The 82569-nt window shown below is 44.5% G+C and carries 92 protein-coding genes and 1 tRNA gene; 32 read left to right on the top strand and 61 right to left on the bottom strand.

Features of this window, described 5'->3' with window-relative positions; all coding sequences use genetic code 11:
• The 17 genes from Q8J68_RS09300 to Q8J68_RS09220 form a co-directional block, all read left to right on the top strand.
• A partial coding sequence (locus tag Q8J68_RS09300; protein WP_305311243.1) for a polysaccharide biosynthesis C-terminal domain-containing protein occupies window positions 1–880 on the top strand: 880 nt, incomplete at its 5' end.
• A 192-nt stretch (window positions 881–1072) separates the two neighbouring features.
• Window positions 1073–1777 carry a methyltransferase domain-containing protein gene (locus Q8J68_RS09295; RefSeq protein ID WP_305311242.1) on the top strand — a complete coding sequence of 235 codons (705 nt, stop codon included), beginning with the start codon at window positions 1073–1075 and terminating at the stop codon, window positions 1775–1777.
• A complete protein-coding gene (locus tag Q8J68_RS09290) occupies window positions 1774–2637 on the top strand; it encodes an exostosin family protein (RefSeq protein ID WP_305311241.1) in 864 nt (287 codons plus the stop codon). The genes Q8J68_RS09295 and Q8J68_RS09290 overlap by 4 nt, the downstream gene beginning before the upstream one ends.
• Window positions 2637–4127 (top strand): glycosyltransferase, encoded by a 1491-nt coding sequence (locus Q8J68_RS09285; RefSeq protein ID WP_305311240.1) that lies wholly within the window; start codon window positions 2637–2639, stop codon window positions 4125–4127. Before Q8J68_RS09290 ends, Q8J68_RS09285 begins: the two co-directional genes overlap by 1 nt.
• Window positions 4124–4927, top strand: a complete 804-nt coding sequence (locus Q8J68_RS09280; protein WP_305311239.1) for a DUF268 domain-containing protein — start codon at window positions 4124–4126, stop codon at window positions 4925–4927. Before Q8J68_RS09285 ends, Q8J68_RS09280 begins: the two co-directional genes overlap by 4 nt.
• Window positions 4928–4933: 6 nt before the next feature.
• A complete protein-coding gene (locus Q8J68_RS09275; RefSeq protein ID WP_305311238.1) occupies window positions 4934–5965 on the top strand; it encodes a hypothetical protein in 1032 nt (343 codons plus the stop codon).
• Between the two features lie 5 nt (window positions 5966–5970).
• Window positions 5971–6984 carry a glycosyltransferase family 2 protein gene (locus Q8J68_RS09270; protein ID WP_305311237.1) on the top strand — a complete coding sequence of 338 codons (1014 nt, stop codon included), beginning with the start codon at window positions 5971–5973 and terminating at the stop codon, window positions 6982–6984.
• 1 nt (window position 6985) lies between these two features.
• Entirely contained in the window at window positions 6986–8128 is a 1143-nt protein-coding gene (locus Q8J68_RS09265) for a glycosyltransferase family 4 protein (protein WP_305311236.1), read from the top strand.
• Between the two features lie 8 nt (window positions 8129–8136).
• The gene (locus tag Q8J68_RS09260) at window positions 8137–9069 is read left to right on the top strand and encodes a hypothetical protein (RefSeq protein WP_305311235.1); all 933 of its coding nucleotides are present in this window, start codon (window positions 8137–8139) and stop codon (window positions 9067–9069) included.
• Window positions 9070–9121: 52 nt separating this feature from the next.
• Window positions 9122–10237, top strand: a complete 1116-nt coding sequence (locus Q8J68_RS09255; RefSeq protein WP_305311234.1) for a glycosyltransferase family 1 protein — start codon at window positions 9122–9124, stop codon at window positions 10235–10237.
• 14 nt (window positions 10238–10251) lie between these two features.
• A complete protein-coding gene (locus tag Q8J68_RS09250) occupies window positions 10252–11202 on the top strand; it encodes a GDP-mannose 4,6-dehydratase (RefSeq protein ID WP_305311233.1) in 951 nt (316 codons plus the stop codon).
• An 18-nt stretch (window positions 11203–11220) separates the two neighbouring features.
• The gene (locus Q8J68_RS09245) at window positions 11221–12156 is read left to right on the top strand and encodes a GDP-L-fucose synthase (RefSeq protein WP_305311232.1); all 936 of its coding nucleotides are present in this window, start codon (window positions 11221–11223) and stop codon (window positions 12154–12156) included.
• A gap of 58 nt (window positions 12157–12214) precedes the next feature.
• Window positions 12215–13084, top strand: a complete 870-nt coding sequence (locus tag Q8J68_RS09240) for a glycosyltransferase family 2 protein (RefSeq protein ID WP_305311231.1) — start codon at window positions 12215–12217, stop codon at window positions 13082–13084.
• A 79-nt stretch (window positions 13085–13163) separates the two neighbouring features.
• A complete protein-coding gene (locus Q8J68_RS09235) occupies window positions 13164–15671 on the top strand; it encodes an oligosaccharyl transferase, archaeosortase A system-associated (RefSeq protein WP_305311230.1) in 2508 nt (835 codons plus the stop codon).
• Between the two features lie 120 nt (window positions 15672–15791).
• On the top strand, window positions 15792–16277 hold the full coding sequence (locus Q8J68_RS09230; protein ID WP_370867626.1) for a 3-isopropylmalate dehydratase: 486 nt from the start codon (window positions 15792–15794) through the stop codon (window positions 16275–16277).
• Window positions 16278–16311: 34 nt separating this feature from the next.
• The gene (locus Q8J68_RS09225) at window positions 16312–17202 is read left to right on the top strand and encodes a hypothetical protein (protein ID WP_305311245.1); all 891 of its coding nucleotides are present in this window, start codon (window positions 16312–16314) and stop codon (window positions 17200–17202) included.
• Window positions 17199–18200: an isocitrate/isopropylmalate dehydrogenase family protein gene (locus Q8J68_RS09220; RefSeq protein WP_305311229.1), complete on the top strand. Its 1002-nt coding sequence runs from the start codon at window positions 17199–17201 to the stop codon at window positions 18198–18200. The genes Q8J68_RS09225 and Q8J68_RS09220 overlap by 4 nt, the downstream gene beginning before the upstream one ends.
• 72 nt (window positions 18201–18272) lie before the next feature.
• Here the strand turns inward: Q8J68_RS09220 and flaJ are convergent, their stop codons facing one another.
• The 6 genes from flaJ to Q8J68_RS09190 all read right to left on the bottom strand — a co-directional run bounded on the left by flaJ (window position 18273) and on the right by Q8J68_RS09190 (window position 24712).
• Entirely contained in the window at window positions 18273–19928 is a 1656-nt protein-coding gene (gene flaJ, locus Q8J68_RS09215; RefSeq protein ID WP_305311228.1) for an archaellar assembly protein FlaJ, read from the bottom strand.
• Window positions 19929–19937: 9 nt separating this feature from the next.
• Complete coding sequence (locus Q8J68_RS09210; RefSeq protein WP_305311227.1) at window positions 19938–21599, bottom strand: type II/IV secretion system ATPase subunit; 1662 nt, start codon at window positions 21597–21599, stop codon at window positions 19938–19940.
• A 20-nt stretch (window positions 21600–21619) separates the two neighbouring features.
• Window positions 21620–22315, bottom strand: a complete 696-nt coding sequence (locus Q8J68_RS09205) for an ATPase domain-containing protein (protein WP_305311226.1) — start codon at window positions 22313–22315, stop codon at window positions 21620–21622.
• An 11-nt stretch (window positions 22316–22326) separates the two neighbouring features.
• A complete protein-coding gene (locus Q8J68_RS09200) occupies window positions 22327–22833 on the bottom strand; it encodes a flagellin (RefSeq protein WP_305311225.1) in 507 nt (168 codons plus the stop codon).
• An 87-nt stretch (window positions 22834–22920) separates the two neighbouring features.
• Entirely contained in the window at window positions 22921–23352 is a 432-nt protein-coding gene (locus Q8J68_RS09195; RefSeq protein WP_305311224.1) for a hypothetical protein, read from the bottom strand.
• Window positions 23342–24712: a FlaD/FlaE family flagellar protein gene (locus tag Q8J68_RS09190; protein ID WP_305311223.1), complete on the bottom strand. Its 1371-nt coding sequence runs from the start codon at window positions 24710–24712 to the stop codon at window positions 23342–23344. Before Q8J68_RS09190 ends, Q8J68_RS09195 begins: the two co-directional genes overlap by 11 nt.
• 123 nt (window positions 24713–24835) lie before the next feature.
• Between Q8J68_RS09190 and Q8J68_RS09185 the strand changes: the two genes are divergently transcribed.
• Complete coding sequence (locus tag Q8J68_RS09185; protein WP_305311222.1) at window positions 24836–25852, top strand: methyltransferase domain-containing protein; 1017 nt, start codon at window positions 24836–24838, stop codon at window positions 25850–25852.
• Window position 25853: 1 nt separating this feature from the next.
• Here the strand turns inward: Q8J68_RS09185 and Q8J68_RS09180 are convergent, their stop codons facing one another.
• From Q8J68_RS09180 to alaS, 4 genes are all read right to left on the bottom strand, one after another.
• Entirely contained in the window at window positions 25854–26228 is a 375-nt protein-coding gene (locus tag Q8J68_RS09180) for a response regulator transcription factor (RefSeq protein ID WP_305311221.1), read from the bottom strand.
• A gap of 59 nt (window positions 26229–26287) precedes the next feature.
• The gene (locus Q8J68_RS09175) at window positions 26288–27346 is read right to left on the bottom strand and encodes a response regulator transcription factor (RefSeq protein ID WP_305311220.1); all 1059 of its coding nucleotides are present in this window, start codon (window positions 27344–27346) and stop codon (window positions 26288–26290) included.
• 92 nt (window positions 27347–27438) lie between these two features.
• Window positions 27439–28779: a gas vesicle protein GvpD P-loop domain-containing protein gene (gene gvpD, locus Q8J68_RS09170; RefSeq protein ID WP_305311219.1), complete on the bottom strand. Its 1341-nt coding sequence runs from the start codon at window positions 28777–28779 to the stop codon at window positions 27439–27441.
• An 8-nt stretch (window positions 28780–28787) separates the two neighbouring features.
• Window positions 28788–31565 carry an alanine--tRNA ligase gene (gene alaS / locus Q8J68_RS09165; RefSeq protein ID WP_305311218.1) on the bottom strand — a complete coding sequence of 926 codons (2778 nt, stop codon included), beginning with the start codon at window positions 31563–31565 and terminating at the stop codon, window positions 28788–28790.
• A gap of 298 nt (window positions 31566–31863) precedes the next feature.
• Here alaS and Q8J68_RS09160 point away from each other — a divergent pair, with 298 nt between their 5' ends.
• From Q8J68_RS09160 to surE, 3 genes are all read left to right on the top strand, one after another.
• The gene (locus tag Q8J68_RS09160) at window positions 31864–32139 is read left to right on the top strand and encodes a hypothetical protein (RefSeq protein WP_305311217.1); all 276 of its coding nucleotides are present in this window, start codon (window positions 31864–31866) and stop codon (window positions 32137–32139) included.
• Window positions 32140–32180: 41 nt separating this feature from the next.
• Window positions 32181–32597 carry a hypothetical protein gene (locus Q8J68_RS09155; protein ID WP_305311216.1) on the top strand — a complete coding sequence of 139 codons (417 nt, stop codon included), beginning with the start codon at window positions 32181–32183 and terminating at the stop codon, window positions 32595–32597.
• A gap of 80 nt (window positions 32598–32677) precedes the next feature.
• A complete protein-coding gene (surE, locus tag Q8J68_RS09150; RefSeq protein ID WP_305311215.1) occupies window positions 32678–33466 on the top strand; it encodes a 5'/3'-nucleotidase SurE in 789 nt (262 codons plus the stop codon).
• Window positions 33467–33515: 49 nt separating this feature from the next.
• Here the strand turns inward: surE and Q8J68_RS09145 are convergent, their stop codons facing one another.
• Together Q8J68_RS09145 and moaA are read right to left on the bottom strand one after the other, a co-directional pair.
• Entirely contained in the window at window positions 33516–33665 is a 150-nt protein-coding gene (locus tag Q8J68_RS09145; RefSeq protein WP_015054246.1) for a hypothetical protein, read from the bottom strand.
• Between the two features lie 2 nt (window positions 33666–33667).
• Window positions 33668–34603: a GTP 3',8-cyclase MoaA gene (moaA, locus tag Q8J68_RS09140; protein ID WP_305311214.1), complete on the bottom strand. Its 936-nt coding sequence runs from the start codon at window positions 34601–34603 to the stop codon at window positions 33668–33670.
• A gap of 84 nt (window positions 34604–34687) precedes the next feature.
• Here moaA and Q8J68_RS09135 point away from each other — a divergent pair, with 84 nt between their 5' ends.
• On the top strand, window positions 34688–36001 hold the full coding sequence (locus Q8J68_RS09135; RefSeq protein ID WP_305311213.1) for a cobyrinate a,c-diamide synthase: 1314 nt from the start codon (window positions 34688–34690) through the stop codon (window positions 35999–36001).
• Window positions 36002–36021: 20 nt separating this feature from the next.
• On the opposite strand, the gene priL is transcribed toward Q8J68_RS09135, so the two are convergent.
• The 4 genes from priL to Q8J68_RS09115 form a co-directional block, all read right to left on the bottom strand.
• A complete protein-coding gene (gene priL / locus Q8J68_RS09130) occupies window positions 36022–37089 on the bottom strand; it encodes a DNA primase regulatory subunit PriL (RefSeq protein ID WP_305311212.1) in 1068 nt (355 codons plus the stop codon).
• 7 nt (window positions 37090–37096) lie between these two features.
• Window positions 37097–37834, bottom strand: a complete 738-nt coding sequence (locus Q8J68_RS09125) for a DNA polymerase sliding clamp (RefSeq protein ID WP_305311211.1) — start codon at window positions 37832–37834, stop codon at window positions 37097–37099.
• A gap of 153 nt (window positions 37835–37987) precedes the next feature.
• Window positions 37988–38308, bottom strand: a complete 321-nt coding sequence (locus Q8J68_RS09120) for a transcription factor S (protein WP_305311210.1) — start codon at window positions 38306–38308, stop codon at window positions 37988–37990.
• A complete protein-coding gene (locus tag Q8J68_RS09115; protein WP_305311209.1) occupies window positions 38286–38702 on the bottom strand; it encodes an NUDIX hydrolase in 417 nt (138 codons plus the stop codon). The genes Q8J68_RS09120 and Q8J68_RS09115 overlap by 23 nt, the downstream gene beginning before the upstream one ends.
• Window positions 38703–38766: 64 nt before the next feature.
• Here Q8J68_RS09115 and artA point away from each other — a divergent pair, with 64 nt between their 5' ends.
• The 4 genes from artA to Q8J68_RS09095 are packed head-to-tail and all read left to right on the top strand — an operon-like array spanning window position 38767 to window position 41386.
• Complete coding sequence (artA, locus tag Q8J68_RS09110) at window positions 38767–39588, top strand: archaeosortase A (protein WP_305311208.1); 822 nt, start codon at window positions 38767–38769, stop codon at window positions 39586–39588.
• Window positions 39589–40317: a phosphatidylserine decarboxylase gene (locus tag Q8J68_RS09105; protein WP_305311207.1), complete on the top strand. Its 729-nt coding sequence runs from the start codon at window positions 39589–39591 to the stop codon at window positions 40315–40317.
• Window positions 40317–41024 (top strand): archaetidylserine synthase, encoded by a 708-nt coding sequence (locus tag Q8J68_RS09100; protein ID WP_305311206.1) that lies wholly within the window; start codon window positions 40317–40319, stop codon window positions 41022–41024. The genes Q8J68_RS09105 and Q8J68_RS09100 overlap by 1 nt, the downstream gene beginning before the upstream one ends.
• Entirely contained in the window at window positions 41021–41386 is a 366-nt protein-coding gene (locus Q8J68_RS09095; protein WP_305311205.1) for a dihydroneopterin aldolase family protein, read from the top strand. Before Q8J68_RS09100 ends, Q8J68_RS09095 begins: the two co-directional genes overlap by 4 nt.
• On the opposite strand, the gene hisC is transcribed toward Q8J68_RS09095, so the two are convergent.
• The 9 genes from hisC to Q8J68_RS09050 form a co-directional block, all read right to left on the bottom strand.
• Complete coding sequence (hisC, locus tag Q8J68_RS09090) at window positions 41375–42466, bottom strand: histidinol-phosphate transaminase (RefSeq protein WP_305311204.1); 1092 nt, start codon at window positions 42464–42466, stop codon at window positions 41375–41377. The genes Q8J68_RS09095 and hisC overlap by 12 nt on opposite strands.
• Window positions 42453–43628, bottom strand: coding sequence for an acetylornithine transaminase (locus Q8J68_RS09085; RefSeq protein ID WP_305311203.1), 1176 nt, complete (start codon window positions 43626–43628; stop codon window positions 42453–42455). The genes hisC and Q8J68_RS09085 overlap by 14 nt, the downstream gene beginning before the upstream one ends.
• A gap of 127 nt (window positions 43629–43755) precedes the next feature.
• Window positions 43756–44100, bottom strand: a complete 345-nt coding sequence (locus Q8J68_RS09080; protein ID WP_305311202.1) for a hypothetical protein — start codon at window positions 44098–44100, stop codon at window positions 43756–43758.
• A 53-nt stretch (window positions 44101–44153) separates the two neighbouring features.
• Window positions 44154–45074: an acyltransferase gene (locus tag Q8J68_RS09075; protein ID WP_305311201.1), complete on the bottom strand. Its 921-nt coding sequence runs from the start codon at window positions 45072–45074 to the stop codon at window positions 44154–44156.
• Window positions 45075–45151: 77 nt separating this feature from the next.
• Window positions 45152–45586, bottom strand: a complete 435-nt coding sequence (locus Q8J68_RS09070; protein ID WP_305311200.1) for a PUA domain-containing protein — start codon at window positions 45584–45586, stop codon at window positions 45152–45154.
• Between the two features lie 394 nt (window positions 45587–45980).
• The gene (locus Q8J68_RS09065; RefSeq protein WP_305311199.1) at window positions 45981–47447 is read right to left on the bottom strand and encodes an RtcB family protein; all 1467 of its coding nucleotides are present in this window, start codon (window positions 47445–47447) and stop codon (window positions 45981–45983) included.
• Between the two features lie 164 nt (window positions 47448–47611).
• Window positions 47612–48043, bottom strand: a complete 432-nt coding sequence (locus Q8J68_RS09060; RefSeq protein ID WP_305311198.1) for an archease — start codon at window positions 48041–48043, stop codon at window positions 47612–47614.
• A gap of 43 nt (window positions 48044–48086) precedes the next feature.
• Entirely contained in the window at window positions 48087–48740 is a 654-nt protein-coding gene (pgsA, locus tag Q8J68_RS09055; protein ID WP_305311197.1) for an archaetidylinositol phosphate synthase, read from the bottom strand.
• 67 nt (window positions 48741–48807) lie between these two features.
• Window positions 48808–49362, bottom strand: a complete 555-nt coding sequence (locus tag Q8J68_RS09050) for an aldolase (RefSeq protein WP_305311196.1) — start codon at window positions 49360–49362, stop codon at window positions 48808–48810.
• A gap of 101 nt (window positions 49363–49463) precedes the next feature.
• Here Q8J68_RS09050 and Q8J68_RS09045 point away from each other — a divergent pair.
• The 4 genes from Q8J68_RS09045 to Q8J68_RS09030 all read left to right on the top strand — a co-directional run bounded on the left by Q8J68_RS09045 (window position 49464) and on the right by Q8J68_RS09030 (window position 52239).
• Window positions 49464–49537 (top strand) — tRNA-Thr (locus tag Q8J68_RS09045).
• A gap of 186 nt (window positions 49538–49723) precedes the next feature.
• The gene (locus Q8J68_RS09040; RefSeq protein WP_305311195.1) at window positions 49724–50761 is read left to right on the top strand and encodes a tyrosine-type recombinase/integrase; all 1038 of its coding nucleotides are present in this window, start codon (window positions 49724–49726) and stop codon (window positions 50759–50761) included.
• Between the two features lie 387 nt (window positions 50762–51148).
• Window positions 51149–51991 carry a ComEC/Rec2 family competence protein gene (locus tag Q8J68_RS09035; protein WP_305311194.1) on the top strand — a complete coding sequence of 281 codons (843 nt, stop codon included), beginning with the start codon at window positions 51149–51151 and terminating at the stop codon, window positions 51989–51991.
• Between the two features lie 11 nt (window positions 51992–52002).
• Complete coding sequence (locus Q8J68_RS09030; protein ID WP_305311193.1) at window positions 52003–52239, top strand: DUF3006 domain-containing protein; 237 nt, start codon at window positions 52003–52005, stop codon at window positions 52237–52239.
• Between the two features lie 557 nt (window positions 52240–52796).
• Here Q8J68_RS09030 and Q8J68_RS09025 read toward each other — a convergent pair.
• The 24 genes from Q8J68_RS09025 to Q8J68_RS08910 all read right to left on the bottom strand — a co-directional run bounded on the left by Q8J68_RS09025 (window position 52797) and on the right by Q8J68_RS08910 (window position 72181).
• A complete protein-coding gene (locus tag Q8J68_RS09025) occupies window positions 52797–53582 on the bottom strand; it encodes a winged helix-turn-helix domain-containing protein (protein WP_305311192.1) in 786 nt (261 codons plus the stop codon).
• A gap of 216 nt (window positions 53583–53798) precedes the next feature.
• The gene (locus Q8J68_RS09020; RefSeq protein ID WP_305311191.1) at window positions 53799–54584 is read right to left on the bottom strand and encodes a winged helix-turn-helix domain-containing protein; all 786 of its coding nucleotides are present in this window, start codon (window positions 54582–54584) and stop codon (window positions 53799–53801) included.
• Between the two features lie 648 nt (window positions 54585–55232).
• Window positions 55233–55346, bottom strand: coding sequence for a hypothetical protein (locus tag Q8J68_RS09015; RefSeq protein ID WP_305311244.1), 114 nt, complete (start codon window positions 55344–55346; stop codon window positions 55233–55235).
• Between the two features lie 129 nt (window positions 55347–55475).
• On the bottom strand, window positions 55476–56297 hold the full coding sequence (locus Q8J68_RS09010; protein WP_305311190.1) for a winged helix-turn-helix domain-containing protein: 822 nt from the start codon (window positions 56295–56297) through the stop codon (window positions 55476–55478).
• 392 nt (window positions 56298–56689) lie between these two features.
• On the bottom strand, window positions 56690–58267 hold the full coding sequence (locus Q8J68_RS09005; protein WP_305311189.1) for a hypothetical protein: 1578 nt from the start codon (window positions 58265–58267) through the stop codon (window positions 56690–56692).
• Window positions 58268–58283: 16 nt separating this feature from the next.
• Window positions 58284–59213: a hypothetical protein gene (locus tag Q8J68_RS09000; RefSeq protein ID WP_305311188.1), complete on the bottom strand. Its 930-nt coding sequence runs from the start codon at window positions 59211–59213 to the stop codon at window positions 58284–58286.
• A gap of 15 nt (window positions 59214–59228) precedes the next feature.
• Entirely contained in the window at window positions 59229–59762 is a 534-nt protein-coding gene (locus Q8J68_RS08995; protein WP_305311187.1) for a hypothetical protein, read from the bottom strand.
• A gap of 110 nt (window positions 59763–59872) precedes the next feature.
• Window positions 59873–61321 carry a hypothetical protein gene (locus Q8J68_RS08990; RefSeq protein WP_305311186.1) on the bottom strand — a complete coding sequence of 483 codons (1449 nt, stop codon included), beginning with the start codon at window positions 61319–61321 and terminating at the stop codon, window positions 59873–59875.
• On the bottom strand, window positions 61318–61650 hold the full coding sequence (locus Q8J68_RS08985) for a hypothetical protein (RefSeq protein WP_305311185.1): 333 nt from the start codon (window positions 61648–61650) through the stop codon (window positions 61318–61320). Before Q8J68_RS08985 ends, Q8J68_RS08990 begins: the two co-directional genes overlap by 4 nt.
• A gap of 2 nt (window positions 61651–61652) precedes the next feature.
• The gene (locus Q8J68_RS08980) at window positions 61653–63851 is read right to left on the bottom strand and encodes a phage tail tape measure protein (RefSeq protein ID WP_305311184.1); all 2199 of its coding nucleotides are present in this window, start codon (window positions 63849–63851) and stop codon (window positions 61653–61655) included.
• A gap of 1710 nt (window positions 63852–65561) precedes the next feature.
• On the bottom strand, window positions 65562–65822 hold the full coding sequence (locus tag Q8J68_RS08975) for a hypothetical protein (RefSeq protein ID WP_305311183.1): 261 nt from the start codon (window positions 65820–65822) through the stop codon (window positions 65562–65564).
• The gene (locus tag Q8J68_RS08970; RefSeq protein WP_305311182.1) at window positions 65819–66214 is read right to left on the bottom strand and encodes a hypothetical protein; all 396 of its coding nucleotides are present in this window, start codon (window positions 66212–66214) and stop codon (window positions 65819–65821) included. Before Q8J68_RS08970 ends, Q8J68_RS08975 begins: the two co-directional genes overlap by 4 nt.
• Before the next feature lie 2 nt (window positions 66215–66216).
• Window positions 66217–67011: a hypothetical protein gene (locus Q8J68_RS08965; protein ID WP_305311181.1), complete on the bottom strand. Its 795-nt coding sequence runs from the start codon at window positions 67009–67011 to the stop codon at window positions 66217–66219.
• 11 nt (window positions 67012–67022) lie between these two features.
• The gene (locus Q8J68_RS08960) at window positions 67023–67400 is read right to left on the bottom strand and encodes a DUF3168 domain-containing protein (protein ID WP_305311180.1); all 378 of its coding nucleotides are present in this window, start codon (window positions 67398–67400) and stop codon (window positions 67023–67025) included.
• Complete coding sequence (locus Q8J68_RS08955) at window positions 67397–67819, bottom strand: HK97-gp10 family putative phage morphogenesis protein (protein ID WP_305311179.1); 423 nt, start codon at window positions 67817–67819, stop codon at window positions 67397–67399. The genes Q8J68_RS08960 and Q8J68_RS08955 overlap by 4 nt, the downstream gene beginning before the upstream one ends.
• 19 nt (window positions 67820–67838) lie before the next feature.
• Complete coding sequence (locus tag Q8J68_RS08950; protein ID WP_305311178.1) at window positions 67839–68105, bottom strand: hypothetical protein; 267 nt, start codon at window positions 68103–68105, stop codon at window positions 67839–67841.
• Entirely contained in the window at window positions 68089–68244 is a 156-nt protein-coding gene (locus tag Q8J68_RS08945) for a hypothetical protein (RefSeq protein ID WP_305311177.1), read from the bottom strand. The genes Q8J68_RS08950 and Q8J68_RS08945 overlap by 17 nt, the downstream gene beginning before the upstream one ends.
• Window positions 68235–68819, bottom strand: a complete 585-nt coding sequence (locus Q8J68_RS08940; RefSeq protein WP_305311176.1) for a hypothetical protein — start codon at window positions 68817–68819, stop codon at window positions 68235–68237. The genes Q8J68_RS08945 and Q8J68_RS08940 overlap by 10 nt, the downstream gene beginning before the upstream one ends.
• Complete coding sequence (locus tag Q8J68_RS08935) at window positions 68819–69169, bottom strand: putative minor capsid protein (RefSeq protein WP_305311175.1); 351 nt, start codon at window positions 69167–69169, stop codon at window positions 68819–68821. The genes Q8J68_RS08940 and Q8J68_RS08935 overlap by 1 nt, the downstream gene beginning before the upstream one ends.
• A gap of 1 nt (window position 69170) precedes the next feature.
• Window positions 69171–69557 (bottom strand): hypothetical protein, encoded by a 387-nt coding sequence (locus Q8J68_RS08930; RefSeq protein ID WP_305311174.1) that lies wholly within the window; start codon window positions 69555–69557, stop codon window positions 69171–69173.
• A 5-nt stretch (window positions 69558–69562) separates the two neighbouring features.
• Window positions 69563–69826, bottom strand: a complete 264-nt coding sequence (locus tag Q8J68_RS08925) for a hypothetical protein (RefSeq protein WP_305311173.1) — start codon at window positions 69824–69826, stop codon at window positions 69563–69565.
• 19 nt (window positions 69827–69845) lie between these two features.
• Complete coding sequence (locus Q8J68_RS08920; protein ID WP_305311172.1) at window positions 69846–70721, bottom strand: encapsulin; 876 nt, start codon at window positions 70719–70721, stop codon at window positions 69846–69848.
• Window positions 70722–70733: 12 nt separating this feature from the next.
• A complete protein-coding gene (locus Q8J68_RS08915; RefSeq protein WP_305311171.1) occupies window positions 70734–71186 on the bottom strand; it encodes a hypothetical protein in 453 nt (150 codons plus the stop codon).
• Window positions 71186–72181, bottom strand: a complete 996-nt coding sequence (locus Q8J68_RS08910; protein ID WP_305311170.1) for a hypothetical protein — start codon at window positions 72179–72181, stop codon at window positions 71186–71188. The genes Q8J68_RS08915 and Q8J68_RS08910 overlap by 1 nt, the downstream gene beginning before the upstream one ends.
• Before the next feature lie 129 nt (window positions 72182–72310).
• Here Q8J68_RS08910 and Q8J68_RS08905 point away from each other — a divergent pair, with 129 nt between their 5' ends.
• Window positions 72311–72655 carry a hypothetical protein gene (locus tag Q8J68_RS08905; protein ID WP_305311169.1) on the top strand — a complete coding sequence of 115 codons (345 nt, stop codon included), beginning with the start codon at window positions 72311–72313 and terminating at the stop codon, window positions 72653–72655.
• Window positions 72656–72774: 119 nt separating this feature from the next.
• Here the strand turns inward: Q8J68_RS08905 and Q8J68_RS08900 are convergent, their stop codons facing one another.
• From Q8J68_RS08900 to Q8J68_RS08865, 8 genes are all read right to left on the bottom strand, one after another.
• Window positions 72775–73482: a hypothetical protein gene (locus Q8J68_RS08900; RefSeq protein ID WP_305311168.1), complete on the bottom strand. Its 708-nt coding sequence runs from the start codon at window positions 73480–73482 to the stop codon at window positions 72775–72777.
• A 130-nt stretch (window positions 73483–73612) separates the two neighbouring features.
• A complete protein-coding gene (locus Q8J68_RS08895; protein ID WP_305311167.1) occupies window positions 73613–74185 on the bottom strand; it encodes a hypothetical protein in 573 nt (190 codons plus the stop codon).
• Window positions 74186–74190: 5 nt separating this feature from the next.
• Entirely contained in the window at window positions 74191–74427 is a 237-nt protein-coding gene (locus tag Q8J68_RS08890; RefSeq protein ID WP_305311166.1) for a hypothetical protein, read from the bottom strand.
• Window positions 74428–74696: 269 nt separating this feature from the next.
• Window positions 74697–76298: a minor capsid protein gene (locus Q8J68_RS08885; RefSeq protein WP_305311165.1), complete on the bottom strand. Its 1602-nt coding sequence runs from the start codon at window positions 76296–76298 to the stop codon at window positions 74697–74699.
• Window positions 76271–76417, bottom strand: coding sequence for a hypothetical protein (locus Q8J68_RS08880; protein WP_305311164.1), 147 nt, complete (start codon window positions 76415–76417; stop codon window positions 76271–76273). Before Q8J68_RS08880 ends, Q8J68_RS08885 begins: the two co-directional genes overlap by 28 nt.
• A complete protein-coding gene (locus Q8J68_RS08875) occupies window positions 76414–77643 on the bottom strand; it encodes a hypothetical protein (RefSeq protein WP_305311163.1) in 1230 nt (409 codons plus the stop codon). The genes Q8J68_RS08880 and Q8J68_RS08875 overlap by 4 nt, the downstream gene beginning before the upstream one ends.
• Before the next feature lie 8 nt (window positions 77644–77651).
• Window positions 77652–77846, bottom strand: a complete 195-nt coding sequence (locus tag Q8J68_RS08870) for a hypothetical protein (protein WP_305311162.1) — start codon at window positions 77844–77846, stop codon at window positions 77652–77654.
• Window positions 77847–77849: 3 nt separating this feature from the next.
• The gene (locus tag Q8J68_RS08865; protein WP_305311161.1) at window positions 77850–78308 is read right to left on the bottom strand and encodes an EF-hand domain-containing protein; all 459 of its coding nucleotides are present in this window, start codon (window positions 78306–78308) and stop codon (window positions 77850–77852) included.
• Between the two features lie 169 nt (window positions 78309–78477).
• Between Q8J68_RS08865 and Q8J68_RS08860 the strand changes: the two genes are divergently transcribed.
• Window positions 78478–79716 (top strand): hypothetical protein, encoded by a 1239-nt coding sequence (locus Q8J68_RS08860; protein ID WP_305311160.1) that lies wholly within the window; start codon window positions 78478–78480, stop codon window positions 79714–79716.
• A 29-nt stretch (window positions 79717–79745) separates the two neighbouring features.
• Here Q8J68_RS08860 and Q8J68_RS08855 read toward each other — a convergent pair whose 3' ends face one another.
• The 4 genes from Q8J68_RS08855 to Q8J68_RS08840 all read right to left on the bottom strand — a co-directional run.
• Window positions 79746–80072 (bottom strand): hypothetical protein, encoded by a 327-nt coding sequence (locus tag Q8J68_RS08855; RefSeq protein WP_305311159.1) that lies wholly within the window; start codon window positions 80070–80072, stop codon window positions 79746–79748.
• A gap of 215 nt (window positions 80073–80287) precedes the next feature.
• Complete coding sequence (locus Q8J68_RS08850; protein ID WP_305311158.1) at window positions 80288–80467, bottom strand: hypothetical protein; 180 nt, start codon at window positions 80465–80467, stop codon at window positions 80288–80290.
• A 217-nt stretch (window positions 80468–80684) separates the two neighbouring features.
• The gene (locus tag Q8J68_RS08845) at window positions 80685–82202 is read right to left on the bottom strand and encodes a DUF790 family protein (protein WP_305311157.1); all 1518 of its coding nucleotides are present in this window, start codon (window positions 82200–82202) and stop codon (window positions 80685–80687) included.
• 8 nt (window positions 82203–82210) lie between these two features.
• Window positions 82211–82569: helicase-related protein (locus Q8J68_RS08840; RefSeq protein WP_305311156.1), on the bottom strand; the 359-nt coding region annotated here is incomplete at its 5' end.

The raw sequence follows: 82569 nt of genomic DNA, 5'->3' as shown, positions 1-82569 counted from the left end.
AGTACAACTGCGTTTTTTTAATCTGCATTTTATGCGTTTTGGCTGGAGACACCTGAAAAGCTTGTCTTCATTTTCATTCGGGACGTTTTTGATCTCAGGTGGGAGCTTGGTGTTCATGAATTCCGATTCAGTGATGATTGGTTACTTCCTGAACAATGCTGATGTGGGTATATATCAGGTAATATTTCAATTCACAGCGTTTGCATCATTTACGACAACTGCACTTAGTTCTTCATTATTTCCAAGGGTTAGTAGGTGGGATAAGATTGGTGAAACGGGACTTATAGAAGAGTCACTCTCTCGCGCATTTACCTATTCAATTATATTAGCACTACCATTGTTTGTAGGTGGGGCTTTGTTGGGGGATAGATTGCTTTATTTTTTCTATGGTGCAGATTTTGTGAGTTATACAACACTTATGATATTGTTTAGTGTACAAATCATAAATATTTTCCAAAATTTTTTCACCACATATATAACTGCAATGAATCAATTACGGGAATTGTTTAAGGTCACGGTTGTGGCTGTCGTGGCTAATGTTGTACTGAATATAGTGCTAATCCCCGTGATGGGTATTTCAGGTGCGGCGGTTGCAACCCTTGTGACAATGGGTCTGAATGCAATTCTTGCAAGACGTGTTCTGGCAGATATGATCACACTTCGAGTAGAATATAGCAGTTTGCTGAATATTTTGAAAGCTTCTATTGGGATGGGAGTGTTTGTTGGATTCTATCGGTTAGTTGTGCCATTGTCCAATGTTTGGTTAACATTGGTTCCTGTTGTGCTTGGGGGGGTGATTTATGGGGTGCTAATATTGAAATTAGATAATAAGATTTATGAGGAATTGAAAGAAATTATGGTGCAAATGAATGTGGTGTGACTGGAATGGATATCAAAGCTAAATTAATTTGTGTCCATAGAGGATAAATACATAAGTGAAATCTCTAATTTATAATTGGAAGAGAGTTTTTTGCATACCCAATGTATTATATGTATCAACTTATTATTTAGATTTAAATTATATAGTTAGGTAATTGAGTATACAACACGAATAAAAGGAAGTTATGAATTGATGAAAAATTCAATCGATAGAGAATATCTCTCCAATTTATTTAATCGAATTTATAAAATTACTCGTAGTTCTACTACTAACCAAAAAGGTGGAGCATATAATGAATTGGCAGGCTTTTCTAAAAATAATGCTTTAAAGCTGCATATTGGATGTGGTCCAAGAATTCTCAAAGGATGGGTAAATATTGATCTGAAATATGAACCATATCATAATTACATGAAATATTATACTGACAAATATTATCCGAAAGAAATAAGAGGAGACAAATCTGATTTTTTTGCTATCGATGTTACTAAATTTGGAATCCCTCTTCCCGATAATTCTGTTGATGTAATTTTCCACGAAGATTTCATAGAACATTTGAATCAGAGAGACCAAATTACTTTTTTGGCAGAAACTCTTCGTGTTTTGAAAAAAGACTGTGTGCATCGAGTGAATACACCGGATCTTCTATGGTCTATGCATAATCATTCTGATTTCTCCAAAGGTTTCAATGGAGTTTACACCGACGAATGGAATAAACATAATCATTTTAATGTTTTAACCCCTTCTATTTTGCAGGAATTATCTCTTTTAGTTGGGTACAAAGAAGTAATTTTTAATGGTAGGAATCAAAGTAAATCAAAACGAATTCCTTTAGAGTATAGGCCCGACCCTAACAATAGACCAAATGTTGGAAATATATTCGCGGATTTGATAAAATGAAAATATATATCTTACCCATTCATCCCAACTTACAACCTAAATCTCAATCATTTAATTATCCAAAACACAATAAAGATTTTGGGACTGAGCAGGATTTCTACGAATACATAACTAAGCAGAAAGATATAATCGTTAAGATGCCCGATGAAGCAGATTGGCATTATTTGCCTGTATTTTGGACGAGATGGCACCTAAATCATGATTACGGTAAATGGGGTTTAATTGAACTTCAGAATGAAATCGATAAAACAATTATTGATGACAGAAGAACATTCACAATTTGTCAATACGATGATGGTCCTGTTGTAGATGTTGGCAAGACCGTTCAATTTTTGGGATCAAGAAAGACTGAATCTTATAGGGATAGTCCATTACTTTCATCTCCTCACAAAAAGCCTTTTTTGAAACCATCAAAAAAATATTTAGCCTCATTTACTGGCCGATTATCCACTCACCCAATAAGACAAGAAATTTCAGAACAACTAAAAAATCGAGATGACATTTATATAAATGATGGTGATAAAGGTAGTAAGTTCTTTGTGAAAAAAATGCTTCAATCCCACATTGCTTTATGCCCAAGGGGATATGGGGGTAGTTCTTTTCGTTTCTTTGAAGCTATGCAATTAGGGATGGTGCCATTTTTAATTGGAGATATTGATACGCGCCCCTTCAAAGAATTCATAAATTGGGATGAGGTTAGTTTTTTTTCAAACAATGCATCACATCTTGCAGAAATATTAAGTTCACTAGATAAATCCGAATTGCTTTTAATGGGTGAAAAAGCTGAAATGATTTGGAAAGAAAAATTGACATATCAAAAGTGGTGCCATTACGTAATTAAAGAATTGGAAGGGTTTTAATGACAATTATTTCTAACAAAATGAAAAAACATAGCCATGAATCAAATGCTGGATTGGGAGTTGATGATGGTGTTTTTAGCAAGGTCATTGAAAGCAAAAATTTAAAAAATGGCGTGGTGGTTGGAGGCACCTTTAGAGGACATGCAGAATCAATCTTAAAAAAATCTACTATTGATAGATTGTACGGTGTTGACCCTCATATATATGTAGAGGGATATGGAAATCCAATCAATCTTCCTCAAGAAGAATTTGATCAAATCCATAGTCTTGCCATTGAGAGATTGGACAGATATAATGATAAATACTTGCATATTAACAAAATCTCTCAAGATGCAGTAAACGATGTACCAGAAGTCGATTTCGCATTTATTGATGCAGGTTCCTCTTATGGGAGTATTTGGGAAAATCTTTGCATATGGTATTCAAAAATTCGAGTTGGTGGCATCATTGGTGGGTGTGGTTATAATCATCCCAATTCCTCTAGTGTTAAGCAGGCAATTGGTGAATTTTTTAGACGATTTGATTGGGAAATACATGTTGGAGGTAATGGGCTGTGGTGGGTTGAGAAACAATCACTGAATATTAGCTTCATTATGCCAGCTTACAATTGTGAAAAAACGGTTCAGGAGTCGGTTGAATCCATTATGGTGGACAATTTTATAGATGGGGATGAATTGGTTATTGTTAATGATTGTTCAACTGATAATACTGAAAATGTATTGAACAATTTGAAAACAAAATACTCTCTAATCAAAATATTTAAACATACCCAAAATAAAGGTGGGGCAGCAGCAAGAAATACTGCAGTTGAAAATGCTCAGAATCAATTAATATTTTGTTTAGATTCGGATAATGTTTTGGCATCTGGAAGTATTCAAGAACTAAAATTATTTCTGGAAAAATCAGGCGGTGATGTTGCATCGTTTCAAGAGCTTCGTTATTTTATAGATACTAAAGAAAACATTACACACAAATGGATTTTCAATCCAGGGGTCACAACACTAGCAGATTATTTGTCTGGGTCAGTGGTACCGGGAGCCAGTGGAAACTATATGTTTACAAGAGATAGTTGGGTTAGAGCTGGTGGATACCCTGAATTTTCAAGAGCTTTAGATGCTTGGGGATTTGGACTTAGGCAAGTTGCAACAAATTCAAAAATGATGGTTTTACCGAACTCATTTTATTATCATCGTTATGGACATGAGTCATACTGGATACGAGAATCAAAAAAGGGACAAGTTTCATTCATTGCAACTCAAATACTTATCCCATTTAAAGATATTATAGCTGATGAAGATCTCAAATATATGAACCATAACAAAAAGTGGTTTTTTGATTTAGAAAAGCGACCAATTCATCTAAAATCCGGACAAAAGGGTTTTGCAGGAAAGGTCTCAAGTAAAACAACAGGAATTACAAATTGGAAAATGCTACATTCTTTATCCCACGCTTTTCGGAATATGGTTAAGTATTTTGGGGGAGAAAAATGAATCTTTATGGCGGCATATATGATAGATGTATACTGAAAAAGAGAATTAGCCAAATATATCCTATTGTTTTAATGTACAACTGCTTAAAACAAATGATATTGACAAAGAAGTTCAAAAGAGAGTTTAGTATATTTAAACATATGTCATCTCATAATTCTCGTTTTTCAATTGAATGGAATGATCGTTATCCCTGCCTAAATGATGCTACAACAAACACTGGTTTCGACAGACATTATATATTTCATACAGCTTGGGCTGCAAGAATACTGGCACAAACAAAACCGTTTGAACATATAGATATTTCTTCGAGTCTGTATTTTGTGTCTCTAGTCTCAGCATTCATAAAAATAAAATTTTATGACTATAGACCAGCCAATTTAAACTTAACTAACCTAGAATCAGAACATGCAGATTTGACTTCATTACCTTTTAGAGATGCGAGCGTATCATCATTATCTTGTATGCACGTTGTGGAACATATTGGACTTGGAAGGTATGGGGATCCAATGGACCCTGACGGGGACATCAAAGCAATTAGAGAAATAAAAAGAGTTTTATCGCATGAAGCAGATTTGCTTTTTGTAGTGCCAATTGGCAGGCCAAGAATTCAGTTTAATGCTCATCGAATATACGCTTATAAACAGATAGTGGACTTTTTTAGAGACTTCGAACTAAAGCATTTTGCTTTAATTCCTGATAATCCAGAAGATGGTGGCTTAATATTAAATGCTACAGAACAAATGGCTGATGAGCAAAGTTATGGATGTGGCTGTTTTTGGTTTGAGAAAGTAGCAAAATGAGGAGCTATGGACATATTGCAAACTATCGTATCAAATGGATTGTACATGTATTTAAAATGTAGTGTTGTACTAGTAGAGACGATTAATGTGATGTTGATGCCCTTTAACTTAATACTTGTCAAAAAAGAGAGTAATCTCCCTAGAGAATTACTTACTGCCTACACAACTCCACATAAAAGAATTAGTGAACACGCTGCAGAGTGCATAATCTTCTCAATGGATAGGGGCCTTCAACTACATTCACTCCTATCCTCTTATTTTGAAAAGGTTAAGAACCCAGTCCCGGTGCATGTTTTATACCGTACATCATCAACTTCCCACCAAAAAGCATACTATTCCCTGTTCTCTCTTTTTAGTGAACACCCCGTTACTGCAGTTCATCAGAAAGACAGGGACTCATTTAAAAAGCAGCTTATTACAATCCTTGAATCAATTAAAGCAGAAAATGTCTTTTTCTTGGTAGACGACATTGTGTTTACAGAAGACACAGACATGTTTGATTTTACAAAGTTTGATACTCGAACTGCAATTGTATCTCTTCGCTTGGGAGCAAACCTAAAGAGAGCGTATACTACACAGAAAGATCAAAAACTACCCCCTTTCATTCCAGACGCAATCCAAGACTCTGACAAACTTTGCTGGACATGGGAAAGTGGAGAGCTTGATTGGGCATATCCATTGTCCGTAGATGGGAACCTGTTTTTAACGCAGGAGATGATTGTTCTTGCAAAGAACACAGATTTCAATTCTCCAAATACATTCGAAGGCAACCTTCAGAGATATGTACACTATTTCAAACATCGTTATGGTGTATGCTACAAAAAATCTAAGATTATTAACATACCTATAAATAAAGTCCAAGACGATTACAAAAATATACATGGAGCAATTCATCAGGACTACTTACTAGACCAATGGAATCGAGGCATGCAGATTGATTATCGTGCGCTATATGGTTTTGTAAATGAGAGCGCACATCAGGAAATAGAGATTTCAGTTGTAAAGCGCTCGGATAAAATGTACGCTGATGGAACGTGATATAATTGAAAACTCCTAAAGTATCAGTGATTATGCCAGTTTACAATGCAGAGAACTATGTGAAAGATGCTATTGAAAGCATTTTAAACCAGACATTTACGGACTTTGAACTCTTGATCATAAACGACGGTTCAACTGATAACAGTAAAACCATTATTGAATCATTCAGTGATTCACGCATTCGATTGCTGAATAATGAAGAGAACACTGGTTTGGCGAAAGTGAGAAATCGTGGGATCGATGAAGCAAAAGGTGAGTATGTTGCCTGGTTGGATGCTGATGATATAAGCCATCCACTCCGATTGAAAAAACAAGTCCGGTTCTTGGATGAACACCCCGAAATAGGATTTTGTGGCACTTGGGTAAAAACTTTAGGTCCAAAAATAAGTCATAAATGGCGTTATCCTACAAACCCAGATTTTATTCGTTGTAGAATGCTTTTTGACAATCCATTAGCAACCTCATCGATTATGATTAGGAGAAAGCTGCTAGTTGGTGATACTCAGCATTTCGATTTAAATTATCCTCCTGCAGAAGATTATGATTTGTGGGAGCGACTCTCTTACTTATGCAGAGTCACTAATATTCCTAAATTTTTGACAAAATATAGGCTTCATGAGAACCAAACGTCTGCAAAGAATGCACTGAAACAGATGGAATCGGTCTGGAATATACATAAAAGACAACTCGAGCAAATGAATGTCATTTACGGAGACGAAGAAAAACAGATTCATGAAAAAATAGGAGCTTGGAAGTTCGATGCATCAACAGATTTTGTAGTGCTTGCTAATTCGTGGTTATTAAAACTGAAAAACGTAAATGATCAAACATACTTCTATCCAGAGCCCCAATTTACCCGTGTTCTTGCCGAAAGATGGTTTTTTGTATGCAGGGCAGCTTCAGTATTGGGGCTTACTACCTGGTCCATTTACTGGGAATCACCATTAAGAAAACATAACGAATATTACAAGCATCTATATATATTTGCTAAATGCTTGATACGATTACCAGGTCTATAAAATGCCTAATCGAAACAAAATATTATTAGTTCCAGAATTCAGCTCCTTCGGAGGCACCCGCAGTTATTTCAAAGCATTACTCAAACTTTATTCCTCACAAAATTATGAAGTTGTGATTGCCCTGTGCAAGTATCAATTGGACGATGATATCAAGTCTCTTTTAAAACAATACAAGTATAAAGTATATTTAATTCCTTCAAGAGAAGAAGGTATTAAAAAATACTTACGCTATTTCCCCATAAATCTCTTTTTCGATATAATTTATATTTTCCCTATATATAGAAAAGAAAAACCATCCTTGATTGTTATATCTAACGGTACACCCGGTATGTTCATAGGACTTATTCTGTTTCCTGTCAATTTCATTTATACATTTCATACATACCCACTGAAAGGCAAATTTATTTTTTTGGCTACATTGCAGAAGTTATTTTTATCACTATGCTTAAACCGAGGGAAAATAATTATAACTGTATCAGAGTATTCAAAAGAACAGATAGTAAATTTTTGGGTCCCTAGAGTAAAAAGCAATCATATCGGAGTAATCTACAATTCTGTGAAAGAAGAATTATTCATTGATGACCTCAGTCAAAAAAAACACGTGGATGTTCACCGCATTTTAACATTAGGACATGTTACGTGGTACAAAAACCCTAAATTATGGATTGAAGTTGCACAAGAAGTAATCAGACAAAGACCAAATATCCCTCTTGAATTCATATGGGCAGGTGAGGGAAATCTTCTGGATGAATGTAAAGAAATGGTAAAGCAAATAGAGTTTATAAAATTTATTGGATATCAAAGTAAAGTGGATTCTCTCTATAATGAAAGCACAATATACTTTCAGCCAAGCTTACTTGAAAATCATAGTATTTCCGTTGTGGAAGCCATGGCACATGGATTGCCCTGTGTGACTTCAGATAGTGGAGGCCTGCCCGAATCTGTCGTAAACGGAGAAACTGGATTTACATGTTCAGCGGACAATGTTAACTGTTTTGTTTCATGTATAGTACGATTACTCGATGACAATGAACTCAGAACCAGAATGGGTCACTCTGGAAGATTACGTGCAGAAACACTTTTTTCCGAAGAAGTGCAACATCAGAAAATGATTAACTTATACACATCACTATTGCATCAGTAGGTTTACAAATGTCCGATTACCAACTAAAAACACCTGTTGCCTTCATAATATTCAACCGTCCTGAAACCACCGAGAGAATATTCGCAGAAATAGCAAAAGCTAAACCCAAAAAACTTATGGTGATCGCTGACGGTCCACGTGCTAATCGTCCTGAAGAGGCGGAGAAATGTAGAGCTGCCCGTGCCATCATTAATAAAGTTGATTGGAATTGTGAAGTACTGACCAATTACTCAGAGGTTAACCTAGGCTGCAAACGCCGGATATCAAGCGGTTTGGACTGGGTATTCGACACTGTTGAGGAAGCCATCATTCTTGAAGATGACTGCTTGCCAGACCCTACTTTTTTCCGGTTTTGCGAGGAGTTACTAGAGAAATACAGAGATGATGAACGAATTGCCATGATCAGTGGAGATAACTTCCAGTTTGGAAGGAAAAGAACAGAATACAGTTATTACTTCTCTCGCTATCCGCACATATGGGGGTGGGCATCCTGGAGGCGTGCATGGAAGAATTATGATGTTGAGATGAAGCTGTGGCCTGAGATTCAGGATGGCAGATGGCTGAAGGACTTGCTTGGAGATACAAAAAGCGTATGGTATTGGCAATACACATTTGATAAAGCATACACCGGTGAAATAGATACATGGGATTACCAATGGGTTTTTGCCTGCTGGATTCAAAGTGCATTGACTGTTATACCTAATGTAAACTTAATATCAAATATTGGTTTTTGTTCAGGAGCTGTCCATACAAAAGTAAAAGACAAGTATAGTGAGATTAAAACTCATCCCCTCAATTTCCCTCTGTCGCACCCTCTCTACATTTTACGCGATTCTATGGCAGATTCAATCAATGAAAAAGAAGAATACTCTGGCCAAGTGTTATCGCTGAAAAGAATAAAAAAAGTACTATTCGAATTGAAAGATTATTTAATTAAATAAAATATGAAAATTTCTGCTAAATAAAAGGTATATAATATTCCAGGAGGACTTCATGAAAATACTCTACGACCATACAGTATTTGAGTTCCAGCGATATGGAGGTATCTCTCGATATTTTTATGAGCTTATAACAAAGCTCTCCACAAAAGAAGATGTGGATGTAAGCTTATTTCAGGGTTTCAATATAAATGAATATGCATTCTCTAAAAATAAGCAAAATTACGGGTCTTACTGGAGCTGCAAATTAAAATCTAAACAAACTATTTTAAAATATATTATATATATCCTATTTTCAATACCCAATAAAATACTGTTTGAGATTTATATGCGCTCATCAAATTTCGACTTATATCATCCAACCTATTATATGAAAGGATTAAGGCGAGTCATGAAAATGCCGATTGTGATTACAGTATATGACATGATTCATGAACTATATCCTGATCAATTTATAGACAGTAGACTTGTTATCAAAGCAAAAAAAAGAGCAATCGAAAGAGCAGACATTATAATAGCGATTTCAGAAAACACAAAAAATGATCTGATCAAAATCTATGGGGTACCCGACTGCAAAATAAAAGTTGTGTATTTAGCTAGTTCTTTAAGTTCATCAAATACTATAGAGTTTGATGAGTTAAAAATGTCATATAGAATAACACGCCCATATATTTTGTATGTTGGGGATAGACGTACATATAAGAACTTCAAAATATTGATAGATTCCTATAGAAATCACTTTTCAGACTACTTTGATTTAGTTTGTTTTGGTGGAGGGAATTTCAAACCTAATGAATTGAAAAGCAGTGACAATAATATAATCCAGCTACATGGCTCGGATGATTTACTTGCTTCATTGTACAGACATGCTTTTTGTTTTGTATATCCATCTCTTTATGAAGGATTTGGTATACCACCACTTGAAGCAATGTCGATGGGTTGTCCTGTCATTGCAAGCAATACAAGCTCTATTCCAGAAGTAGTGGGTGATGCAGCTATACTATTTGATCCTCATTCTGAAAAGGAACTTGTTCAGTCCATGCAATCCCTATACAATGAATCTACAAGAAATGATGTAATAAAACGTGGATATGAACAAGAAAAAAAATTCAGCTGGGAAAAAATGGCAAATGAAACTTTGAGCATATATAAAAGCATTATTTCATTATGAATAAGGTGATCCTAATGGTCAGATATCTTATAACAGGTGCTAACGGATTCTGTGGTAGACATCTCGCAGAGTTACTAAGTAATGGAGATGATGAGGTATATGGCATTTCACGTTCCATTCCTGATGACCTCACCATATCTCATCCAAATGTGATATATGAGCAGTGCAACCTCATCGACCATACTTCTGTGTTCAACATATTGAAAAAGATTAAGCCGGAATGCATATTTCATTTAGCAGCTGAAAGCTCTGTTGCATCGAGCTGGAAAAGTCCAATAAACATTATGAATAATAATGTAATATCTCAAATTAATATCTTTGAAGCTTTGCGTGAACTTGAACAGCCCACAAGAATTGTCATTGCAGGTTCTTCCGAAGAGTATGGATTAATTAATGAATCTGATCTTCCAGTGAATGAAAAATGCTGCTTTAATCCACTTAGCACATATGCCGTAAGTAAAGTATCGCAAGATATGTTAGCATATCAATATTATAAAAGTTATAACATGGACATTGTAAGAGTACGTTCCTTTAATTTAACAGGGCCCGGCCGTCCTCCTACTTATGCACTAAGTTCTTTTGCTCACCAAATTGCGCAAATCGAAAAGAATAAGTCGAAAAATGTAATCTTAGTTGGAAACCTTGATGTCAAGAGAGACTATACTGACGTTAGAGATGCTGTGAAAGGATACTATAAAGTAGCATTAAATGCAAAACCAGGTACATTATATAATCTGTGCTCAGGAAAAGCATATAGTCTCAGAGACTTACTTAACATATTAATTTCGCTGTCGACTGCAGAACTTAATATAGAAATAGATTACTCAAAGCACAGGCCATCTGACTTACCGGTAATGCAAGGAGACAACACCAAAATTAAATCGGAAATAGGATGGATGCCAGAAATAGAAATTCATAAGACGTTAAGTGATTTGCTTAATTATTGGAGAAATTATTTAGCTTAAGTTGTTAAAGGTGATTATTTGGATTATAATTCAAAAATATACATTTCCGGTCACCGTGGCTTGGTAGGCTCAGCCATTGACCGTAACCTCCAATCTAAAGGTTATCATAACATCCTTACCCGTACACATCAAGAACTTGACCTTACCAACCAGCAGGAAGTAAACAAATTCTTTGAAGAGCATAAACCAGAATACGTATTCCTTGCTGCAGCAAAAGTAGGCGGAATCCTTGCAAACAGCACATATTCGGCTGAGTTCATTTACCAGAACCTTATGATAGAAGCGAACGTGATTCATGCTGCATACAAAAATGGAGTTAAAAAACTTCTCTTCCTCGGATCATCTTGCATATATCCTAAATTTGCACCACAGCCACTCAGGGAAGAATACCTTTTGACAGGGGAACTCGAAGAAACAAATGAAGCCTATGCAATAGCAAAAATTGCCGGAATCCGGCTCTGCAAACATTATAATCAGCAGTATGGAACAAATTTCATCTCTGTAATGCCGACAAACCTATACGGTCCAAACGATAATTTTGACTTGCAGACCTCTCATGTTATGCCTGCGTTAATACGCAAGTTCCACGAGGCAAAAATAACCAACGAACATCAGGTTGTTGTTTGGGGCACCGGGAAACCAAGACGGGAGTTCATGCATGTGGATGATATGGCGGATGCATGCGTATATCTGATGGAGAACTGCACTGCTGATGATATAGGAGAGTTTGTAAACATAGGTGTTGGAAAGGACTTAAGCATTTATGAGCTAGCTCAATTAATAAAAGATATCATTGGATATGAAGGAGAAATTGTGTATGACAGCACAAAACCTGATGGAACGCCACAAAAGTTATTGGACGTGAGCAAACTGCATAAGTTGGGGTGGAGTGCCAGGCTTTCTTTAAGTGAGGGAATACAACAATCGTATGAATGGTATCTGAAAAGCAGATGAAACATATAGAGAGACACAAGAGTGGAAGATGACTAAGTACTGGCAAGAACGATTATAAATGAGTTCAGCACCCCTTATCTCCGTTGTTATAGCTGTATATAATGGCTCCAAAACCCTGCAGCGCTGTATCGATAGTGTATCTGCTCAGACATATCTGAACAAGGAACTGGTAATTGTAGATGGAGGCTCCACAGATAGCACCATAGACATATTATTGTCCAACAATGATAAGATCGCCTACTGGAAATCTGAGCCGGATAAGGGCATATACAATGCATGGAACAAAGCACTGGACCATATTACCGGGGACTGGATATATTTTCTGGGATGTGATGACTATCTTTGGAAGGATAATGTATTTGAAGAACTGGCTCCCCACCTGGTCAGAGCAGACTCTGAGAACATAAAACTGGTTTACGGACAGGTTGCAAGAGTTACAGAAAACAAGGAAGTATGCTGTATTGATGGCTGCTCTTGGGATCACACATGGAGAGGCATAATTGTAGATGGGATTTGCGCTTTCACACACCAGGGTATGTTCCAGCATCACAGCCTTTTCGATGTCTATGGAAAGTTTGATGAATCATTTAAGATTGCTGGTGATTATGAGCTCCTTGTCAGAGCTTTTAAAGAAGGTGGGGATGCTTATTTTATAGAAGGGTTGGTTATAGCTGGAATGCAAACCGGCGGGATCACTAAGAACTGCACCAAGTTAGTTAAGGAAACTGCCGCAGCACGGCGAAATAACCAGTTGAAGGTAGTTACGGTCCCTTGGCTTATATCCTACAGTTGGGCTATATCCTATCCATTGTTGTATAAAATATTTGGAGATAAAAATACCAGATCTCTTCTGAATTTCGGAAAGGATCTTGTCACAGGTATCTCTCATAAGAAGAGTATCATCCTGAGAGAGCACAAAGGCCAATAATTGCTTCGCAATCATTAGTACGTATTGTATAGAAATCTTATGTGATAAAATATATATTCTTATGAGGGAATAGGGATGCATGAACAACGCGAGATTGCCGCTTGCCAGAGTAAAAGATGATTTAACTTCCCTATTTATAGTTTCAATATCTTTTATTATTGCATTGTGGATCAGAATACGTCCTGCTGAAAGTGTGTTCTTACCGAATGGTTTTGTCAGGTTCAGCAACGATGCCCTTGCTCACATGCGTATGGTTGAAGTGCTCTTGCATAATTATCCACATGGAATGTTCTACAATCCATTGACAGTTTACCCTTACGGATCTCATATTCACTTTGGCCCACTTTTCGACCACATGATCGCGCTGACTGCATTAGCGATTGGGCTGGGAAACCCGAGTACTGAACTTGTTAATGTCATTGGGGCTTATTTCCCGGCAGTAATGGGTGCACTGATAGTATTCCCGGTCTATTTCCTCGGCAAACATCTGAAGGACAGAAAAACAGGGGTTATAGCTGCGTTTCTCATTGCTATTGGCTCCGGTCAGTTCCTGAACCGTTCTATGATCATATTTACGGACCATCATGTAGCAGAATCCCTTTTCAGCACACTTTTTATTCTATTCTTTATGCTATCTGTCATCGAGGCAAACAGAATAAAACTTAACATTAAAATGATCCAGCATAAAGAGAACCATGCTGTAAAACCAATATTATACGCTGCTTTGGCAGGGCTTATGTATGCGGCTTTTCAACTCTCCTGGCCAGGAGCACCTTTATTTGGAATGATCATAGTCATATTTGCTGTAATCCAATATTCAGTCGACCATTTAAATGGAAAATCCACTGACTATCTCGGAATAGTGGGCATAATAACTTTTCTGGTAGGCCTCATATTTGTTTCTCCATTCATTAGGTCAGAGATGGGGATATCCCCTTACTTTTACTCATGGTTCCATGTACTGACAGCTTTTGCAGCAGTGCTTGCTTTTGTTTATATGAGCATTGTTCATAAAGAGATGGATAAAAGGCATTTGAAGCCCATCTATTATCCTTTGGTACTTCTTGCAACAGCTGCAATAGCACTCATTCTTCTTAGAGTGGCTTCTCCATCTTCTTACTATACCATCACTTCAGTGCTTGTAGGCATCTTTCAGATCCACACAGGTGGTATGGCCACAGTAGGAGAGGCATCCTCCATCTTCTACCGCGGCGGCGCCTTCACCCTCAGCTCGGTCTGGTACAACTTCGCCATGGGCTTTTTCATTTCAATAATAGCGATGTTCATGCTGGCATTCAGCATTAAGAAAGACAAAAAGCCGGAAGAAACACTCGTTCTTGTCTGGACCTTCATACTGTTGCTTGCCATATACGGCCAGAACCGTTTCGCATATTACTACGCGATCAACGTTGCATTGCTTTCAGGGTATTTTGCGGCAAAGGTCCTGGACCTGGTCGGATGGAAGAAGCTTGAAGCTGCCTACCATGAAAAAGTCCACTCTGTCGGAGAACTGCCACACTTTTTAAGCAAGAACATCAAGGCGGGTCATGTGCTGACAATTTTCCTGCTTTTGCTGCTTGTAGCCTATCCCAGTTACAGCCTTGCCATGCAGCAGTCACAGTATGCCAGTGGCACAAATGGCTACTGGCTTGACTCGCTCTTCTGGATGGAAGCCAATACCCCAGACCCGGGCATAGATTTCCTTCAGATATACGATGCCCCTCCCAGAGGAGAATTGTTCGATTACCCTGACACGGCATATGGAGTGATGTCCTGGTGGGATTACGGTCATGAGATAGAGGCCATTGCACGGCGGCTGCCAAATGCCAATCCTTTCCAGGCAGGTATTGGAGGACGCTCCACAAGTATCGATGAAGAGAACAGGCCTGGCGCCGCACCGTTCTTCACAGCACCCTCTGAGGAGGAAGCAACGGCAGTCCTTAATGCCATCCATCCGGACCCGGACAAGGCTGCAGCACGCTACATCATCTCCGATGTGGAGATGGCAACAGGCAAATTCTATGCAATGACTGCCTGGACACTGGATACGGAGGGTTACTACGTGTCAGTGCAGACTGACAGCGGTTCCCAGTATGTGCCCGGACAGAGGTACTATAACTCAATGGAAGCAAGGTTGCACATCTTTGACGGCAATGGTCTGCAACAATATCGCCTTGTGCATGAGTCACCTGCAGCACCAGCAGGACACACCAGCGAGACGGGATACAAGAACGTGTATAACGTGCTCTTTGGAGGCAACCTGCCCCTGACTGATTCAGGTTATGTCAAGACATTCGAATATGTCGAAGGCGCGACCATAACAGGCACTGCACCAGCGGGAGAGACCGTGACCATCAGCAACACCATTCAAACAAACCAAGGCAGGTCATTCACCTACTCCCAGTCTGCAACATCCGACGGCACGTACTCCTTCACGGTGCCCTATTCAACAGAAGGACCAATCCCGGGAGAGACCCAATTCACCGTAAGGCCCACAGGTGCTTACACGATAAGTTACGGGGAAGTTACCCAGCAGGTCAGCGTTGGTGAGCGCGCAGTACTGGATGGAAATGTGATAGAGGTCTGATCTGTCACATGCCTTTTTTTTTACATCTTTCGCCTGGTTCCGTGATTTGCTTATCAAGCATTCACAGGAACACATTTTTACCAGAGGACAGAATTGTTAAACTAAATTCAAGGTGATATATTGGACAGCATAATCAAAGGAAGAGTATGGATCTTCGGGAACGATATCGATACTGATGTCATCATACCAGGGAAATACCTTCGTACAACGGACATGCAGGTGTTCGCTGACCATGCGATGGAAGGCATTGATCCTGAGTTCCCCCGCAAGGTCAGCAAAGGTGACATAATAGTCGCAGGAGATAACTTCGGCTGCGGTTCTTCCAGGGAGCAGGCGCCCCTTGCGCTTAAACATGCAGGCGTTTCCTGCGTTGTTGCCAGGTATTTTGCCAGGATCTTCTTCAGGAACGCTATAAATGTGGGCCTTCCTTTGATAGAGGTGGATGTTGAGTGCAATGAAGGGGACGAGATGGAGATAGACCTCCGTGAAGGCACTGTCAGGGTCAATGGAAAGGCTTATCAGGGAAACAAACTACCGGACTTCCTGCTGGAAATACTGACCGATGGCGGACTTGTGGCGCACAGGAAAGCTGCGGCAAAAGAATGAGATCTAAATTGATACGGATAGTTGCATTATGGCTATGATCTTTCCTCAAGAGTACAAGAATGTGGGAGTCACTCGCCCCATTCCCGACGACGCTGACAGACGCATCTATTTCCTCACTGAGTACATGATAGAAGAGAACTCTTGTTCCTGCGGTGATGAGAGTGGTACATACACCCTCTATAAGGTCAGCCAGACAGGTGATCAGCTCCTGAGGGATGTCAGTTCTCTTGAGAGAATAGCCGGCGGTGAGGAGGTCATAAAGTACGACAGACAACTCAACATCAAGGACCGTGCTCTTCTGATCGAAACTGCACATGAGCTCTGCAAGGGCAATGTCAACACGGTTATATTCACAGGTATCGATATGCATGTGACCTTTGTGCACAGGCCGGATCTCTCAGCGATACTCAACATTGAAATCGTGGATGTGGTGCCACCCGAGCCGTCCTGGCTTTCCAGTGTTATAAGGAGGCTTGAGGCAAGCGGGGTCTTCGGGGACCTGGCAGTGAAGTTCTCGGAGAACCTGACAGACCTGCGGCGATTTGAAGGAGAAGGGACGGTATTCCCGTGCTCTTCGTCGGGACTGGATGGTAAGTGCCTTGACTCCGATGTGATCACAGAGGATGGGTCGCTGCTTGTAGGGTGTGAAATATCGAGAAGCCTTTTCGAGTCAAGATTTCCGGGAATCGATTACTCTTTTGTGAATATCTGCCCTTTTAAGTCGGACATATTTAAGCCTTCAAGGCCTTTTATAACAAGATGCTGCCGTTCGGAAAAGTCCGGCATTGTAACAATAAATGGTATCAAGGGCGCTGTGGTACACTGGGGAGCATCCGAGTTCTTCGTGGCCAGTGCTGTGTGGGACCTGGTAAGGGAATTAAGGGGGCAAGAGAACTCCTTATCTAATGTTGAGGTGATGAATTGAAACTTGCTGTTATTGAGGGTGACGGGATTGGGAAGGAAGTGATCCCTGCGGCTGTAGAGGTGCTGGACGCGCTCGGACTGGATGTTGAAAAAGTGCCTGTGGAACTGGGATATGGCAAATGGGAGAAGACCGGCCAGGCTATTACCGATGATGACCTTGAGGTCCTGAAAGAATGTGACTGCATACTCTTTGGAGCTGTCACGACCCCGCCTGACCCAAACTATAAGAGTGTGCTCCTGACCATCCGCAAAGAACTTGACATGTATGCCAACATCCGCCCGATAAGGCCGCTGCCCACTGTGAGAGGTATCCTTGACAGAAGTAATTTCAATTTCGTGATCGTCCGGGAAAATACCGAAGGGCTCTATTCAGGAATAGAAGAAATTGGGCAGGATATCTCCTGGACAAAAAGAGTTATCACCCGCAAGGGCTCGGAGAGGATAGCCAGGTATGCATGTAAACTGGCAAAGGAAAGAAAGAACAGGATCGTTATTGTCCATAAATCCAATGTAATGAAATCCGACAAGCTCTTCCTGGATGTCTGTCGCGAGACAGCGGCTTTGCACGGTGTTGACTACAGTGACGAGCTAGTGGACACAATGGCCTATAAACTCATCAGGTCTCCTGAAAAGTACGATGTGATAGTCACAACCAACCTGTTTGGAGACATCCTGAGCGATATGTCTGCAGCACTCGTAGGCAGCCTCGGATTACTACCCAGCGCTAATATCGGCACCAACCACGCGTTCTTCGAACCCGTTCATGGAAGTGCCCCGGATATCGCAGGAAAAGGCATAGCAAACCCGATAGCTGCCATACTGAGCCTTAAGATGATGCTGGAATGGCATGGGAACATGTCGGAAGCTGCACTTGTTGAGGAAGCTGTGGATGCTGCTCTTACAGAGGGCATAATTACCCCCGACCTGGGCGGTGCCTATACGACTAAAGAGATGACCTGTGCAGTTGTCGATCACATTAAAAAAGAGATGAGGAAATAGACCGTTAAAGACATGCCTCCACTACCGGACAGAAGGGCCTGACAATCCCTTCCTTTTCGATATCTTATTCAGTCAAGTCATCCCAAGAAGCGAGGACACTGCTGCCATTGTCACAATTGCACTTGCTCCTGATATCCACACCATGATAACAAAGTCGATGGTCGAGCTTAGCATGTGACCTCCGTCAACTATCCTTATGAGAATGGCAGACATCAGGGAATGGCCAATCATTATTCCAAGTACCATGTTCTCAAGAGTGGTAATGTTCCCGACATTAGTGTACAGCACCATACCTATGGACATACCTGCAGGCATATCCACGGTTGCGAACATATCCTGCATCAGTCCCACGACACCGAGGGAAATATACATGGTAAAACCAATGCCTCCTGTAAGTCCATAGAGAACGCCCACAAGGCTGTTTGCGGATTGGGTCCTTTTTTTCCTCAGGTTGACTATCCTGTGGAAGTTTGTTGCTATGATGTCACCTATGACATCCGGCTGGCCACCAAGGTTGGTTGCCTCGACAAACATCACAGAGAACCTCTGGATGAGATTACTCCCGATGTTTGCAGCGAAATGGTCCCATGAGGCAAATTTATCGATCCTTGTCGCCAGCAGCTTATAAAGATTATTGACATCTGTTGTAAGAGGGCCAAAATCGTGAGACCGCAGAGCTTTCAATGCATCATCGATCAGGCCTCCCCTGGCACCTGCAGAACTGCCTAGGGAACGGATAAAAGCAGGAAAGTTCTCATCTTTTCGACGGATGCCCTTTTCGATCTTACGTGCAACATGTCCGGTATAAGCCAGAGGAGTAAGGAACATCGCAACGGCAATCGGGGTCTCTATCTTGCCATACATAAGAAGCACCACACCTACAATTATACAGCCACCGATCGAGATGGGAATGGAACGATACAGTTTGAGCTTATCCTTGGTCAATGCATTGGACCTGTTCCATGCCGGATCCTGAGGGACCTTGCTCCTGGTGAACATGACCATGACAAGGTCGGTCACAAGGAAGACCACAACAACAACAGACATCAGCAGTTCCGCGTTCATACCGGTAATTACAGGCATGATAACTGCAAAAGAGGCCAGGAAGATAAGGGACATGACAAGGGAAACGAACATTTCCTTTACTATCTCGACAGCGTAGAGAGCACCATTGTACATGGACTCATATTCGTTCATGACCACGTTCTGTTCGGCGAAAAGAAAACTTTTCACATCCTCCCCTGACTGGAGTGCATGGGCAAACCTGTCGAGGAAGTCTTCGAAAATGATAGAAGGAGTACGTTTGGATATGAACCTGCAGGCATCAGCCAGGCTCATGTGCCATACGATCACCAGATCATATATCTTCCTTGTTTCCGTCGCAAGTTCACGATAGTCGTCGTTCTCCGAAACGATACGAATGATGTCGAGCCGGGGAGTTTCCGCGGTTGCTATGGAGCCCATCTGAGTGATGTAGTAGTGCATATTGTTATCTATGCGCGTGGCCTTTGCAGCAAGAATGGAAAGTGGATATGAGAAGGCAAAGAATACGCATGCAAAAGTGACCAGTATGGGTATGTATTTTGCAGGACCTACGAAAAGATTGGGAAGCAATGTATACATGAGAACGGCGAACACAATGCCAAACAGAACAATAGGCAGGGCAAATTTCTTTGCGTAAACCAGAGGTTCCATGCCAAGGTTCTTGAAAGCCTTCTCATAACTCATAAAGCTCACCTACACACTGAAAGGCAGGCCATCGACGCCATGTTTATAGAACTTCACTATGATATCAAGTACATCATAGTAGTCTTCTATACCTCTCGAACGCATCTCCTCCAGAATCCTTGCCCTGAGGAAAAGGTCCTGGTATATCAGCCTCTTATCCTCATAACCTAGTTTTGTAGCTATCTTGTTCTCAAGAATGAAGCTGTTGTTCAGGCCCCTGAAGTTATGCTTATCGGTTTCGGGATCCCACTGGAACACTGCCCTGGTGACCACTCCACCTACTTCTTCATAATATCCCTCTATCTCCTCTACGGCAAGACATCGGCGAAGGAACTTACCCTTACGATAGACGGCGGATAATATCATTGCAACATTAAGATTATCGATGAAGGTCACAGGGACATTGATAGGATCGGCTGTCAGACGCTGTATCATCTTAGTGACCGCAGATGCGTGGAAAGTTGCCAGGACGGGGTGCCCGGTCTGCATGCCCTGGAAAGCCACATTACCTTCGGCACCACGGATCTCACCTACGATTATATAATTGGGCCTGGAACGCAAAGCAGCTTTGAGCAGGGTGAACGTATCCACCCTGGAATCCACAGGACCTTCCTCACGTGTTATCAGCTGTTGCCATACTGGCTGGGGAGGCTGGACTTCAGCTGTATCCTCAGCACTGAATACCTTTGCCCTGGGATTGACGAACGCAAGGCAGGCATTAAGCATTGTAGTCTTTCCACTGGCAGTTTCCCCACTGAAAAAGACACTCATACCGTTCTCAAGACACATCCACATATAGGCAGCCGCTTCAGCACTTAATGCACCCCAGCTGATGAGCTGGATGATGCTGACAGGGACCTCACTGAATTTACGCATCGTGAAACTGCTACCCCTCCTGCTGATATCAATACTATAGATGATGTTGATACGTGACCCGTCAGGCAATGCACCATCCGCAATAGGGCGGGCATCGCTCACAGGGCGGCCGATACGCTCACTCATACTCCTGAGCCAGTTGTCAAGACCTTTTTCATCCCCGAAGGTCAGGTCTGTTTTTATTGTATCGAATATCTTGTGGACAATGAACACATTGTTCACGCCAATGCTGCTGATATCTTCAAGATACGGGTCCCTGATAACAGGTTCTATGGGACCGGAACCGATAATGTTCCTTTCTATATGGTAGAGCAGCTTGTTGTATTCATTCTGGGTTAAAGGAACTTTTTTCTGCACAGGTATTAGTTTGCTCAATATATCGAACTTGCCTTTCTTATCATCAGCTTCGATGCTCCCTCCGGCACCGATATCAACTGATTCGTCAAGGAGCCTTATTATTAGTTCCTTTAACTCGCTCTCGGAATCAGGCAGGGCTTCACTAGCTGACTTTTCAAGGATGATGCTCAGGATGATATCATACTTTTGTTTTTCCAGGTCGTTCAACAATGGCTCTATGCTGTAGTAGCGAACCTCTCCCAGTTCGGAAGTGCCATAGAGGTGAATGAAGACAGGATCCCCCACAGGCAGGATGAGATTTACATTTTCCTTATTTATGTCCTTGGAAAGCTTTACCATGAAAACAGGTTCATCAGCACCGTTCTCCCGCATGAACTTCCGTACATATTCACCCAGATGCGGATTTCTCTGTATGGCTTTCTCAAACTCCAGATCCATTCAATCACCTTCCACGGACCTCATGATACGGACGCTATCTCCACTACCAGGCCAACCCTTGGTTCTATCCTGAAACCTATCATCTGGCCTACCGGGCCTTTTGCCCCGGTGAACTTGTTCACAACAATAGTACGCTTGACCTCGCTTCCAAGGGGTCTCGATTTAAGAGTGATGTAAACATCGCAGGATGATCTGAACATTGAAGCTATGTCCTCATCAAGCTGGTTGGGCTCTATAGTGAGGATGATCACCTTCCCCATTCCATTGAGCTTCTTGAAAAATGAGATCAGATCAAGGCTCTTTTCCGTATTTGCGCTGTATTTTATGAGCGAAGAGATCGTGTCAATTATAATGACATCTTTTTCGAATAGCTCTTCTGCAGCCATCAGTCTCTCAAGGAAATCGAACCTGGACTTTGCTGCCTGGACAAGTGGGATTACCGGGATGTACAGAAGAGAACCATTCAGCAGGTAAGGAGCTATGGGATAATCCATTGAGTACATCTGGTTGATGAAACCCTTTGTTGTCATCTGAGTGGATATGAATGTAACACTTACTTTATGCTCATTAAGCCCGAATGAAAGGCGTTGTGAGATGGAACTCTTACCACCACCACTTCCACCTTCTATCACTACAAGTGAGCCTACAGGAAAACCGCCGCCCAGTTTCCCATTGAGCTCGTCCCTGGGAATGTCGAATGAACATATCTTTACCATTTTATTCTCCGTTATGTTTTGAAGCTCATGCTGCCGGACTTCCCGTTCTCTGCGACGACAAGGATGCGATGGTCCCCGGGATCAAGGGGACTGGGGCTTGGAATCACACGTAACACAAGAACATCACCGGGCCTCCACACCACATCACCATCGAGAAGTTCAAATTCCATATTTGACGGCGCAACCATAATTCCGTCTATAAGCACTGTTATAAACTCTGATGTCAACTCAGTCCTGCCTGTGTTCTTTGCATAAAAAGTATAGCTGTTGCTTGGAATGTCATAAGGCACCATCAAAGGATCGTTCACGAGTGTTATATCGGTCCTCATCTGTTGTGCTATCAGTTTGCTGTTCACGGAGGATGATGAGACGATAGACTGCACATCAGCAGAAAGGACTGTGATGACTCCCATAGCCAGAATGATGGCCACAATGAAAAAGATCATGTGCGTTATGGCAGTCTCTGCCTTTTGGCACCTGGAAAAAGTTCCCATTGTGAAAAAGTAGTTGTTTTTCATGCTTGCCTACCGTCTGGTCGTGAATTTAAGAATATAATCGAGATTATAATATATTCACAATACTATATAAATATGACACCGTCTGGCTTACACCAGATAAGTATCATACGCTGACACGCCGTTCTCAGTCACGACTTTAATACGGTGCGTCCCTTCACCCATAAGGTCTGGCACAGTCAGGCTGCGTGTCTCTGCAGGAACCCAGACAGCAGCAGATTCATTAAAAGTGTAAGGTTCTATGTACCCGTCGATAAGGACATTCAATTCATCAAAACGAAGTGTTTCACTGCCTGTGTTTGTAAGAGTTACTGTCAGATCATAGGTGCTTCCCGAAGCTCCGGGGACAGAGTGATCAATATTAATAGAGGTCTGCAGCCGCTTGCTCTGGAGTTGGTGCTGATCTTCTGATGCATCGTTTACAATATCAGAAGATGCACTCAATGCGGTGTAGGAAAAGGTTCCAACCACAAGAGCAGAAACAAAAAATATAGCTACGACCACTGTAACCTCAAATCCCATAGAGTTCCTCCAGCCCGTGTTTAACCTTCGACATCTCCCGGTCTATGGAGCTTAGCATATTGCGATCGATCTTACGCCCGCAGAGCCGTTCTATAAACAATAGTGACTTGGTGTGATCTTCAGGAAGCAAGCGCCATGTAGGTTTTTCCACATAGTAGTCGATGCCACGGGCATATGCCATGACTTCTGACCGGACATCCTCACTTATCCATCCGATGTCCACATAATAGTCCAGCGCATCCATCAGGTTGTTCCTGCCGACACGCTCCATCAGGAACTCTATCCAGTTGAGCAGGACTACAACACTCGTAGGATCGGTCCTCAGGTTCTCCAGGCGTACAAGGGGAAGGCCTTTCTTTTGGCCTGTACGGGAATTATCTCCGCCCCTGTTATTCGACCTTTCGTCTGAAGCATTTTCCATTTCTTCTTTTGCATCGTTTAGAGACTGGAGGGCACTTTTCCTTTCCAGCTCATCCACCCTTGAGGAGATATTGCTTGTAGATTCCGCCAGTTCGAGTATGTTCTGGTCGATGGTTTCAGTCTTGCCGGAGAGTTCCTCTGTCCGGGAAGTCAACTGCTCCAAGCTCTCATGCATCATAGACAGTGCATCGGCAAATGCATTCAGCTTGGATTCGATGTCCTGCATCTTTGAACCAACCTCTTTGGAAATGCCGGGCATGTTCAGCTTATGAATGACAGTATCCATGTCGTTCTTAAAGATAACAAGCAGATCCGCAAGTTCAGTGATCCTCTTCTCGGTCTTCTCGAACCTCTCTATAGTAGCACGGGATCCGATATCATCGCCCACGAAAGGATTGACCTGGTTGGAAACGATCTCATAGAGTGACAACAGTTCAAGCACGCTCTGGTCGATCTTGTCAACCGTTTTCTTGATCTCCTCATTATCACGCTGCACCATGCTCAGCGTCACATCGGCCTTTGAGAGCTTCGTTTCAACATCCTTGATCTTCTTGCCATGTACTTCTATGGCTTCTTTATGCTCAGCATTGGCAGCTTGCGCAGCTCCGGAAGCACCCATGCCCGGAGGCATCATTCCAGGATGAGATGATGGCATGCCGGGAGCCGTGCCCATTCCCGGAGGAAAAGAGGGCTTTGTACCCGGAAAACCAGGCGGGGACCCCGGAGGGAAAGCGGAAGCCAGGTCAGGAAGTGAATTAAGATCGGGGACACCAGAGGAAAATGGAGGAATGGATGAACCAAAAGGCGAGCTACTGCCTTTATTTGCACCCTTTTTACCCAGGATGCCTGTTGTCATCTTTTTTAAAGCATCGCTCAAGCCGGACATGGTTTCACTTATAAGATTAGCTGATAAGATATCTATAGATACTTCAATATACATGCGATATTATATAAGAATATTGAATAATATAGGATTATAGTGAGAACTTACTACTGCCAGGAAAAACCATATTCTGCATAGATGACTTTAAATCATTTGAGACCCCTTTTTTCCGGGATAAGATTGCCACGCAAAAAGAGATTTGGACATAATATCGTTTCTGACAGGGACGGAGTGAGATTCGCGACACCTGAAGATGTTGCGAGATACAGGGCTGCGCGACTTAAATGCAGCACTATCGCAGATATCAGCTGCGGAGTTGGCGGGCAGACTATCTATTTCGCAAGTGAGTGCGATATGGTCTATGCAGTGGAGATCGATGCGAAGAAGATATCCTATGCAAAAAAGAACTGCAAACTTCTTGGGATCGATAACGTTGAATTCATTTGCGGGGATGCGCTGTCACCCGAGGTTATCAGGCAACTGCCGGAACTTGACATTGTATTTTCAGATCCTGCAAGACCTGCTAGTGAGAATATGCGCGATATAGGAAACCTTCGGCCTGCAATACCTGAAGTAATAGCTTCATATAGTTCCAAATCATCGGACTTTGCTTTTGAGGCGCCTCCACAGCTCACCCCCGACAGGATACCTTTTGAATGTGAGAAAGAGTATTTGTCACTTGACGGGAAAATAAACAGGCTTAACCTTTATTTTGGCAGTCTCATAAAATGTGATACCTCAGCAGTAGCCCTGCCATCCCATGCACGCATCGAGTCCGCCTTAGACGCGCAGGACCTGGAGCCTTCTGAGAAACTTGCCTACTATGCTTATGAGCCGGAAGAGTCAGTGGAAAGGGCCGGGCTTCTCTTGCAACTTGCGCATGATCTGGAAAAGCAGGCTCCCGATATTAGCTTGTTTTTGATTGACAGGAAGCGTCTTTTCCTTACTTCTGAAGTACCTGTAAATCATCCAATGCTGAAGAACAAATATAAGGTGTTAAGCGTTCAGGATTTTGACACTGCAAATATAAATGGTTTCCTGAAGAAGAACGGTTTTGGAACAGTAATATTAAGAGCTGCAGTGGAGCCCAAAGAGTACTGGGATATACGCAACCGATTAGAAGACAACTTAAGCGGGGACCGGAAAGCTCACCTATTCCTTAAAGACAGAAAGGCCATCCTTTGTGAGATAATCTGACTCATCCGGCCTTTGTTCCTAACAGGTCCCTGGTCCTTTTAATCAGTTCTTTCCTGCTGAACGGTTTTGTGATGTAGTCATCTGCCTTGAGCACATGAAGGCCAAGCATCTTATCGAATTCCTGACTCTTTACAGTAAGCATTGCAACAGGAAGAGCAGGGTTTCTTTCCTTGATCTTATGGAAGGTTTCCCATCCATTCATATCAGGCATCATGATATCAAGTAAAATGAGATCCGGCTTCTCCAGCTCCATCAGTTCAAGGCATTCAAAACCACTACTGGCGCCGATAACCTGTATATTCTCGGACTCAAGGATGATCTTCACAAGATCTATTGTATCTGGCTCGTCGTCTACGACCATGATTTTTGGATGCATCTTCTACTCCTGCAAAAGAAATAATATATAAGCAGATAATATATTAATGTAATATATAATTATTCCTCTACAGACCAGCCAAGCCGCCTCATGACCATTTTAATCCTGGCCTTCACTTCTCTTTTATCAAAAGGTTTGGCAATGTAGTCATCAATGCCAAGTTCCATGCCTTTTACCTTATCTTCTATCGCAGTCTTTGCAGAGATCATTATTACCGGTATATCATTTGCAGTTTTGCTTTTCTTGAGCTGCCCCACAACTTCATATCCGTCCATGTCAGGCATCATGATATCAAGTAATATCAGGTCGGGATGTTCCTTTAAGGCAATATCGATCGCTTCCTCACCACTATATGCTACCAGGAAGTCATAAGGTTCGCTGATAAGGGATAGCTTCAAAAGCTCCGGGATGTCAGGCTCATCATCCACTATAAGGATCTTCAATTTGTCCCTTTTGATTTTCTTTGGGGCGTACTCCAACCTGATATATCCGTCCTCCACAAAGTACCTGAAATCAAAGTCCCTGAGACCAATCTGAGCATGTACTTCACCTATGTTGGTGACATCCAGAACAACATCAAAAAAGGACTTTACAAGCATTTCGTTTTCAGGGGAGAGTATATCCCTCAGAAGTACTGAAACAATGCCTCCTTCTTTCTCATGCACTTTCTTTTCAACAAACTGCATGAATGTCTCGACAACCTGCATTGTGTCTGTGGCCAGCACATTCATATTATCCATCACCAGCAGGGCAGGCATGTTCCTTTCAAAAAGGTTTGAGATATGGGATGCCATTTTGGTGTAATCTGCCGGAGAACTGCAGTAAAAAGTCCCTTGCTGGGGAGACTTGCCCGGCGCTTCGATATCAATGAAGAACAAACGGTCCATTGAACCGCTTATATCGAACCCGAAGTCCCCGAATTTCCCGAGGATCTTATCACGCGGGGAATTCAGGCATAACCATAGAACATTCCTGCCAGTGTCATTCCGGAGCACATCGTATATATGAAGATAGACCAGGCGTTCGACAAAACTGTCAACCTGAGCAAAGAACAATGAACTTTTGTCTGATAGCCCGTTCCTTAGAGTTGCCAGAATTTCCTGAGTCTGATCATCCATTATCATTTACCTTTGAAACTTGTTTTGTAAATATTAGTGCTATATTCATATTAATGTTTGGGATATATTCAGAAAAATGATAAGATTGGAGATCATTTGATAGGAACTAATCTGACCTGTGGATATCCGGAGCCAAATTCAAGTTGAGCCACATACATCCCGGTCTTTGGAACAATGCCATACATAACAAGAGTCTTATCGACGTTCTCAAACTTCCAGTGAGTAGTGGCCATATGCGCAACAGAATCAGTGATCTTCTGACCGTGCTTTGCAACTGCAACCACGACATTTTCCGTAGTCTTTGTAACAGAGGCTATCTGGCCTATTACAGCGCCTATGTTCTCCCATCCGTAACTGTACTCCATACTGTCAAGCCCGATATAGTCAAGAAGCGGAGAGCCGTACTGGCGCATCATCTCGTGTTTTGACTGATAGAATATTTCCATGTCCTTATAGACGTTGCCGGAGAACGCTTCGACATATGGAGGGATGCGGCCCTTCTGATCACGTATCTCAAAACCCTTGAACTGCCTGGGGAAATTATCCTCATTTGTGAAAGGAGAGATCATTCGCTTTTCAGTCTCGACACTGGTACCTTCTGTCGGGATGCTGAGCATGGCCCTGCCCATATTGAGGTGATTTATGAATGTCGGCAACAGGATGCTGTAAAATGAATCACCGACGCCGCTTGTTATCTCGAACAGGTTGAAGCTCCCTTTTTGATACCCTCCACCCAGTATTTCATCAAAGTCAGGGCTGCCCGTTGAGATCTTACTACGGGCAGAATCCGGTACCGGAGATGGTATTATGGTATTCTCGGGATAGGAAACCCTGAATGGCTCAAAACTTGTGAACACCCCGTTATGCAATGTGAACAGATACCTGGACTGAGACATGCCGACCCCGCGCAGCTTCAGAAGATGGGTCTTGCGAATATCGCTTCCAGCCATCTCCAGTGCTTCGACCGACACGACACCATCAACAAGGTAATCCAGAGAACCAATATCTGTCTGTTCTGTGATCATTACAATATCTGCGTTCACCTTTCTCGAGAAGTCCAGAAGAAGACGTTCCAGTTCGAACTTGTTTTCCTCCCAGCGCACCGACCTTGTCGTTGCAATGCTCAGCGAATCAATAGAATCGACAGCTATCATTGGTTTTGAGTCGCTGGATTCCCATATGGCCTTGATACGGGAAGCAAGCATCCGCAGGAAATCCTCATTGTTATTGAAATCCCCTTCTATCCAGGGAAATTTCCCATAGGATGAAGATTTGTCTATCCTGGGAGAGATGTAAATGCAGTTTCCACTCGGACATAGTTCATGCAGTATTTCAAATACAAACGTAGTCTTACCAGTTCCCGGCTTGCCTTTTACGACAAGGGACTTCCCAAATTGAGAAGAGAAGAACTGCCTTATCTCCCCTGGAATCATCTTGTACCTCAGTTGACCTTAAGCTGCTGTTTAAGCAAGTCCATACCGGCCTGTAGCGAATCGCTGATCTTGAGTGGATCAGTACCACCGCCACGTGCCATGTTTGCGCGGCCGCCACCGCCACCGCCAACCACAGCAGACATCCGGGTGACAATCTTTCCGGCATCTACGCCAGCCTTGAGTGCATCCTCACCAGCAGCTGCCACTATCTTGACACCGCCACATTCACTTGCAAGAATCACAACAACATCCTTGTTACCGGCAAGTTCGCCTGCGATCTTGACCAATTCATCAGCATCCGCATTTGGGACCTGTTCAGCCACAACCCGCATGCCGCCGATGATGGTGGAATTATCTGCCATCCGGCTGACGCGCATGTGAGCAAGCTCCTCTTTCAGACGTTCATTATCTTTCTTGAACTCTTTCCATTCATTGAAGAAACGGTCAATGGTCGCAGGCAGGTGCTCCGGCAGGACCCTGAGAGATTCTGCAGACTGGTTCAGGCAGGTTTCCATCTTCTGTGTGGCCCTCACTGCTGCAAGACCTGCGGCATACTCGATACGCTCAACACCATCCTGGATACGTTCGGTCTTGAGCATCTTAATCGGGCCTACAAGCCCTGTACTGGTACAATGGGTACCGCCGCATGCCTCGATGTCATCAGCAACTTTAAGGACGCGTATCCTGTTGCCTGGCGGGACACCACCCTGGTAAAGACCGAAACCATATTTCTTCTCCGCATCCACCCTGTCCATCCATTCAGCCGTAACACGCTGGTTATCCATCACGGTACGGTTGGCTATCAGTTCTATCCTATTCAGCTCATCAGGGGTTATGCGCTTGTAATGGGATATGTCCAGACGCGCGCGGTCTGTGGTCTTCTGTGCACCTGTCTGCCATACGTGGTCACCCAGCACTTTCCTTGCCGCATCGTTGACGATGTGTGTTGCAGTATGGTGGCAGGCATGAGCCATCCTCCTTTCCTCGTTCACTTTCCCGATGATAAGGTCACCTTTGCGGAGGTGAAGCTCATCCTCTATCCCGTTGATTATGTGCACTATCACACCGTTGGCCACCTGCACATCGACAACATTGAGAACATTGTCATATATCGTGATGGTCCCGTGGTCTGCGGGCTGTCCGCCACCCTCCGGATAGAAGAGCGTGCTGTCAAGCACCAGGTGCTTGTCGAATACATCAAGCACTACCGCTTCGAATTTCATCCGCGTGGGCTCGTCGTAGAAAAGACGCTTAGTCTTTGGAAGTTTCTCCACACGCTCCATGTATGGGAAAACTTTCTCTTCTTTTGGCTCGGCTTTGCTGTGACCCTCTGCCACAAGTGAATAGAAATTGTCCGGAAGGTCGACCTCCACACCCATCTCGGATGCGGCCTCCTTTGAGATCTCAGGAGGGATGCCATGGCTGTCATACATCTCTATCAGCGTTGGCAGAGGTATCTTTTCGCCTGCGGACTTGTAGTGCCTGGCAGATTTCTGGATCATACGCCTGCCGCGCTCAAGGGTTTCGTCGAACTTTCTTTCCTCATGGGCAAGTATGTCCTCTATGACATCGAACTTCTCGGAGAACTCCGGATACTCCGGCAGGTTCTTGATGTGCATCCTCACGATATCGGATAGTGAGGTATTGATGTCCATGTCCTTCATCATACGGAGGGTCCTGCGCAGCACAAGGCGTGCAAGGTAACCTGCTTTCACATTGGAAGGAATGATGCCGTCAGCAAGCATGAATGTCAGGCAGCGGGTGTGGTCAGTAATAGCGTAAATGTTCTCAACAGGCTCCATGATGGAAGACAGCTTTTCCACACTTGTTCCTATGCTGGAGGCCACCTGTTTTCGAAGCTGAAGGAGGTTTGCTTTTTCGCTCACATCCATAAGCCCTGCAAGGCGTGCATTCTGGGAAAGGATGTTGGCATACTCCGGATCGTCGATCTGATGCTCAAGGCCTGCAAGCTGCATGAGCTCATTGACAATGGTCGGAAATACTGCATCGTATATAGTAGGTGAGCCTTTGGAAGCCCAGACAAAACGCTCAAGGCCGTATCCTGTGTCAACGATGTAGTTGTCCATCTTACGGTAGTTCTCACCCTTGATAGGGATCGTGCCATCCTTGGACTGTTCCAGGTCCATGAACACCAGCGTCGCGACCTCAAGACCGCCTATAAGAGCCTCGACACATGGACCGGCGTTACCACCGCCTGCCCAGGGTTCCTCTTTGTATGTGACAGCCAGGGGGTCAACTCCAAGCGAATTGAAAAGCTCGTCGCATAGCTCCATGGTCCTGTCCTTCCAGTATATTTCCTCGCCTTTTTTATTGAAAGCGTGGTGAGCCATCATCTCAAAGGTTGTGAGATGGCGCCCGCTCCTCCCTACTGCATCAAGGTCCGAAAGACGTATGCACGGCTGGGAGATGGTCAGGGGATTTGCAGGGGGGCGGACCTGCCCTGATGTAACAAAAGGCTGGAAGTCTGCGATAGATGCTATTGTGAGATAGATATCATCCCTCCACCTGGCAACAACAGGGTATCTTTCAAGCCTCGTATGGCCCTGATCCTCAAAGAACTTAAGGTAATACTCCCTCATCTCAGCAAGGTCGAACTTTTTGTTAAAGACAGGGTTCCCTATAAACGAATATGGGTCGCATGGGGCATCCCCACAGGTATTCCTGTCAAGGTCCCGTGTCCAGTAGAATTTTCCGCATTTTGAACATTGCTTACGGACAAAACCGTTTTCGGAAAAAAAATCAAGTTGATACTCATCCTCAAGCATAATTACTCCAACTTAGATGGTCCTTTAATCAAATTTATTCTTCCAAGTACACTCTAATGATTAAAAACATTTCTTATTAACAGATTTGGGATAAATAATAAGAGCACTTATATATATATACATCCCTGAATATGTAACCAGATCACGTATTAAAGATTAAGAGCATTAATAAGTACCTATTTTATGAACATAACATCCTGAATAAAAGTCCATAAGTTGGAAATCAGTGACATTACCTATAAATGCATGGTCAGGTTATTCCATAACTGGTGATGAGCTAATGGAATCAATGAGGTACATGTCTTTAATCTTTAGGGGATTGGTCGAAGAGTACAACAACTCCGGAGTCAGACCTTCTGTTTTCATGGACGCGGGCGGCAGCCTGCAGGTATACCTTTGCGATCCCATCGTAGAAGAGAATAGAGACTATGGAATCAATATTGAAAGCGACTACGACGTTAATGGCGGACAGTTCAATGAAACGTATAATGCACTACAGAACATCACGACCTTTTCTGCGGAGTCGGAAATTAACCTAGAGTTCAAGCGCAGATCGCTTACCAAAAGTATATGATAAAATACTGCCGGCAGGGTTTTAAAACGGGATGAGAGAGAATGGATTATAAAAAATTTCTAAGAATCCTTAAAAACTCAAAGCAAGTCTACCGGGAAGACTATGTCAAAAAGATATTCAGGAGCGCCCATTATGATGTCGGGCTTTTTGAAACTCAGCTCAATGAGTTCAATCTGACGCTTAAAGGTAGCGACTCTGCACTCGCCAAGCAGTACATGGAAAGAACTATCGCTGCACAGGTATTGAATGATGCGTCAATACTGCTTGAGATCGTGAAGGATAATAAGTGCCTCAGTGATGAACAGAATCAGAACATCATCGATATAATAAGCAAACTTGATGCCATGAGTGAAAATATTGAAGTCATCGAAAAGGTAAAAGCTCTTGCAGACCTTCCTGAAGGCTCTGATGCCTGCTTACACGCCAATGATAAAAAGAGAATATTTGCCAACGTATAGACTTCACACTGGCCTTCCTTTACCCCTTTTTACTGTTTTTAGCCATTAGTTTTAAGTCACATATCTGCAGAAGATATGTCATGTCCAGTAAAATCCTTCTTACCAATGATGACGGAGTATACTCCTCAGGAATAAGGGCCGCCTACAGAAGTGTGGCGGATCTCGGTGATGTCACTGTATCCGCACCCATGATGCAACAAAGCGGGGTGGGACGTTCCATATCCATTTTTGAGCCTTTGAGGGTCACCAGGACAAAAGTGGACGGCATTGAGGTCAATGCGGTAGGAGGAACGCCTACAGACTCTGTGATAATAGGCATGTTCACCATCATGAAGCAAAAGCCGGACCTCATACTTTCCGGTTTTAACATTGGTGAGAATATCAGCACTGACACCGTGACCACATCAGGTACTATCGGTGCTGCGCTTGAAGGTGCAAGTTATGGCATCCCCGCTATCGCGGCTTCCATCCAGGTAAAGGAAGAAGGCATGAAGTTCGATGACAACAGGGACTACGAACATGATTTTGGCGTCGCCATCAAAGTCGTGAACAGGATAGCAAGGAACGTACTCAGGTTCGGCCTTCCGGAAAAGGTTGATGTCCTGAACGTGAACATCCCCCACTTCGTGGAGATGGACACGGAAATTGAGATCACACGGCTTGCCAGGAAGCTCTTCAGGACCGAGGTTGAAGAGAGGCACGACCCCAGAGGCAGGCCATATTACTGGATAGCAGGGGATCTTTCCACAGTGGATGAGGAAGGCACTGATGTTAATGCGCTGATGCAGAAAGGACACATCTCTGTGACGCCTTTATCTCTGGATGCGACATCACCCATCGACTTTTCAGAGATAGAACACCTTATCTGAGCGGCAGGGATGGGCCGGAGATAACCGCTGCAACATAGGTGGATCATAACTATTTTTTGATGGTTACACTGACCTCTTTGCAATTCTCTTCCACACCGCGCAGTGTCCCGGCAGCACCCAGCACAGTACTCCCCAGGATCTCCTGGACGAAACGATTGATCTCGATCACTTTCCCATCAACTATCAATTCTACTTCCATTTTTATTTCTCCTGCCTGTAAGTATCATGGCCGTAAAATGGCACCCTTTTGCTCACAGCAAACTGCAGCAGTCCGGGCAGCTCATCAGGGCTTGCATGTGAAACATCTATAAGATTATCGTTAACGAGCAAACATGGTTTGAGCTTACCGTCGGCAGTTACACGCAGCCGGTTGCAGTTTGCGCAGAATTCAGTATTATCCACAGGGCGGACGAACTCGACCTCTGCACCATTAATGAAGTATTTCTTCCTGTGGTGCATGGTACGGGTCGTGACATCGGTGGCATGCTGCAACAATTCCTCCTCCACCAGATCAGCGTCCACATGATACGGAGCTGTATCCCTGAAATTCATCAGCTCAATGAGCTGCAGGATGACATTGCCATTGTAACCCTTTGTGAACTTAAGCATTTTCTCGATCTCGGCCTCGTTAATATCTTTCAGGAGCACCATATTGATCTTCACTGGCGTAAGACCTGCCTCAACAGCCTCGTCAATGCCTTCGAGGACAATAGGAAGAATGTCCCGCTTGCAATTGGTGATCATCCTGAACTTACCAGGGTCCAAAGTGTCCAGGCTTACGTTCACACGATCAAGCCCTGCTTCCTTCAGGGACCTTGCCCTGCCCCTGAGAAGCGTCCCATTTGTGGTCAGGGACACATCCTTCAGAGGGGGCAGTGCAGAGAGGATTTCCTCGAGGTCCTTTCTTATTAGAGGCTCACCTCCGGATATCTTGAGCCTGTCCACACCAAACTCTGCGGCAGCTTTTACGATATTGGCAATCGTCTCAACTGTCATCTCACCGGTGCTGCCATGGTCACCCTCGTTATGGCAATAGATACAATTAAGGTTGCACCGGTTGGTAATGGACATCCTCAGACTTTTTACCGTACGCCCGAAAGGATCGGTAAGTGTCCTGCGCGGCCCGGAGGAATTCATAGTATGGTAGATAGACATTCTTTATTTAACCGTTTTGAATAATGCGGGAATAACACTATATACATATTTGACAAACTACCCAGCATGACAAAAACTGTATTGCTCGCCGGAACACACAGCGGTGTCGGAAAGACTACTGTGTCCATGGGAATAATGGCAGCCCTTAAAAAGAGAGAGATGGATGTCCAGCCTTATAAGGTGGGTCCGGACTATATCGATCCGACATACCATACCGCCATATGCGGCAAGCCTTCAAGGAATCTGGACACATTCATGATGCAGGTGGACGGCATCAGGCGCACCTTCTCAAAGCATGCGAACAATGACATCAATGTAATCGAAGGTGTGATGGGACTTTTTGACGGCATGGATTCCACAGAGATAGCCAGCTCCGCGCATGTGGCCAAATCACTTGGAGCACCAGTCATCCTTGTCATCAACGTCCATGGCATGTCACGCAGTGCTGCCGCTATAGTGAAAGGATTCTCCGAATTTGACAGGGAAGTGAATATCGCAGGAGTGATACTCAACAGGGTCGGAAGCCCCAGGCATGCACAGATGATCAAAGACTGCATTCCCGACATACCTGTAGTGGGCATTCTCCCGCGCAACCAGGAAATCAGCGTGCCTTCCCGCCATCTGGGACTGTACATGGCCCACGAGCAGGATTTTGATGCCTCCAAACTTGCTGATTTCATAGAGCAGAACATCGACCTTGACGCCATAATTTCCATTGCTGAAAGTGCACCCGACATAAAACCCGCTAAAGAGGAAAAGCTGCCCGAATCAGACGTGAAAATAGGTGTGGCATTGGACAGTGCCTTCTGTTTCTACTACCAGGAGATGTTTGATTCATTCAGGGAAGCGGGGGCAGAGATAGTTCCCTTCAGCCCCATAGAAGGAGAAGTTCCACAGGTGGACGGCATGTACTTTGGTGGCGGGTATCCTGAGCTGTACCTGAAAGAACTAGAGCATTCAAGGACTACAAAGGTACTCAAGGATATTTCAGCAGATGGCATGCCCATATACGGAGAATGTGGCGGCCTTCAGTACCTCTCCACATCCTATGAAGTGGAAGAAAAGACCTACAGGACCGCGGACCTCTTCCCTGCAGAGACTGTCATGACAAAGAAACTTCAGGCACTCGGCTATACAGAAGGGACAGCAAAAGGGGACTTCATCAAAGGAACCATCAGGGGGCATGAATTCCACTATTCAGTCACCAACTGTGCCAGCGATGCAAGACTGTCCTATGAGATGAAAAGAGGTAAGGGCATCAGAGACGGGAAGGATGGCATCACAGAGCATAATTCACTTGCAAGTTACACCCATGCGCATCCTGCTTCATTCCCTGTGAAGAGCTTCGTAGAGAAATGCAGGGAATATAAGCGCAGCTGAGTCTGCGGCATCGGGCAGCATCAGACAAGTTTCTCGGGCGTATCTGGAGACTGCCCGTTTTTTTCTTTTTGGGCATCCCTGTTATTGAACCAAACCTTGCGGCGATAGTAGTTAAGAGGATGGCTTATCCTTTTACATATCTCATCCGGCGCATGACAGTTACCATAGGTCTGCATGGTTGCACATGAAGGGGGCTTATAACTTGTGCCTGATGAGCCTGCGATATGCTCCACCTGGTACCGCGCCTTCTCGACATCAAAATCAGGGGACGATGTGAAGAGATTCATGATATCATCGACTGACATGCCAATGCCAAGCAGGAAAGAGGTCATTGCAAACCTCATTGAGTGCGCAAGGTTGACACCTGCCTGTGACTGGGATATGGCATGAGTGATACAGGGCGGGAAAAGGCCCGCTTCAACTGTCTGGAACTCCGAACCTTCGAAACGGCTCTTGCGCTCGTTCAGCGCAGCCAGGATGTCTGAGATATAAGGCTGGCAGGACACGCATACATCTTCAGGTACTTGCATAGGAAGAGTGCCTTCTATCCTGTGCCTCACACCCTCCTGCAGGAGGCGGGCGAGTTCCTCTCTGGACACGGTCACGTATCCGTGGTCCATCTTCCTGTTCACAAGTTTCCATTCCATAGCCTTGAGGGAACTGGCAAGGCGGATATAATCGGTGAAATGGACCCTGACACCGGATTCTTTCACTTGGGCATGGATTCCGAAATCAAGAGAGATTTCACCAAGGAAAGCGGTATCCATACCTTTAAGGGACTTGTATGATGCGACCGCCTCAGCCAGAGAGTAACGCCTTGTCAGAAAAGGATCATCGATACAGGAGACAAGTATCCGGGAGAAAGGGTATGATAGAAGCTCGATGAGGATCTTCCTGTCGTCCGAGTTTGACAGGGGCGGTTTGACTATCTCCCCGGCTATTGACTGGAGCACACGCTCCTTGCCGCGCGCTCTTGCAGAATCCATTGCGCGCGAAGATATAAGGCTGTCAAGGGAAAAATCGAGGCTTGCCACATATCGGGAAGCCTCTGCAAGGTACGGATATAACGCAAGATCCTTATTATCCATAGACAGTTTAATCTGATTCAATGCGCGGGGCAAGCAGATATCCGACCTTACCTGCGCCGTTGGCTATCGTGAAGCCGATCTTTACAGGGAAATCCTTGCCCAGTTCAACTGTGACCTCATTGGACCTGGATGCAGGTTTAACAATATCTGACAGATAGTCAAGCGAGAATAATGAGCGTGCATCGCCTGCCCTGATATCGATGAGCTGGTCGCGGGGGATGTCCAGCCTCACACGGTCGGTGTCTCCCTCGGCTTCCATGTAGAATGTGTCGCCTTCAATACCCAGCAGCATGTGATCGCTTATCTTCTCAGCGGCCTTCACAGCCTTGAGGAGATCCTTACCGTTGAGAACAACCTCTGCCGGAAGTTCAAGCTGTGGGATCCGCGGTTCGGCCCTGATAGTAGAAGGATCGAGCAATGCAAGGGTATATGAAAGACTGCCAATGTGAAGAGACAGCTTCTGGGACAACTCGTCCAGTTCCATGCTGAGCTTGTCCTCTTTCCCGGCAACACTGAATATATCATTGATCTTTGAAAGGTCCAGGCCGATCTCACAATCATCGGCACCATACTCATCAAATGCGCTGGAGCTGAGCTCGAAGCTGACCATTGCCACGTTAGCAGGGTCAACGGCCCTGACAGTAATACCTTCTGGAGATATTTTGAACCTTGCTTCATCAACAAGGACTGAAAGCGTCTCTATGGAAGTCTTTAAGATATCTGCATCGATTGTTGCCTTGAACATCTGGATTCTCCGCTAAATAAATTGGATTTCTAGGTCATTATATCCACTAACTAATAAAAGCTTTGTTTTTATAAACAGAAAGCATGCAAAGATATGCATTTATCAGCCAGGTATTATATGAGACTATAGTCCTATTAAGTATACCAAGATCTATCAATCATATTCACGCCAGGTTAAACCACACTTTGTGCACTTGAAAAAGCGTGTTTCAGATTCATCCGCCGACCTGAGCTGGCGCAACCACCAGTATGCGACATTATGACCGCATTCATCACATCGGACTGATGTAGTGGGCAGACCCTGGTCAATATTGCCTTCAAGCACCGTGACCTCTCTCTCTGAACGTGCTGCCTTTGACATTAGTGATTCCTGATCAGTTTCTTTCTCTTTCACATATCCACATTTGCTGTTCCTGCATTTGGATACGCCTTTTACCGGAACCATCATACTTTTACATTTTGGACAAAATTCCATTGACTTCACCTCTTGCCTGCTCTAATATCTTGTTGTGATCGAAAGCCATTTCCGGCAAACGGTCAACATCGAACAGGAATACATCCTTTGCATCCGAATCCGCCTTCAGGATCCCGTGACCTAATGACAGGTAGCATATACTTACTGTATGTCCCCTTGGATCGCGCAAAGGGTCAGAATATACCCCAAGCAACTTAACTATTTCTATCGACAGGCCGGTTTCCTCACAGGCTTCACGGACAACCGCATCCTCTACAGTTTCACCTATATTTACAAAACCACCGGGCAAAGCGAACTTTCCCTGAAAAGGGGGGTTTTTCCTTTGAATAAGAACAATCCTGCGATTGTAAAGAATAACAGCATCCACTGTCAGTTTTGGAGTATCAGCATACATACGAACAAAAGATTAATACACTACATTTCATATATACAGGCATACCTATTAAAGGTGCTTGTAAATGATTGAAAATGTACTATGGGTCGCAGTGGCATTAATGCTTGCTTGCTCACTGATACCTAAAAGAATTAAAATACGTAAATTGCTAGGTGCCATTGGATGGGGATTCTTTTCTATACACTGGTTCTACCAGCCAATGCACTTTATAGAAATAAGGGATTATGTGAATGTAGTACTGGTCATTGTTGTTGGTATCGTTTGTCTTATACTTGCATACAACATGCTCAAGGAATACAAATCCATGAAGCTGATAGGTGACGGAACAGTCGATGTCACATCGATGGCAACTGTTGCAACAGCACTTGCATCTTTGTTCTATTTCCCCTTTGCCCAAATGGATTCACTCAATGTATGGATAATATCCCTTGTAACGGATAATGTTTTCTGGACACTTCAGGCATTGGGACAACCTGCAGAGATGGCAGCATGGAATAAGATAGCCTTGAATGGACATCAGGTGGAGATAATACTTGCCTGTACTGCCATCGAGAGTATCGCTTTGTTCATAGGGCTTATTGCCTCTGTTAATGCACCTTTGAAAAAACTGCTGTCAGCATTTATGGTTTCCGTACCGATTATATATACTTTGAATATAATAAGGGATGTATTCGTGATAGTCGCTTATGCCTATCAATGGTTCGGCCCCAATAGTTTTGACATAGCCCATCATACAATTGCAAAGATCGGATCTGGCATTGCCCTCTTTGGCATAGCCTATATTGTTATGCGCATCTTGCCCGAACTTGTCGACCTTATAGAAGGAATATGGAAAATGGTAACAGAATATATTTACAGCATATATGAGAAAGTAAGGAACGAGTAAATGCTTGCAAAAGGTTCTGCTCCATGGATAATGACATTGGTCGCGATCAGCGCACTTGCCGCAATCGCACACATTACAGTATACTGGCCCTATACAGGCATAATTACGCTTTTAGGATTGGCAGGACTGATATTCTTCATCTTTTTTTTCAGAGACCCTGAAAGGGAATCAGAGTACTGCTGCAGTAGCATGACAGCACCTGCGGACGGGAAGATCGTAGACATAAGAGGACGTAAGATATGCATTTTCATGAATGTCCATAATGTCCATGTCAACAGGGCACCACTTACCGGCACAGTTATCGCCATAGAGCATAAGAAAGGAGGATATAGGCCTGCATTCAGCAAGGATTCTGAGAGAAATGAGCGCAGCCACATATTCATTGATACCGAGCACGGCATAGTAGAAGTTACCCAGATAGCCGGGACAATAGCCAGAAGGATAGTCTCGTATGTTCAGGTAGGTGACCAGATGGTCCGGGGGCAAAGGTTTGGCATGATACGCTTTGGATCAAGGGTGGATGTGACGATACCTGAGAATTTCGAAATCCTATGCACCAAAGGCGAAAAAGTTACTGCAGGAATGACAGTCATAGCCCGAAAGCGAAACACTAATGATGATAATGTACAGGAACTTGAGATATTGACAGTTCCTGACAGTTTTGACATTCTGTGCAGCAAAGGCGGTTTAGTTACTGCAGGTACGAGTGTAAGTTATGGGAAAGAATAGTGGAAGTGAACACCATACTCCAAACATTGAAATTAGCTGATATTGTAACATTGCTCAATGCCCTCCTTGGCTTATTGGCCATTATACTTGTCCAGAATGGTTTTACATATCTTGCACCCACACTGATACTCGCAGCCGCTGTAGCCGATGGTGTTGATGGCTATCTTTCAAGGATGTTCTCCGGAAGCGAGATCGGTGCCAACCTGGATTCCCTTGCAGACGTTATTTCATTCGGACTTGCACCTGTAGTTATTGTATATGCTGCAGCCGGCAGTGAGGCATCTTACCTGCTCCTTGCAGCACTGTGCTTTTACTTCTTCTGTGGCATCCTCAGACTGGCAAGGTTCAATACAGTCCACCAGGGACTGCCGTCTTTCAAAGGACTGCCCATTACAGCAGGAGGTATCATACTCTCAGCATATGTGCTGGCAGGGGAACAGTATTTCCATACATGGCTTGTTATTCTGCTCTCATTTGGCGTGGGGCTTCTGATGATCAGCAAGATAACATACATGAAGGCAAAGAAACCCGCCCATGTGCTGCCTATTGGTTTGCTTTTCGTCATCACTTTCCTGTCCTACCCATTCGGCATAAGTTATACCCACATGCTTGCGTCCGCCGTACTTGCAATAATGATCTTCTATGTTGCCTCACCGGCTATCCGGAGAGCTGGCTCCCGGAGGCAGGTTGTGGAGGCATCTAAATGAATGATAATGTCACAGAAAGGGACAATGCGCTCTTTGAAGCAGGCATCAAGCTTGGTGCCCTCTATCACCAGTTCACAGGATCACCCGTGAACATGAAAAACGCAGACAGCCTGGAGAAAGCCATACAAGAGAGCATTGCAGTCCAGCCTTTTGTAAAGGATATCAGCGTTTCTATAGACAGGGATATCATTCGCTCAAAACTGAACAGTGAGTTCGGCTATTGCGAACTTGAAGGCCGTATGCTTGATGTGAGAATAACCGTCAGGTATGAATCAACCCTTGCGGATGTAAGTCTTGCATATAGCGCGGAATTAGACTATCCGCTCATGAAAATAGAGAAAGTTTACAGTTCAGGCAACTGAAACTTCTTTAAAAGCTACAACAACCTTCTCATTCTGCTCAGGCGTACCTACAGTTACACGGATGAGGGTCTCGCCTGCATCCCTGAAAGACCTGCAGTCCCGTACTATGATGCCTTTCTTGAGCAGGACTTCGCTGACGTCCCGGGACCTTAAAGGAGCAACGTCCACAAGAACAAAATTGGCCTGGGAATCATAGACCCTGAAAGGAATCTGTTTTATCAGGAAATCACGCCCTTCTCTTGCGCACCGGATGCTTTCCTGGAGATAGAGAGTATCCGAGAGTGCAGCGATACCTGCAACTATCGCAGGCACACTGATATTGAAAGGAGTTGCTATTTTCATGTACTCGGATCTGATCCATGCAGGCATCAGGCCATATCCCAGACGCATGCCTGCAAGGCCGAAAGCTTTGGAGAATGTTCTTCCGACGATAATGTTGTCATATTCATTTATGAGGTGAGCCAGATTGCAGTCTGAGAACTCCACGTAGGCTTCATCCACAAAGACCAGGCCTCCTGTGTGTTCAAGTATCCTGCGCAGGTCGGCTTCACTTACAAGCCTGCCCGTGGGATTGTTAGGAGAACACAGGAATATGATCTTTGTCCTTTCGGATTCTGCATTCATTATGCCTTCAATATCAAAAGCAAAATCTTGACCTGAGCTTACATAGACCGGGACCGCACCGTTGGCGCGGGCAGCGATCTCGTAGTAAGAGAAGGTGGGAATGGGAAGTATGACCTCATCACCGGCTGATATCAGCAGCCTCATAAGGTTATCCAGCAGACCATCCATGCCCGGTCCAGCAGCGCATATATTCTCCACAGGGAAGCCGGTATAGACAGAGATTGCCTCAACAAGTTCGGATGCATCAGCTGAAGGGTATATGTTGATGCCACTTGCATGAGCTATGACTGCCTCTATGGCTTTGGGAGATGGGCCCAGCACATTCTCATTTGAGCCCAGCTTTATGATAGATGCCGGGTCAAGGCCGTATTTGCTGGCTATTTCCTCAATGGACTTGCCAGGAACATATTCAGCTATCCCGGAGACTTCCTTTTTAACCAGTTCAGGCCTTCTCAAGCACAGCCACCACCGAGTCGATCTGCTCTTTAGTTATTACCAGAGGCGGTGCGATACGCAGTACTTTCTCGGATGTGCAGTTGAGAAGTACTCCATTCTTCAGGGCAAAGTCCACAATGTCTGCACACTTGCGGTCCAGCTCAACCCCTATCATAAGTCCGCGACCACGCACGTCTACAACGCCTTCCAGAGAGAGATCTTTGAGCCGACTCATGAAATAGTTGCCAATTTCCGTTGCATGGCGAAGGAGACCTTCTTCTTCTATGATATCAATGGAAGCCAGGGCCGCAGCACATGCAAGGGGATTGCCTCCAAAGGTGGCTGCGTGCTGGCCGCGCTCAAAGGCTATGCCTTCACGTGCTGCAATGGCACCCATTGGGAAACCGCCGCCCATTGCTTTTGCCATGGTCATTATGTCCGGTTCGACGCCGAAATGTTCCTTACAGAACCATTTACCCGTCCTTCCAAAACCAGTCTGCACCTCATCAAAGATGAGCAGGGTTCCCGTTTCATCACATATCCTGCGGACTTCCTTAAGGTACGCATCGGAGTGAATATTGATACCTCCCTCGCCCTGGATTGGCTCTATGATGACAGCTGCGGTCTTATCAGTAATTGCGTTAACAATTGCTTCTGCATCATTGCAGGGAACGAATTTCTCCTCCTGCAATAGCGGCTTAAAAGGAGTGCGATACATTTCCTTGTATGTGAGCGACAGGGCACCCATGGTACGTCCATGGAATGCATGCTCGACCGCTATAAAGTCGGTCTTCCCCGTCTTGACACGTGCAAGCTTCATTGCAGCTTCCACTGCCTCTGTGCCTGAATTGCAGAAAAATACCCTGGACATGCCGGTAATTTGAACGAGTTTCTCAGCTAGTTCAGCCTGGGGAACAGTATAGTAGAGATTGGAAACATGCATCAGTTTTTCTGCCTGCTTCTTTATGGCCTCGACCAGTTTAGGGTGACTGTGCCCGACATTGTTCACTGCTATGCCCGCCACACAGTCGATATATTCCCTGCCTTCGATATCGCGGACTATGCAACCGTCGCCGCTCTCCAGTACAAGAGGCTGGCGACCATAGTTCTGCATTACGTACTTTGCGTCTTTTTGGATCACAGCCTCTTGAGATGATGACCGTGAGATAACCTGTTGTGTCATGTATACACCTTGTGTGCCTATATTAGGTAAACTTATTTTAAATATGGCTATGGATAAAATCCATTCCTATAAAATGTTATTCAACTGCAAGCAATGAAAGAAAGAAAAGCCCTGTAACAGAGGGCTTTTAGAGTATCCGTCTGTCAGGGACTCTTATGGCCACGTACAGATGATACAGGAAAAGTAGAATAAGTATCTGGAAAGATATCGACAGCATTCCAATGAGCAGACCGTTAGCATTTTCAGATACTGCCGGACTACTGATACCTACAAAAGTTTCTGTAAGGTAGAACAGAAAGCCCACTGTCAGCAACACGAATGACCCTTTCAGTTTCCTGAAGGACACATATATCCTCGAACGAATGACATCTGCATCTATCCTGACCAAGAGACTTGATATCATCAGCGCAACTAAAAAGATACCTAGCCGGAGCACAAGATCTAGAAAATCAAATAATTCAATGGAGCCCATAAACAGCCCTCCGCAGTCCTTTTAACATATAATTGCCAAATTGTGATCATACTTCAAATATTAAGTTGCATCAATTCTTTTTCATTGAGAACTTTTTCTTCTTCCCTTTCGAACACGATACCGCCGGGGGCACGCATAACACCGTCTACGCGGGCACTCTCGTGGATCTTAATAGTCTGTGCGTTGATCTCACCCAGCACATGAGTCTTTTCGCTGATGTACACATTACCTCTTGAAACGATATTGCCATGGATTATGTTATTCCTGCCTAGCTTAATGTCCTGTATCGTGCGGATGCTTCCATAAAGGATGGTATCATTTGCCATCTCCAGAGAAGTTGCGCGGATATTACCTACCAGCCTGCAACCACTTCCGATAAGAGCTTTTGATGGTACCCTGATGGAATCCATAGATATCTTGGAGCCGTTTGGAATAATCATGCTATTGACGCCGACAATTTCCTTGTCATCCTCAAACAGTTCACTCAGGGCTTTTTCCACTTGTTCGTCCTTGCCAAGCCTTAAAAGTTCACTAATGTAAAGATAAAGATAGACAATGACAGGGACAGGATTACGCACCACGATCCAGCCTTTAGCCTCAAAGCCACCGTTGATCTTGACATCGTTACCAACATCAAGGTCCCCTTTTACCACTAGCTTACCCTCTATAGTGACAAACTCACCGATGTAGGCGTTGGTGTCCGTTTTGAGATTACCGCCAATGCGGGACCAGATATCAACCCTCACATCGGATCTGGAAATAAGGTCACCTGCTATCTCCACCCTCTCTCCGAGTATAGATGAATTGGACATTATACCATATCTGATATCGGAATGGTTGCCTACGATCACGTCTCCGTCTACAACGATGGTATGTTCTTCCATTCGGGTCTTATCAGGGACAACGAATGTCTTGAAAACATTCTCTTCTACATTCTCGCGTTCCGGAGACTGGCTTGATTCTGTCGGGGTCATGAGTTTTAGTGGATTATATAAGCTCCTGCTTATATTATTTTTCTCATATTTAATACAGATAGTATATTAACATACCCTTACGCCTGGTCCCTGCCTCGCCTGACATCAACGGCCATTCCCCTGTCAAGAATAATGATCTCTTCAGGCGCAAGGAGCAGCTGTCCTGTTGCGAGCAGCTCATCTGATTCGCTCACAACGATCACTTCGTCACCTGCCCTCATTTCAGGATCTATGCCGATTACATGTTTAGCAAAAGCGGTCTTCCCCTGAGAGACAAAGGGAACTGCATCCTCACACACCACAACTCTCTTTTCAGGCGCTGGAAAGAGAGCATGCAATAACCCTGCACCTTCCATACCAAGTGTGAACATGCCGTCACTGGCGCGTACAGTTGCAATATGATTATTTTTACTGAACACTTGTCTTACACGCTTGGTCTTTGACAGCTTAAAAGTAACGCCCTCCGGGAAAAGGACTTCTCCGCAACCCTTCCCAAACTGAAAGTCCGCCATTATACGAACTCTGGTAAGATTTTTATCGTTTGCCTGCATAGATGGTATAAATAAAATATAAGTCTTAAATTCATAGCGGTCAGTTCGGACAGGACATCCTGCGCAAAACAAAAATAGTATATAAAGAATATCGAACAGATTTATATATAATAATGACCAATTATATCCTGAGGAAACGAGAAAACTGCTTGTAGCTGTATTCAAAGGTATAGTAACTGTAACCAAGCAAAACCATTCATCCCCTCAAACACATCTCGTTTCCTCATTGCTCAATCGGGAGCTTTCTTTTAAAATTATCGACTAAAGAGCATCTGCTTTGCAGACAGGATATACTAGCCATTCCCCGACGATAAAAAAGAAATAAAAGAGGACGGGAATCTTTTCGTTATCCTTGTTAACCTTTGATCACTCCCATTGGCAGGAGCCTCGCAACCTTTGTTGCGATACCAAGCTCATGCACAACGTCCACTACCTCACTGCTGGACTTGTAAACCTCGGGAGCCTCTTCAGCTATAAGAGAGGGCTGCGAGGCACGCACCTGAATGCCCTTCATACTCAGTTCTTCCCTTACCTGCTCCCCATGGAGCTCGCTTTTTGCACTCTTGCGGCTCATGACACGCCCGGCACCATGACATGCGCTTCCGAAACTGATATCCATTGACTCTTTTGTACTGCGCAGCACATAGGAAGCTGTGCCCATGCTACCGGGAATGATCACAGGCTGGCCTATGGCCCGATAAGCTTCGGGAAGGTCAGGATGTCCCGGTGCAAAAGCACGGGTTGCACCCTTGCGGTGTACGTACACCTCGGTCTTTTTCCCGTCCACATTATGTTCTTCAAGCTTGGCAATGTTGTGCGCCACATCATAGACAAGGTGCATACCCAGATCGCCAAATTCTTCTGCAAATGTCTTTTCAAATACTTCGCGTGTCCAGTGCATGATCACATGCCGATTCACCCATGCGTAGTTTGCGGCACATAGCATGGCCTTGAAGTAATCCTGGGCTTCTGGAGACTGTGCCGGGGCACAAGCAAGCTGTTTGTCAGGCAGAGTAATATTGTACTTTTTTGAAGCCTGTGTCAGCACCTGCAGATGATCTGTGCATATCTGGTGGCCGGCACCACGTGATCCGCAATGGATCATAAAAGTGATCTGTCCTTCCCTGAGGCCAAAAGCAGAAGCTGCCTCTTCATCATATATCTTATCCACATACTGAACCTCCAGGAAATGGTTGCCGCTTCCCAGTGTCCCAAGCTGGGGCCTTCCACGCTTGCGGGCCTTGATACTCACTTTGGAGGGATCAGCACCGGATATCTTTCCAGCGCTCTCACAATTATCAACATCCGCCTTTACCCCGTACCCGTTGTCCACCGCCCACTGAACCCCATTGACAAAGATTTCGTCCAGTTCAGAATCAGAGACCCTGATGCGACTCTTGGAACCTACGCCTGTTGGAATAGCCTCAAAGAGATCATCCACAAGCTTTGAAAGCTTAGGACGAACATCATTTTCCGAGAGATTAGTACGTATGAGGCGCACTCCGCAGTTTATGTCAAACCCCACTCCTCCGGGACTGATGATCCCGGTCTCCTTATCGAATGCGGCAACCCCACCTATCGAAAAGCCATAACCAAGGTGTGCATCCGGCATTGCCATGGAATATTTCAGTATTCCCGGCAGCGTCGCAACGTTTGCTACCTGATCTATAGTTTCCTTTTCCAGGATGCCTAACAGGTGCTCAGAGACAAATATCCTTCCGGGAACACGCATTCCTGGCATGTAGTCCATAGGCACTTCCCAGATATTGTCGCTTATTCTCTTAAGCACATTAAAGACAGAACTCCCATTTTCCTCTGACATTGATTATTCCTCGTGATGATTTTGTTTAATTTGAACTATATGCTGTGAGCGTATGAATATGTTGATGATAACGAGTGAATTCCAGATAAAAGACTTCTGAAGGTCCAGAAGCTCATTGCAGGCGAAATTGAGCAGCACCCTCATTTTAGTAAAAACAGTAATTATCAGGTATCCACCGTTGCCTGTACCATCCATCCTTCAGGCATCTTCTCGATCTTCATGTCGTTATATGTGGCTGCCTTGACCTCGGTGCCGAACTTGTGTTTGGACAGATTTATCTCTTCGCCCACAGCCCTTGCGAATAGCCGGCAACCGCCGGCGTCCTGCTCAAGCCGGTCCACAATGAATTTTGCAAAGACAATGCTTTCCACTTCAAAAACGAACAGTATTTCAGAGAGCCAGTTGAACAGCAGGCCTTCCATATCCTCGGAGTTCAGTTCTATCTCGTGGGAAATCCCAGTTGCCACCGTGGAGGTGTCAATCATGACATTGAACATTGCAAATGCCGCATTCTCAAAAGCCTCCTCCAGAGACATTCCATAAGCTCTGAACTTGGCATCCGCAGTATGCTCCAGATATTCGAATCTATTATCCATGAGAAAAATACTCCTTATCGATTTGCATCACACTGTTGCAGGATCAATCATCATTACCGGTATCCACAGAGGGCACATTTAATTGCTTCCAGATGTGGAATATCCTCTGGAATGCCGTTATGTGGCTGCCCACGCCAATTATGAGTATGACCCATCCAAGAGAGGATAAGCCATAGAACGGCTCCGGATATATAGCATACACCACAGTAGCCAGCATAATAAGTATCAGGCGGTCTGCCCTTCCGATAATGCCACCATAATATCTTCCGAGGTTAAGGGCCTGAGCCTGGGTCCCCAGATAGCTTGTTATCAGGACGCCCACTATTGTCATTACCCCTATCTGCCAATGGACATGGCCGCCAAAGAAGATGCCGCATATTATGAAGGAATCTGCATAGCGGTCGATGACGTGGTCAAGGAAGTCCCCTTTAGGGCTTGATGTGCCCAGATAGCGCGCCATGGCGCCGTCCATTGCATCGAGAAGGGAGTTCAGGGCTACCATCAGGCCCGCGGCGAGTACCAGCAGAGGGGCCGATTCGGGCTGAAGTCCAGAATAATAGAAAAGCAGGCCAGAAAGAGCGGCGAACACAAGTGACAGGGCGGAAACAGTATTCGGGGATATGCCTGCGTCTGCTGTGGTCCTTGCCATGGGTTCCAGATATTTGAGGGCAAGCGGTCTGAGGGCGTTAGAGGTCATGGATATTGTACCAAATGTCTTCTATTCCGATTTAATCTTTTCCAGAGTTAGGAAGCTCAAAACGTGTTCATCGCCTGCTTGCAAGGTCGTACCAGTATTTTATCTTGCAGGAGTGCTCTACCTGGGTCGTCATGACGTATGCTTCGTCCAGTACACGCCCTATGGCGAATGTTCCGTGGCTGTACAGGATAGCCGCCTTACTTGATGCAAGAGCCTGGGACATGTTGGTCGCGAGCTCTCCGGAGCCGATACCACCCCTGACTATAGGGATACCACCCAGGAAATATTGTCCTTCACTGTCCGCCGGCTCGATTACTTCCCCCCGCGCAAGCAGGGACATGGTGACCGCGAACGGACAATGTGCATGTATAATAGCAAGTGCCGGCGTGTTCTTATAGATAGCCCTGTGCACTATAGCTTCGGAAGATGCTATGACATCAAGCGCGCAGGTACTGTCGAGCCTGACCTCGACGACGTTGTTCTCACTTATCTCATCCAGGGCACTGCCGCTGCGTGTAATGATCATCCTGTTCCCGACCCTCACGCTGATGTTCCCGAAGTGGGATTCCACAAGCCCATTGTCCACAAGTTTTTTACCGATCCTCGATATCTCACGCCACATAGGACACCTCCGGTCCCGGATAACCATAAAATTTATCTGCTATCATGCTATGTAAGGGAGTGCACCCCATAAATAAGTGTGGAGCATATTTCCTACAGAATGCCTCGGTGGCTCAGCCCGGCAGAGCGAGTGACTTGTAATCACTAGGCCGCGTGTTCAAATCACGCCCGGGGCTTCTATTCCTAAGTACATAGCCTATACTTTCACCCAGCTTACATTTGAAATTTAAATCAATGTTTGGAAGGTATGTGGCATGGGATTGTATAATCACAGTAAAAAAATTGCTAGTATTGAGCAGCGCATTTATGATGCAGACTATTCTCAAAAAAATAAAGACACAATCTTTTCTTTTGTTCATATATTGTATGCGGAAGGCCTCTCTGAAGCCAGAATTCTCAAGTATATGGGTCATTTGAATACACTGGCTGGTTGGTTTGGGAAAGACTTCGATGACGTTACCAAGTCAGACATCTACAGAGTAGTAGCTCAGATTGAGAGATCTGACAGGAAAGCATGGACTAAACAAGGATATAAAGTAACTATCAAGCGATTCTTCAGATGGCTGCATAATAGTGAAGTCGATCCCGAGATGACCAGATGGATCAAGACTAACATAAAGCAATGTGACCAGATATTACCAGAAGAACTACTCACTGTGGACGAGGTCATGAAAATGATAGATGCGTGCGATCATCCTCGCAACAGAGCGATGATTGCAATGTGGTATGATGCAGGCGGGAGAGTCAGTGAGCTGGGTGAACCTAAGATAAAACATTTTGTTCCGGATGAATATGGCGCAGTACTGATGGTAAAAGGGAAGACAGGGATGCGCAGAGTTCGGCTTGTATTCAGCGCCCCTTACGTTTCAAAATGGCTGGATACTCATCCCGACAAAGATAATCCCGATGCTCCTCTTTGGGTCAACTATGGAAAATACAAGGGAAGGGCAATGGAATATGGCGGTATCCGAATGGTCATAAAAAGAGCTGCAGATAAGGCAGGAATAAAGAAACGTGTTTATAACCACCTTTTCAGGCATTCAAGGATCACAGAGTATGCAACTTTCATGACACAGGCGCAACTGGAGAATAACATGGGTTGGGTGCATGGAACACGCCAATCCGGTACATACATCCATCTGGCTGGTACTCAAGTTGACAATACTATTCTGGAACACTATGGCATGAAAGTGAAAGATGAAATGTCATCGAAGATGATACCAAGTAAATGTTCTCGCTGCAATACAGTAAATGGACCAACTGCAAAGTATTGTTCGTCCTGCAGAATGACATTGACACCACAAGCAGCCCACGAAGTGGAGGATGATGAACAGAAGATACTGGGGATGTTCAGGGAGTATGTTAAGGATCATCCGGAGAAGTTTGGGGAATTGTTCTAAAGGAGCAAAGAGTAGCGCAGCAGTGAAGAATAAAAGGTTGGTTGGTATTTTTTGAATTTATCCGGTCATGCTGCGCCACGCTTCACATAACAGTCATATAATTATTTAAATGTTCCTAAATAGAGTTAGCATCTCACATGAATAATTAATGACTTTAGGTTCATATCTCCATGCTATATTTATATCGTAAACAAAATATAAGAGACATGGTTTCAAGGGGATGATACTATAAAAACAAAACAAATACTCATACTTGTATTAATAATAGTCGCTGCGTCAGGTTGTGTATCAACAGAACCTGTAAATAACGATTATATTGAAAACGATTTACAATCAGATATTCCAAACTCAACTACAACTGATCCTTCAGCGGGTTCACAACCATCTTTGCCTGAACCAACACTGCCTACCATCAACCAGAGCATCCTAACAGCCCATTTTATTGATGTTGGCCAGGGCGATTCTATCCTCATCCAAATTAACGATAAGAACATGCTTATCGATGCCGGAGATAACAGGGCAGGAAACACTGTAGTATCTTACCTTAAAGACAATGGTGTCACTGAGTTGGATGTAGTGGTGGCTACGCATGCACATGCTGACCATATAGGCGGGATGGTGACAATTTTGAACAACTTCAATGTCAAGCGGTTCATTGACAGCGGAAACCCTCATACTACCAAGACCTACGAGAACATGCTGATAGCTATCGACGAGAAAGATATACCTTTCAGTCTTGCAGAAGCGGGTCAGACCATAGACCTTGACCCATCCACCGCCATCACTATACTCAACCCTTCAGAGCTTACAGGTGACCTCAATGATGATTCGGTGGTCATCAAGCTGACCTATGGTGATGTTTCTTTCCTATTCACAGGAGATACGGAAACACACGCAGAGAACAAAATGATTGCTGCAGGATACGACATTAACAGTGACATTCTCAAGGTTGCTCATCATGGTAGCAGGTCATCAACCAGTTCAGACTTCCTGCAGAAGGTCGATCCAAATATCTGCATAATTATGGTTGGTGCAGATAACCGCTATGCACACCCACATCAAGAGATCATTGACAGGCTCAACCTCTTTGGATATGAGGTGTACAGGACAGATCTTGATGGTGACATTGTCGTCAAGACCGATGGGAAAGAATACACTGTGCAAACTCAGAACAGAGGATTGGTATTTCCATCAATATCCATAGCCTTTGCATTGATGGCAGAAGCATAGGAGAAGTTATGGTGAAGAGCAGTTTCAAGGCATCACTGGACAGAGTAGAAGGAAATATTGCAGTGCTTCTTGTAAGGGACGAGGAAACCATAAAAGTGGATATTCCTTTATCCCTTCTTCCATCTGGCTCAAAAGAAGGAGATATTCTGGATATTAGCATTCTGAAAGATGTAGAGGATACGGCCGATGCAAAGAAGAGAGTATCTTCACTTTTAGAGAAACTGAAAAATAAACATCAAGATGGATGAAAGATCTCCAGAGCCGCCATTATTAGTAGTCAGAATCTTTTCTTAAAAGCCTTGAACAAAATTCTTCCTTCATTCAAAGAGTGATGAAATTTCAAAGGCATTATATTTTTTGATGCGAGAGGAATATCGTTGCTCGATTGTAATTAAAATCATATGCAAAAAACATATCTCCTGCAAAAATGGTGTTATCTTTGATATTAAAGACAGTTTAGGTTAAGTCTTAATAAGACTTACTATGTGTTGCGGGTCGTGGGGGAAAATGAACCGCAATGGGAGTGGATTATTTGAGAGATGTTGGGGAACATCTCGGATTCGTAAGGAAAGAGGCACCGAAAGCGTGGTGGTTATCGGGTGCCTCATCCTACTTTCACAACAGAGTTGTGGATGTGGGGATTGAAGGGATGTTGGGGAATATCTCGGATTCGTAAGGAGAGAGGTGCTTCAAAGCGTGGTGGTTTTCCAAGCACCTCATCCTACCTTCCAACCAATTCACCAATGATTTTATTGTATAAAGCGTTCACGTAATCGAAAATGTTTTTCTGTCGGGAATATTCTGATTAAAGTTCTGTTATTGGTGTGGAATCTTTCAAATAATATTCAAAAAGTTCTTTCCCCCATTTTACTGCATTTGGATTACCGCATAAAATACGGTTATTATCAAAAAATCCATCTGTTCTCAATGAAGTTAACATCAAATAGTGCTCACTTACACCTAAAGACATGAACCCCAAATCAACAGGGTGTAAATAAAAATTGAACTTGTCGCTATTGATAAATTCGGTAAATACTTCATTATAGTTATTCCGCATATTGTCCAGTAAGTCCTGTGAGAGGATAAAGTGTATTTTTACGTTATTATGGAGTAAATCCTCAAATAATTCTGCGAAGTTGGGATGGAAAAAAGTATTAATGCTATACAGAACTCCAGACTTCTTAGAACTTTCATGAAATTTCCGAAGAATATGGTGTGTTTCAGGTATAGGTGGAGTTATCGTCTTGCATTTTCCAATTTCACCTATTCTTTCCAAAAGATGGGGCGGGATAAAATCGAGAATATGGCTCCCCCAATACTCAATATCAGCATCCAGTGCATCAACAGTACCTAATAAGGGGCTCATCTCATCAACTATAAGTTTTCCAATAGTTGTTAGTTCATATGTATCCCTGTCATGAGAAACAAGATGATGTTCCTCAAGTATCCTTACCTGTGGAAGAAATGCTTGTCTGGTGGTATCAAGGGATTTGAGGAGAAATTCCATCTCCTTTGCCCCATCCTGTAGTAACAGAAGAGCAATTTTTCTTTTCTCAGACATGAATAGCACTTCGAGCAATTCTTTCTTCATTTACAGCACATCCATTCAGACAAATGTAATTAAGATTAACTTCGATTAAGTTAAAAAGCTTTACTATTTATAACAAATTAAATAAGTGTTCCGCAACTAATATAATGTTTTAACAGTGTGGACTTTTAGAAACGTGTGTGCTTTTTTGAGTGAAATCTATAAAACTTTTTCAAATAACGCATTTAATAGACTATAAAGAAATCCAAAATAAATTATTTAGATTTCTGTTATAAGTATTGACTTTTCTAAATAATACTCAAATAATTCTTTTCCCCACTTAAGAGCACTTGGATTACAACATTCAATATGTTTGTTATCAAACTCTCCATTATTCGTTAATGGGCTCAACATAATGCAGTGTTCATTATATAAAAAAGATAATAATTCCATTTTCTCAGGATAAACGTAGAAGTGAATTAATTTGCTATCAATTAGTTTTGCAACCTCTTCTCTATTTTCAGCTTGTAATTTTTCAAACAGATCAGTTGTCATTACTATATGTATATTTATATTGTGTGGAATTAGTTCATAGAATAACTTAGGGAAATACGGATAAAAAGTTGCAGTGATTTCAAATTGAAATGTACTATGTTTAGACATTTCATAAAATCTATCGTGAACACTATAGGTGTCTGCAAGAGAAGGGGTTAATATTTTGCACATTCTAAGCTCACTTATTCTTTTAAATAAATGTGAGGGTATGAAATCAGGTTTATGTGTTCCCCAATAATCAATATCAATGTCAAAAAAATCAACAGTATTTGAAAGAGGAATCATTTTATCAACAATGATTTTTCCAATAGTTGTTAACTTATAGGTATCTTTGTCATGAGAAACAAGATAATGCTCCTCAAGTATCTTTATCTGAGGTAGTAGTGCCTGTCTGGTACTATCCAGCAACTTCATGAGCGTTGGCATTTCCTTTGCTTCATCCTGTAGTAACAGAAGAATTCCCTTTCTTTTCTCTGACTTGAACAGAACATCAATTAATGGTTTCTTCATTGATATCACTCGCTAAAGCAATTACAATTTCAGACGGCACTATATTTAATGATGGATTCTTGATATTTATAGTATATTAAATTGACTTTTGATAATAATATTCTGTCTTTATTGAATAACAATTAAAATTTTTATAATTATGAAATGAACCAAGCTAATATATAGACATAATGGTAGCATAATTTCAGATGCTATTGTAAATTACTCATATGGTATTTAATTAATGTGGAGTTATGCTAAGTACTGTTAGTTCGCTATGCATTAGTGTTGATGGCAACATCTACAGATTAATCAACGATTCGATTGAAATACAACTGGTTCAGAGTGTGATAATGTGAAACAAAAAAATTTAGATCAATTGCTGTTTGAATCGGAAACGACAATGAATTCGTTATTATTTCTGAAGGATAGTCCAAGAACACTCGAATAACTTATTTCACACTTAAATATTACAGAAAAAGCGGTGCTCCTTCACATAGTAGAATTAGAGGATCATTACCTTATCAACAAAAATGATTATAACACCTATAATTTGACTACAATCGGGAAACTAATTGTTGATAAAATGACTTCTCTACTACATATCCTTGATGAAATAAAAGGAAATGAAAATTGTAATGATTAAAGTACGATAGTTGTAAACTTAGATCATTTTTTATTTTTTATAATGAATATGATGAAATCCTGTCCCGTATGCAGGTCCCTATTCATCTTGTCTTCTATTTCATCATCTGAAAGCCCGTCTGTCCTGTATTGGTCTATACTGTCATAGATGCCCTGAGAAACCTCGGAGTATCCATTGATGTCCTTCTATGACCCCATACATTTTTTCCATTGAAGTCTGGATCATGTGATGCCATTCTTTCTACCAGAGTGGCTTTGCAAAAATTCTCATGCTTGAAATAATCTTACGCCATGAGTAATTTGACTAGATTCAATTATAGGTATTGAATTCTTCAAATAATATTCAAAAAGCTCTTTTCCCCATGAAATTGCACTGTCACTAGAACAAATAACTCTTTTATTATCGGAAACGCCTTGCTCTGTCAGCAATTTTAACATGCAGCTGTAGTCATTGATTGAAACTGATAAGAAATCAAAACGAGTTGGATATACGCTCAAATTGATATTTGGGTTTTCTATCAATGCCTGAGATTTTTCAGGGTTGTCACTTATGAGCTTTTCATAAAGCTCTTTTGAGATAATAATAAATATATTCACATTATTTGCTATTAACTCGGAAAATGTTTGTTCAAAATTAGGAAATACGAATGAACTCATCGTAAACACAGATTTCGACATCCTAGCCTCTTTAGTAAACTGTTTGTCTTCCTCGAATATCTCATGTAGACCAATCTTAATCAAGTCACATGGCCCAAGTTCATCTATTCTTTTAAATAAATGTGAGGGTATGAAATCAAGTTTATGTGTTCCCCAATAATCAATATCAAAGTCCAAAACGTTAAGAGTACTTAAAAGAGGAGACATATCATCAACTACCAGTTTTCCAAGAGTTGTTAACTCATATGTATCCCTATCATGAGAAACAAGATAATGCTCTTCAAGCACCCTTATCTGAGGGAGGAGTGCCTGTCTGTTGGTATCCAGCAACTGCAGAAGTGTTGGCATTTCCTTTGATCCATTCTGTAGTACCAAAAGAACTTCCTTCCTCTTTTTAGATGCAAATATCACATCAAGCAATGGCTTTTTCATATGCAGTATATCCTCTCATATATTTGCAATTTTATTTAATTCCACTCCCATATTAGTATTTACCTTAACTACTACTTATAAAGATTCCATTCAACTGTTGAAATATGTATATAGTTTATTCTGAAGTATTTGAAAAATATCAAATGAAAAACTTGGAAGTACTATTCACTTGAATAGTAAGAATATGTGCAAAATACTTATATCGACAAATAATATATAGTGTCACACCGTTAACGAGTATTATAGAGGTGTGTGTCTTTTTCTACCACCAACCCCCACTCCCCCCAATTACACACACCTCATTTAAAATATTTCTACTTTGATAAGTCACGTTAGTGTTAATTCTTATGGTATGTTCGGCTCTCTAGATATCCTAGATTTTGGTTCTTATGTCAATAAGTAACCAGTGAATCCACGTGAGCCACGGTTGTGCAGAGGGGAGCTTTCCAGAACTGCAGATCCTGGTTGTCGACCGGCCCTTTGGTGCCATCCAGAACCGCCGGTGTTCCATAACCTGCCAGGGCTATATTTGCGGCCTTCCCCTCATATTCTACGAGCAACCACCTGCGGTCGTACATCGCTTCCTGCACGAATACTTGAAACACCCCGTTTTCCGGGTTAACCTGGCCCATTATGTCCCTGTCCGGGACGTTGCTGCTTTCCAAGATGAGCTTGTATGCATGAAGTATCACATTGCCGTTCTGGTCCTGGACGTAGCCGCTCATCACGACTCCGACCACGCTTTCTGCCCAGCTCCGGGTTATCCTGAATAATGCCGCTAGAAACTCCCTATATGAAAGGGGTAAAGTGCTGTTCTCTATGTGATCCGCGTAGAACCAGGTTAATGGCCTAAATGCGACGGGTACGTTGACCTGTCCTGTCCTTGAGATGGTTATTATTGCCCCGCGCCATGTAAAGGCCCGGCCTGACCACGGCAGAGTGTTGTTTTCTTCGTGGTCTCCATAGAACCAGGTCAGTGGCTGGAAGGCAACCGGAATCCCTACTGGGTGTGGGGTGTTTTCCGGGAACTGCAACAGCCTGATCGGGTTGTCCAAGTACATCGTGTATGTCAAATTGTTTAAAACCGGGCTGTACCTCCCGTCGCTGTAAAAGTAAACTCTGGCCCGCCAGTATTTCCCGGTATAACCTCCGGTAAATATCCGGCCACCAGGTCCTGTGTAAAAATCAGCCGGTGTGCTGGGACCCAGCCACGGCGATGCTGCGACATCGTCGTCCTTGAACATCAACCGGACCTTCAGGCTGGCCCCTTCGACCCCTGCAACGTGCCCGATCTGCAGGGTGTCCAGGGTGTTCATGTTATCGTAATGGTGCCACCAGTTCTGCTGGATGTACCCTTCGCTCTTGAAACGCTCCATCCGGATGTTGCTGATGGTTATCCAATTGTTAAATAAAATGTCGGTGGTTACGCTGTTGGTGCAGCGGACCCTGAATTTCCAGGAGGTTGAAATTATATTAACCACTTGGTCCGTGACGATCGCGGTCCCGTTCCTGCTCCAGCGGACCACTCCCAGGTGGTCTATCAATTCCAATATAAAATAACTACCGTGTAAATTTATATTAAAATTGAAAGTCATTTTATAAAAACCGACGTCGTCAAAAATAAAAGACTTGCTCTGGTAGTTGGCGTCGATTCTGGTGTATGTGGTGAGGGCTGAAAGGCCCAGGTGGATGGTCTTCGTGCCTGCGTCCACGTTGTGGTTTGAGGTCAGGAACCCGTCATCTACCGTAATGTCGGCCCCGTAGGATGGCTCGGCTACTTCTGTCTGCAGGGTGAACCGCTGGGTGGTCCGGTCGTAGACCGTGTTGTTTCCGGTCGCGTCCCATGCCAGTTGTTCCCCGTAGCCCGCGGTCACGTTGTGGTGCCCTGGCTGGGTCCGGACGATCTGCAGGTTTGGCTCCGGGTCGCCTCTCCCTGCTATCTCTAAAGGGGCCCCGATGTACTCTGGCATGGGTGTTCTGGTCTCCTTATGCGACGTATTTTATGGCAAAATACAAGTAGCCGGTGTTGTCCGGTGACTGGAGGGACTTGCAGATGTATTTCGTGGTTGCGCTCTGGACAGCTATCACGTCCCCGTCGACCAGGCCACTCTCTGCTGAATATCCAAAAAACAATTCAGACTGCCCTATCGGCTGGAACTTGGCGGCGTCGTTGCATATCAATGGCTTTACGAAGTATACTTTGCCGCTCCCTGTGCTTTTCATTGCGCGGCCTCTGACCGGGTCCTGCCAGAACTGGACGCCGTTGTCGTCCTGGGCTCTGAAAGCAAAAGGCCGGACCATCGTGTAATGTCTAAATTCCACGTTGTCGCCTCTCAGCGAGTTCGCCCACGCGTGGCCGGAGTTGAGCCTGCACCATGTGTAAAAATTCGTCAGGCCGTCGCTGTATTCCTTCGCTGCCAGGCGCTCTACGCAACAAATAAATGAAGACTGGTAATTATCCACAGCGTGTGGTTCCGGGATGCCCATCAATACGAACCCGCTTGAGTCGGTCCATAAATAATATGTAAGTAGGAGGGTCCCCAGGTCGGCTGTGCATATACTGCCACCGCGTACCTCGAACGGGACAAATGTCATGCTGTTGTCCTTGGCGTCGGCTGGGTATATCCGGTTTATGTAGTCCCATGAAGCAGAATATGTGACACGTAGCCCTTTTCCGTGGTGGCTCCCGCCGTTGTGGACATGGCCCCAGGTATTTGAGTTTACGCACTCCAAGGCTACCCAAATGTCCGCCGCGTCTCCGGTGTATCTCAGGCATCTCCTGGCGTTGTTGTTCAGGCTGCTCGTCGTGTTCCAGGTGTCGTCGCCGTCTACCCAGTCGGCCGAACTGGCGATTATCTGGTTTGCTATGTCTTCAATCAATGCAGGCAGGGTCTTTGCTCCACTTGAAAATCCCATATTTTATCTCTCCTTTTATGCTGTTTCTACGTACCAGGATCCTGTTAAAATCCGGCCACCGTTGTTTAATTCGTCTAGCTCTTTGGCTACGTTCTTTTCTACGGTCCCAACCTGGACAGCCATTATGCCGCTGCCTTCCTTGACCTGAGTTGCCCCGTGGTCTATCGGGTCGCCAGTAATCGCCACGGCTCGCTCCTGCAGCTCGTCGGTGCAGTACATTATCTTGCTCCGGAAGTCGTACCCGGTGATGTGGTTGCCATCCACGTAAGCCCCCTTGTATGTTGAGGTGATGTAAACCTGGGCGACGGTGACCTGGCCTCCGGGGTCAAGCTCCCAGAAATATTCTCCGGGTGGTAATGGCTCAAATATCATGTGTAGGGCCCTGGAGCTGCCTACATTTATGAACAGGGTTTCCTGGATCAGGTTGGTCTTGTCCGGGCTGTCGTATATCCGGACAGGCAGGTCCCTGCCTCCACCGTCATTCAGGGCTATGATCAATCTATCAAACCAGTGTTCTGCGGTGAACCGGGCCCCGTAAGGTAAGCTCAAAAACTGGCCGGCTAATATCCCGCCTTCCTTGGTTTCTAGAAACTCTCCCGTTTCAGGTCTGACCAGGACTTGTAGTATGCCCTGGCCGCTGCCTGTGATCTTTCCTACTGTCATTCTGGTGGTGCTCCTCTTGAAAATATTATTTTATTATTGCCATAAACCTCGAAGCGCAGGGCTCCGGTGGTGCTCTTTATTTTGTAGTTCTGCATGTCCAGATCGCTGGGTGCAGGGCTGAAAGCCCCTCCTCCGCCAGAAACAATCACACGGTCATTGTCAACAGGCAAAACTATGCTCTCCCCCTGACCAAGGATCCTTGCGGTGACCGTCCCTCCCCTGTTAAGCTCTACAGTGGTTGTTGAGGAACCAACAATAGGGGTAGCTGCAACACCAATCTCCGAGCTTGGCATCGATGTGAGCACATCGAACACAACCGCTTCAGTATCATCGACAACGTTGGGGGCGACAGAGTATGATCTAAGTCTGCTCTGGCTGAGGTCCCTGTCAGGAACGCATACGATGTTCACACTGGAACCATGTTCGTTCCTGATATGAGTGATCTCGACTATCCTTACCCAGTTTATGCCGGTCATCCCAACTGTGTAGAGAGCATGTTCGTACTCATCCCAGCCGTCGAACTTGACCAGCTGGTAGAGTTGCAGGTCATGCCTTTGAGTAAGATTTGCAGTTATCCTCTTGATAGGAAAATTGAACAAAGAATATAATTCCTGGGCCCTCTCATCCGCAGACTGCTGACTGCTTACGTAGGGAGATGGGTATTCCATATACTCCCGGGCCTTAGCGGTTCCATTGGTCACATTAGGGCTCTCTTCTATCCCTTTGAACCACTGGCCTTCAGGGTTGCATCCGATGGCGTAAATACGATTGTACTTGTCCTCTGACGAGTTTACAACAGTGATATCAATGGTGTCATCATCCGCTCTTTCGAGAACTACGGGCTCCGGCAGGTCCAGACCATCTGTTGCATTGTCGATCTGGTTCGACCTGACGAAATACGCTCTGGATACCCAGACAGGAGACTGAGATGTTCCTGCGTTGTGCCACTTGACCTCAAAAACGCAATTATAGTACTCTGCAATATCGCTGATAGCATCCATTTTTGTCTTATCTGGCTTGAAGACGAATTCTTTTTTAGGTATTGCAGGAGGTGGGGTATTGACCATGTAAGGTTCGATTCCGCTGACTATCTGCCAATTCACACCACCCAGCAGCTCTTCGATATACCAGTTCACGCTCTCAGCTGCAGGTAGTACCAGCAACTTCTCAGGAACGAACTGCCTTGATAGGAACCAGCCATAGTCATATGCGAATATCCTGACCATGGACTCCACGTTCTTTAGCGTGTAAGCTTCATCGGGAGCAGTAATGCCATAAAAGATGATTCTCTCAACACCGCTATTATCTTCCAGCTGCACAGGCACATCAGTATAGTTTACAGGAATAGCCACATCCGGCATGCTTGCTTCCAGCTGCCAAAAAGCGTCACTTATCGACTTGGATACCCTGATAGAACTAAGAGGATAATTGTCCAGGCCTGTCATGCAGTATGCCTCACAAAATTGATATTGTAAGCGTACTTCCCACTGCCCTTGATGAGTTCCTTATACCGGATCGGTGGAGCAATGAAACATGTTGTGAACGATTCTGAGTCTATAACAAGGGTTGCGGATGAGCCAAGTTTCCCGAGAAGATCGGAGATCTCAGTGAAATCCTCTGTGTAGCATTCGAATGTCCTGGCAAACATCTGCTCGGGCGAAGCTTGGACGTATACCTTGCCAGATAATAGGGTTGTTTGTTTGAAAGGCGCATCCACTGTGATCTCGGCCTCCTTGATGACCGACAATGCCACACTATCAAAAGATACTGCCATTATCAATACCCCCTACGGACGTGCTTTTGCCGGTTATACTGCTCCAGATCCCGAACGAATCTCTCGAAAGGATAATCTGCAGACAGGTTAACGTTCTGGATGACGAACTCATCACCTGCGTAGGTGTTATTGGTGGTGGAACTGGTAGAGCTATTATTGGCCACGTTCTGGACCGCACCGGCAACGCTCTCGAGACCATCTGGAACAATTGAACCCATCCTGCCCACTGATCTCTGAAGCGGGTCTATGAAATATGCATCCCAGTTCGGGAGTAACTTGAGCGGGCCTTCTTTTGCAGGGGAATGCGGGAAGTATTTCCCAACCCCACCCAGGACATCACTGACTGTGCTCTTCAGCGAGTCGGCTTTGGACTTGATACCATCAATGAAGTTTTGTATCAGTGCCCTTCCAGATTCGTACAGTTTTGAACCAATTGATGAGAATGTGTCCGCGATGGGGTCTAGTATTGCAGTTACAATCCTCATAACAAAGTCCATCTGCGTCTGCACAATGGTCTTGAGAGTTCCCCAGGCTCCTTCCCAGTCTCCTATGAGGACCTGGGAGAAGAACAGGATAACATTCAGTATCTGCCCGACAATGTGCTCGACCAAGGCGAGTATTGGAGGTAAGAAGCTCTCCACGACTTTACCCAGATACATAATGCCATGTTTCACAAGCCATATTACAGCAGAGGCTACACGGAGTACTGCTTCGGTGATGGTGCCGCCGTTCTCATCCCACCACGCCTTCAGTTTTTCCAGTTCATTCTTTACAAAATCTCTGAAGATCACTACAATAGGAGCGATGGCTGCCTTGATAGTGTCCAGTGCATCGGCCACCTTTGGACCGATCACATCCCAATTCCTATATATCAAATAAGCCACCGCAGCCAGTGAAGCAGCTACAAGGACTATTGGTGCGATGGTCGTGAGCAAACCACCTATTGTAGCCGTCAGACCAGCGCCACCGAGCAGGGTTAGTATCGACCCTATGGACGATATCAGTGTACCTGCAATTATCAACACTGGACCAATCGCTGCTGCAACCGCGGCTATCATTACAATTACTCTCATGACCGGAGTAGGCACCTTTGACAGCGTCTGCGCCACGCGGGTCAGGCCTTTTACAAGAGGAAGCACTGCCACCATTACAATGTCCCCTATGACGATCATAAGTTCTTCCATGGCAGACTTCAATTCACGCGCTGCACCACCAGGGCCACCCTGCATGATGTCTGCCATCTCTTTGGCTGCACCACCAGCATTCTCTAATGCCAATGTTTGCTCCCGGATAGCATCAGTACCGGTACTCATCAGGGCAAGCATACCTGGTCCGGCTTCCTGTCCGAACAACTTCATAGCGTCTGCGGTTGATAGTCCTGCCTTTGACAGGGTTTCGAGGATATCCGTGAATGATTTTGTGCTAGGATCTACGTCTGCGAGGGTTAGATTGTACTGCTTGAGAACGCTGGACATGCCTTCGGTTGGACTGGCTAACCGTGTCATTGCACCTCTCAGCGCAGTACCTGCCCTACTTCCCTGAATACCAGCATCTGACATCTTTCCTATTAGGGCAGCAGCTTCTTCCATTGACATCCCCATAGCTGCTGCAAGGGGTGCTGCATAGGACATGGCCTCTCCGAGTTGCTGGATATCCGTGTTGGATGATGCTGCAGCTTTGGCCAGGACATCTGCTACTCTTCCAGCCTCGGATGCATTCAATCCAAACCCTGTCAGGACATTTGATGCTATGTCAGCAGCTGTGCCGAGGTCAATTGCACCTGCAGAGGCCAGGGCGAGCATATCATCGGTTGCTGCAAGGATCTCATTCACATTGAATCCTGCCATTGCAAGATACTGCATACCTTCTGCGGCTTCCGATGCTGAGAATGCAGTAGTGGCACCCAGCTCCCTGGCAAGTGCCCGGAGCTGTTCAAACTCTTCCCCGGTGGCACCGGAGACCGCCATCACTTTCCTCATAGAGTCGTCGAAATCGACAGCCGTTTTGTAAGACAGAGCAGCTATACCCACAAGTGGTGCAGTCACTGCCAATGACATGGTTTTGCCAGCCGATGCCATCTGCTGACCGACTGCCTGCATGGACTTGCCGGCACTCACTATTTGCTTATCGACATCCGCAAAAGCCTGTTTTAACTTTGCGGTGTCTCCGATAATTGATACAACGAGCTCAGCAAGTGCCATTGCTTATCAGGGGTGTATGTGAACGGTATAAAAAGATTATGTGAAAAAAGAGAGGGGATATGGGTTCGAATTGCGCCCATCGCATGGGTACATATTCAACTAGAATTTTGTCAACGTTTTTATGGCATGTGAAAACTTAAAGACTTTTTACACAAAGCCGCGGTATCAACAAACTTTAAGTACTTGTTACACAACCATCAAATCGAAGATTTAATGGGAGTTCCAGATTAAAAATATGGAGCAAAACACTATCCATCCCATTTGTGTTTGGTCTCAAATAACACTTTGGGTTTTTATTCTTTTTAAGTGATTAGTGGAAAATAGAGTAGAAATAGGTTTTCTACAGAGCCAAAATCCGTAAAACACTACCACTGTCCTCCGATTAACATATCCCATGGCATGCAGGAGGGTGTGGAGAGTGACTAACATATCTAATCTCTTACAATGTTTCAAGAGACATGGCCAGTATCCATTTATTACGCTCTAGAACTACACAGATAGAGGTTTATTTGCTTTTTTGATGATATCATATGTCTGACATTTTCAAGTGTTTGTAGGGTATTTACAGTGTAGCAGGGTGCGGTAACTGAAATTGACTTACTACACAAATCATGTTAGGGAATGAAACTCATTTGTCATCGGTTAACGAATTTTATGCACAACTTTGAATACCATACATAGCGATTTTCAAATGTAAATCACATGTTTGGACATAAGAAATAACAACATCTAGGCATTTAGTATCTTAACCGATGACAAATGGAATGAAACTTAAAATACGAAGACATCTGAAAATAGCATGTGATTGAAATACAATCAGGTTTGACAAAACAAGGTTCATGTCGAAAAAATGTTTCCTATCAAAAACAAGTTTCAACATAATATTAAAATCAGGTTGGTTTAAATAAAAAAGTGATTTAATAGGTATTGCGGGTCGTGGGGGAAAATCAACCGCAACACGGGAGTGGATTAGTTGAGAGATGTTGGGGAACATCTCGGATTCGAAAGGAGAGAGGCGCCTTAAAGCGTGGTGGTTTACAGGCGCCTCATTCTATCCAACCTTGTAAGCCATATAGAAGACTTGAGAGATATTGGGGAATATCTCGGATTCGTAAGGACAGGGGTGCTTCAAAGCGTGGCGGTTTTCCAAGCACCTCATCCTACCTTCTTAGGCTTAGGTTTTAAACTGCATTACTTAGATAAAAGTGTTATCTCTATAGATTCCATAGTTTAAGTTGAATCATAATCTAATCGTTTTAGTTGCAATCACTTTGTTTGCTATATACTCGGTCAATTTGTTTTATAAAACACTTTAAAGGGCCTCTGTTGAAATGCTTAACATAATTCATACCAGAATATAGGGGACTTTTACAGAGCTCCTTTTTGATACACCAAATAATTTTCAGCAGGAGATAGATTTTCTACAGAGCCCTAGTTTCACCATCTTCACATACTTCTACATAATTTTCTTGAAGAACAGATAGGCACATATTGTATATCATTTCAGCAAACCTTATTCTGTGTTCTTGAACCTGTTTTTAAAAATCCTCCGTGTCCAAGTCAATAGAAAAAGACTTCAAATCGCTTAAGTCATATTGTGGTATCTCAAAAAAATATTGACCGTCTCGAGTGTTATAATTACGTTTGTCATTACCATCCACCCAAAAATCCATATTTATGTTTTCATCAAAATTCAAGCACGAAAAAACATTAAGGTGCCGCGGTTGAGACACTTCTTTTAATAACATTGCCATATATTTCATGGAACCTTTTCAGATCAGGTTTATCACTATTGTCAGACACCTTTTCAGATTCACTTCCCGATTCCCCACTCATCGCCTGGCCGAGAACCGACCAGAACACCTTTGCCTGCAGCTCGACTGCTTTGACCCCTTTCTCATAGTACATCATCACCTGCTCCATCGACATCTGGTCAAGGATGTACTCCGGAGCTGCCCAGGCATACATCATTCCGAGCTGGGCGAAGATGTCTCCGATGGTGACGGAAAGGAGTTTTTTTCAGTGCCTTCCTGGTCCTTCATTGCATTCAGTTTTGCTGTGATGGGTTCCAGGACAAACTGTGCGAACTCGACCAGTGTGAACATGTCCACATTATCTATCAGCCAGTCTTTAGTGACCTTCGGGTTGGATCTCTGGCAGGCAATGGCTATCACCTCCAGGAGATCCTCGATCCCCTGGCCCGATTCAAGGGCTGCCTCCTTCTCTGGAGATGACGTGAGCTCAATGAGCCTCAAGGTGGCACGGGTAGAGAATACGGAGACATCCACCTCTTCCCCTGCTATCCTGGCAACCCTCTTCTGCGGGACTATTGTGCCAAAGTCCTTCATGATCTCAGAGGGCATGATTATACTCCCTGCTCATCATATATCTCAAAGAGCTGGTCGCCTGCAGTACGTGTGACGTCCAGGACGCCCTTCATTTTCAGGTGTGGCATTGCCGGATCGTCGTCCTCGTCACCCGGGAACTCGATCTCTGCACCTTCGTTGATGCTGGCCTTGTAAAGTGTAATCCGGAAGATCTTGCCGTTCTCGTCTGTGTTCGTGACTCTGATCACACGATCAGAGATCGAAAGCTTACCTCCAGACGTCAGTTTGATTGCTGAGTTGGGAGTGTACTGGTAGTCTACTTTTACACCTTCTCCGTCAGAGATCACAGTTGAACCGTAAATCCTGGCAATGCAGGTGTAGCCTGCGCTGTCTACACCGATAACGTAATCTGTGTTCCTGACCGCAGGGTTATTTGATGCATCGGTGACCACGATACTTGCCACCTCGGTGCTGTCGCCGTTCTTGTAGTTGAGCCTTACAAAGTCAGTACCGGAAAGGGTGTGTGCCTCGTCAGTTACGGATACAGGAGTGCCTGTGACATTGGTAAGTGTATCAAGGCCGCCCCTTATGGTGTTCAGCTTTGTGAGATCTACCTCCATCATGTCACATTCGATGTAGGCGACATGCTCCTTGATGCCTACTTTCACAACTCCCGCGTTGTCAGACTTGACTTCAACGTCTTCCCATTCTTCCTTGAAGACTGCATCCCTGATAGCACCCAGGTTCACCAGGGATGCGATCGATGTGCCGACTTCGAGCTTTCCGGATCCGAATCTTATGGCTCCGGAGTTCTGTACAGTGGTTTGCGCCATGTGTTTCTCTCCTAGATATGTATTACTCTGAAATCTGTAGGAATATGATAGGTACTGGTCTCTTCTTCGAATATCTCAACAGCTTCCAGGTAGACGATCTGCTTGATGTTGATACCGTTCTGAACACCCTTGTATCGGTTCAGGCAGTTGATCACTGCATCTCTGAGCTGCTGTGCCTGAGCATAGTCTTGCGTCCAGACACTGATCTGGAACCTGGGGGATGCAGTGTTTGTCAGATGATCAATGGGATTGCTGATCCGGTGGATCGTTAGCACAGGGAAAGGGTTGCCAATCGGCATTCTCATAGGGTAGATCCTTGTACTGACAATACTGGTGACGTTGGTGTCGGCCAGTAACAGGTTCCGGAGTGCAACGTGTACGTCTGTCATGTATATCTCTTCACAATTTCTCCGATTTGCTTTTCTACCGCACGCTCAACTTCACCAACATTATCTTCGAGAGCTGGTCTCAGGTAAGGCCTTGGTTGCTGATTGAAACGCCTTCCAAGTTTGTCGGTGTCCGTGAATCCATACTCGAGTCTTAGAGCATACTCCATTGCAGATCCAACGTCGACTTCAACCCGGCTCAGTTTCTTACGCTTGTCCAGGACCTTGATGGACCTGAACAGATTGCCGGTTATGCGATGTGGAAACTTGTCCCCTCCTTTTCTGGAGTTCTCCTGTGCTGCTCTTACCACAACAGTAGCGCCTGCAATGGTGGCCTCCTCCATCATATCGGTAATGTCCTCGCCCAGGTTCTTCAGTGTCTGCTGCAGTTCCTTGAGGCCTTCTACATTCACTTTGAGCATGGTGATCTCCCAGGAAGAATCATATCTGGACTAGGATGCATGCGATCTGCAGAAGCACGACCACGACTATCCCGATGAAGGCGTTCCTTCCCAACCAGCGGTTTTGGCGCTCTTCGAGTAGCCTGATCCTTTCCTCATGGTCTTCGATGGAGCACTTCTCGAGCACGCGTATCCTCTTCTCATGGTCATCGAGCTGACAGCTCATCTTCTCAATTCCCAGGCGGATGTGCTTGACATCATTATGCGTCTCGATTATCTTGTTGTATGCGTCAGTATCGAATTCCATGCCACACCTCGGTGTTCTTCAAGTGCTCGGGGATGTATTCCGGATGCTTTGCAAGCCATCTGTGATGCTCAAGCCGGGCCTCCTCCAGAGCCTGCATGGCCTTGCTTGCCCATGTTCTCAGCCAGCTGATCAGTGCCATTGCTGGATGTTCCTCCTCTCCTCCTCTGTCAGCTCGTAATCCCTTGGCATATGCTTGCACATATCCAGGAATCTGGCCCGGTAGTAGATGTCCTCCTTCATGAGGAACAGGACAATGTCCAGTATCTGGGACATAAAGGTGATCTTGCGCGGAGCTTCATGGCTGAAGTTCTGTGAAGTGTAGGACCTGAGATAGCCGCTGATCTCCTGGAGCCTCAGGTCATCGAACCCGAATGCTTCTGGATCATACTTCCCGACGATCTGCGAGTGAGCCGTCTCTATTGCCTTGATGATCCCTCTCTTGACCACGCTCTGCAGGAACCTGCCATTCTCATGGAAGTAAGGACAGAACCGGAATCCCTTGCTTGATTCGTTTTCCTTTATCCTTGGGTCCCTGTCCTTTGCAGGGTTCCAGCGGATCTCCCTGCCGTCCACCACATCTGCCGCAAGAAGCTTATCCTCCTGCATAAGTTTTGCTACCTCGTCATCGGGTATGTTGAAGCCCGTGGCCAGGATGCGGCCTTTCCTGATGAGCTCGGCCTGCTCTTTGGGATCCGCATTGATTATGTACTGCATCATTCCACCGCCTTTAGATCGCACTCGTAATGATGGATCACGTTAGACAGCATCCAGTAGATCGGCTTGACAGCGGTGACTCTGTACGTCTTTGTGAAACCTGCTATCTCACCGACGATAGTATCCCCTTCGGAGATGCTCACCGCTGCCGGAAGGAGCACTGCAGGTGTCGACACGACATGTTCACCGCTGTCCGGGACAAGTATTCTGCTGTTGCTGTTGTTATGGAAGAACCTGCATGATGTGATGACCGTCGAGTCTGCATATACAGGTGAGCCATACTCGTCCTGTGAGGTCTGAGTCTTCCTGATTATGCTGCAGAAATGGGTCATCCCTATGTCGCCGATCATTTCACTCACCACTGTTAACGGTTCTGAAGCCTGCCCTGCCGTAGAGTATAGAATAGCCTGAAACTGCGTACCTGTACCTCTTCATGCAGCCGTCGGCAAGTTGTTCATGCTTTTGGATGTCAGCATCCACACTGTTCGACTGTGACTCGTTGCCGAGCTTGATCTGTGCCGCCAGCTCTCCGGTGAACTTCATTTTCTGGAGGACCAGTGCTGCAGACATGTGGATGCAGGCCGTGTTCAGGTGAGCGTTCTCCGAAGCATCCACGCTTGCGCCGGTGTTGAGGGCGATCACGTTGCTTGCGTGCGACACAATGCCCTCCACATCGCTGTCCGTGAGGGTCTTTGGATCCACAATAGCCCGGACCTCCGCTACTGAACACAGCACCATTGAGATCACTTCCTCCTTCTGGGTTTAGCTTCTGGTTCAGAACCCTGTTCCCCGTCAGGAGGAACTGTTTCTTCCTCGAAGGTCACAGGCGGTATCGTGTCTTCCTGGAGAATGTTCTCCTTGACAGGCGCTGGTTCGGGTTCTTCCGCAAGGATGGTCACGGATGTGCCCAGCTGCTTTACTCTCTCGATAGGAAGGGTGAGAGTGTCACCCTTCATGTACCTGTTCTTATCCATCTGCAGGTGACTCACGTTCACCCTGACCTTCACTGGTGCCAGTGTGATCACCTCAGGCAGTTGTCAGGGCGGACATCTTACAGAGCACGACGTTCTTCTTGATACGAAGGACACCGGCCTCATACACCCTGCCGTAGATCGGCCCGGTATCTGGATGCTTGCTGTCGATACCGTGCTCGGTGAAGACTTCCTGGGAAAGGTAGAAGTCCACGTACTGAGAGCCGGTGTCGGGGGTTGGCGACAGGAGCGCGGTTCCGGACCCAAAGGCTCCGGACTTGTAGATGTTCCCGCCGTTGAGGAGGTCAAGAAGTTCCGGGACCTCTCTCTGGCCGTTTGCGTTCCTGGACTGGATGACCTTGTTGAAGATATTCGGGGCCATGGTCAGGTTCCACTTGAGGGCGTCTGTTGGCACGTCGTCGGCGTCAAGCAGTTCGTATGCCCCAACAACTGCGTCCTGGATGCCTCCGAATGTTCCAACGCTCTTGCTGGTGGCATAGTCGTTCCCAGCACCTTCGTACATGCCGGGTATCTCATAGTTTGTCCCATCCCTTGAAACGCCGCGCAGGACCATTGTCTCCTCGGCCGAGTTCACCATGTATGCAGCATCCAGAGCTGCAGATGCGTCCACATCCGCGCCCTTTCTCCTCATGGTCTCGTAGAGCCTGCGGTCAAGGACATAGTCCTTCCAGACAATCGGGATCTTGCTGTTGGTGAGAGCAAAGTCCACAGTGTCGATGTTTCCGGTACTGAAGTTGTAGGAGACCATTGCCTGAGACATCTTCTGCAGCTCGACCCAGTCAATGCTGGTCTCGCCGAAACCTTCTCCCGGGACTACCTGGACAAGCTTTCTGGCCTTGTTGATCTGCCTGAGAGGCGGGTGGATCTTAGTATCCATTGTACGTGAGAACTGATACAGTGCGTTTGTCATTTCTTATCCTCCTCAGATTGCGCTTTTTGCAAGGAACTGCACGTTTCCGGATGCGTCTTCCTCCGCATAGGCCACGATATGGTCAGTACCCGGGACGCCTGCCTGGACCTCTCCGTTGTCTGCCGGTTTCAGCGGAGCGTTCTTTGCAACGCTCTGACCGGTCGCCAGGGTCGCTAGGACATGGAATCCACTGCCGCTGTGGACAGGAACCATGTCGTCTGCAGCATATGCGGTTGTAGTGTTGTCTGGTTTGTACACGGCAGCTGCGCCGTACCCTGCCCATCCGCCGGGGTTGCCGGAAGCATCGCATACTTCAATGTCATCGGGGTTCGTACCCTTCTTGACAAGCAGGCCGGGTTTGACGGTCGTGTTTTCCGCCTTCAGGTACTCCGGGGGTACCGGCTGTCCCATGATGACGTCGTTAACAGGCCTTGTGAGACCGTAGTAGGTTCTTGTGTTTGCCATCAGAGGTCCTCCCACTTCTTCTGAGCTTCATTCCACTTGCCCACGCTGCTCTTTGAGGATGCGCCGTCAGCGGGATAGTGGACGTTGAACGAGGTCACCCTGGCAGCGAACGGTGTGAGCTGTTCGGTCTCTGCTGCAAGTGCCTCGATCTGCTTTGCTGACATTGCATAGAGAGCAGTCGCGTCTGTGGGAAGCCCCAGCCTGGCACGTGCCGCAGAGTATTTGTGGATGGCAGCATTGCGGGCCTGCTCCTCCTTCCACTGGTTGAACATTTCCTCCGCATTCTTCACTGACTGGGATGCGATGAGCTCATGCACCTTATCTGCGGGCAGGCTGCCTGCTGCAGTAAGCGATGTCTTTTCAAGCTGTTCCCTGAGACCTGCGACCTCGGCTCTTGACTTCTCAAGCTCTTCCTTCAGGATCTTGATCTCAGCACTTTTTGAGGCGATTACGTCCTCATGGTTCCCGGCGGGATTGCCTCCGCCGGCTGGTGGTGTCTGGTTGGTATTGGTCATGTGTTTCTCTCCCTGAGGAGCATGATTGCTGTCGATAATTGTGTACCTGCTTGAAAACACGAGATAGCCCTTCGATGCAGCGACGCTGAACACGGCCTCCTTCCAGGCAGGATCACGGACCAGTGTCATCGCACGAGCTGAAAATCCCTTGACCCATCCCTCTGTGGTATCGATTGCCCGGCCGTATACGGACCACGTGGGCTCCCATACCCTATCCAGGATCTTCCTGGAAGCAGTCGAGTCGGTGATCTCCGCCCTGGCCTTTATGAGATCTCCTTCCACCCAGGCATCAATAATGCGGCCAATCTCGTTCTCCGGATTTTCAGAAAAGTCACATCCGTGCGGAGTGTCCCGTGAGCATATCCGGACCACGGAGCTCCTGAGGGAAGAAACAGCATTCTCTGCCTCGGATGCGGGGATACCCCAGCCGTTCTCGTTGATCTTGTCTAATGGAAAGGCTGTGCCTTCAATTATTACCATTAGCAATTGTGAGTGTATGTGAACGGTATAAAAAGATTATGTGAAAATTAGAAAGACCAATAAGTTAATATTTGATTCTAAAAACTAATAGTGTAACTCTGAACGATATTATTTTAATAGGGGAATATTATGAAAAATGGAGAAAATCTCTATCGTCTTGTACTTACACTTTTTGTACTATCCTTTTTATTCAAAATCAAATATACTCTTTTTGATGTGGATAATGTAACGGAGAGTTTTGCTTATAGTCCTCTCTATTTTTGGATGGATGTTACAAATGCTTTAACTGTAAGTACACTTGGAAATATAATTTTTTCACTTGTCGGTATTCAGTTGATTGCAAAGACGTTCACGAATAAATCTCAGAACGGAATAAATTCACAGAAAGAGAATGTATTACTATTTGCCAACATTGCTTTTGTCATTATGATACTTTTTGCAGCTGTACTTGTAATTGAACAAATTCTCTTATAATTTTTTTAATTCCCCTCTGGTCTGATTTTAATCCGTTCAGTCTTTAACTGAGTGGTAGTTCTCCCTCAGCTCAAACCGAATGGCATGATAAGGAAATAAGTGGCGTTCAAAACCACTTATCAAATCAGCGAATTAAAATGAAGGTCGGAATCAATCACAGCCAAGCGACCTTCGACTATTCTAGCAATCCTTATTGCTTCGTCCAAACTTTTCTCTTTATCATCTGTGACTCCCACAATTACCATTTCATTATTTGAGGTGAAGAAAGTCAATTGAGTCGTGAAGAAACCCGAGCGCTGTTCGATGCGGTTATAATAGCACTCTGTTCCAATGCTACAGCTGCCAAACTCTACAACCTCTGAAGCTGGTATCTTGCCATCAATTATTTTTTTAACATATACAAAATGTTCATCAATTCCCAAATCCGAATCAAATTTATATATACTAGCAGACACCCCACGTTCAGATTGATCAATCCAAATTGTTGCCTCTCCTACATTGCAGACACCTTTAGGAGAAGCAAATGGATAATGGCTAGTGAGGTTTCCCTCTATTTTAGGTATATCAGATAATTCAAAAGAATCGCTTTCCGGTACTGAATAGATTATATAAGCTAGTAAATTGAAACCTGGAACATCTTCTGGTTTGACAATAAAATCAGGAACCTGTGTGGATTCAGAATTAGTTTGTGAAACAAATGAAGCTTCCGAAACTTCTTTATTGTCGACACCCATACAACCAGAAAAGAGTACACAAGCTATCAAAACATAAATAATGAACATGTTTTTCAGATCGACCACCATCACTTGTCTAGTATCTGTAGACATATATTAACTTATTTATTTTATTTTAAATCGAAAATCTTGATTTTGTTTACATCAACTCAAAGATTCCACGATCGAGTAGAACCTGTAATGGTGAGTGTAGTTGAAGGGTATAAAATATCTGAATATTGAATTAGGCTGTCAATGCTCTCAATTTAACTTCGAGTGCGTGTATATCTTCCTCAACCAGTCTCTTCAGTTCATCATATGTTCTAAAAGACACGTCACTGGATATGTGGTTGGTACAATGACCACCTTCTACGAAAATTGTGAAAAATACTTTTGTTTCTTTTTCTTTGAAAAGGTATTTTTTACGAATCAGATCAGTAATAATCACACATCCATCATGAGAATTATCCCGGTCACCTAAATACTGTAGCTTTCTTGGATTGTTGTTGCTATTTTCCTGAACTTTGCCCCACTTGGCGGCATACAAGACCTCTCTGTATTCTTTCAAAAAATCCAACAATGGATAATACAGTTCTTCAAGCTGCTTTGTGATAAAACTAATCTTCCTGCTTTTGGTATTGTCTTCGAGTATTTTTCGAGTAATTTCTGTATATTTCACAGTAATCATTGCAAGTATACCTGCAAAAACAGCATTTGCGGATTGTAGTACTTCTGTATACTGCATTGCCAAGACTATTATGATGCCTATCAGAACAACAAGAATGTTTTCAAGATCCACTACTCTTTTCAAATTCAAATTATTCACCGCTGTTCGAACTGAACGCCATAATCACCAGGATAAGGTTCTCTGTGATTATTGCCCCCTCCCCAAATCTCGACAGAGATTCCATCAGGAAATGTATCACATGTGTTAAGACTGGTGCCGTTGGCCCTTAACGTAGAGTTGTGGAGGTCCTTACAAAATGTACAGACAGGACTATAGATGATCTCCGAGTCTGTTCTGTCATCTATCACAATGCTGCCTTCACTTTTGGGCATTCTATATCACTTAGGTTCAAATTGAATACCGTGGTCTCCTGGGTATGGTTTGGTGTGGTCCACCCGGTAATAGGTTATAGAATATTCATCCGGTTTGCCAAAGAAAATCTCTCTGGGTATGCCTTCCGGGAAAGCATCACAAGTATCTGTTTCACGATGAAAGTGCCTGCAACGGAAACACATCGGAGGATCCATACTTGTCATATTATTTATTCCTATAATCATTGCATTTTATATAGTTATCGTTGTTTTTTAATTTTATTCTAAAGTTAGTGTTTTTGACTGATTGATTCCATCATCATGTCCCCTATCATCTTTGCAATTGGCCGGGGAGAAGGGTTGTTGATATACTCTGTCCATGCCTCAGCTATGAACTCTTTCGGATTCATAACTGCATACTGCGACAATCCTTTTTTGACCACATCATACGACGTACTGCGGAGATAACTTGATACCTGTGAGCTGTCACTGAACTTGTAGATATCATCAATCGCATGTCCGAACTCGTGGTCCAGAGTTCCTTTTACACTTCCTGTGCCAATGGGGTTCCAGCCGACGTTCTCACTTTCGATCTTGCTTCGAGTGAACTCATCGAAGTCCTTACCATACATCTTGTTAACAGCTAGGCCGTTAGCATCGTCGCCCCTTGGCCAGTAATGTGCCCGAGTATTCGGGTCAGCTCTCTGTTTGTGTGTCAGTCTTTTAGCCAAGGACTCCGCATCTGCCCTGCTCAACCCCCTGGATGTCATGAATATCTCTGTTCGCATCTTTATCTCTACCTCATATGCAAAAGTGAAATGTCCCTGTGCAGTGCCATAATACTTGATCTTATCCACGAGCAAGGGTTCAAGCTTCACGTGGCGGACATATGCCTCGTTCATCGCATTTGCCACTCGCACATCAAGGCCCTTGTAGTCAACATGCTTTATGGGTGTGTTCTCAAGCAGCCACTTCTCTGCAGTCTTGATCGTTTTCTGTGGTAGATACACCAGTGTCTGCGGGTCGAACACTTGCGGAGCAGGCTTTTGAATATCCACCAACCGGACCTTGACCGGAAGATGCAGGCCTTTCTCCAGCGCTATCCTCTTCTCGAGGTCCTGGTCCAGGACAAACTTGGATATCCTGTATTTCCTGTTGAAGACATCAATATCCGCAAAGGCCTTCCCGTGACCGCTGAAGTCCCGGTTCTCGAAGAGTTGGTCCTGATCTATCTCCCTGGTAATGGGGATCGGCTTTAGACCGGATCTGCAGTGAAAATGCAACGGCGGACGATACAGATCCACGTCGCCCTTTGACAGATCGAATATAGTCCCGTGAAGGGCCCTGCACTGATCAGTGGTCCTTCCGTCGAGCTCTGCATCGAACTCCATGTACCCGACACCGTGCTGCCTGTAGCGGTAGACTGTGGTGTGGGTGGCAACGTCCGCTGTGAAGGTCCTTGCAAACCTCACTGCTCGGTACCTCTCGCCATTCCACAGGTCCTTGATGTCACGTGCCAGGGTGTTCGGATGCTGATAGTAGATCTTGTCATCCCGGAGCGTCCGGATGATCGATTCGGTCACGTTCTGAGCCAGCTCCGTTGACATCCTCACTGTTTCCTCGGTCAGGATATAGGACTCGTTGAGAGCTGCAGCAGAGAGACTCTTCATCTGGCCATCGGCGTACAGCAGGGACTGCCGGATGATCTCGGTAAGGATGATATCCAGCTGTACAGCATAGGTCCTTGATCCGAACTCCCCGGTGATGTTTCTCGGAAGTTCCCTGGAATAGTCCAGGCTGCGGACATTCAGCGCTCTCTCGATTGTACTGTCAAGAATGGATATCAGCCTGTTCTCGGCCTTCTTCAGCTGCAGCGATCCGAGAAGCGACATTTTTCTGACCTGTCCAGGAAGAATCTAATGAACGGACCAAGCAGGTCGCAAATAAATGCGAGCAGGCACAGAAGTAGAATTACGATCAGAGCCAGTAGATCCGAGAGCAGATATCTCATTCACCCTCCTGGGGGAACCCTCCCCAGTACAGCAGCTGCTCTCTTGTGAGCACTCCGGAGTTGTACCATTCCAGGACATCCCTGGCCTCCATCTGCGGACGGCTGAGCTCCTCAAACTCAATCCATACCGAATCATCGGGCTTGTTAAGCATTTCAAGGCGCCTGTTGATAGCCTGCTGAAGGATATTCTGGACAAACTTCTGCATGCCTTCGAGAACCACCATCCGGTCTGCTTCACTGACATAGCCGGCTGCATAGGTGGACCCTTTGGTGTCGCCCATTGACAGAGGAGTCTGCAGCAGGCCTATCTGGATGTCTGTCTCCAGGGACTTCTTGAAGGCCAGCACATCGAGGGTGCCGGTGGCATCGATAGGGACAACGCTCAGGCCTGCGCCTACGATATCCTCGTTCTGCTTCAGGTTCTTGTGATTCTCCAGCCAGTCATCGATAGCCTGCTGGGCATCCTCTATGGATATGAGCTCCTTCTCGACCAGCTGTTCAAGCAGCTCGAAGTTGATGACGTACCTGCCGTTGCCGTACTTCTGGACAAAGCTCACATACCCCTGGTTCACGTTCAGGAGGTTCCGGATACTGAGCTCGATAGGATCCAGCATGGAAGCACCGTAAAGGCCCCAGGTGTCCCTTCCTTTGACGTCCTTCTGCACGCTGTCCCATGCATTGTAGGTTCCATAGACTACCCTGCTGATCTCCTGGCTCTCCTCCTTCACGCCATTGAAATTCATTCCCTCGTTGGCAACGATCTTTTCTGCAGGAGGGGTGAGCAGGGTGTTCTGTCCGGGATTGGGATCGAAGCCTTTGGGCCAGATGCAGACCGCCGGCATGTAAAGAGGTTTCAGGACCATGTTCTCAGGCTGGCCCTCGGGAACAGCAATGTAGGTCCCGTCCCTGCACAGCAGCCGGGCAAGTGTCTGGGCCTGCTCGACAAAATTGACCCGCTTGGCCCAGCGCTCGAAGTTCTCGACAGTGCTCTTGTATTTTCCGTCGAAATGCATCCCCTTTACCAAGGACAGGGCCAGCTTGTTCAGGGAGGTGGACACGTGCGGAGTGCAGACGGACAGCTGCTGGTAGTACCTGAACCTGTTTTCGGTATTGAAATTGCTGTAGCCCCCCATCCTGTTGGACACATCGGTCCTGGTCACGCCGGACGACGCCGCAAGGGTGAGAGTTCTCTTCTGATCGGTCCTGGCCGCATCCAGCGTGTCCATGGGTTACCTCACAGGTGGGTCCTGATGATCTTCTTCGCTTCTTCGGCTGTGACCTTGCCATCTTCGACCGAATCGATGAGATCGGATGCGAGGGCAAGCTTCTGAGCTCTTGTCTTCGAGCCCCACCAGAGCTTTGCCCTGATGACTATGCCGACGCCGATCCCGACTATGAGGCCGGCTGCACCTTCAATGTATGGCTCCATGTTTTACCTCCCATACTCCTTTACAAACATCAGGTAGTCGGTGAAGCCTACCCTCCCGTCTAGGTCGAAATCAACGATCCACCTGTAGCAGCTGCTTTCCTTTCCATTGCCATATGCATTGGACAGGACCACGAAGTCCCTCATATCAAGATATCCGTTATCGTTCGTGTCACCCATCCGGAGCATCAGGATGGCAGGGATCTCAGTGCCATCCACCTGGGAGAATTTGAATGCGGGGGCTTCGGGATTAGATATAACCCTCATCAGCATCTCATCTTTCGTGATATGGAGCAGCGTCACGTTTGCTGAGACATCTTCGTACCCGACCGAATACTGGCCGTCTTCCAGGGAGATCGGGTTGATCACCGACGGGAGTTCTCCGAGATATTCTGCATCTACTACGCTCGAGCCTGCAATGACTGCTATGAACACTACCATCAAGATTATGTACAACTGTTTCATGGTTTCACCTCAGTTTTGTCCTTGTAATCTCCACACCACTGATTAGTGGGCACTATTGGAAAACCGTCTTTTGTTGGCGCATTGCGTCTACAGTATCCTTCAGTGGCAAAAAGGGGCTTAAAAAAAGTGCATGTGGAGCAAGACTCTTCCATGCATTATAGGGGTGCATGTGAACGGTATAAAAAGATTATGTGAAAAGGCGTTTAAATATGAGAGGGTTCATGACAGAAGTGTTAAATATTTCACAATCAATGCAACAGAAATAGATTCAAATGTTGGGTATTTGTTTATGGGTAAAAAAAGTGAACGTAGATCCACACGAATAGCAAAAAACAGTAGCAAACCTAACAATGTCTACTCTATATCGCCTGGAAATGAGGGTAAACTTAAAAAGGTCATTGGCAGCCTTGACAGAAAATGTGATAACTTTTTGAGATTTAAAAATATGCCTCTTGTTGCCGTTATACTTATTATTGTATCTCTTGCGTACACTGGGCATCTGTACATTGAAAATATCAAACTTAAACAGGATGTTAAATATTTAGAGGAAAAAGTAGACCTTCTGCTTAACATTAGTAGTGATACTAATAGAATTAGTAGTGATACTAATAGAATGTTAGGGGATATAGGGGCTGCTATAATTGGAATTAATTTTCCTAATACAGAATTAAGAAATATATTTTTCATAGAAAATTTCAATATGACATATGATGACGCAGTAGACTATTTACATTTAAACTCAAATGCAAATCACGAAGCTATGGCATTTTCAAACTTACTGAATGGTGATTACTCCACAAGTTTGTACCTTTTTGACTTATCACTCATTAAAGACAAAAGCAATGTTAATAGTAAAATTGGTAAATCTGTTGCGTTAATTAACTTAAATAGGACATTGGAAGCTCGGGATGTTTTACTCCCAATTGTGGATTCAACTAATGAAAAAACATTAAATGGCACTATCCGCAATGCCTTTGTAAACAAGTTAATCGGGGATTCATATTTGAGGGAAGAAGACTTTGCCAATTCATCAAAACATTATATAAGTGCGATAAAAGGTTATTACGAAAACACGTCCGCATATCAGCCAATTGAACCACTAATGATTGCAGTTGACATCTTCGAAATGAAAGATGATAAAGTAATAGAGAATGAAAATATTATTGTTAGAAGTTACGATGGTAATTGGAAAACGGGAATTTTGCTTACAGATGAGGGTTGGTATTTAAGACTGTCTTACATGATTACACCTGACTATGTTTACATAGATAACGTATCAAGGCAGTACTCGAAGTCCATCTCGAAATCTTTGTTTCCACCTAAAATAGAACTAGGCAGTTATACATTCCGCACGTCAACGACAAATTTTAGTGATAATTCTGTAGTAAGTTCGGCATCTATTCCTTAGTGTTCTCACTTCATGTTGTCACATAAACATCATTTCGGTTTCAGCAACCTTTTGTTCCTCTCACTGATGTAAGCCCGGGCCACATGCACCGCTTCAGGGTCCTCAAGGAAATCTTTGTTCTCAGCATACATTTGGCAGATATAATCAACTTCGGCACTGGTCTTACCATCACACCCGGCTGTTGATGCAAGGTTAATTACTGATTTTGATTTCTTAGAGATGGTTGTGTTGAGGATTACACGGCGTGACATGGTTACCGAGGTCTTGTTCTTCCACCAGAGCTTTGCTCTTATGACTATGCCGGTTGCAATTCCTATCAGAAAAGTAGCTGCTTCAGTTGCATATGATTCTATCATGGTTTACTGCTCCTCGCTTCATGTTGGCCACACCACTCATCGGAAGGAACAACTGGGAACCCAAACTTTGCACCAGGAGACTCGCGTCTACAAAAACCATATGTTGTCGCAGTTGGTTTGAAAAATGTGCATGTAGAACAGGTATCACTCATGCAGTGGAATCAGAATGCTGCAGCTATATAAGTTTAATACATATTTCCCGGAACATGGATGTCTTAGATATCATCATTCTCAGTTAGCTCAGAAAAGTCGGGGTCGACCACAAACAGAGCACCGCATGTTTTGCAATAATATGCTTTTCTTCCATTGGGAGGGCGGATAAAATTGACATGATTGTATTCACATCTTGCAAAGAGGTTCTCGCCTTCAATTTCTACGGTTGCGATCCAAGTCATTTATTGCTCCATTTAGTCTTCAGTAAAACAGTACGTATTGACGTTATATATATTGTGTGATGCGTATAAAGTATCTTCTTTTTCTCCAATAAGACACAAATATGGCTCCGTAGAACATCTATCAAAATAAATAGTACCGGCTCTGATATTCATTTGTTCTTGTTTGTATGTTCTCCGCACCACTGCCATTCATCTGAGAAAAGTACTGAATGTCAGGCTATGAGATTTTCACTATTTCTGCATTATCTGGATCAAGTCCGTTCCATTTCACCTTATATCCGAGAATATCAAATACCTGCTGACCTTTAATTCCATATTTCTCGATAATAGTAAGAGCTTCATTGTACTTTTTCACACCCTTTAATTCGCCCTTAATATCTTTTAGGGTTTGATCATCAACAAGCTGGTTTCCAATCCGTAGATAATCATTGTCGTTGTTATCGTGCTTAACACAACTCAACAAAGCATCAAGGGTGACATCGTATTTTCTGGCGACCTCATCGAGATCGATAACATTTCCTTCAAAAGCAATTTCAATGTTTTTAAGCCTTTCAATGTCCTCTGTAACCTGTTTCTCTTCATATTTTCGCAGAATCCTGAGTATCTCCAGATACGGTATCTTCCTGTCATAGAAAATGATGTTATCCATATTAAATTCCGAACCAGAGCAGGAAAGCTTTTTGTTCACAAGAAGAATCATATCTTCTTTTTCCTTCTCCTCCAGCAGGTTCATCTTCTGAATCTTTTTCTTGAGATATTCAGGTGTCCAGAAACCGATTATTTCAACATATATCTTCTTGCCGTTTTTCTCCAGGGAAAAATCAGGAATAAAGGCGTATTGGCCCGCTTTCAATACCGCTGACTCTCTCTTGACAAGCCAGTCGTTAAAACTGAGCAAAGAGAACTCCTTTTCAATGGCACTGTCAAAGTTCTCTAAACCGGAGGTGAGATCCGGCTCAATATCGAATATTGGCCGGGTATCATCAAGAGTGAAATCGTATATCCGTTTTCCACTCATTGTTTTCTTCAAGATGCTTGCTTTTAAGCTCCATTTATTGCACTTCATGATAGTTGGCAGCAGTTTTGCAAGGGAAGTACCGTATCTTTCAGTCATCTTAAACAAGGAAACAGCCCCATCCAGGTATATACTGCCATCCTCAATAGAGTACATCAATCCAAACCGTTTAATCTTCCAGAAGACCTCCTGGAAATTATCCTCGATTTGAATTTCCATGCCCATTGCTTTAAAAAGAAGGGTTTGTGTCAGTGACAGGTTATATTGTCTGAGAAGATCTTCAGGAGTTATTGTCTGGAATTCCTTGATTATTAAGTTCTCCTCCATATCTGCCCATAGGGCCTTTTCCAGTTCATCGGGTTTAACTGATAAAGTTCCAGCAATCCTGTTTATGACCTCATCTCTTTCTATAATATCAAAAACAGCACCTTTACAATCCTCAAAAACCATTTTTCGGGCAGTGGATGGCTCTATGCTCGCATCCATTTCGATGACGCATTTTCTCTTAAGTATCTGAGACAGGCCTCTTATCAAACGGAAGTCGATCTCTTCGATACCTTCTATCTCTTCGTAGAGTTCTCCATACTTTTTTCCTACGTATTCCTGGAATAGATCTATAAGAGAACCTGAAATCTCAAGATTATTCTGATCAAGTTTTGCATAAACAGGTTCGATCTTTCCTTTGTGGCTTTTTGTAACAAGAAGGTCACTGGTAAGCATTCTTAGTCCTACTTTAGAGCTTTGTTTCTTCTTTTTGCAGTGTTGATCTCGCTTGTCTCTGCCGATACGATCTCATACAGGACAGCTTCCTTTCCTTCCTTCTTCCTGAGTATCCTTCCTAACCTCTGAATAAAAGCCCTTCCACTGCCTGTTCCGCTCAGGATCACACCCACGTCTGCTTCTGGGACATCTATGCCTTCATCAAGGACTTTCGATGTAACAACTGCCCTATACGCTCCTGACCTGAACCGATCAAGGATCTCACTCCTTTCCTTGCCTGGTGTTTTATAGGTTATAGCCGGTATCAGGAATTCCTTTGATATCCTATAGACAAGTTTGTTGTGCTCGGTGAAAATAAATAATCTGC

The organism is Methanolobus sp. (assembly GCF_030682845.1).
GTDB lineage: Archaea > Halobacteriota > Methanosarcinia > Methanosarcinales > Methanosarcinaceae > Methanolobus.
Note: the sequence above shows the minus strand (reverse complement) of the source record. Positions and strands in the feature narration are given on the sequence as shown.

Coding starts and splice junctions, on each gene's coding strand:
- Q8J68_RS09295 (WP_305311242.1), top strand. CDS start 1,073: ATGAAAAATTCAATCGATAGAGAATATCTCTCCAATTTATTTAATCGA.
- Q8J68_RS09290 (WP_305311241.1), top strand. CDS start 1,774: ATGAAAATATATATCTTACCCATTCATCCCAACTTACAACCTAAATCT.
- Q8J68_RS09285 (WP_305311240.1), top strand. CDS start 2,637: ATGACAATTATTTCTAACAAAATGAAAAAACATAGCCATGAATCAAAT.
- Q8J68_RS09280 (WP_305311239.1), top strand. CDS start 4,124: ATGAATCTTTATGGCGGCATATATGATAGATGTATACTGAAAAAGAGA.
- Q8J68_RS09275 (WP_305311238.1), top strand. CDS start 4,934: ATGGACATATTGCAAACTATCGTATCAAATGGATTGTACATGTATTTA.
- Q8J68_RS09265 (WP_305311236.1), top strand. CDS start 6,986: ATGCCTAATCGAAACAAAATATTATTAGTTCCAGAATTCAGCTCCTTC.
- Q8J68_RS09260 (WP_305311235.1), top strand. CDS start 8,137: ATGTCCGATTACCAACTAAAAACACCTGTTGCCTTCATAATATTCAAC.
- Q8J68_RS09255 (WP_305311234.1), top strand. CDS start 9,122: ATGAAAATACTCTACGACCATACAGTATTTGAGTTCCAGCGATATGGA.
- Q8J68_RS09250 (WP_305311233.1), top strand. CDS start 10,252: ATGGTCAGATATCTTATAACAGGTGCTAACGGATTCTGTGGTAGACAT.
- Q8J68_RS09240 (WP_305311231.1), top strand. CDS start 12,215: ATGAGTTCAGCACCCCTTATCTCCGTTGTTATAGCTGTATATAATGGC.
- Q8J68_RS09235 (WP_305311230.1), top strand. CDS start 13,164: ATGAACAACGCGAGATTGCCGCTTGCCAGAGTAAAAGATGATTTAACT.
- Q8J68_RS09225 (WP_305311245.1), top strand. CDS start 16,312: ATGATCTTTCCTCAAGAGTACAAGAATGTGGGAGTCACTCGCCCCATT.
- flaJ (WP_305311228.1), bottom strand. CDS start 19,928: ATGAGTTATGAGAAGGCTTTCAAGAACCTTGGCATGGAACCTCTGGTT.
- Q8J68_RS09210 (WP_305311227.1), bottom strand. CDS start 21,599: ATGGATCTGGAGTTTGAGAAAGCCATACAGAGAAATCCGCATCTGGGT.
- Q8J68_RS09205 (WP_305311226.1), bottom strand. CDS start 22,315: ATGGTAAAGATATGTTCATTCGACATTCCCAGGGACGAGCTCAATGGG.
- Q8J68_RS09200 (WP_305311225.1), bottom strand. CDS start 22,833: ATGAAAAACAACTACTTTTTCACAATGGGAACTTTTTCCAGGTGCCAA.
- Q8J68_RS09195 (WP_305311224.1), bottom strand. CDS start 23,352: ATGGGATTTGAGGTTACAGTGGTCGTAGCTATATTTTTTGTTTCTGCT.
- Q8J68_RS09190 (WP_305311223.1), bottom strand. CDS start 24,712: ATGTATATTGAAGTATCTATAGATATCTTATCAGCTAATCTTATAAGT.
- Q8J68_RS09180 (WP_305311221.1), bottom strand. CDS start 26,228: ATGCATCCAAAAATCATGGTCGTAGACGACGAGCCAGATACAATAGAT.
- Q8J68_RS09175 (WP_305311220.1), bottom strand. CDS start 27,346: ATGGATGATCAGACTCAGGAAATTCTGGCAACTCTAAGGAACGGGCTA.
- gvpD (WP_305311219.1), bottom strand. CDS start 28,779: ATGATTCCAGGGGAGATAAGGCAGTTCTTCTCTTCTCAATTTGGGAAG.
- alaS (WP_305311218.1), bottom strand. CDS start 31,565: ATGCTTGAGGATGAGTATCAACTTGATTTTTTTTCCGAAAACGGTTTT.
- Q8J68_RS09160 (WP_305311217.1), top strand. CDS start 31,864: ATGTCTTTAATCTTTAGGGGATTGGTCGAAGAGTACAACAACTCCGGA.
- Q8J68_RS09155 (WP_305311216.1), top strand. CDS start 32,181: ATGGATTATAAAAAATTTCTAAGAATCCTTAAAAACTCAAAGCAAGTC.
- surE (WP_305311215.1), top strand. CDS start 32,678: ATGTCCAGTAAAATCCTTCTTACCAATGATGACGGAGTATACTCCTCA.
- Q8J68_RS09145 (WP_015054246.1), bottom strand. CDS start 33,665: ATGGAAGTAGAATTGATAGTTGATGGGAAAGTGATCGAGATCAATCGT.
- moaA (WP_305311214.1), bottom strand. CDS start 34,603: ATGAATTCCTCCGGGCCGCGCAGGACACTTACCGATCCTTTCGGGCGT.
- Q8J68_RS09135 (WP_305311213.1), top strand. CDS start 34,688: ATGACAAAAACTGTATTGCTCGCCGGAACACACAGCGGTGTCGGAAAG.
- priL (WP_305311212.1), bottom strand. CDS start 37,089: ATGGATAATAAGGATCTTGCGTTATATCCGTACCTTGCAGAGGCTTCC.
- Q8J68_RS09125 (WP_305311211.1), bottom strand. CDS start 37,834: ATGTTCAAGGCAACAATCGATGCAGATATCTTAAAGACTTCCATAGAG.
- Q8J68_RS09120 (WP_305311210.1), bottom strand. CDS start 38,308: ATGGAATTTTGTCCAAAATGTAAAAGTATGATGGTTCCGGTAAAAGGC.
- Q8J68_RS09115 (WP_305311209.1), bottom strand. CDS start 38,702: ATGTATGCTGATACTCCAAAACTGACAGTGGATGCTGTTATTCTTTAC.
- artA (WP_305311208.1), top strand. CDS start 38,767: ATGATTGAAAATGTACTATGGGTCGCAGTGGCATTAATGCTTGCTTGC.
- Q8J68_RS09105 (WP_305311207.1), top strand. CDS start 39,589: ATGCTTGCAAAAGGTTCTGCTCCATGGATAATGACATTGGTCGCGATC.
- Q8J68_RS09095 (WP_305311205.1), top strand. CDS start 41,021: ATGAATGATAATGTCACAGAAAGGGACAATGCGCTCTTTGAAGCAGGC.
- Q8J68_RS09085 (WP_305311203.1), bottom strand. CDS start 43,628: ATGACACAACAGGTTATCTCACGGTCATCATCTCAAGAGGCTGTGATC.
- Q8J68_RS09080 (WP_305311202.1), bottom strand. CDS start 44,100: ATGGGCTCCATTGAATTATTTGATTTTCTAGATCTTGTGCTCCGGCTA.
- Q8J68_RS09075 (WP_305311201.1), bottom strand. CDS start 45,074: ATGACCCCGACAGAATCAAGCCAGTCTCCGGAACGCGAGAATGTAGAA.
- Q8J68_RS09070 (WP_305311200.1), bottom strand. CDS start 45,586: ATGGCGGACTTTCAGTTTGGGAAGGGTTGCGGAGAAGTCCTTTTCCCG.
- Q8J68_RS09065 (WP_305311199.1), bottom strand. CDS start 47,447: ATGTCAGAGGAAAATGGGAGTTCTGTCTTTAATGTGCTTAAGAGAATA.
- Q8J68_RS09060 (WP_305311198.1), bottom strand. CDS start 48,043: ATGGATAATAGATTCGAATATCTGGAGCATACTGCGGATGCCAAGTTC.
- pgsA (WP_305311197.1), bottom strand. CDS start 48,740: ATGACCTCTAACGCCCTCAGACCGCTTGCCCTCAAATATCTGGAACCC.
- Q8J68_RS09050 (WP_305311196.1), bottom strand. CDS start 49,362: ATGTGGCGTGAGATATCGAGGATCGGTAAAAAACTTGTGGACAATGGG.
- Q8J68_RS09025 (WP_305311192.1), bottom strand. CDS start 53,582: ATGAAGAAAGAATTGCTCGAAGTGCTATTCATGTCTGAGAAAAGAAAA.
- Q8J68_RS09020 (WP_305311191.1), bottom strand. CDS start 54,584: ATGAAGAAACCATTAATTGATGTTCTGTTCAAGTCAGAGAAAAGAAAG.
- Q8J68_RS09010 (WP_305311190.1), bottom strand. CDS start 56,297: ATGAAAAAGCCATTGCTTGATGTGATATTTGCATCTAAAAAGAGGAAG.
- Q8J68_RS09005 (WP_305311189.1), bottom strand. CDS start 58,267: ATGCCAGAGTACATCGGGGCCCCTTTAGAGATAGCAGGGAGAGGCGAC.
- Q8J68_RS09000 (WP_305311188.1), bottom strand. CDS start 59,213: ATGGGATTTTCAAGTGGAGCAAAGACCCTGCCTGCATTGATTGAAGAC.
- Q8J68_RS08990 (WP_305311186.1), bottom strand. CDS start 61,321: ATGACAGGCCTGGACAATTATCCTCTTAGTTCTATCAGGGTATCCAAG.
- Q8J68_RS08985 (WP_305311185.1), bottom strand. CDS start 61,650: ATGGCAGTATCTTTTGATAGTGTGGCATTGTCGGTCATCAAGGAGGCC.
- Q8J68_RS08980 (WP_305311184.1), bottom strand. CDS start 63,851: ATGGCACTTGCTGAGCTCGTTGTATCAATTATCGGAGACACCGCAAAG.
- Q8J68_RS08975 (WP_305311183.1), bottom strand. CDS start 65,822: ATGATGTATGCCTGGGCAGCTCCGGAGTACATCCTTGACCAGATGTCG.
- Q8J68_RS08970 (WP_305311182.1), bottom strand. CDS start 66,214: ATGCCCTCTGAGATCATGAAGGACTTTGGCACAATAGTCCCGCAGAAG.
- Q8J68_RS08965 (WP_305311181.1), bottom strand. CDS start 67,011: ATGGCGCAAACCACTGTACAGAACTCCGGAGCCATAAGATTCGGATCC.
- Q8J68_RS08960 (WP_305311180.1), bottom strand. CDS start 67,400: ATGACAGACGTACACGTTGCACTCCGGAACCTGTTACTGGCCGACACC.
- Q8J68_RS08955 (WP_305311179.1), bottom strand. CDS start 67,819: ATGCTCAAAGTGAATGTAGAAGGCCTCAAGGAACTGCAGCAGACACTG.
- Q8J68_RS08950 (WP_305311178.1), bottom strand. CDS start 68,105: ATGGAATTCGATACTGACGCATACAACAAGATAATCGAGACGCATAAT.
- Q8J68_RS08945 (WP_305311177.1), bottom strand. CDS start 68,244: ATGGCACTGATCAGCTGGCTGAGAACATGGGCAAGCAAGGCCATGCAG.
- Q8J68_RS08940 (WP_305311176.1), bottom strand. CDS start 68,819: ATGCAGTACATAATCAATGCGGATCCCAAAGAGCAGGCCGAGCTCATC.
- Q8J68_RS08935 (WP_305311175.1), bottom strand. CDS start 69,169: ATGATCGGCGACATAGGGATGACCCATTTCTGCAGCATAATCAGGAAG.
- Q8J68_RS08930 (WP_305311174.1), bottom strand. CDS start 69,557: ATGGTGCTGTGTTCAGTAGCGGAGGTCCGGGCTATTGTGGATCCAAAG.
- Q8J68_RS08920 (WP_305311172.1), bottom strand. CDS start 70,721: ATGACAAACGCACTGTATCAGTTCTCACGTACAATGGATACTAAGATC.
- Q8J68_RS08915 (WP_305311171.1), bottom strand. CDS start 71,186: ATGGCAAACACAAGAACCTACTACGGTCTCACAAGGCCTGTTAACGAC.
- Q8J68_RS08910 (WP_305311170.1), bottom strand. CDS start 72,181: ATGGTAATAATTGAAGGCACAGCCTTTCCATTAGACAAGATCAACGAG.
- Q8J68_RS08905 (WP_305311169.1), top strand. CDS start 72,311: ATGAAAAATGGAGAAAATCTCTATCGTCTTGTACTTACACTTTTTGTA.
- Q8J68_RS08900 (WP_305311168.1), bottom strand. CDS start 73,482: ATGTCTACAGATACTAGACAAGTGATGGTGGTCGATCTGAAAAACATG.
- Q8J68_RS08890 (WP_305311166.1), bottom strand. CDS start 74,427: ATGCCCAAAAGTGAAGGCAGCATTGTGATAGATGACAGAACAGACTCG.
- Q8J68_RS08885 (WP_305311165.1), bottom strand. CDS start 76,298: ATGTCGCTTCTCGGATCGCTGCAGCTGAAGAAGGCCGAGAACAGGCTG.
- Q8J68_RS08880 (WP_305311164.1), bottom strand. CDS start 76,417: ATGAGATATCTGCTCTCGGATCTACTGGCTCTGATCGTAATTCTACTT.
- Q8J68_RS08875 (WP_305311163.1), bottom strand. CDS start 77,643: ATGGACACGCTGGATGCGGCCAGGACCGATCAGAAGAGAACTCTCACC.
- Q8J68_RS08870 (WP_305311162.1), bottom strand. CDS start 77,846: ATGGAGCCATACATTGAAGGTGCAGCCGGCCTCATAGTCGGGATCGGC.
- Q8J68_RS08865 (WP_305311161.1), bottom strand. CDS start 78,308: ATGAAACAGTTGTACATAATCTTGATGGTAGTGTTCATAGCAGTCATT.
- Q8J68_RS08855 (WP_305311159.1), bottom strand. CDS start 80,072: ATGATAGAATCATATGCAACTGAAGCAGCTACTTTTCTGATAGGAATT.
- Q8J68_RS08850 (WP_305311158.1), bottom strand. CDS start 80,467: ATGACTTGGATCGCAACCGTAGAAATTGAAGGCGAGAACCTCTTTGCA.
- Q8J68_RS08845 (WP_305311157.1), bottom strand. CDS start 82,202: ATGCTTACCAGTGACCTTCTTGTTACAAAAAGCCACAAAGGAAAGATC.